The 114388-nt window shown below is 58.6% G+C and carries 109 protein-coding genes (2 of these 109 only partly in view); 68 read left to right on the top strand and 41 right to left on the bottom strand.

Annotation, left to right across the window (positions count from 1 at the left end; genetic code table 11):
- Positions 1-491 carry the 5' portion of a TRZ/ATZ family hydrolase gene (locus GXB78_RS10530; RefSeq protein ID WP_329515340.1) on the bottom strand. It extends 844 nt beyond the left edge of the window, so the window shows 491 of its 1335 coding nt (coding positions 1-491); it begins with the start codon at positions 489-491; the stop codon falls past the left edge of the window.
- A 108-nt stretch (positions 492-599) separates the two neighbouring features.
- Between GXB78_RS10530 and mtnA the strand changes: the two genes are divergently transcribed.
- The 17 genes from mtnA (at position 600) to GXB78_RS10445 (ending at position 20232) form a co-directional block, all read left to right on the top strand.
- Positions 600-1676 (top strand): S-methyl-5-thioribose-1-phosphate isomerase, encoded by a 1077-nt coding sequence (gene mtnA / locus GXB78_RS10525; RefSeq protein ID WP_329515339.1) that lies wholly within the window; start codon positions 600-602, stop codon positions 1674-1676.
- 423 nt (positions 1677-2099) lie between these two features.
- Positions 2100-4754 (top strand): DNA gyrase subunit A, encoded by a 2655-nt coding sequence (gene gyrA, locus GXB78_RS10520; protein ID WP_329515338.1) that lies wholly within the window; start codon positions 2100-2102, stop codon positions 4752-4754.
- Positions 4755-4984: 230 nt separating this feature from the next.
- Positions 4985-6070 (top strand): 3-phosphoserine/phosphohydroxythreonine transaminase, encoded by a 1086-nt coding sequence (gene serC / locus GXB78_RS10515; RefSeq protein ID WP_329515337.1) that lies wholly within the window; start codon positions 4985-4987, stop codon positions 6068-6070.
- On the top strand, positions 6070-7164 hold the full coding sequence (gene pheA, locus GXB78_RS10510) for a prephenate dehydratase (protein ID WP_016770924.1): 1095 nt from the start codon (positions 6070-6072) through the stop codon (positions 7162-7164). The genes serC and pheA overlap by 1 nt, the downstream gene beginning before the upstream one ends.
- 13 nt (positions 7165-7177) lie before the next feature.
- On the top strand, positions 7178-8290 hold the full coding sequence (gene hisC / locus GXB78_RS10505) for a histidinol-phosphate transaminase (RefSeq protein WP_329515336.1): 1113 nt from the start codon (positions 7178-7180) through the stop codon (positions 8288-8290).
- 28 nt (positions 8291-8318) lie between these two features.
- Positions 8319-10526 carry a bifunctional prephenate dehydrogenase/3-phosphoshikimate 1-carboxyvinyltransferase gene (locus tag GXB78_RS10500; RefSeq protein ID WP_329515496.1) on the top strand — a complete coding sequence of 736 codons (2208 nt, stop codon included), beginning with the start codon at positions 8319-8321 and terminating at the stop codon, positions 10524-10526.
- Positions 10523-11212: a (d)CMP kinase gene (gene cmk / locus GXB78_RS10495; RefSeq protein ID WP_024013869.1), complete on the top strand. Its 690-nt coding sequence runs from the start codon at positions 10523-10525 to the stop codon at positions 11210-11212. Before GXB78_RS10500 ends, cmk begins: the two co-directional genes overlap by 4 nt.
- A gap of 119 nt (positions 11213-11331) precedes the next feature.
- Positions 11332-13017: a 30S ribosomal protein S1 gene (gene rpsA, locus GXB78_RS10490; RefSeq protein WP_016770920.1), complete on the top strand. Its 1686-nt coding sequence runs from the start codon at positions 11332-11334 to the stop codon at positions 13015-13017.
- Between the two features lie 192 nt (positions 13018-13209).
- A complete protein-coding gene (locus GXB78_RS10485; protein ID WP_253504200.1) occupies positions 13210-13488 on the top strand; it encodes a hypothetical protein in 279 nt (92 codons plus the stop codon).
- A gap of 153 nt (positions 13489-13641) precedes the next feature.
- Positions 13642-13938 (top strand): integration host factor subunit beta, encoded by a 297-nt coding sequence (gene ihfB, locus GXB78_RS10480; RefSeq protein WP_007950920.1) that lies wholly within the window; start codon positions 13642-13644, stop codon positions 13936-13938.
- A gap of 30 nt (positions 13939-13968) precedes the next feature.
- Positions 13969-14208, top strand: coding sequence for a LapA family protein (locus GXB78_RS10475; RefSeq protein ID WP_076563762.1), 240 nt, complete (start codon positions 13969-13971; stop codon positions 14206-14208).
- 223 nt (positions 14209-14431) lie between these two features.
- A complete protein-coding gene (gene rfbB / locus GXB78_RS10470) occupies positions 14432-15508 on the top strand; it encodes a dTDP-glucose 4,6-dehydratase (protein ID WP_329515335.1) in 1077 nt (358 codons plus the stop codon).
- A complete protein-coding gene (rfbD, locus tag GXB78_RS10465) occupies positions 15505-16398 on the top strand; it encodes a dTDP-4-dehydrorhamnose reductase (RefSeq protein ID WP_329515334.1) in 894 nt (297 codons plus the stop codon). Before rfbB ends, rfbD begins: the two co-directional genes overlap by 4 nt.
- Positions 16395-17285 (top strand): glucose-1-phosphate thymidylyltransferase RfbA, encoded by an 891-nt coding sequence (gene rfbA / locus GXB78_RS10460; protein ID WP_329515333.1) that lies wholly within the window; start codon positions 16395-16397, stop codon positions 17283-17285. Before rfbD ends, rfbA begins: the two co-directional genes overlap by 4 nt.
- Positions 17286-17342: 57 nt before the next feature.
- Positions 17343-18266 carry a glycosyltransferase gene (locus GXB78_RS10455; RefSeq protein ID WP_329515332.1) on the top strand — a complete coding sequence of 308 codons (924 nt, stop codon included), beginning with the start codon at positions 17343-17345 and terminating at the stop codon, positions 18264-18266.
- On the top strand, positions 18263-19225 hold the full coding sequence (locus GXB78_RS10450) for a UDP-glucose 4-epimerase family protein (RefSeq protein ID WP_329515331.1): 963 nt from the start codon (positions 18263-18265) through the stop codon (positions 19223-19225). Before GXB78_RS10455 ends, GXB78_RS10450 begins: the two co-directional genes overlap by 4 nt.
- On the top strand, positions 19222-20232 hold the full coding sequence (locus GXB78_RS10445; protein WP_329515495.1) for an MraY family glycosyltransferase: 1011 nt from the start codon (positions 19222-19224) through the stop codon (positions 20230-20232). The genes GXB78_RS10450 and GXB78_RS10445 overlap by 4 nt, the downstream gene beginning before the upstream one ends.
- A gap of 67 nt (positions 20233-20299) precedes the next feature.
- Here GXB78_RS10445 and GXB78_RS10440 read toward each other — a convergent pair whose 3' ends face one another.
- On the bottom strand, positions 20300-21319 hold the full coding sequence (locus tag GXB78_RS10440) for a glycosyltransferase family 2 protein (RefSeq protein WP_329515330.1): 1020 nt from the start codon (positions 21317-21319) through the stop codon (positions 20300-20302).
- A 263-nt stretch (positions 21320-21582) separates the two neighbouring features.
- On the opposite strand from GXB78_RS10440, the gene GXB78_RS10435 reads away from it, so the two are divergent.
- The 8 genes from GXB78_RS10435 to GXB78_RS10400 all read left to right on the top strand — a co-directional run bounded on the left by GXB78_RS10435 (position 21583) and on the right by GXB78_RS10400 (position 33257).
- On the top strand, positions 21583-23577 hold the full coding sequence (locus GXB78_RS10435) for a polysaccharide biosynthesis protein (protein WP_329515329.1): 1995 nt from the start codon (positions 21583-21585) through the stop codon (positions 23575-23577).
- Positions 23578-23780: 203 nt separating this feature from the next.
- Positions 23781-24863 (top strand): DegT/DnrJ/EryC1/StrS family aminotransferase, encoded by a 1083-nt coding sequence (locus tag GXB78_RS10430; protein WP_329515328.1) that lies wholly within the window; start codon positions 23781-23783, stop codon positions 24861-24863.
- Between the two features lie 162 nt (positions 24864-25025).
- Positions 25026-25979 carry a glycosyltransferase family 2 protein gene (locus GXB78_RS10425; RefSeq protein WP_329515327.1) on the top strand — a complete coding sequence of 318 codons (954 nt, stop codon included), beginning with the start codon at positions 25026-25028 and terminating at the stop codon, positions 25977-25979.
- Complete coding sequence (locus tag GXB78_RS10420; RefSeq protein WP_329515326.1) at positions 25979-27061, top strand: glycosyltransferase; 1083 nt, start codon at positions 25979-25981, stop codon at positions 27059-27061. The genes GXB78_RS10425 and GXB78_RS10420 overlap by 1 nt, the downstream gene beginning before the upstream one ends.
- 509 nt (positions 27062-27570) lie before the next feature.
- On the top strand, positions 27571-28371 hold the full coding sequence (locus GXB78_RS10415) for an ABC transporter permease (protein WP_329515325.1): 801 nt from the start codon (positions 27571-27573) through the stop codon (positions 28369-28371).
- Between the two features lie 12 nt (positions 28372-28383).
- Positions 28384-29127, top strand: coding sequence for an ABC transporter ATP-binding protein (locus GXB78_RS10410; RefSeq protein ID WP_329515324.1), 744 nt, complete (start codon positions 28384-28386; stop codon positions 29125-29127).
- A 195-nt stretch (positions 29128-29322) separates the two neighbouring features.
- Positions 29323-31128, top strand: coding sequence for a glycosyltransferase family 4 protein (locus tag GXB78_RS10405; RefSeq protein ID WP_329515323.1), 1806 nt, complete (start codon positions 29323-29325; stop codon positions 31126-31128).
- 11 nt (positions 31129-31139) lie between these two features.
- Positions 31140-33257, top strand: a complete 2118-nt coding sequence (locus tag GXB78_RS10400) for a glycosyltransferase family 61 protein (RefSeq protein ID WP_329515322.1) — start codon at positions 31140-31142, stop codon at positions 33255-33257.
- 122 nt (positions 33258-33379) lie between these two features.
- Here GXB78_RS10400 and GXB78_RS10395 read toward each other — a convergent pair whose 3' ends face one another.
- On the bottom strand, positions 33380-33949 hold the full coding sequence (locus tag GXB78_RS10395) for an acyltransferase (protein ID WP_329515321.1): 570 nt from the start codon (positions 33947-33949) through the stop codon (positions 33380-33382).
- Positions 33950-34190: 241 nt separating this feature from the next.
- Here GXB78_RS10395 and GXB78_RS10390 point away from each other — a divergent pair, with 241 nt between their 5' ends.
- The gene (locus tag GXB78_RS10390; RefSeq protein WP_329515320.1) at positions 34191-34526 is read left to right on the top strand and encodes a ComEA family DNA-binding protein; all 336 of its coding nucleotides are present in this window, start codon (positions 34191-34193) and stop codon (positions 34524-34526) included.
- Positions 34527-34731: 205 nt separating this feature from the next.
- Positions 34732-36006 (top strand): beta-ketoacyl-ACP synthase II, encoded by a 1275-nt coding sequence (fabF, locus tag GXB78_RS10385; protein WP_329515319.1) that lies wholly within the window; start codon positions 34732-34734, stop codon positions 36004-36006.
- Here fabF and GXB78_RS10380 read toward each other — a convergent pair.
- The 3 genes from GXB78_RS10380 to eat all read right to left on the bottom strand — a co-directional run bounded on the left by GXB78_RS10380 (position 36003) and on the right by eat (position 38450).
- Positions 36003-36560: a TetR/AcrR family transcriptional regulator gene (locus tag GXB78_RS10380; protein WP_329515318.1), complete on the bottom strand. Its 558-nt coding sequence runs from the start codon at positions 36558-36560 to the stop codon at positions 36003-36005. The genes fabF and GXB78_RS10380 overlap by 4 nt on opposite strands.
- Positions 36561-36697: 137 nt before the next feature.
- A complete protein-coding gene (locus tag GXB78_RS10375) occupies positions 36698-36865 on the bottom strand; it encodes a DUF2897 family protein (RefSeq protein ID WP_016770901.1) in 168 nt (55 codons plus the stop codon).
- 220 nt (positions 36866-37085) lie between these two features.
- Positions 37086-38450 carry an ethanolamine permease gene (gene eat, locus GXB78_RS10370; RefSeq protein ID WP_016770900.1) on the bottom strand — a complete coding sequence of 455 codons (1365 nt, stop codon included), beginning with the start codon at positions 38448-38450 and terminating at the stop codon, positions 37086-37088.
- A gap of 399 nt (positions 38451-38849) precedes the next feature.
- Between eat and kdpF the strand changes: the two genes are divergently transcribed.
- The 6 genes from kdpF (at position 38850) to GXB78_RS10340 (ending at position 47094) form a co-directional block, all read left to right on the top strand.
- A complete protein-coding gene (gene kdpF / locus GXB78_RS10365; protein ID WP_007899818.1) occupies positions 38850-38939 on the top strand; it encodes a K(+)-transporting ATPase subunit F in 90 nt (29 codons plus the stop codon).
- Positions 38940-38947: 8 nt separating this feature from the next.
- Complete coding sequence (kdpA, locus tag GXB78_RS10360; protein WP_329515317.1) at positions 38948-40642, top strand: potassium-transporting ATPase subunit KdpA; 1695 nt, start codon at positions 38948-38950, stop codon at positions 40640-40642.
- A 10-nt stretch (positions 40643-40652) separates the two neighbouring features.
- Positions 40653-42710: a potassium-transporting ATPase subunit KdpB gene (kdpB, locus tag GXB78_RS10355; protein WP_329515316.1), complete on the top strand. Its 2058-nt coding sequence runs from the start codon at positions 40653-40655 to the stop codon at positions 42708-42710.
- 310 nt (positions 42711-43020) lie between these two features.
- Positions 43021-43566, top strand: coding sequence for a potassium-transporting ATPase subunit KdpC (gene kdpC / locus GXB78_RS10350; protein ID WP_329515315.1), 546 nt, complete (start codon positions 43021-43023; stop codon positions 43564-43566).
- 132 nt (positions 43567-43698) lie between these two features.
- A complete protein-coding gene (locus GXB78_RS10345) occupies positions 43699-46350 on the top strand; it encodes a sensor histidine kinase KdpD (protein ID WP_329515314.1) in 2652 nt (883 codons plus the stop codon).
- Between the two features lie 48 nt (positions 46351-46398).
- Positions 46399-47094, top strand: coding sequence for a response regulator (locus GXB78_RS10340; protein WP_329515313.1), 696 nt, complete (start codon positions 46399-46401; stop codon positions 47092-47094).
- A 109-nt stretch (positions 47095-47203) separates the two neighbouring features.
- Here GXB78_RS10340 and GXB78_RS10335 read toward each other — a convergent pair whose 3' ends face one another.
- Positions 47204-48241 (bottom strand): patatin-like phospholipase family protein, encoded by a 1038-nt coding sequence (locus tag GXB78_RS10335; protein ID WP_329515312.1) that lies wholly within the window; start codon positions 48239-48241, stop codon positions 47204-47206.
- Between the two features lie 214 nt (positions 48242-48455).
- Between GXB78_RS10335 and GXB78_RS10330 the strand changes: the two genes are divergently transcribed.
- From GXB78_RS10330 to GXB78_RS10320, 3 genes are all read left to right on the top strand, one after another.
- Positions 48456-48734 carry a lipoprotein gene (locus GXB78_RS10330; protein WP_042607906.1) on the top strand — a complete coding sequence of 93 codons (279 nt, stop codon included), beginning with the start codon at positions 48456-48458 and terminating at the stop codon, positions 48732-48734.
- Positions 48735-48838: 104 nt separating this feature from the next.
- Entirely contained in the window at positions 48839-49597 is a 759-nt protein-coding gene (locus GXB78_RS10325) for a CHAD domain-containing protein (protein ID WP_329515311.1), read from the top strand.
- Between the two features lie 244 nt (positions 49598-49841).
- Positions 49842-50636 carry an acyl-CoA thioesterase gene (locus GXB78_RS10320; protein WP_329515310.1) on the top strand — a complete coding sequence of 265 codons (795 nt, stop codon included), beginning with the start codon at positions 49842-49844 and terminating at the stop codon, positions 50634-50636.
- Position 50637: 1 nt separating this feature from the next.
- Here the strand turns inward: GXB78_RS10320 and GXB78_RS10315 are convergent, their stop codons facing one another.
- The 3 genes from GXB78_RS10315 to GXB78_RS10305 all read right to left on the bottom strand — a co-directional run bounded on the left by GXB78_RS10315 (position 50638) and on the right by GXB78_RS10305 (position 53707).
- Complete coding sequence (locus GXB78_RS10315; protein ID WP_329515309.1) at positions 50638-51003, bottom strand: DUF962 domain-containing protein; 366 nt, start codon at positions 51001-51003, stop codon at positions 50638-50640.
- Positions 51004-51206: 203 nt separating this feature from the next.
- Entirely contained in the window at positions 51207-52688 is a 1482-nt protein-coding gene (locus tag GXB78_RS10310; protein ID WP_329515308.1) for a methyl-accepting chemotaxis protein, read from the bottom strand.
- Positions 52689-52891: 203 nt separating this feature from the next.
- On the bottom strand, positions 52892-53707 hold the full coding sequence (locus GXB78_RS10305; protein ID WP_329515307.1) for a TatD family hydrolase: 816 nt from the start codon (positions 53705-53707) through the stop codon (positions 52892-52894).
- A gap of 236 nt (positions 53708-53943) precedes the next feature.
- Between GXB78_RS10305 and GXB78_RS10300 the strand changes: the two genes are divergently transcribed.
- From GXB78_RS10300 to GXB78_RS10290, 3 genes are all read left to right on the top strand, one after another.
- The gene (locus GXB78_RS10300) at positions 53944-55365 is read left to right on the top strand and encodes an MltF family protein (protein ID WP_329515306.1); all 1422 of its coding nucleotides are present in this window, start codon (positions 53944-53946) and stop codon (positions 55363-55365) included.
- Between the two features lie 113 nt (positions 55366-55478).
- Entirely contained in the window at positions 55479-55913 is a 435-nt protein-coding gene (locus tag GXB78_RS10295) for a DoxX family protein (RefSeq protein WP_016770887.1), read from the top strand.
- 248 nt (positions 55914-56161) lie between these two features.
- Positions 56162-56470 (top strand): class I SAM-dependent methyltransferase, encoded by a 309-nt coding sequence (locus GXB78_RS10290; RefSeq protein WP_329515305.1) that lies wholly within the window; start codon positions 56162-56164, stop codon positions 56468-56470.
- Between the two features lie 6 nt (positions 56471-56476).
- Here the strand turns inward: GXB78_RS10290 and greB are convergent, their stop codons facing one another.
- From greB to GXB78_RS10275, 3 genes are read right to left on the bottom strand one after another with little or no spacing between them, the layout of a single operon-like run.
- A complete protein-coding gene (gene greB, locus GXB78_RS10285; RefSeq protein WP_329515304.1) occupies positions 56477-56974 on the bottom strand; it encodes a transcription elongation factor GreB in 498 nt (165 codons plus the stop codon).
- Positions 56975-57008: 34 nt separating this feature from the next.
- A complete protein-coding gene (locus tag GXB78_RS10280; RefSeq protein ID WP_329515303.1) occupies positions 57009-59513 on the bottom strand; it encodes an ABC transporter permease in 2505 nt (834 codons plus the stop codon).
- A complete protein-coding gene (locus GXB78_RS10275; RefSeq protein ID WP_016770883.1) occupies positions 59513-60196 on the bottom strand; it encodes an ABC transporter ATP-binding protein in 684 nt (227 codons plus the stop codon). Before GXB78_RS10275 ends, GXB78_RS10280 begins: the two co-directional genes overlap by 1 nt.
- A 10-nt stretch (positions 60197-60206) precedes the next feature.
- Here GXB78_RS10275 and GXB78_RS10270 point away from each other — a divergent pair, with 10 nt between their 5' ends.
- The 3 genes from GXB78_RS10270 (at position 60207) to GXB78_RS10260 (ending at position 62346) form a co-directional block, all read left to right on the top strand.
- The gene (locus GXB78_RS10270; RefSeq protein ID WP_042607895.1) at positions 60207-60812 is read left to right on the top strand and encodes an arylesterase; all 606 of its coding nucleotides are present in this window, start codon (positions 60207-60209) and stop codon (positions 60810-60812) included.
- Positions 60813-60869: 57 nt separating this feature from the next.
- Positions 60870-61163, top strand: a complete 294-nt coding sequence (locus tag GXB78_RS10265; protein ID WP_003226812.1) for a hypothetical protein — start codon at positions 60870-60872, stop codon at positions 61161-61163.
- A 211-nt stretch (positions 61164-61374) separates the two neighbouring features.
- Positions 61375-62346, top strand: coding sequence for a L,D-transpeptidase family protein (locus GXB78_RS10260; protein WP_024013783.1), 972 nt, complete (start codon positions 61375-61377; stop codon positions 62344-62346).
- A 126-nt stretch (positions 62347-62472) separates the two neighbouring features.
- Here the strand turns inward: GXB78_RS10260 and oprI are convergent, their stop codons facing one another.
- On the bottom strand, positions 62473-62724 hold the full coding sequence (gene oprI, locus GXB78_RS10255) for an outer membrane lipoprotei OprI (RefSeq protein WP_003183784.1): 252 nt from the start codon (positions 62722-62724) through the stop codon (positions 62473-62475).
- 639 nt (positions 62725-63363) lie between these two features.
- Here oprI and GXB78_RS10250 point away from each other — a divergent pair.
- Positions 63364-63645: a GNAT family N-acetyltransferase gene (locus tag GXB78_RS10250; RefSeq protein ID WP_016770879.1), complete on the top strand. Its 282-nt coding sequence runs from the start codon at positions 63364-63366 to the stop codon at positions 63643-63645.
- Between the two features lie 60 nt (positions 63646-63705).
- Here the strand turns inward: GXB78_RS10250 and GXB78_RS10245 are convergent, their stop codons facing one another.
- Entirely contained in the window at positions 63706-64782 is a 1077-nt protein-coding gene (locus GXB78_RS10245; RefSeq protein ID WP_329515302.1) for a 3-deoxy-7-phosphoheptulonate synthase, read from the bottom strand.
- 129 nt (positions 64783-64911) lie between these two features.
- On the bottom strand, positions 64912-65355 hold the full coding sequence (locus GXB78_RS10240) for a PilZ domain-containing protein (protein ID WP_041478403.1): 444 nt from the start codon (positions 65353-65355) through the stop codon (positions 64912-64914).
- Here GXB78_RS10240 and GXB78_RS10235 point away from each other — a divergent pair.
- From GXB78_RS10235 to cysB, 5 genes are all read left to right on the top strand, one after another.
- Positions 65354-65740, top strand: coding sequence for a thioredoxin family protein (locus tag GXB78_RS10235; protein ID WP_329515301.1), 387 nt, complete (start codon positions 65354-65356; stop codon positions 65738-65740). The two genes, GXB78_RS10240 and GXB78_RS10235, sit on opposite strands and share 2 nt — an antisense overlap.
- Positions 65737-66693: a putative 2-dehydropantoate 2-reductase gene (locus GXB78_RS10230; protein WP_329515300.1), complete on the top strand. Its 957-nt coding sequence runs from the start codon at positions 65737-65739 to the stop codon at positions 66691-66693. The genes GXB78_RS10235 and GXB78_RS10230 overlap by 4 nt, the downstream gene beginning before the upstream one ends.
- Before the next feature lie 21 nt (positions 66694-66714).
- The gene (locus tag GXB78_RS10225) at positions 66715-67620 is read left to right on the top strand and encodes a 5'-nucleotidase (RefSeq protein ID WP_024013777.1); all 906 of its coding nucleotides are present in this window, start codon (positions 66715-66717) and stop codon (positions 67618-67620) included.
- A 98-nt stretch (positions 67621-67718) separates the two neighbouring features.
- On the top strand, positions 67719-68222 hold the full coding sequence (locus GXB78_RS10220; RefSeq protein WP_039759918.1) for a universal stress protein: 504 nt from the start codon (positions 67719-67721) through the stop codon (positions 68220-68222).
- A gap of 112 nt (positions 68223-68334) precedes the next feature.
- On the top strand, positions 68335-69309 hold the full coding sequence (gene cysB / locus GXB78_RS10215; protein WP_016770873.1) for an HTH-type transcriptional regulator CysB: 975 nt from the start codon (positions 68335-68337) through the stop codon (positions 69307-69309).
- Positions 69310-69318: 9 nt separating this feature from the next.
- Here the strand turns inward: cysB and GXB78_RS10210 are convergent, their stop codons facing one another.
- Positions 69319-69801 (bottom strand): GreA/GreB family elongation factor, encoded by a 483-nt coding sequence (locus GXB78_RS10210; protein WP_329515298.1) that lies wholly within the window; start codon positions 69799-69801, stop codon positions 69319-69321.
- A gap of 2 nt (positions 69802-69803) precedes the next feature.
- The gene (locus GXB78_RS10205; RefSeq protein ID WP_329515297.1) at positions 69804-70217 is read right to left on the bottom strand and encodes a hypothetical protein; all 414 of its coding nucleotides are present in this window, start codon (positions 70215-70217) and stop codon (positions 69804-69806) included.
- A 125-nt stretch (positions 70218-70342) separates the two neighbouring features.
- Between GXB78_RS10205 and earP the strand changes: the two genes are divergently transcribed.
- Together earP and GXB78_RS10195 are read left to right on the top strand one after the other, a co-directional pair.
- Positions 70343-71485, top strand: a complete 1143-nt coding sequence (gene earP, locus GXB78_RS10200) for an elongation factor P maturation arginine rhamnosyltransferase EarP (protein WP_329515296.1) — start codon at positions 70343-70345, stop codon at positions 71483-71485.
- Positions 71486-71533: 48 nt separating this feature from the next.
- Entirely contained in the window at positions 71534-72103 is a 570-nt protein-coding gene (locus GXB78_RS10195) for an elongation factor P (RefSeq protein WP_003226785.1), read from the top strand.
- A gap of 169 nt (positions 72104-72272) precedes the next feature.
- On the opposite strand, the gene GXB78_RS10190 is transcribed toward GXB78_RS10195, so the two are convergent.
- The 4 genes from GXB78_RS10190 to GXB78_RS10175 all read right to left on the bottom strand — a co-directional run bounded on the left by GXB78_RS10190 (position 72273) and on the right by GXB78_RS10175 (position 75564).
- Positions 72273-73283 carry an alpha/beta hydrolase gene (locus tag GXB78_RS10190; RefSeq protein WP_329515295.1) on the bottom strand — a complete coding sequence of 337 codons (1011 nt, stop codon included), beginning with the start codon at positions 73281-73283 and terminating at the stop codon, positions 72273-72275.
- 37 nt (positions 73284-73320) lie between these two features.
- Positions 73321-73740 (bottom strand): organic hydroperoxide resistance protein, encoded by a 420-nt coding sequence (locus GXB78_RS10185; protein ID WP_007940002.1) that lies wholly within the window; start codon positions 73738-73740, stop codon positions 73321-73323.
- Between the two features lie 329 nt (positions 73741-74069).
- Complete coding sequence (locus GXB78_RS10180; protein ID WP_329515294.1) at positions 74070-74525, bottom strand: MarR family winged helix-turn-helix transcriptional regulator; 456 nt, start codon at positions 74523-74525, stop codon at positions 74070-74072.
- Between the two features lie 82 nt (positions 74526-74607).
- Positions 74608-75564 carry a LysR family transcriptional regulator gene (locus tag GXB78_RS10175; protein WP_329515293.1) on the bottom strand — a complete coding sequence of 319 codons (957 nt, stop codon included), beginning with the start codon at positions 75562-75564 and terminating at the stop codon, positions 74608-74610.
- Positions 75565-75676: 112 nt separating this feature from the next.
- On the opposite strand from GXB78_RS10175, the gene GXB78_RS10170 reads away from it, so the two are divergent.
- Complete coding sequence (locus GXB78_RS10170; RefSeq protein WP_408005122.1) at positions 75677-76423, top strand: sulfite exporter TauE/SafE family protein; 747 nt, start codon at positions 75677-75679, stop codon at positions 76421-76423.
- Here GXB78_RS10170 and GXB78_RS10165 read toward each other — a convergent pair.
- A complete protein-coding gene (locus GXB78_RS10165) occupies positions 76413-77267 on the bottom strand; it encodes a LysR substrate-binding domain-containing protein (protein ID WP_172667885.1) in 855 nt (284 codons plus the stop codon). The genes GXB78_RS10170 and GXB78_RS10165 overlap by 11 nt on opposite strands.
- A 97-nt stretch (positions 77268-77364) precedes the next feature.
- Between GXB78_RS10165 and GXB78_RS10160 the strand changes: the two genes are divergently transcribed.
- Together GXB78_RS10160 and GXB78_RS10155 are read left to right on the top strand one after the other, a co-directional pair.
- Entirely contained in the window at positions 77365-77586 is a 222-nt protein-coding gene (locus tag GXB78_RS10160) for a DUF1127 domain-containing protein (RefSeq protein WP_329515291.1), read from the top strand.
- 64 nt (positions 77587-77650) lie between these two features.
- The gene (locus GXB78_RS10155; protein WP_329515290.1) at positions 77651-78877 is read left to right on the top strand and encodes a winged helix-turn-helix domain-containing protein; all 1227 of its coding nucleotides are present in this window, start codon (positions 77651-77653) and stop codon (positions 78875-78877) included.
- A 90-nt stretch (positions 78878-78967) separates the two neighbouring features.
- Here the strand turns inward: GXB78_RS10155 and GXB78_RS10150 are convergent, their stop codons facing one another.
- On the bottom strand, positions 78968-80314 hold the full coding sequence (locus tag GXB78_RS10150; RefSeq protein WP_329515494.1) for a class II 3-deoxy-7-phosphoheptulonate synthase: 1347 nt from the start codon (positions 80312-80314) through the stop codon (positions 78968-78970).
- Positions 80315-80465: 151 nt separating this feature from the next.
- Here GXB78_RS10150 and GXB78_RS10145 point away from each other — a divergent pair, with 151 nt between their 5' ends.
- Positions 80466-81221, top strand: coding sequence for a spermidine synthase (locus GXB78_RS10145; RefSeq protein WP_253504050.1), 756 nt, complete (start codon positions 80466-80468; stop codon positions 81219-81221).
- Positions 81222-81329: 108 nt separating this feature from the next.
- On the opposite strand, the gene GXB78_RS10140 is transcribed toward GXB78_RS10145, so the two are convergent.
- Positions 81330-82121 carry a crotonase/enoyl-CoA hydratase family protein gene (locus GXB78_RS10140; RefSeq protein ID WP_329515289.1) on the bottom strand — a complete coding sequence of 264 codons (792 nt, stop codon included), beginning with the start codon at positions 82119-82121 and terminating at the stop codon, positions 81330-81332.
- A gap of 418 nt (positions 82122-82539) precedes the next feature.
- Here GXB78_RS10140 and GXB78_RS10135 point away from each other — a divergent pair, with 418 nt between their 5' ends.
- Positions 82540-84213 (top strand): DEAD/DEAH box helicase, encoded by a 1674-nt coding sequence (locus GXB78_RS10135; RefSeq protein WP_253504044.1) that lies wholly within the window; start codon positions 82540-82542, stop codon positions 84211-84213.
- Between the two features lie 105 nt (positions 84214-84318).
- On the opposite strand, the gene GXB78_RS10130 is transcribed toward GXB78_RS10135, so the two are convergent.
- Positions 84319-85086, bottom strand: a complete 768-nt coding sequence (locus GXB78_RS10130; protein ID WP_329515288.1) for a DODA-type extradiol aromatic ring-opening family dioxygenase — start codon at positions 85084-85086, stop codon at positions 84319-84321.
- Positions 85087-85189: 103 nt separating this feature from the next.
- Here GXB78_RS10130 and GXB78_RS10125 point away from each other — a divergent pair, with 103 nt between their 5' ends.
- Positions 85190-85846 (top strand): thiopurine S-methyltransferase, encoded by a 657-nt coding sequence (locus GXB78_RS10125; RefSeq protein WP_329515287.1) that lies wholly within the window; start codon positions 85190-85192, stop codon positions 85844-85846.
- 172 nt (positions 85847-86018) lie between these two features.
- Here GXB78_RS10125 and htpX read toward each other — a convergent pair whose 3' ends face one another.
- Both htpX and GXB78_RS10115 read right to left on the bottom strand, forming a co-directional pair.
- Entirely contained in the window at positions 86019-86906 is an 888-nt protein-coding gene (htpX, locus tag GXB78_RS10120) for a protease HtpX (protein WP_007908619.1), read from the bottom strand.
- Positions 86907-87209: 303 nt separating this feature from the next.
- Positions 87210-88421: a pyridoxal phosphate-dependent aminotransferase gene (locus GXB78_RS10115; RefSeq protein WP_329515286.1), complete on the bottom strand. Its 1212-nt coding sequence runs from the start codon at positions 88419-88421 to the stop codon at positions 87210-87212.
- Positions 88422-88645: 224 nt separating this feature from the next.
- Here GXB78_RS10115 and msrB point away from each other — a divergent pair, with 224 nt between their 5' ends.
- The 3 genes from msrB (at position 88646) to GXB78_RS10100 (ending at position 90086) form a co-directional block, all read left to right on the top strand.
- Positions 88646-89041, top strand: coding sequence for a peptide-methionine (R)-S-oxide reductase MsrB (gene msrB / locus GXB78_RS10110; RefSeq protein WP_329515285.1), 396 nt, complete (start codon positions 88646-88648; stop codon positions 89039-89041).
- Between the two features lie 104 nt (positions 89042-89145).
- Entirely contained in the window at positions 89146-89631 is a 486-nt protein-coding gene (locus tag GXB78_RS10105; RefSeq protein ID WP_016770854.1) for a glutathione peroxidase, read from the top strand.
- On the top strand, positions 89628-90086 hold the full coding sequence (locus GXB78_RS10100) for a MarR family winged helix-turn-helix transcriptional regulator (protein WP_329515284.1): 459 nt from the start codon (positions 89628-89630) through the stop codon (positions 90084-90086). Before GXB78_RS10105 ends, GXB78_RS10100 begins: the two co-directional genes overlap by 4 nt.
- Here GXB78_RS10100 and GXB78_RS10095 read toward each other — a convergent pair.
- Positions 90070-92391 (bottom strand): hybrid sensor histidine kinase/response regulator, encoded by a 2322-nt coding sequence (locus GXB78_RS10095; protein WP_329515283.1) that lies wholly within the window; start codon positions 92389-92391, stop codon positions 90070-90072. The two genes, GXB78_RS10100 and GXB78_RS10095, sit on opposite strands and share 17 nt — an antisense overlap.
- Before the next feature lie 165 nt (positions 92392-92556).
- On the opposite strand from GXB78_RS10095, the gene GXB78_RS10090 reads away from it, so the two are divergent.
- Complete coding sequence (locus GXB78_RS10090; RefSeq protein WP_329515282.1) at positions 92557-93447, top strand: ATP-binding protein; 891 nt, start codon at positions 92557-92559, stop codon at positions 93445-93447.
- Positions 93444-93926 (top strand): GAF domain-containing protein, encoded by a 483-nt coding sequence (locus tag GXB78_RS10085; protein WP_329515281.1) that lies wholly within the window; start codon positions 93444-93446, stop codon positions 93924-93926. The genes GXB78_RS10090 and GXB78_RS10085 overlap by 4 nt, the downstream gene beginning before the upstream one ends.
- Here the strand turns inward: GXB78_RS10085 and GXB78_RS10080 are convergent, their stop codons facing one another.
- From GXB78_RS10080 to GXB78_RS10045, 8 genes are all read right to left on the bottom strand, one after another.
- On the bottom strand, positions 93927-96872 hold the full coding sequence (locus GXB78_RS10080; protein WP_329515280.1) for an HD domain-containing phosphohydrolase: 2946 nt from the start codon (positions 96870-96872) through the stop codon (positions 93927-93929).
- 48 nt (positions 96873-96920) lie between these two features.
- Positions 96921-100565: a transporter substrate-binding domain-containing protein gene (locus GXB78_RS10075; protein ID WP_329515279.1), complete on the bottom strand. Its 3645-nt coding sequence runs from the start codon at positions 100563-100565 to the stop codon at positions 96921-96923.
- A gap of 8 nt (positions 100566-100573) precedes the next feature.
- The gene (locus GXB78_RS10070; protein WP_329515278.1) at positions 100574-101200 is read right to left on the bottom strand and encodes a response regulator transcription factor; all 627 of its coding nucleotides are present in this window, start codon (positions 101198-101200) and stop codon (positions 100574-100576) included.
- 386 nt (positions 101201-101586) lie between these two features.
- Entirely contained in the window at positions 101587-102915 is a 1329-nt protein-coding gene (locus tag GXB78_RS10065) for a deoxyguanosinetriphosphate triphosphohydrolase (RefSeq protein ID WP_150742504.1), read from the bottom strand.
- Between the two features lie 69 nt (positions 102916-102984).
- Complete coding sequence (locus GXB78_RS10060) at positions 102985-104148, bottom strand: EAL domain-containing protein (protein WP_329515277.1); 1164 nt, start codon at positions 104146-104148, stop codon at positions 102985-102987.
- Between the two features lie 120 nt (positions 104149-104268).
- Positions 104269-104607 (bottom strand): hypothetical protein, encoded by a 339-nt coding sequence (locus tag GXB78_RS10055; protein ID WP_041478436.1) that lies wholly within the window; start codon positions 104605-104607, stop codon positions 104269-104271.
- Positions 104604-104990 carry a phage holin family protein gene (locus tag GXB78_RS10050; RefSeq protein ID WP_008079909.1) on the bottom strand — a complete coding sequence of 129 codons (387 nt, stop codon included), beginning with the start codon at positions 104988-104990 and terminating at the stop codon, positions 104604-104606. The genes GXB78_RS10055 and GXB78_RS10050 overlap by 4 nt, the downstream gene beginning before the upstream one ends.
- Positions 104991-104992: 2 nt before the next feature.
- On the bottom strand, positions 104993-105307 hold the full coding sequence (locus tag GXB78_RS10045; protein ID WP_016770842.1) for a DUF883 family protein: 315 nt from the start codon (positions 105305-105307) through the stop codon (positions 104993-104995).
- Between the two features lie 302 nt (positions 105308-105609).
- Between GXB78_RS10045 and GXB78_RS10040 the strand changes: the two genes are divergently transcribed.
- A complete protein-coding gene (locus tag GXB78_RS10040) occupies positions 105610-106818 on the top strand; it encodes an ammonium transporter (protein WP_329515276.1) in 1209 nt (402 codons plus the stop codon).
- Here the strand turns inward: GXB78_RS10040 and GXB78_RS10035 are convergent.
- A complete protein-coding gene (locus GXB78_RS10035; RefSeq protein ID WP_329515275.1) occupies positions 106815-108527 on the bottom strand; it encodes a cation:proton antiporter in 1713 nt (570 codons plus the stop codon). The genes GXB78_RS10040 and GXB78_RS10035 overlap by 4 nt on opposite strands.
- 198 nt (positions 108528-108725) lie before the next feature.
- Here GXB78_RS10035 and GXB78_RS10030 point away from each other — a divergent pair, with 198 nt between their 5' ends.
- The 3 genes from GXB78_RS10030 (at position 108726) to GXB78_RS10020 (ending at position 110355) form a co-directional block, all read left to right on the top strand.
- The gene (locus GXB78_RS10030; protein ID WP_329515274.1) at positions 108726-108962 is read left to right on the top strand and encodes a glutaredoxin family protein; all 237 of its coding nucleotides are present in this window, start codon (positions 108726-108728) and stop codon (positions 108960-108962) included.
- A gap of 114 nt (positions 108963-109076) precedes the next feature.
- Positions 109077-109394: a transcriptional regulator gene (locus GXB78_RS10025; RefSeq protein WP_329515273.1), complete on the top strand. Its 318-nt coding sequence runs from the start codon at positions 109077-109079 to the stop codon at positions 109392-109394.
- Positions 109395-109464: 70 nt separating this feature from the next.
- Positions 109465-110355, top strand: coding sequence for a pseudouridine synthase (locus tag GXB78_RS10020; protein WP_329515272.1), 891 nt, complete (start codon positions 109465-109467; stop codon positions 110353-110355).
- Between the two features lie 82 nt (positions 110356-110437).
- Here the strand turns inward: GXB78_RS10020 and GXB78_RS10015 are convergent, their stop codons facing one another.
- Together GXB78_RS10015 and mobA are read right to left on the bottom strand one after the other, a co-directional pair.
- Positions 110438-110659, bottom strand: coding sequence for a YgdI/YgdR family lipoprotein (locus tag GXB78_RS10015; RefSeq protein WP_016770600.1), 222 nt, complete (start codon positions 110657-110659; stop codon positions 110438-110440).
- A 78-nt stretch (positions 110660-110737) separates the two neighbouring features.
- Positions 110738-111340 (bottom strand): molybdenum cofactor guanylyltransferase MobA, encoded by a 603-nt coding sequence (mobA, locus tag GXB78_RS10010; RefSeq protein WP_329515271.1) that lies wholly within the window; start codon positions 111338-111340, stop codon positions 110738-110740.
- Positions 111341-111421: 81 nt separating this feature from the next.
- Here mobA and moaB point away from each other — a divergent pair, with 81 nt between their 5' ends.
- Entirely contained in the window at positions 111422-111961 is a 540-nt protein-coding gene (gene moaB, locus GXB78_RS10005; RefSeq protein WP_016770598.1) for a molybdenum cofactor biosynthesis protein B, read from the top strand.
- Positions 111945-113171, top strand: coding sequence for a molybdopterin molybdotransferase MoeA (locus tag GXB78_RS10000; protein ID WP_329515270.1), 1227 nt, complete (start codon positions 111945-111947; stop codon positions 113169-113171). Before moaB ends, GXB78_RS10000 begins: the two co-directional genes overlap by 17 nt.
- A 59-nt stretch (positions 113172-113230) precedes the next feature.
- On the opposite strand, the gene GXB78_RS09995 is transcribed toward GXB78_RS10000, so the two are convergent.
- Positions 113231-113539, bottom strand: a complete 309-nt coding sequence (locus GXB78_RS09995; RefSeq protein ID WP_329515269.1) for a hypothetical protein — start codon at positions 113537-113539, stop codon at positions 113231-113233.
- A gap of 314 nt (positions 113540-113853) precedes the next feature.
- Between GXB78_RS09995 and yegS the strand changes: the two genes are divergently transcribed.
- On the top strand, positions 113854-114388 hold the 5' portion of the coding sequence (gene yegS / locus GXB78_RS09990; protein WP_329515268.1) for a lipid kinase YegS. 383 nt of this gene lie beyond the right edge of the window; only the first 535 of its 918 coding nucleotides appear in the window; its start codon is at positions 113854-113856; its stop codon lies off the right edge, out of view.

Below are 114388 nucleotides of genomic sequence, written 5' to 3'. Positions count from 1 at the left end.
GCGCCTGGGATCGGGAAATCGAGGATCGGGATCGCGATCTGCGCGCGGATGCCGCTGTTGTGCACGCGCTCGCTGGCGACTTTCGGGAAGAAATACATGTCCGAGAAACAAGTGATGCCGCCCTTGATCTGCTCGGCGATGGCCAGATCGGTGCCATCGCGGACGAAATCTTCATCGACCCATTTGCCTTCGGCCGGCCAGATGTGGTTTTCCAGCCAGGTCATCAGCGGCAGATCGTCGGCGAGGCCACGGAACAGCGTCATCGCCGCGTGGCCGTGGGCGTTGATCAGGCCTGGGGCAAGCAACACGTCCGGCAGTTCACGGATTTCCGTGGCGTTACACTTCAACGCTTCGGCGCGCGGGCCGATAAACACGATGCAACCGTCACGGATGCCCAGGCCGTGCTCCTTGAGCACCACGCCTGCAGGTTCGACGGGGACCAGCCAGGTCGGCAGCAATAACAGGTCGAGCGCAATGGCAGGTTTCGGCATCGAGGGTCGGTTCCAGTGCTTTTGTAAAGGATGGCGAAGTATACCCGAGCGTCTTCGCGGGGGGATCGCTATAATCGGCGGCTTTTGTTCATGAGTGCGGGGTGTGGGATGCGCGATCGACTGTTGGCTGCGGAGAAAGTGAAGGCCATCGATTGGCGTGATGGCGCGCTGCACCTGCTGGATCAGCGTATTTTGCCGTTCGAGGAAACCTGGATCGCTTACACGAGCGCCGCCGGCGTGGCCGAGGCGATTCGCTCGATGGTCGTGCGTGGCGCACCGGCCATCGGCATCAGCGCTGCCTATGGCATCGTCCTCGCGGCGCGGGCGCGGATTGCCGAGGGTGGCGACTGGTACGCGGCTTTGGAAGAGGATTTTGCCCTGCTGGCCGATTCGCGTCCGACCGCCGTCAATCTGTTCTGGGCGCTGGGCCGCATGCACGATCGCCTGGATCGTCTGAAAAGCAACGCCGATCCGCTGGCGGCGCTGGAAGTCGAAGCTATCGCCATTCACGAAAGCGATCGCGAGGCCAACCTGACCATGGCGCAGCTTGGTGTCGATCTGATTCGCAAGCATCAGGGCAACGCTCAGGCGATTCTCACCCACTGCAACACTGGCGCACTGGCCACCGGCGGTTTCGGCACTGCGCTGGGAGTGATCCGCGCTGCTTATATAGAAGGCATGGTCGAGCGCGTCTACGCCGACGAAACCCGGCCGTGGCTGCAGGGCTCGCGACTGACCGCGTGGGAGTTGGCCAACGAAGGCATCCCGGTGACCCTGAACGCCGACTCCGCCGCCGCGCACATCATGAAAACCAAAGGCGTGACCTGGGTGATCGTCGGTGCTGACCGCATCACCGCCAATGGCGACGTGGCGAACAAGATCGGCACCTATCAACTGGCAGTCAACGCCATGCACCACGGCGTGCGTTTCATGGTGGTGGCGCCGAGTTCGACCATCGACATGAATCTGGCCAGCGGCGATGACATCCCGATCGAAGAGCGTGATGGCGCCGAGCTGCTGGAAGTTGGCGGCAAACGCGTCGGTGCCGATGTTGAGGCGTTCAATCCGGTGTTTGATGTCACCCCAGCGGATCTGATCGACGCGATCGTCACCGAGAAAGGCATCGTCGAACGCCCGGACACCGCGAAAATGGCCCAGCTGATGTGCCGCAAGCGCCTGCATTGACAGGCTTTGGTCTTGCGGCGAGCCCTTCGCGAGCAGGCTCGCTCCCACAGGTTTTGTGATCGCCACAGACCCGTGTGGGAGCGAGCCTGCTCGCGAAGAGGTCGGTAATGTCAATAAACATCGCTTATTCCGCCCCCGATTTCACATTCAACAAAGCTCTGAGCCTCTCTCGTCCCCCTCAAGCCTGTCATCAGTCAACTAACTATGCTCCATGCGCATCTGGGGGATAGGTGCGTGGCGGCCTTTGTGATAACATCCGGCGTTTTCCGAGGCGGCTCCACGGAGCTGTCTTTACTGCGCAAATCCGCGATCCAATGTTGATTTGTCGTAAGTCGGCGCATGGCACTCGGCCGGCCCCGACGAGCTTCGTTGCTCCCACCTGGATGCGGCGAAGTTTCACCAGAAAAAGGAATCAGGCTTCTCATGGGCGAACTGGCCAAAGAAATCCTCCCGGTCAATATCGAAGACGAGCTGAAACAGTCCTACCTCGACTACGCAATGAGCGTGATCGTCGGCCGTGCACTGCCGGATGCGCGCGATGGCCTCAAGCCCGTGCACCGTCGCGTACTGTTCGCGATGAGCGAGCTGGGCAACGACTACAACAAGCCGTACAAGAAATCTGCCCGTGTCGTCGGCGACGTGATCGGTAAGTATCACCCGCACGGCGACACTGCCGTGTACGACACCATCGTTCGTATGGCCCAGCCTTTCTCCCTGCGCTACCTGCTGGTCGACGGCCAGGGCAACTTCGGTTCGGTCGACGGCGACAACGCCGCGGCCATGCGATACACCGAAGTGCGCATGACCAAGCTGGCGCACGAGCTGCTGGCTGACCTGCACAAGGAAACCGTGGACTGGGTGCCGAACTACGACGGTACCGAACTGATCCCGGCGGTCATGCCGACCCGCGTACCGAACCTGCTGGTCAACGGTTCCAGCGGTATCGCCGTGGGCATGGCGACCAACATTCCGCCGCACAACCTCGGTGAAGTCATCGACGGTTGCCTGGCCCTCATCGACAATCCCGAGCTGACCGTCGATGAGCTGATGCAATACATCCCCGGTCCGGACTTCCCGACTGCCGCGATCATCAACGGTCGCGCCGGCATCATCGAAGCCTACCGCACCGGTCGCGGGCGCATTTACATGCGCGCCCGCTCGATCATCGAAGACATCGACAAGGTCGGTGGCCGTCAGCAGATCGTCATCACCGAACTGCCTTACCAGCTGAACAAGGCGCGTCTGATCGAGAAGATCGCCGAGCTGGTCAAGGAGAAGAAACTCGAAGGCATCACCGAGCTGCGCGACGAGTCCGACAAGGACGGTATGCGCGTCGTGATCGAGCTGCGTCGCGGCGAAGTGCCTGAGGTGATCCTCAACAATCTCTACGCCCAGACCCAGCTGCAATCGGTGTTCGGTATCAACATCGTCGCGCTGATCGACGGCCGCCCGCGCATCCTCAACCTCAAGGATCTGCTGGAAGCCTTCGTCCGTCACCGTCGCGAAGTGGTTACCCGCCGTACCGTGTTCGAACTGCGCAAGGCGCGCGAGCGTGGGCACATTCTCGAAGGCCAGGCCGTTGCCCTGTCGAACATCGACCCGGTAATCGCCCTGATCAAGGCTTCGCCAACTCCATCGGAAGCCAAGGAAGCGCTGATCAGCACGCCTTGGGAATCCTCGGCAGTGGTGGCGATGGTTGAACGCGCCGGTGCCGATTCATGCCGTCCGGAAAACCTCGATCCGCAATACGGCCTGCGCGAAGGCAAGTACTTCCTCTCGCCAGAACAGGCCCAAGCCATTCTGGAACTGCGTCTGCACCGCCTGACCGGTCTGGAGCATGAGAAGCTGCTGGCCGAGTACCAAGAGATCCTCAACCAGATCGGCGAGCTGATCCGCATCCTCAACAGCGCCGTGCGCCTGATGGAAGTGATCCGCGAAGAGCTGGAAGTGATCCGCGCCGAATACGGCGACGTGCGCCGCACCGAAATTCTCGATGCCCGTCTCGACCTGACCCTGGGCGACATGATCCCGGAAGAAGAGCGTGTCGTGACCATCTCCCACGGTGGCTACGCCAAGACCCAGCCGCTGGCTGCGTACCAGGCTCAGCGTCGTGGCGGCAAAGGCAAATCGGCTACCGGCGTCAAGGACGAGGACTACATCGCTCACCTGCTGGTCGCCAACAGCCACACCACGCTGCTGCTGTTCTCCAGCAAGGGCAAGGTGTACTGGCTCAAGACCTACGAAATTCCGGAAGCATCGCGCGCGGCCCGTGGTCGTCCGCTGGTCAACCTGCTGCCGCTGGATGATGGTGAGTACATCACCACCATGCTGCCGGTCGAGGAATACACCGAAGGCCACTACATCTTCATGGCCACCGCCAACGGCACCGTGAAGAAGACCCCGCTCGAATCCTTCAGCCGTCAGCGCAGCGTCGGTCTGATCGCGCTGGAGCTGGACGAAGGCGACGTGCTGATCTCTGCGGCCATCACCGATGGCGAGCGCGAAGTGATGCTGTTCTCCGACGGCGGCAAGGTCACCCGCTTCAAGGAGTCCGACGTACGCGCCATGGGTCGTACCGCTCGCGGCGTGCGCGGCATGCGTCTGCCGGAAGGGCAGAAGCTGATTTCCATGCTGATCCCGGAAGAAGGCAGCCAGATCCTCACCGCTTCGGCGCGTGGTTATGGCAAGCGCACCGCGATCACCGAGTTCCCCGAGTACAAGCGTGGCGGTCAGGGCGTGATCGCCATGGTCAGCAACGAGCGCAACGGCCGTCTGGTCGGCGCGGTGCAGGTGCTCGACGGTGAAGAAATCATGCTGATCTCCGATCAGGGCACCCTGGTGCGTACCCGTGTCGACGAAGTGTCGAGCCTGGGCCGTAACACTCAGGGCGTGACGCTGATCAAGCTGGCCAAGGATGAAACCCTGGTCGGCCTGGAGCGGGTTCAGGAGCCTTCGGAAATCGAAGGTGAAGAGCTCGAAGGTGAAGAGGGCGAGGAAATCCCGGGCGGCGTCGGTATCGACGAAGCGGGTGAAGACCAGCAACTCGACGCCGCAGCTGACGAAGAACCGCAGGAATAAGCGGACAAACGAGGGGGCGGATGAGAATTCGCCCCCTTGTTATTTGTCCGGTATGAATTTTCGACATCATGGAGCCCCCTGTGGGAGCGAGCCTGCTCGCGAAAGCAGGCGCTGCGGTACCTCTGAAGCACCGCGGTGATGCATTCGCGAGCAGGCTCGCTCCCACAGGGCCATGTTGATCGGTAGTGTGATTTATTGCGTGATACCACCAAATCAGAGCGAGATTGGATGTGAGCAAGCGAGCCTATAACTTCTGCGCCGGTCCGGCGGCGCTGCCTGAAGCTGTCCTGCAGCGCGCCCAGGGTGAACTCCTTGATTGGCACGGCAAGGGTCTGTCAGTCATGGAAATGAGCCATCGCAGCGATGAGTTCGTGTCCATTGCCACCCAGGCCGAGCAGGATCTGCGTGACCTGCTGAATATCCCGTCGAACTACAAAGTGCTGTTCCTGCAAGGCGGCGCCAGCCAGCAGTTTGCACAGATCCCGCTGAACCTGCTGCCCGAAGGCGGCTCGGCCGACTACATCGACACCGGTATCTGGTCGCAGAAAGCCATCGAAGAAGCCTCGCGTTACGGTCACGTCAACGTTGCCGCCACCGCCAAGCCTTACGACTATTTCGCCATTCCCGGCCAGAACGAGTGGAACCTGTCGAAAGACGCCGCGTACGTTCACTACGCGCCGAACGAAACCATCGGCGGTCTGGAATTCCAGTGGATCCCGCAAACCGGTGACGTGCCGCTGGTCGCTGACATGTCTTCAGACATCCTCTCGCGCCCGGTCGACATCTCGCGCTTCGGCATGATCTACGCCGGCGCGCAGAAGAACATCGGCCCGAGCGGCATCCTCGTCAACATCATCCGCGAAGACCTGCTCGGCAAGGCCCGCTCGCTGTGCCCGACCATGCTCGACTACAAGGTCGCGGCCGATAACGGCTCGATGTACAACACCCCACCGACCTTGGCCTGGTACCTGTCCGGCCTGGTGTTCCAGTGGCTGAAAGAGCAGGGCGGCGTCGAAGCGATCGCCAAACTCAACGACGTCAAGCAGCGCACCCTGTACGACTTCATCGACGCCAGCGGCCTCTACAGCAACCCGATCAACAAATCGGATCGCTCGTGGATGAACGTGCCGTTCCGTCTGGCTGATGATCGTCTGGACAAGCCGTTCCTCGCCGGCGCCGACGAACGCGGCCTGCTCAACCTCAAGGGCCACCGCTCGGTGGGCGGCATGCGCGCCTCCATCTACAACGCCGTCGACATCACTGCGGTCAACGCGCTGGTGGCGTACATGGCGGAATTCGAGAAGGAACACGGCTGATGTCCGAGCAAGAACTCAAGGCACTGCGCGTTCGCATTGACGCTCTGGACACCAAGGTCCTCGAGCTGATCAGTGAGCGTGCGCGTTGCGCCCAGGAAGTCGCCCGCGTGAAGATGGCCTCGCTGGCCGAAGGCGAAGTGCCGGTGTTCTATCGTCCCGAGCGCGAAGCTCAGGTGCTCAAGCGCGTGATGGAGCGCAATCAGGGGCCGCTGGGCAACGAAGAGATGGCGCGGCTGTTCCGCGAAATCATGTCCTCGTGCCTGGCGCTGGAGCAGCCACTGAAAGTGGCCTACCTCGGCCCTGAAGGCACCTTCACCCAAGCGGCAGCGATGAAGCATTTCGGTCACGCGGTGATCAGCAAGCCTATGGCGGCAATCGACGAAGTGTTCCGTGAAGTCGCCGCCGGTGCGGTGAATTTCGGCGTGGTGCCGGTGGAAAACTCCACCGAAGGCGCGGTCAACCACACGCTGGACAGCTTCCTCGAGCACGACATGGTGATCTGTGGCGAAGTCGAGCTGCGCATCCACCATCATCTGCTGGTCGGCGAGAACACCAAGACCGACAGCATCAGCCGCATCTATTCCCACGCGCAGTCGCTGGCCCAGTGCCGCAAGTGGCTGGACGCGCATTACCCGAATGTCGAGCGCGTCGCGGTGTCGAGCAACGCCGAAGCGGCCAAACGCGTCAAGGGCGAATGGAATTCGGCGGCGATCGCCGGCGATATGGCGGCGGGCCTGTACGGCCTGACGCGTCTGGCCGAGAAGATCGAAGATCGCCCGGACAACTCGACGCGCTTCCTGATGATCGGTAACCAGGAAGTGCCGCCGACCGGCGACGACAAGACCTCGATCATTGTGTCGATGAGCAACAAGCCCGGCGCGCTGCATGAGCTGCTGGTGCCGTTCCATGACAATGGCATCGACCTGACCCGCATCGAAACCCGTCCGTCGCGCAGCGGCAAATGGACCTACGTGTTCTTCATCGACTTCGTCGGCCACCACCGTGATCCGTTGATCAAAGGTGTGCTGGAAAAGATCAGTCAGGAAGCAGTAGCACTCAAAGTGCTGGGTTCCTACCCGAAAGCAGTTCTCTAAGGGGCGGTAGCAAATGAGTGGCAACTTCCTCGCTCTGGCACAGCCGGGCGTGCAACAACTTTCGCCGTACGTTCCGGGCAAGCCTGTGGACGAACTGGCGCGCGAGCTGGATCTGGATCCGGCAAAAATCGTCAAACTGGCGAGCAACGAGAATCCGCTGGGCGCCAGCCCTAAGGCATTGGCGGCGATTCGCGAAGAGCTGGCCGAGCTGACCCGTTACCCGGACGGCAATGGTTTCGCCCTGAAATCGCTGCTGGCCGAGCAGTGCCGCGTCGAGCTGAATCAGGTCACGCTGGGTAATGGCTCAAACGACATTCTTGAGCTGGTTGCGCGTGCCTATCTGGCGCCAGGCCTGAATGCGGTGTTCAGCGAGCACGCTTTCGCCGTATATCCGATTGCGACCCAAGCTGTCGGTGCGCAAGCCAAAGTCGTTCCAGCCAAAGACTGGGGGCATGACCTTCCGGCGATGCTTGCGGCCATTGATGCCAACACCCGCGTAGTGTTTATCGCCAACCCGAACAACCCGACCGGCACCTGGTTCGGCGCAGAAGCGCTGGACGAATTCCTGCAAGACGTTCCCGAGCATGTGCTGGTGGTGCTCGACGAGGCGTACATCGAATACGCCGAAGGCAGCGACTTGCCGGACGGCCTCGACTTCCTCGCGGCGTACCCGAACCTGCTGGTGTCGCGCACCTTCTCCAAGGCCTATGGCCTGGCCGCGCTGCGTGTCGGTTACGGCTTGTCGACGCCTGTGGTCGCCGATGTGCTGAACCGCGTTCGTCAGCCGTTCAACGTCAACAGCCTCGCCCTCGCCGCAGCTTGCGCGGCGTTGAAGGACGAGGAATATCTGGCGCAAAGCCGTCAGCTCAACGAATCCGGCATGCAGCAGTTGCAGGCGGGTTTCCGCGAGCTGGGGCTGGGCTGGATCGAGTCCAAAGGCAACTTCATCTGCGTCGATCTCGGCCAAGAGGCCGCTCCGGTGTTTCAGGGCTTGCTGCGCGAGGGCGTGATCGTGCGTCCGGTGGCCAATTACGGCATGCCGAACCACCTGCGCGTGACCATCGGTCTGCCAGCGGAAAACAGCCGCTTCCTCGAGGCGCTGCGCAAGGTTCTGGCTCGTGGTTGATGTCACTGCGCTGCAACCTGCTGCACCTATGATCGGTCGCCTTGTGGTGGTCGGTCTGGGGTTGATCGGTGGTTCGTTCGCCAAGGGCTTGCGTGAAAGCGGCCTGTGCCGTGAAGTGGTCGGCGTCGATCTGGACCCGCAATCGCGCAAGCTCGCGGTCGAATTGGGTGTGGTTGATCGCTGCGAAGAAGACCTGGCGGCAGCTTGCGTCGGCGCTGATGTGATTCAGCTGGCGGTGCCGATTCTGGCGATGGAAAAACTGCTCGCGCGTCTGGCTGTTATGGACTTGGGTGCGGCGATCCTCACGGATGTCGGCAGTGCCAAAGGCAACGTGGTGCGCGCCGCGACTGAGGCGTTCGGCGGCATGCCGGCGCGCTTTGTGCCGGGGCACCCGATCGCCGGTTCCGAGCAGAGCGGGGTAGAGGCCTCGAATGCCGAGCTGTTCCGCCGGCACAAGGTGATCCTGACGCCGCTTGAGCAAACCGATCCTGCCGCCTTGGCAGTGGTTGACCGGCTCTGGCGCGAACTGGGCGCCGATGTCGAGCACATGCAGGTCGAGCGTCACGACGAAGTGCTTGCCGCGACCAGTCATCTGCCGCACCTGCTGGCCTTCGGTCTGGTCGATTCGTTGGCCAAGCGCAATGAAAATCTGGAGATCTTCCGTTACGCTGCCGGTGGTTTTCGCGATTTCACAAGAATCGCCGGAAGCGACCCGGTGATGTGGCACGACATCTTCCTCGCCAACCGCGAGGCTGTCCTGCGCACACTCGATACATTTCGCAGCGCCCTCGACGCCTTGCGCGACGCGGTCGATGCAGGGGATGGGCACCAATTGTTGGGCGTTTTCACGCGCGCCCGGGTTGCCCGCGAGCATTTCAGTAAAATCCTGGCCCGCAGGGCCTATGTGGACGCTATGAATTCCAACGATCTGATCTTCCTGGCTCAACCTGGTGGCCGCCTGTCCGGTCGGATTCGCGTACCGGGTGACAAATCGATTTCCCACCGTTCGATCATGCTCGGCTCGCTGGCCGAAGGCGTCACCGAAGTCGAAGGCTTCCTCGAGGGCGAAGACGCCCTGGCGACCTTGCAGGCGTTTCGCGACATGGGTGTGGTCATCGAAGGCCCGCACCACGGCCGCGTGACCATTCACGGTGTTGGCCTGCACGGCCTGAAACCTGCGCCGGGCCCGATCTACCTGGGCAACTCCGGCACGTCGATGCGTCTGCTCTCCGGACTGCTGGCGGCGCAGAACTTCGACAGTGTTTTGACGGGTGATGCTTCGCTTTCGAAGCGCCCGATGAACCGCGTGGCCAATCCGCTGCGGGAAATGGGCGCCGTGATCGAAACCGCCGCTGAAGGTCGTCCGCCGATGACCATTCGCGGTGGCCACAAGCTCAAAGGCCTGACCTACACCATGCCGATGGCCAGCGCTCAGGTGAAATCCTGCCTGCTGCTTGCCGGTCTCTACGCCGAAGGCAAGACCACCGTCACCGAACCTGCGCCGACCCGTGACCACACCGAGCGCATGCTGCGTGGCTTCGGCTATCCGGTCAGCGTCGACGGCGCCACGGCTTCGGTCGAATCTGGCGGCAAGCTCACCGCGACTCACATCGAAGTACCGGGCGACATCTCGTCGTCGGCGTTCTTCCTGGTCGCGGCCTCGATTGCTGAGGGTTCTGAGTTGGTGCTCGAGCACGTCGGCATCAACCCGACCCGTACTGGCGTAATCGATATCCTGCGTCTGATGGGCGCCGATATCACCTTGGAGAACCAGCGTGAAGTCGGTGGCGAGCCAGTGGCTGACTTGCGCGTTCGGGCAGCTAAACTCAAAGGTATCGAGATTCCGCAAGCGCTGGTGCCGCTGGCCATCGACGAATTCCCGGTACTGTTCGTCGCTGCTGCGTGTGCCGAAGGGCGTACCGTGCTGACCGGCGCCGAAGAGCTGCGGGTCAAGGAATCCGACCGGATTCAGGTCATGGCGGATGGTTTGCTGGCGCTGGGCGTCAAGTGCGAACCGACCCCGGACGGCATCATCATCGACGGCGGCCAGATCGGCGGCGGTGAAGTGCATGGTCACGGCGACCACCGTATCGCCATGGCTTTCAGCGTCGCTTCGTTGCGCGCTACCGCACCGATCCGCATCCATGATTGCGCCAACGTCGCGACCTCGTTCCCCAACTTCCTCGCGCTGTGCGGGCAAGTCGGCATTCGTGTGGCACAAGAGGCTCAGTCGTGAAAAACATTGCACCGGTCATCACCATCGATGGGCCAAGCGGCTCCGGCAAAGGCACGGTCGCCGGGATTCTGGCCAAGCGTCTGGGCTGGAACCTGCTGGATTCCGGTGCGCTTTATCGATTGCTCGCGTTTGCTGCGCACAACCATGGCGTCGACCTGACCAATGAAGAACTGCTGAAGACATTGGCCGCTCATCTGGATGTGCAGTTCATTGCCGCGACCGAAGGTCAGCTGCAGCGGATCATTCTGGAAGGCGACGAAGTCAGCGATGTCATCCGCACCGAAAGCGTCGGCTCCGGCGCTTCGCAAGTGGCTGCACTGCCCGCCGTGCGCGAGGCGCTGCTGCAGCGTCAGCGCGCATTCCAGGAAGCACCGGGCCTGGTGGCCGACGGCCGCGACATGGGCACGGTGGTTTTTCCGGACGCGCCGCTGAAGATTTTCCTCACCGCCAGCGCCGAGGAACGGGCGCGCCGCCGATATTTGCAGTTGAAGGGCAAAGTCGAGGGTGTTAGTCTGTCGAGTCTGCTAGATGAGATCCGTGCACGCGATGAGCGTGACACCCAGCGCGCAGTAGCCCCGCTCAAGCCGGCGGCCGACGCGATTCAGCTGGATTCCACGGAGCTTTCCATCGATCAGGTGCTTGAACGCATCATGAGCGAGATCGCCATTCGCGATATCGCCGGGTGACCAAGAGGGTCGCAGGGGACCAGTCATAGTCCTGCGGTGCCTCTTTTAAATGAAACTAACCCACACCGTCTGGGGTGTGGAGATGGGCGTTTACTTCGCCCTCATCTACAGGAATTAAAATGAGCGAAAGCTTTGCGGAACTCTTTGAAGAAAGCCTGAAAACCCTGAACCTTCAGGCAGGCTCCATCATCACCGGTGTTATCGTTGATATCGATTACCAGGCTCGCTGGGTAACCGTTCACGCTGGTCTGAAGTCTGAAGCACTCATCCCGCTTGAGCAGTTCTACAACGATGCTGGCGAACTGAACATCAACGTTGGTGATGAAGTTCACGTTGCTCTGGATTCGGTTGAAGACGGCTTTGGCGAAACCAAGCTGTCCCGTGAAAAAGCCAAGCGCGCTGAATGCTGGATCGTTCTGGAAGCAGCCTTCGCAGCCGAGGAAGTGGTCAAGGGCGTTATCAACGGTAAGGTTAAAGGCGGCTTCACTGTCGACGTTAACGGCATCCGTGCGTTCCTGCCAGGTTCCCTGGTTGACGTCCGTCCAGTGCGCGACACCACGCACCTGGAAGGCAAAGAGCTGGAATTCAAGGTCATCAAGCTGGACCAGAAGCGCAACAACGTTGTCGTTTCCCGTCGCAGCGTCCTCGAAGCCGAGAACTCCGCCGAGCGTGAAGCTCTGCTGGAATCCCTGCAGGAAGGCCAGCAAGTCAAAGGTATCGTCAAAAACCTCACCGATTACGGCGCATTCGTCGATCTGGGTGGCGTGGACGGTCTGCTGCACATCACCGACATGGCCTGGAAGCGCATCAAGCATCCTTCCGAGATCGTCAACGTTGGTGACGAAATCGACGTCAAGGTTCTGAAATACGATCGCGAACGCAACCGTGTTTCCCTGGGCCTGAAGCAACTGGGCGAAGATCCATGGGTTGCTATCAAAGCCCGTTACCCAGAAGGCACTCGCGTTACCGCTCGTGTAACCAACCTGACCGACTACGGCTGCTTCGCTGAGCTGGAAGAAGGCGTTGAAGGTCTGGTACACGTTTCGGAAATGGACTGGACCAACAAGAACATCCACCCTTCGAAAGTCGTACAAGTCGGCGACGAAGTGGAAGTCATGGTTCTGGACATCGACGAAGAGCGTCGTCGTATCTCCCTGGGCATCAAGCAGTGCAAGTCGAACCCATGGGAAGACTTCTCTGGCCAGTTCAACAAGGGCGACAAGATCTCCGGCACCATCAAGTCGATCACCGATTTCGGTATCTTCATTGGTCTGGACGGCGGCATCGACGGTCTGGTTCACCTGTCCGACATCTCCTGGAACGAAGTGGGCGAAGAAGCCGTACGTCGTTTCAAGAAGGGCGACGAGCTGGACACCGTCATCCTGTCGGTTGACCCAGAGCGCGAGCGCATCTCCCTGGGCATCAAGCAACTGGAAAGCGATCCGTTCTCCGAGTACGTCTCGGTTAACGACAAGGGCGCTATCGTGACCGGTACCGTGAAAGAAGTTGACGCCAAAGGCGCCATCATCGTTCTGGCCGACGACATCGAAGCTACCCTGAAAGCCTCCGAAATCAGCCGTGACCGCGTTGAAGACGCGCGCAACGTTCTGAAAGAAGGTCAGGAAGTTGAAGCCAAGATCATCAGCGTTGACCGCAAGAGCCGCGTAATCCAGCTCTCGATCAAGTCGAAAGACGACGCTGAAGAGAAAGAAGCTATCCAGAGCCTGAAAGCAGCTCCGGAAGGCGAAGCAGCTGACACCACTATGGCGGCACTGCTGCGTCAAGCAATGGCCAAACAGAACTAAGTTCTGCTTGATCATGAAAAAGGGCGACTTCGGTCGCCCTTTTTTGTGTCTGCGATTTAGTCTTTGTACGTCCGTGCATGAAACCAATGCCGACACCTGTAGGTCTGTTTCTTTAATCGGATCAATCGCCTATTCGCGACTAAGCTTGGTCTTGAGCATTAGTCGTCAGGCTTGCCTGGCATAAGGAAGTGGATGAACAAGTTACTTGTTGTTGCAATGGTTTTGGCCCTGGCAGGGTGCACCACCAGTGCGAAAACCCATGCGGTCCGCGGCGTCAGTGGTATCGAGGTTGACTGCTCCGGTCTGGGCTCTAGTTGGGAAAAGTGCCAGAAGCGTGCAGCGAAGGAGTGCAAAGGCAAGGGCTACAAGGTCATCACCCGTTCTGATGATGCCAAAGATGAAGACGAATACCCGTTCGGCTTCAATCCCGCAGGCTTCGTAACCCGGACCATGCTGGTGATGTGTCGTTAGGTGAGCAGCGATCCGACTCGCCAAGGGGATGCCCTGAAAATGGGCGTTTTGACGCCGGGGAAGATATGTCAATCCCTGGGCTGTTCAAATTCTTCCGGGCATGCTAAAACCTTTCAAGCGCTGATCTAGCTGCTTGAAAAAGAAGGGAAAAATATGACGAAGTCGGAGTTGATCGAACGAATTGTCACCCATCAAGGGCTACTCTCATCCAAGGATGTGGAGCTGGCCATCAAGACCATGCTTGAACAAATGTCTCAGTGCCTCGCCACCGGTGATCGTATCGAGATCCGTGGATTTGGCAGCTTCTCCCTGCACTACCGCGCACCGCGCGTCGGCCGCAATCCAAAGACCGGCCAGTCGGTAAGTCTGGACGGTAAATTCGTTCCGCATTTCAAACCGGGCAAGGAATTGCGTGATCGCGTTAACGAGGAAGAGGAGGAGGGCGCTTGATCTTCGCTATTCAAATTCGAGGGCGCGTGAATGCGTAATCTGAAACGCATACTGCTTGGCGTTTTTCTTCTGCTAATGGTTCTGGTTGTTCTGGCGTTTGTACTGGAAAACCAGCAATCGGTTTCGCTTTTGTTTCTGGGCTTTTCCGGCCCGCAGTTGCCAGTGTCGGTTGTTGCAGTGTTGGCGTTGCTGATCGGTATGTTGATCGGTCCAATTTTGGGTTGGTTTCTGGGACGCTCGTCCAGAGCTGCACGCAAGCGACTGGTCTGAAAGCGACAGGCGCACGGCATCTGTCGAAATTGCGCCTCAGCCTGTCTTTATCCATTAGTAAAAGCATCATTAAGCTGTAAAATGCGTCCCTTGTTCGATCGTGCCTTAATGCACGTCGATTCAGACTGACTCTGACGGATGCCAACTGATAGTGGCTTCTGCATTCATGGATTAGACCGCGCTCGCTGGCAGCGCTGTCCGCAGCTCAAGGGTATCGTTTCGCGTGAAAATTCTAGTTACCGGCGGCGCCGGCTTCATTGGCTCGGCAGTCATCCGTCACATCATCTCCAACACTTCAGATGCAGTCGTTAACGTCGACAAGCTGACCTACGCCGGCAATCTGGAGTCCCTGGCAGAAGTCAGCCAGAATTCGCGTTACGCCTTCGAACGTGTCGATATCTGCGATCGTGACCAGATCGACCGTGTCCTGCGTGAACACCAACCTGATGCAATCATGCACCTGGCCGCAGAATCCCACGTCGACCGCTCGATCTCCGGCCCGTCTGAGTTTATCCAGACCAACATCATCGGTACCTACACGCTGCTCGAAGCGGCGCGTCATTACTGGGCTGCTCTGGACGACACCCGCAAAGCCAACTTCCGCTTCCACCACATTTCGACCGACGAAGTTTACGGAGACCTCGAAGGTCCGGAAGACCTCTTCACCGAAACCACCCCGTATCAGCCAAGCTCGCCGTACTCGGCCAGTAAAGCCAGCTCCGACCACCTGGTTCGTGCCTGGGCCCGCACTTACGGCCTGCCGACACTGGTCACCAACTGCTCGAACAATTACGGCCCATGCCACTTCCCTGAGAAGCTGATCCCGCTGATCATTCTCAACGCACTGGAAGGCAAGCCGCTGCCGGTGTATGGCAAAGGTAATCAGGTTCGTGATTGGTTGTACGTCGAGGATCACGCGCGCGCACTGTACAAAGTCGTCACTGAAGGCGTCATCGGCGAGACTTACAACATCGGTGGTCATAACGAAAAACAAAATATCGAAGTGGTGCATACCCTGTGTGCGTTGCTCGATGAGTTGCGTCCTGACTCGGCCCATCGTCCGCATGCCAGCCTTATCACTTATGTTCAGGATCGTCCTGGTCATGACGTGCGTTATGCGATCGATGCGAGCAAGATTCAGCGTGAGCTGGGTTGGACCCCCGAGGAAACCTTCGATTCAGGCATCCGTAAGACCGTCGAGTGGTATCTGAATAATACTGAGTGGGTAGATCACGTGAAGAGCGGCAGCTACCAGCAGTGGATTGATCAGAACTATGCGGATCGCTCGAACAAGGCATGAGAATTCTTTTGTTGGGTAAGAATGGTCAAGTGGGATGGGAGCTGCAACGCTCTCTGGCTCCGCTTGGCGAGTTGATTGCTCTGGACCGTATAGCGCGTGATGGGTTGTGTGGAGACCTGTCGGATCCGGACGCCTTGCGCACAACAGTCCGGCAAATCAATCCCGATGTCATTGTTAATTCGGCTGCATATACCGCCGTTGACAAGGCTGAATCCGAGGCCGATCTAGCCTTGCTTGTGAACGGCCAAGCGGTCCAGGTCTTGGCTGAAGAAGCCGCCATGTCTAGTGCCTGGCTGATTCATTATTCGACCGACTACGTATTCAGTGGTACGGGTTCCTCGCCATGGCTGGAAACGGATTCGGTCGGGCCGCTGAACAAGTACGGCAAAAGTAAGCTGGCAGGCGAGCAAGCGATCATTGCCTCGGGCTGCAAGCATCTGATCTTTCGCACGAGTTGGGTCTATGGATCTCGGGGCAATAACTTTGCGAAGACGATGATCCGTCTGGCCAAAGACCGGGATACGCTCAATGTTGTCTCGGATCAGATCGGCGCTCCCACAGGGGCCGATCTGATAGCCGATGTCACTGCTTTGGCCATTCGCCAGGTGCCGCGGCAGCCCGAGCTTTCTGGCGTTTATCATTTGGCAGCCAGCGGTGAAGTGTCCTGGCACGAGTATGCCTCGCACGTCATTGCTTTCGCTTTGGCCAACGGTGAGCAGCTCGCAGTAACAGCCGTTAACCCAATTGAGACGATCGCTTACCCCACACCGGCGCAACGGCCATTGAACTCGCGTTTGAATACGCAGAAGTTGCGTGACAAATTTTCTCTACACTTGCCGGATTGGCAAAGTGGCGTAAACCGAATGCTTAGGGAAGTTCTGAATAAATGACCACGACAAATCGTAAAGGCATCATCCTCGCTGGTGGCTCGGGCACTCGATTGCATCCGCTGACTCTTGGTGTATCCAAGCAGATGCTGCCGATCTACGACAAGCCGATGATCTTCTATCCATTGTCAGTACTGATGCTGGCAGGTATGCGCGAGATTCTGATTATCTCGACACCGGAAGATTTGCCTTGTTTCCGCAAACTGCTGGGTGATGGCAGCGTTTACGGGATCAAGCTCACCTATGCTGAGCAGCCTAGTCCAGACGGCCTTGCGCAGGCATTCATCATTGGTGAAGAATTCATCGGTAATGATCCTTGCTGCCTGATTCTCGGCGACAATATTTTCTATGGTCAGCACTTCTCGGATAACTTGCGCTCTGCCAGCTCTCAGCAGAAAGGGGCCACCGTATTCGGCTATCACGTCTCAGATCCGGAGCGTTTTGGTGTTGTCGAGTTCGACAATACCGGTCGGGCGTTAAGTATTGAAGAGAAACCGCTAAAACCAAAGTCCAACTATGCAGTAACCGGGCTGTATTTCTACGATAACGACGTGGTCGAGATAGCCAAAAGTATCAAACCTTCCGATCGTGGCGAACTTGAAATCACCGATGTAAACCGTGCATACCTGGAGCGTAAGACACTCAACGTCGAAATGCTCGGGCGTGGTTTCGCCTGGCTAGATACTGGAACGCATGATTCTCTACTGGAAGCCAGCCATTTTGTGCACACCATTGAGCAACGCCAAGGCCTGAAAGTAGCTTGTCTTGAAGAGATTGCCTTTCACAACGAATGGATTACCGCTGAGCGGTTGGGCGCTCAAGCTGATGCACTAAAGAAGACTGGCTATGGCCAATACCTGCAGAAGCTACTGGACTCACCATCTCGCTGATTCGAGCGCTAAGTCTTTTCGAGTCGAAGCATTTTAACCGGTGCAAGCAGGAATGGCATGCCAGTAAAACATCCGAAGGTCGCGGTTTTGCTGGCTGCCTACAACGGCATGCAGTGGATTGAGGAGCAATTGGCTTCGATCCACTGCCAATCTGCGGTAGATGTCAGTATCCATATCAGTATCGACACCTCCGACGATGGCACCCAAGCATGGTGCGAGTCATTCGCCGCCTTGCACTCAAATGTAAATGTGTTACCGGCGATTGGGCGGTTCGGTGGTGCTTCCCGTAATTTTTTTCGTTTGATGCGCGACGTGAACATTGAAGCGTACGACTTCGTCGCATTTGCTGACCAAGATGATGTGTGGCATTCGGATAAACTTAAGAGAGCAACCGAAATGCTTCGCGGACAAGCTGTTGATGCCTATTCTAGTAATGTGACGGCTTTCTGGCCGAACGGGCGAACCCTGCTACTTGATAAAGCACAACCTCAAGTTGAGTGGGACTATTTGTTCGAGGCGGCGGGGCCGGGCTGTACCTATGTCTTTAGCCAGCAGTTGGCTAGCGTGTTAAAAGCATCAATCGTTGAAAATTGGCGGGCAATCCAGGGTGTGAGTCTGCATGATTGGTATTGTTACGCCTTTTCGCGAAGTCACGGCTACAACTGGCTGATCGATCCTCGTCCTTCAATGCAATACCGGCAACATGAACGAAATCAGGTGGGGGCGAATACTGGCATTAACCCGTTAATTGCTCGTTACAAGACCATCCATGATGGCTGGTGGTTCTCTCAAGTCAAGCTGATAGCGCGCCTAGTGGGGGCGACAGAGACGCCATTCGTCAGTAGCTGGTTTAAGTTGGGTAGAAAAGAGTTGCTTGCTTTGTCTTTGAGCGCCCACAGATGTCGGCGGAGGCTTCGTGACAAGATACTTTTCTTTTTTGTATGTTTGGCAACTGCAGTTATTGGAAGTAAAGCCAAATGAGCGTTTCCCGAGTAATGGTCACAGGGGTGAGCGGTTTTGTCGGCGAAGCTGTTGTTTACAGACTGCTCCTTGATCGGCGGCACACTCCGGTAGCAGCTTCGCGTGGTAGAACGCGACTGGATGGCCTCTGTCATGTTGTGCCTTTCGAGTTGGGGGGCGCAGTCACAATGCCTTCAATGAGTGGCGTGGAAGTGTTGGTGCACGCAGCCGCTCGTGTTCATGTCATGAATGACCAGGCAGTTGATGTGCTTGCCGAGTTTCGACGCATTAACGTCGACGGTACCGTCAGCCTTGCGCGATGTGCTGCCGCCGCTGGAGTAAAGCGCTTCATTTTTATCAGCTCGATTAAAGTCAATGGAGAGTCAACCGAACCGGGAAAGCCGTTTCATGCTGATTTAAAGCCGCAGCCGATGGACCCTTACGGTATCTCGAAGATGGAAGCGGAGCTGGCGTTACGGAACGTTGCAAAAGAGACCGGGATTGAAGTGGTGATCATCCGCCCTCCGTTGGTGTATGGTCCGGGCGTGAAGGCGAACTTCCTTAATATGATGCGTTGGCTGGACAGGGGGATCGTGCTGCCCTTTGGCGCGATTAATAATCGGCGGAGTCTGGTGGCAATCGGTAACCTTGTTGACCTACTGGTAACTTGTATTGACCATCCTGCGGCGCCAGGGCATACGTTTCTGGTCAGCGATGACTCGGATATGTCTACCACTCAGTTGCTCGACAACATGGCAAGTGCACTTGGCAAAAAAGCGCGTCTTTTGCCGTTGCCAGTGTGGCTGCTTAATACTGTGGCGTCGAGTTTTGGAAAGCGAAGTGTTGCCCAGCGGCTGTGTTCGTCCCTGCAAGTAGATATCAGCAAAACCAGACAGGTGCTCGGCTGGGCTCCGCCTGTCTCCGTCGTGAAGGCGCTGCGCCAAACTGCATGTTATTACCGGGACTTAAAAAACAAATGATTGTCTGGTGGCTATTAGGGATGGTTTTTGCGGTTTCCTGTGGGTTGACCTTGGTGCTTCGTCGTTATGCATTGGCCAAAAGCCTCGTGGATATTCCTAATCAGCGAAGTTCTCATACTGTTCCTACTCCGAGGGGAGGAGGGGTGGCAATTGTTGCGGCTTTTTCCCTAGCGCTGCCTTTTGTGGGATGGATGGAGTGCGTGGAAGGAACTTCGTTATTAGGCGTGCTGGGTGGCGGTATTATAGTCGCGATCATTGGCTTTGCGGATGATCATGGGCATATCGACGCCAAGTGGCGGCTTCTTGGGCACTTTATAGCCGCCGCTTGGACGTTGTATTGGCTCAATGGACTAGCACCGATACAGTTATTTGGTGAAATGATTGATCTTTCGATGATAGGAAGCGTGTTGGCCGCTTTCTTTCTGGTATGGATGCTCAATCTCTATAATTTTATGGATGGCATCGATGGTTTGGCGAGTGCGGAGGCCATTAGTGCGTGTCTGGGGATGTGTTTGGTTTACTGGTGGTTCGGTACCACAAATCTGATTTGGGGGCCGCTGACCCTGATCGGGGCCGTCGCAGGGTTCTTTTGCTGGAATTTTCCTCCTGCACGCATTTTTATGGGAGATGCAGGCAGTGGATTCTTGGGATTTATTTTGGGCGCACTAGCGTTAGAGTCCGCCTGGGTTCGGCCGGAGCTCTTATGGTGCTGGATAATACTTCTAGGTGTTTTCATTGTTGATGCGACGTTGACTCTGTTGAGGAGATTGTTCCGCGGAGAAAAGGTCTATCAGGCGCATAGAAGTCATGCCTATCAACATGCATCGCGGCGATACCAGAGTCATCTGGCGGTCACATCGATTGTAGTGTTGATCAACTTGCTCTGGTTGTTGCCAATTGCATTAATGGTGGGGGCTGGTTGGTTGGGAGGTGGACTGGGTTGTCTGATAGCCTTTTTTCCGTTGGCCGTGCTGGCGTGCAAATTCAAGGCGGGAGTGGCAAGCTGACCCGTCGTTTTGCGAACATGCTCCGAAGAATCTGTCTGATTGGTATTTTACCTTGCTGCGGATAGCTCTATATTTTATTGAGTATCGCGGCGGCAATCAGGCTGATGTTGCCTTTGATTGTTTGCCGATAAACTCCGCTTTTCAGCATAAGGCGAAGTCTAGATAGCAGGCCGCTTTTGCGCGCCGCTTCAAATCGTTCAAGGGTCTGTCTATTGTTTTCTGTGAGCTCCATTCTGACGGAGTCCAAGACAATCAGGTTCTGAGTACTCCACTCGCTGAAGCGTCCGGTAAGCATTTTTGAGATGCGAATGACCTTATTCTTCAAGGTCGCGTTCGCTCCAATGAGGTTGGCCTCGTGCTGTCGATAAAGGAGTGTAGGGATTTGATCAAAGACTACGCCGCCGCCACACCCTGTAACCAACTGATAGACGAGCCAATCATGTGCTACGACCGGAGCATCGTCGGCAACTCGGCACATTAAGTCTCGAGTTGCATTGTTAATCAGCATAGTGTTGGCGCCGGCTAGACTTTGAACCAGCGAGTTTTCAAAGCAGGGTCGCATTTTGAAGGATGGAGAAAACCCCATTAGTGCAAGATCGGAATTGACCAGCCTTGTTCTTGAGCAGTAAAGGTGAGGCTTGTTCAGTGGAGTCCGAGGAATTTTAGCGATACTTCGACTGAGCTTGTCATCAAGCCAGACGTCGTCTTGATCGCTAAATGCGAAGTAGTCAGCGGTAATTTCTCGATTTTTAATCAGTGACAGAAAGTTTTTTGCAAAGCCTTGCCGGGGGCCATGCGATATTACAAGTTTTCCCTCGCCCAGTTCACTCTTGTACTCCTCGAGAATCTCCAGTGTGGAGTCGGTAGAGCCGTCATCCGACACATGGATTGACCAGTTTCTATGAGTTTGGGTAACGAAGGAATCCAGTTGCTCTCTAAGAAAGCGCTCACCATTGTAAGTACAAAGAAGTATTGCTACTTTCTTGCTGCCTAATGGCTGTTCAGGTTCTGAAGAATGGGTGGAATCCCAGTCGAAGCCGTCTTCTGTGTGCTCTGCCATGATAGAAATCTCTTGCGTCTCGGTCATGTAGCGCATGGCTCCATCAGGAAAAGGCGCGTACGTTTGCGGGTAACTTTTGTAAGCAAGTTACAGTATTAACTATGGGTGTGTTCTAGGGGAGTTTAACAGCATCGGCGGCCTAGTGGCGAGCGGCACAGCAGGGGGAGGAGCGGCGTCTCTTTCGTTTGATGAGGGTTCCATTCCGTTCAGCGGTCGTAATTCACGGGAGAAAAGGGATACAATGCGGTGGTTAACAGGTTCAGGGACCAGAGCGGTGATCGAGCGAATCGATGGATAAATTACGTTCATTTCTGCTGGGGTTGCCACGCAGGCAGAAGCGCCTGCTACAGGTAACGAGCGACGTTGTGCTCGTTTGGCTGGCACTCTGGTTGGCGTTCATCGTCCGCTTGGGCATTGATGACATGTACAATCCGATCAGGGTGCATACATGGCTGTTCATAAGTGCACCAGTTGTCGCGATCCCGCTCTTCATACGTATCGGAATGTATCGTGCGGTGATGCGCTATTTCGGCAATGATGCGCTGATCGCGATTGTCAAGGCTGTAAGCCTGTCGTCATTGATACTGGCGGTCGTCGTCTACTGGTACAGCAACCACTCGAGTGTGGTGCCCCGCTCCATCATTTTCAATTACTGGTGGTTAAGCCTTGTTATTATTGGCGGATTGCGTCTTTGCATGCGCCAGTATTTTATGGGCGATTGGTTTTCGGCTGCCCAGCATGTGCCCTTCACAAATCGCGATGACGGTTTGATTAGGGTTGCAGTCTATGGCGCGGGAGTGGCGGGTAATCAACTGGTTGCTGCTTTGCGCATGGGGCGGGTAATGCGGCCGGTCGCTTTTATTGATGATGATACCAGTATTGCAGACAGGTCTATTTCCGGGCTTCAGGTTTATAAGCCAAAGCATATACAACAAATGATTGATGTGACGGGAGCTCAGGAGATTCTCTTGGCTCTTCCTTCGTCGACGCGGGCGCGTCGTCGTGAAATTCTGAACTTTCTCGAAGGTTTTCCACTGCATATCCGAAGTGTGCCCAATTTCACCGACCTGGCCAGTGGTCGAGTGAAAGTCGATGATATTCAAGAAGTGGACATAGCGGATCTCCTGGGTCGGGATTCAGTGCCCGCGCGAGCAGATTTGCTGGCACATTGTATAAAAGGCAAGGTTGTAATGGTGACGGGTGCCGGTGGCTCGATCGGTGCAGAGCTTTGTCGACAGATTTTTCTATTAGGGCCCACTGCGCTGTTGTTGTTCGATCACAGTGAATTCAACCTTTACAATATCTTAACTGAGCTTGAAGGCCGAAAAGACCGCGAGTCCATCTCGATACGTTTGCTTCCGATTCTCGGCTCTATTCGTCATCCGCATAAACTTCAGGATGTGATGAAAACTTGGAAAGTTGATACCGTTTATCACGCTGCGGCTTATAAACATGTACCAATGGTGGAACATAACATCGCCGAAGGCGTTCTCAATAACGTCATTGGAACCTTGAACACTGCACAGGCCGCATTGCAAACCGGGGTGTCGAATTTTGTCCTCATTTCTACCGACAAAGCAGTTCGCCCTACTAACATTATGGGGAGCACAAAGCGGCTGGCCGAGTTGATACTGCAAGCATTGAGTCGGGAGGCGGCGCCGGTATTGTTTGGAGACAAAGCCAATATCTCACGAGTGAACAAAACCCGCTTCACGATGGTGCGTTTTGGCAATGTACTTGGCTCGTCTGGCTCTGTGATTCCGCTTTTTCATAGCCAAATCAAATCAGGCGGTCCTTTGACGGTCACGCATCCAAAAATCACACGGTATTTCATGACTATTCCCGAGGCAGCCCAATTGGTGATCCAGGCCGGATCGCTGGGGCAGGGGGGGGATGTTTTCGTACTCGATATGGGCGAGCCGGTAAAGATTGTCGAGCTTGCGGAGAAAATGATCCACCTCTCGGGATTGAGCGTTCGTTCGGACAAAAATCCTAAGGGTGATATAGCTATCGAGTTCACCGGTCTGCGTCCGGGCGAAAAGCTCTATGAGGAGTTATTGATAGGCGACAATGTTTCAGCTACACCTCATCCCATGATTATGCGTGCGGATGAAGATCATGTGGCGTGGGACATAATGAAAACTCGATTGGGTGAATTACTGGCCGCGGTTGAGGCGGACGACTATTCACGTGTTCGTCAACTCCTCCGGGAAACGGTTAGCGGGTACTCGCCTGACGGTGAGATTGTTGACTGGATTTACCAGCAACGCAGTCTTGATCCCTGAGGGCCTTCCACCTTGCCCTGCAGGGCCACCGGTATGCTTGGGGGGGATTTTACGGTATCCTCGGCCGGCATTTGGGGGCCCTGTTTGCCTCGGCGTTGCCAAGGCTCAAGCCAGTTCGTTCGAGAGATACTCAGCTATTCGTAGCATTGAAATGCAATCATTTTTAACAGACCTAAGTAGTCGTTTTGCTCGTCGGGGCGTTTATGAATATTACAGTTACGAAGCCGTTTGTCCCTCCTCTTGGTGAGTTTCAGACTTATCTTCAAGGGGTTTGGGAGCGTGAATGGTTTACCAACAATGGGCCGTTGGTAAACGAGCTTGAATTAAAACTCAAGGAAAAGCTTGAAGTTGATCATTTGCTGTTTCTCAGCAATGGTACTATCGCGCTTCAAATTGCAATTCGCGCGCTCGATTTGCAAGGTGAAATTATTACCACACCTTTCAGTTATGTTGCTACCACTTCCAGTATTGTTTGGGAGCGTTGTGATCCTGTTATGGTTGATATTTGCCCGGATACTTTAAATATTGATCCGGCTAAAATCGAGCAAGCGATCACGTCGCGAACTTCTGCTATCTTGGCAACGCATGTATTCGGAAACCCATGTGATGTTGAAGCGATTGAGAAAATTGCACATAAGCACCAGTTGCGCGTTATTTATGATGCCGCTCACGCGTTTGGTACTCAATATAAAAAGCGCTCGCTGCTGGCTTATGGTGATGTCGCGACCTGTAGTTTTCACGCGACTAAACTTTTTCATACGATTGAAGGCGGGGCTGTAACCACGTCCAATCCGGATATCCTGAAAAATATGGCAATGATGCGGAATTTTGGCCATTCCTCGCTTACCGAGTTCGGCGGCGTGGGCGTGAATGGCAAAAACTCCGAGGTGCACGCCGCCATGGGTTTGACGAATCTCAAATATGTCGAAGAGATTCTGCAGGTGCGCAAAGAGCTGTGTGAGCATTACAAGTCTGGCCTTACTGAACTTCCAATCCGGTTTCAGAAAATCGCTGAAGACACTGATTACAACAACTCATATTTCCCCGTGATATTCGAGAGTGAGAATACGCTTCTGCATGTTATGGCAGAGCTGAATTTGAATAATGTCTACCCAAGACGTTATTTCTATCCTTCATTGTCAGAGCTGCCGTATGTAAATGATCAGCGGTCTCCGATCTCTGAGGATATTTCTCGTCGAATTATTTGTCTGCCTCTATACCACACGCTGTCGCGAGAAGAGATAGACATGATTTGTCGTATTATCAAGAGATCTATCAGGTATTAAAATTGGGCAAGGTAAAGCGAGAGAGATAGTGGGTTGTCATTGATACGTCTACCGTCTCTCTTGAATCAGAGTTTGCTGTCATACATTTAGGGGGCCTTGCTCTCCTCCTGTGTAAGAACGGATTCAGTCATGTTATGGGTTTAAGTAGGGAAGTGATGCGACATGTCGGAAAAAACGCCCAATATATCAGTTCTCTTGGTTACGTTTAACCATCAAAAGCATATTCGGCAGGCTTTGGATGCCCTAATCGGACAGCGTTTTGATGGCACAATTGAGTTGGTCATTGCTGATGACAAATCAACTGATGATACGCTCACTATAATCAGAGAGTACGAAGGGAGGGACGCCCGCTTTGCTTTCAAATATCTTGATTACAGTGAAAACCTGGGAATAACCAAAAACTACAAACGTGGTTTTGCTGCATGTACTGCAGAATACGTGGCGGTCTTGGAGGGGGATGACTACTGGACCAGCCCTCTAAAACTGCAGCGTCAGGCGGAATTCTTGAGAGATCACTGGGAGTCTGATCTTTGCTCTGTCAATTATTTTGTTTATATTGAGGACAGTGCTCAGCTAAGTGCGCGTGTAGTCGCGTCCCAAGGCTACAGATTGATCAGCGCTCGCGAGTTAATAGCTGATAATATCGTCGGAAATTTTTCAACCTGTATGTATCGACGAAGTGCATTATCCCGTGTACCCGAAAAATTATTTGATATTAAGTCTTATGACTGGATCACCAACATCGTGATCGCGAAGAGCACCCTTATAGGTTTCCTTGAAGAACCAATGTCGGTGTACCGTCTACATGGCGGAGGAGTTTGGACGCAAACCCCCCATATTGAAAAGTTGAAAGCGCAGCTCGATATATTGCCTGCTTACGATGAGTTAACCGAATTTGTTTTTCATGAGGACTTCGAGAAATTGGGAACTCATCTACGACATTTAATCAAGGTTTCGCAGATTGGTCATGCTACTGAGGCCGTGAGCCAACCTGTTTTGCGAGCAGTTCCTGCCTTTGTTCGATATACGCCTCCGATCATTTTGATGATGTTGAAATTGATAGTTCCAGTGGCAGTCAAGGGTTTGCTTTCACGAGTTTTGAGTCGGAGCCGATAATGATAAAACCTACCGTTTCTGTAGTAATGGCTACCTACAATCATGCTGGCTTTGTTGCCGAGACGATAAAAAGTGTACTTGCCCAGACTGGTGTCGATTTCGAGTTTTTGATTGGCGATGATGGTTCGTCTGATTCAACTAGAGATGTGGTTGCGAAATTCCACGATGATAGAATCACTTTTTTTCCATCAGAAGTTAACAAGGGTGCCTGTGTTGTCACCAATGATTTGATTTCCAAGGCCTCTGGTGAGTTTGTCGCATTAATCAACTCAGATGACTATTGGATTGGCCAGGATAAGCTTTCATTCCAAGTACAATTTATGCGGGAAAATCCGGAGATTGGTGCCTGCTTTGGCAAAGCAAAATTTGTCGACAAGGAAGGTAAAGATATTGATAAGAACACGATTCCTTGGGGAGGAGTTTTTGATCAGCCAAACCGTAGTCAAGGAGCTTGGCTTCGTCATTTTTTCGATTTAGGCAACTGCATTTGCCACCCCACGATGCTTATCAGGCGTTCGTGTTTTGAACGGTTGGGGATGTACAATAATCGGCTTCGCCAGCTCCCTGACATGGATATGTGGATACGTTTGGTAAAAAATTACCCTATCCATATTTTTGATAAAAAGCTCATTTGCTTTCGAGTGATGCCTGGTGAAAACGCGAGTAGCCAAACCGTCTCGAATTCGATCAGAACAATAAATGAGCATTATCTGCTTGCGGAAAATTTCTTTGCTGATGTTACTTCTAAGCAGCTTCAGGATGGCTTTTCAGATGTGCTGAGGAATAAAGATATACCGTCTGATATACATCTTGATATTGAGAAGGCTCTGTTGTTGATGAACTACAATCAATGGTTGGGCAAGCCCTATCAAATGATCGGGATGTTGAAGCTGAACGAACTTCTTAATAGTCCCCAGCACTCCAAAGTCATGACGGAACAATATGCTTTGGATGATAGATGGTTTCAAAAAGAGTTAGGTGAAATCGACGTTCTGCGACCAAAGGTAGTAGCGGTAATAAGTCAACAAAAATCTCGCGCTCTACGTGTTCTGCAACGCGTATTTGCTCGACTCGGTAGGTAGTATTTTCCGCAATATCGCAGAATGTTACCCCAGTACCCAATGCGGAGAAAAGGTATTTGAAAAAATAGGGTTTTCAATCGCCAGGATGTAAAAAAGTAAAACAAATCAATATGTAGCTTCCATTATAAACCGGTTTTTTCTAGTTTAGTGCGGTTGGTGTGTTTATATAGCCATTCGCGAAGGTCCTTACATATGTTTCTATCATTTTTGGATTCGTGAATGGAAGTTGAAAATGAAGCCGGAGAGTCCTGCTACCTCATGTGGGACGATCATTCATTTCAAATTCTAACAAAAATGGTGACGAAGCCTTGCTCGCTCGTTTAAAATATGATGCGCCTAGGTTATAAGCTGATTTGTTTCTCGAAATTCGGCGTGACAAATTTGGTGGAAGATTTTACAGCGAGACGCTTTAGATCGGCGATGAATGATTAGAGACATTATTTGATATAAGTGACGAGGAGAGGCGCGCTTCTCCTTCGTCGAAGTTTCAACTGGATATGGCTTGAATAATGACTAATAGTTTAATAAGTAACGCTTTGATTGATATCGCTTCTGCAACAAAGCGTTTTCAACTTGTCGGTATGCTTGGGTGGCAAGATGTTAGGCAGAGATACCGCCGCTCTTCATTGGGGGCATTCTGGCTGACTGTTAGTATGGCAGTGATGATTGCTTCCATCGGCTTGGTGTTTGGGCAAATTTTTAATACACCCATGCAGGAATATTTGCCCTTTTTGGCGATTGGTATCGTGCTATGGGGATTCATGTCCTCTATCGTCTCGGAAGGGTGCGTTGCATTTACTTCTGCAGAGGCAATTATTAAGCAGCTTAATATTCCAATGTTTGTGCATGTGCTGCGTTGTTTTTGGAGAAATACAATTGTGTTGGCACATAACATCGTAATTGTGCCTATTGTGTTTCTTATAGTTGGTAAATCGTTGACATTGTCAATGCTGCTGGTAGTGCCAGGTTTCCTGCTGTTGGCCATTAATATGCTATGGATATCTTTGGTGCTAGGGGTTTTGAGCACCCGGTTTCGCGATATCACTCAAATAATTGTCAACGCAACTCAGGTGATATTTTATCTGACCCCTATCATGTGGGCGCCGTCACTTCTTCCCGCACGGCATGCCGCGTATCTACTAAGTTTTAATCCGGTTTATCATTTGTTAGAGATTACGCGCGGGCCGCTTCTCGGCAATGTTCCTTCGTCGCAAAGTTGGATTTTTGCTGCTGTAATGGCAGTCATTGGGTGGACGGTTGCTGTTATGGTTTTTAATCGCTATATGCGCCGCATTCCTTATTGGCTCTAACGGATATCTATCATGGCTTCTATTGATTTTACGAATGTTACGGCCGAGTTCCCTATTTATAACGCCAATGGCCGCTCGCTGAAAAAACGCCTTATACAGGTCGCAACGGGTGGTACTCTATCCGCTGATGACAGAGGGCACGTGGTGGTCCGTGCTCTTGAGGGCCTTTCTTTCTCTTTGAAAGATGGTGACAGAGTGGGCATATTGGGCCACAACGGCGCCGGCAAGAGTACATTGCTTCGGTTACTTTCCGGTGTATTTTCCCCTACCTCAGGGATTGCGGAAATTCACGGTGAAGTTGGATCCCTGATCGACATTTCATTAGGTATCGATCACGAAGCCACCGGTAGAGAAAATATTTACTATCGGGCTGCGTTGTTAGGGATAAGTAAGTCAGAAATTGAAAAACGTTTTGAAGAGATTGTGGAGTTTTCAGAACTGGGCGATTTCATCGATATGCCGACCCGCACCTATTCTTCAGGTATGCACCTGAGATTGGCGTTTTCTGTTTCGACGATTATTTCACCAGAAATACTCTTGATGGATGAATGGCTTGCGGTTGGAGATGAAAATTTTAAGCATAAAGCGCAAGAGCGAATGACCGATATACTTAACTCAACCAAGATTCTTGTTGTAGCTACCCATTCGCGCGAGCTGGTTTTAAATACGTGTAATCGTGCCATTTGGTTAGAGCACGGAAAAATCCGTATGGACGGAGATTCTGAGTCGGTCTCTGCGGCATATTTTGGTTTCTAGCTGATCAAAGAACGCTGCCTCGATAATGTAAATCGATCCAGTTATATGGGGCGCTGCTATGCAACTATACAAAGTGCGTTTATGCAGGGTAGTGAATACCCGTAGGTGACTATAGTGGGAAACTTGAAAAAGTACTTGAGTGAGGTAATCGGTCATTTTCTGATACGTAATAAAGACGTTCGGAATGAGTCAAATGTGGAAAAAGTAGAAGCTCCCTTGTTGACTCCTTTTCAAATGGCTTGTATCGAACTTTTTGATAAAGAATACTATCTTTCAAGTTACCCGGATATTGGATTAGCAGGCGTCGATCCGCTGCAACATTTCATTGATACTGGCTATTACGAAGGTAGGATGCCGCTGTCTATTACCAGTGATGGCGCCGTACGGAAAATTGACAAAGCTCTGTCGCTGGATCCAGAACACAAAAGTGCAATTGGGTTGAAGCTCACACTTGATTTCTACAATACAAATGTAGATCTAATAATATCAACTCTGAATTGGTTTTTGTCTAAAGAGTCAAGCCAAGAATTGACCGAGATATATTCCGATCTCTTGGAAATGACAGCGCTGAAAGTTTTTCTAAGTCTCTATCAGGATGCTGAAAAAGATAACTCACTATCTGCTCAGTTGTTATGCGAAAAACTATCTCATATCCTTCCACTATCCGGACTTATAAAGCTCCTGTTGGCGTTGCTAGCCTTCCGGGCGGATAAAATAGCTCTAGCTGATAGATACCTATCTTTACCTGGGATATTGGATTCAGTCCCGCCAGAGTTGAGTAATCTTCTTAATGAAGCATCCTCAGCGTTGAAGGAGGCCAAACTCGTTAACGGTTCGGTTTGCCTGCACAGCGACCTGCTGTTACTAGACACTTCCTTCCCTTCCAAGATTTCTTCATTTCGTTATGGAGAGTTTCTTAGCTATTTGGGAGAAATTCAAGGATGTAGTATACACGTCAAGCCGGAGAACTTGACTCGATATGGTGAAAATCTCAAATTTCATCAGCAGGTGGAAAATCTGATGACGGAAACCAAAATATCCAGTGACCGCCTGAGATATTTTGATGTAGATGCTATCGGTAGTCCCAAAGTAGCCTATTGTGTCTTTTTAAATCTGGCTGATTACTTTTACTCAAAGGTCGGTATACCGTCGGCCCAGCATTTATTGTTCACCCTTTATCCAGGAGGGGGCTTTAATCTGAATGACGAAGACTCCAACTCGAAACTAAGACGTCTTTGCGGTAATCCAAAGCTCACAAAAATTATTACAACTCAAGTAGCAACTTACCGCTATTTGATTGAAGGCGAATTTTGTACTGCTGATCGAATTCAACACATATATGGCGGCATTATTCCAGAAGTGTTCAAGATGGATCCTGGGACTATTATTCCTAGGGATTTGGAAAAACCTTTGGATGTTTGCTTTGTAGCGCAGCGGTATTCTGCTACGGGAGCCGAAAAGGGCTACGATGTATTTGTAGAAGTCGTCAAAAGGTTTTCGAATAATCCGAATATTCGATTTCACGTAGTGGGCGGGTTTGACGCCTCTATTTTAGATATAGGTGACGCTCAGAATATTACCTACTACGGTGCGCGTCCGGCTGATTTTTTTGATCAGTTTTATAAGCGGATGGATCTGATCTTGTCGCCAAATATACAAGCGTCCGCACTAGATCCAACCCAACCGGAATCGTTCGACGGGTTTCCCACTACTGCTGTAGTCGAGGCAGGCCTGAGGGGCGTAGCGGTGTTTCTGACAGACTTTAAAGGTTTTAATCAGCATCTTGATGGAAGCCCAATATTTAGAAGTGACGAAATGGTAGTTATTAATCGAGATGTCGATATGATTTGTTCTCTCATTAATAAATATCTGAATGATCGCACGGGGCTATTTGAATTGGGAGTTGCTGGCAGAAAGTCTATATTGAGAGAGTTTAGTTATGAGGTTCAAATGCGTCCTAGAATTGAGCTCATCAATAGATGTCTTGCCGACTCGTACTGAGACCTAATATCTTGAAAAATATCAAAGGACACTGGCTGCGTTTCTTTCGCTTTTTCTCGAAGCAGCGTGAAAAAGTCAGTTTGATTGTCAATGATGATTTGCTACAGGCAGAGTTGAATAATAGGGTTTCGCGAGTGCAGCCCTATTTCGATGTGGGTTATTGGCAGCGTCAAAGCCTAGTTACCGACGCGGGCTTAGAACCGATCAAAGATTATCTTCAAAGTACGCAGGGGGATATAAATCCTCACCCCTTGTTCGATGAAAAGTACTACCAAGATCAGATTGCTGGTTTGCCGAAGCCACGATCGTCGCTCTTGGAGCATTATTTGCTTGAAGGTGTAGCACTTGGGTTTGATCCATCACCATTTTTTAGTACGTCCTTTTATCTGGATTCGTATCCTGATATCAAGGCAGCGGGAGTGAATCCTTTACTTCATTATATTCAAGCTGGTATCTATGAGGGGCGTGATTCTGCGCCTATCGCCAAGATTATTTCGAATAATTTTAGCTTCCTGTCACAGGGAGCTGAGGACTCGAATGGCTTTGAAATAGCATATCGCTCCGTATTTCTAGCTTCTAGAAACGAGATCAGAAGATCACTGCAGCTACTTCGTTTGGTTAGGCTTCGGATGCCTTTTGTGTTTTTCTTGAAAAGCCTTGGTCTTTGTGCCTGCTTGGCTGGTCGATTGTCATTTGCAAGAAAAGTATTTTCGCGGCTTTCCGATATTCCAGGAGTTCTGGACGGGGAAAAATATTTCCTACATGCGTTGACCCAAGCAGGCGCTATTGCGGAAAGCTTTGGGGATGTTGATGCTGCTTACAAAAACTACTTGCTCGCCGCGGAGTTCGGTTACGATGCCGCTAATGATTCTGTCTTCCGTTTGGGTCTGACTTGCTTCAGCAATGGACGGACTGAGCAGGGTATTGCATTGGTAAAGAGAAGCGGTGTGATAACTGATGATTTTGAAGTTTTCAATATGCCGATCAAGCCTATAGTGTCTTGCTGCGAGCAAAAAAAATGGGACTATGTTGAGTTGTTTCCTCACCGTACCATTCAAGAAGCTTCCTTAAGATTCCTGAATAGGGCACCAGTGCTTACTTCTCAAGCCGGAGGGCTCGAAGCGCCGGCTTTTTATTTTGCCCTTTTGCAGAACTGCGTGGCATTTTCTAAGGCGAATATTATCGCAAATCAAGGGCAGTTGCTGTTTGATGGGGTTGTTCATAGTGAATTCTCTCGTTCAGTCGTAGGCGATTCGCATGATGGGTTGAAACTTGTGCTTACGACAGCTGGTTCGAATGCTTTGGTGCAACTACCAAAAGCGCAGCCTACTGTTGCTGAAAGTGGCTTGATGATGTTCGGAGTGCAAAGCAATAATTATGGTCACTGGTTTCTAGAGTACCTCCCTAGGATGCTGGCCTATGACAGTGAGGCATGCCCCGAACAGTTACCGATTTATGTGAACGCCAACATGCCGAAATCGCATCTGGAGTCGCTTAATCTGCTTAACTCCAAAAGGCGTCCGGTCATCACATTGCAATCAAATGAGGTAGTAGAGTTCGCATATTTAGGTATAGCCCCTGTGCCAGCATACTTTCCACTTGATGTGCAAGAAGGTGATGCCTATGACACGGTTTGGCCAAAGGATATTTATTCGTCTCTCAGGGGGCGTATTCTACGAGCGCTGGGAATTGAGGGGGTAGACGGAGCTGCAGTACCGAAGCGTATATTTCTTTCTCGGCGAGGATTCAGTAGCCGCCAACTTGTTAACGAGAGCGAAGTAGAGTCTTACCTGCGGGAACAAGGGTTCACGACGGTATATCCAGAGACGATGAGCTTTTCTGAACAGGTGAGAGTTTTCAGCTCCGCGTCCATAGTGCTCGGTTCAAGCAGTTCAGCCTTAACTAACGCAATATTTTGTAATTCTAATTCCAAAGTTATTGCATTGATAAATGACTGCGCTGATTTTAACTTCAGAGGTTATTCTAGTTTCATTGAGTCTAGCGGTGCTAAGATAATATTTGTACAAGGAGAGGCGGAAGGCGATCAATGGGGTGTTCACCGATATCATAGAAACTACACTGTTTGCTTAGAAGATATACAGCGAGCGATAGATTGGGCTTTGGAATAGAATAAACTCGCTATTGATAGTCAGATTACTAATATGTTTCAGTACCTACTTGAGTATCCAGCAGGCACTGAACCTTTCTTCGGTGGTGTGTCTGATTTCCTCAGCACCGAACTTTGGTCTGACTAAAGATGCACTCCTTTCAGAAGTTTTTCCTCAAGCTCCAACAAGTCTCTTTTACGTTCGGAGATACGTTTCGCTGGAGTACCTGAATATATTCCGAATGCATGACAGTTTTTGGTGATCATGCTGAGGGCGCCTACGGCAACGCCTTCTTCCAGAGTGACACCTGGGAGGACGATACTGCCGCAGCCAATGATTACGTGGCGACCAATGTTTATTTCTTTGGTTTTAACATTGGTGAAAGCTTCGGGTACGGTAGGGTTGGTCATACTTGCGCCGCTGTAGTCATCGCTACTGCTATAGACGGACACCCGTGATGACAGGCCACTGTAATCTTCTAAAGTGATTCTTGCTGCTCCCTGAAGCAAGCTGTAAACAGCAATGTGAATGTAGTTACCAATTCTTATTCCTCCTTCTCCCGCTGAGATCACGGAGAAGTCATCAATGCGTACGTTGTCGCCGATGGAAATGTTTCCGCAGTTGTAATAGGAGGCTTTATCAGAAAGTCGCGGATTTTCACCTACATGCAAAAAACCCATCTTTTCAATTTCTTCTCGAGTAAGCATTCCCATACAAATATCCTTGAGCGGTGAACGAAAAAATATAGTAGCGAATTATACCTCCGTGCTGTTCGGCTGCGGTAGCGCGTACGGCCGCGATTGTATGCTCTGGACAGGGGGCCGCCAATGTTCTTGACTTTAGACTATTACATATTCAGTAAAGAATCGTATTTTGACAGTCTCGCGTTGTCGTCTAGTTTTGAGGTGCAGCTTGGGAAAAGCTGCTTTCTAAAACGATGATGGAGCGTCACTTATGCGTACCGGTTATTTCTACTCGCTGATCTTTGCTTTCCTCACCAGCGCCTCGATCGCTGCGATTGCTGCCCCTGTAGCGACCACCGAGACAACAAAAGCGCCTTTGCTGCTGGATGCGGCTGCGCCCTCGGCAAGCGCCAAGGTCGATCTCAACGGCGCGAATGCGGCGACGTTGCAGAAGGAGTTGGCGGGCGTGGGGGAGGCGAAGGCGCAGGCGATTGTTGCGTATCGGGATACAAACGGGCCGTTTGCGTCGGTTGATGAGTTGCTGGAAGTGAAGGGGATTGGCAAGGCGATTCTGGATCGCAACCGTGACAAGCTGGAAGTGAACTAAGCTGACAGTTCTACGCCGAGAGGCCGGTCATTGACCGGCCTTTTTATTGGGTTCCGATCTGGTGGATGCCTGAACGCTGAAAATTACGGGTATCATATTGTGCGTTGATTATGCCTATAATAATTTTGTTCGGGACTGATTCAGCAGCCGAATCGCAGCACACCGTTACACATCGAATTTTGAATTGATAAGGGGTAACCACGATATGAACCAACGTCGAGTCGTCGTCACGGGCATGGGCCTGGTTTCACCCTTGGGCAGTGATGTCGAAATTGTCTGGCAACGTTTGCTCGCTGGACGTTCCGGGTTGCGTAATCTGCCTGACGCTGTGGTGGCTGATCTGCCGACCCGGGTCGGCGGGAGTGTGCCTACGGTGGAGGAGGATGCCGAGGCCGGGTTTGATCCGGATCGCGCCACGCCGCCCAAGGAACAGAAGAAGATGGATCGCTTCATCATGTTCGCCATGGAAGCGGCGCGGCAGGCGCTGGAGCAGGCCGGTTGGCATCCAGCGGACGCTGAAAGCCAGGAGCGCACTGCGACGATCATCGGCTCGGGAGTCGGGGGTTTCGGTGCGATTGCCGATGCGGTGCGTACCACCGACAGCCGTGGCCCGCGGCGCTTGTCGCCGTTCACCATCCCATCGTTTCTGGTCAATCTCGCGGCAGGTCATGTGTCGATCCAGCATGGCCTGAAAGGTCCGTTAGGTGCCCCGGTTACCGCATGTGCCGCCGGGGTTCAGGCGATCGGTGATGCGGCGCGTTTGATTCGCGCAGGTGAAGCGGATATCGCAGTGTGTGGCGGGGCGGAGGCGTCTATCGATCGCGTCAGTCTCGCCGGTTTCGCCGCCGCGCGGGCGTTGTCCAGCGGTTACAACGACACCCCTGAGAAAGCATCACGTCCCTTCGATATCGGGCGCGATGGTTTTGTGATGGGCGAAGGCGCTGGTCTGTTGGTCATCGAATCGCTGGAACATGCCTTGGCGCGTGGGGCGAAACCGTTGGCCGAACTGGTCGGTTACGGCACCACGGCCGACGCCTATCACCTGACCGCCGGGCCGGAAGACGGCAGCGGCGCGCGGCGGGCGATGCAATTGGCACTGGCTCAGGGCGGTGTAACGCCGGAGCAGGTGCAACATCTCAACGCACATGCAACGTCGACGCCGGTCGGCGACCTCGGCGAGTTGGCGGCGATCAAGGCGCTGTTTGGCACGCAGAACAAAATCGCCGTAACGTCGACAAAATCCGCCACCGGTCATTTGCTCGGCGCGGCCGGCGGGCTGGAAGCGATTTTCACGCTGTTGGCGATTCGTGATCAGGTAGTTCCGCCCACGCTCAATTTCGAGAACCCGGATCCGGCGAGCGAAGGGGTGGACATCGTTAATGGCGAGGCACGGTCGATGGCGATTGAATATGCCTTGTCCAACGGCTTCGGTTTTGGCGGTGTCAATGCGAGCGTGCTGTTCAGACGCTGGGAAGGTTAATTGCTCGATTGCTTGAGATGCTCGCGGGTGACGTCGAGGATACGCTGAGCGAAGTCGGCATCCGCGACGCTACGTGACAGCAGCAGCGCACCGGCCAGAGTGGCCATGATGACAATGCTGCGATCGGCGCTGTTCTCGCCTTCGAGCGTGCCCTGGATTTGCTCGAGGCGAGCATTGAGGACTTCGTCACTAGTGGGGCTTGGCTGGCCGCGCAGGCCCAGTTCCGAGGAAATCGTCAGCAGCGGGCAGCCTTCGTGGGGCGAGGTCTGATGCCACTCTGACAGGTAGGTGTCGATAAAGGCTTGCAGAGGGTTTTCCTGCGCGAAGATTTCTTCGCACAGGCCCGCGACTTGCTCGCCGGCCTCTTGCAGGGCTTTTTCGACCAGTTCTTCCTTGGATCTGAAGTGCGAGTAGAAGCCGCCATGGGTCAAGCCCAGGGCTTTCATCAAAGGCTGCAGGCCGGTGGCGCCGATACCGTCCTTGCGAAATCGCGCCGAAGCTTCCTTGATGATGCGTTGGTGGGTCTGGGCTTTGTGATCTGGCGAGTAACGCATGTGGAGCTCTCCGCGACGATGCTGCCATCTTAACCACGGAAGATTGAATGGTGACTGTACTTCTAAAATCTAATAAGCCTGCGGGTAAGTCCGATTGCGCTGGAAAAACAAACCCCGCCATTGCGGCGGGGTTGGTGTCAGCGGTCCTGTGCGTCCTTGGCGTCCGCTTCGGCATTGCGCTGTGCGACGCGCTTGCGTTCTTCATCGGTCAGTTCGACCTTGTTGGCGGTGTCGCGCAACATCATCAATCCGCCAACAATCGAGCCGATCGCAACGACCAGAATCAACCAGGCATACCAGGGCATAACGGCTCTCCTTAATGGCAGTTCGACGGACGAGGATTTCGCCGTGCGATGCTGCATACCACTTTTGAGCGAAACGACTTCGCAGTGGTTCCATTCTAGGCCGCTTGGACCCGGTGCATCCGAAATTCCTGTCGGAGCTGCCGAAGGCTGCGATCTCTTGATCTTGAAAAGCAAAGATCGCAGCCTCGTTTCACTCGTCAGCTCCTACAGGGACGGGTCGTTAAAGGCCTGTGAGCATCGCATCCGCCGGCGCATCGGCGCGCAGTTGCCCGGTCAGCATGAAATAGCAGAACCCGACCGCCATGAAGCCGAGGAAGATCAAGCCGATCAACGTGTTGAACCACGCCATCGCCACCAGGCAAACCACCGCCAGCACTAGCGCGATCAGCGGCACCAGCGGATAGCACGGCGCGCGGAAGGTGCGCTCCAGGTTTGGCTCGGATTTTCGCAGTTTGAACAGGCTGAGCATGCTCATGATGTACATCACGATCGCGCCGAACACGGCCATGGTGATCATCGCTGCGGTGAGTGTCATGCCGCCGAGGTTGATCAGGCCGTCGCTGTAGATCGCCGCGATGCCGATGAGGCCTCCAGCGATGATTGCGCGGTGCGGGGTCTGGAAACGCGAGAGTTTTGCCAGCGAGGCCGGCAGATAACCGGCGCGGGCGAGGGCGAAGAATTGTCGTGAGTAGCCAAGGATGATGCCGTGGAAACTGGCGACCAGGCCGAACAGGCCGATCCACACCAGCATGTGCAGCCAGCCGGAGTTGTCACCGACCACGGTTTTCATCGCTTGCGGTAGCGGGTCGTTGATGTTGGATAAGGTGCGCCAGTCGCCGACGCCGCCCGCGAAGAACATCACACCCATGGCCAACAGCACCAGGGTCAGGATGCCGCTGATGTAGGCTTTCGGGATCGTGCGTTTCGGGTCCTTGGCTTCTTCGGCGGCCATGGCGGCGCCTTCGATGGCGAGGAAGAACCAGATCGCAAACGGAATTGCCGCAAACATCCCCGCTATCGCCGGCGCGCCGAAGACGTCGGAACCGGCCCAGCCATTCAGGGCAAAGTTGCTGAAGCTGAACGCCGGCGCGACTACGCCCATGAATACCAGCAATTCGGCCACCGCCAACACGCAGACGATCAACTCAAAGGTCGCGGCCAGCTTCACCCCGAGAATATTCAGGCCCATGAACACGATGTACGCGCCGACCGCTGCGTGTTTCGGATCGAGGGCCGGAAATTGCACATTTAGATAAGCACCGATCGCCAAGGCAATCGCCGGCGGGGCGAAGACGAATTCGATCAGCGTGGCGAGTCCGGCGATCAATCCGCCTTTTTCGCCGAACGCACGGCGGCTGTAGGCAAACGGCCCGCCGGCGTGGGGAATCGCGGTGGTCAGTTCGGTGAAGCTGAAGATGAAGCAGGTGTACATGGTCGCGACCATGAATGAGGTCACCAGAAAACCCAGCGTGCCGGCCACACCCCAGCCGTAACTCCAGCCGAAATATTCCCCGGAAATCACCAGTCCCACGGCAATGCCCCACAGGTGCAACGTGCCCAGCGTGGGTTTGAGTTGTGTGTTCATGCGCTTGCTCCCGCAATGGTTGGAAAGCTCAGGGGAGGGCGTGTGCAGTGGGCGTGCCATCACCGTGAAACAAGTCGTAATGAGTTCAAGGCTGTCGCAGGGGGGATGGTTGGCGCTGGATGTGTGGAATTTGTGCGCCAGTTGGGTGCGATGTTGTCTGCGCCGCCGCCTTCGCGAGCAGGCTCGCTCCCACATTTTGAAATGCGTTCCCCCTGTGGGAGCGGGCCTGCTCGCGAAGAGGCCAGCCCAAACACCGCATAAATCCCCCGTAAAGCCCGCATAAACCCACTCTTTACGCTTTCTTTATGCCCCACGCCGCGCCTCGCTCTCGTTCCTTTACAGCCTCCTTCCCGACAATCAGCGCACACACGGCAATACGCCGTTACACGGAGATCTTCCATGAGCGTTCTGGACGGGGTGTCACTGCTGTTGGCAGTGGGGCTGTTCATTTATCTGTTGGTTGCGCTGTTGCGCGCGGACCGGAACTAGGAGCGGCTATGCACAGTTATGACTATTGGCTGATCCTCGGGTTTTTTGTGCTGGTCCTGCTGCCGGCGCCGTTCCTTGGGCGCTTCTATTACAAGGTGATGGAGGGCCAGCGCACCTGGCTGACGCCGATTCTCGGCCCGGTCGAGCGCGGTTGCTATCGTCTCGCCGGGGTCGATGCGCAGGCGGAGCAGAGCTGGCAGAAGTACACGCTGGCGCTGTTGGCGTTCAATCTCGCCGGTTTCCTGCTGCTGTTCGCCATCCTGTTGTTCCAGGATCACCTGCCGTTGAACCCGCAAAATCTGCCGGGCCAGGAATGGACGCAGGCGTTCAACACCGCGGTCAGTTTCATGACCAATACCAACTGGCAGTCCTACAGCGGCGAAGCGACCCTCAGCTACCTGAGCCAGATGGTCGGTCTCACCGTGCAGAACTTCGTCAGCGCCGCCACCGGCCTCGCCGTACTGGTCGCGCTGTGCCGTGGCATCGGCCGCAAGTCGACAAAAACCCTAGGCAATTTCTGGGTCGACATGACTCGCGCCACCCTCTATGGCCTGCTGCCGCTGTGCCTGCTGCTGGCGCTGTATCTGGTCTGGCAGGGCGTGCCGCAAACCTTCGCCCAGTATGTGAATGCCGTGACCCTGCAAGGCGTCGATCAGGTGATCCCGCTCGGCCCGGCCGCCAGCCAGATTGCGATCAAGCAACTGGGCACCAACGGTGGCGGTTTCTTCGGCGTCAACTCGGCGCATCCGTTCGAGAACCCGACCGCGTGGAGCAACCTGTTCGAAGTCGCTTCGATCATTCTGATTCCGGTGGCGCTGGTGTTCACCTTTGGCCATTACGTCAAGGATCTGCGCCAGAGTCGCGCGATCATCGCCTGCATGCTGGCGTTGTTCCTGATTGGCGGCGCTACGTCGCTGTGGGCCGAGTATCAGCCGAATCCGAACCTGAACAACGCCGCCGTCGAGCAGACCGCGCCGCTGGAAGGCAAGGAAGCGCGCTTCGGCACCACCGCTACGGTGCTGTGGTCGGTCACCACAACGGCGGCTTCGAACGGTTCGGTCAACGCCATGCACGACAGCCTCAACCCACTGAGCGGCATGGTTGCGCTGGTCAACATGATGGTCGGCGAAGTGATCTTCGGCGGCGTCGGTGCCGGGCTCTACGGCATGTTGCTCAACGTGCTGATCGCGGTGTTCCTCGCCGGTCTGATGATCGGTCGCACGCCGGAATACCTCGGCAAGAAACTTCAGGCCCGCGAAGTGCAATTGCTGGTGGTGACGCTGCTGGTGATGCCGGTCGGCGTGCTGGTGCTCGGTGCGATTGCCGCCACGGTTCCCAGCGCTGCGGCGACCATCAGCAACCCTGGCCCGCACGGGTTCAGTCAGTTGCTCTACGCCTACACCTCGGCGAGCGCCAACAACGGCTCGGCATTCGGTGGCCTGAGCGCGAACACGCCGTTCCACAACCTGATGCTCGGCCTGGGCATGTTGATCGGCCGCTTCGGCTACATCCTGCCGGTGCTGGCATTGGCCGGCAGCCTGGCGATGAAGAAAAGCGCACCGGTCGGCCAGAACAGCTTCCCGACGCACGGCCCGCTGTTCGTGACGCTGTTGACGGTGACTATTTTGCTGGTGGGTGGCCTGACCTTTCTGCCAACCCTGGCGCTGGGCCCGATTGCTGAACATCTGAGCTTAGGCTTCTAAGGAGTCCATGATGAATATGCCCGCTATCAAACCGGCTGCCATCAAGGCGCCGGAGTCAGCCAAAACCGCGATCTCGGCCCTGTGGCGCCCGGCGCTGGTGCAAGCCTTCGTCAAGCTCGACCCACGGCAACTGGCGCGTTCGCCAGTGATGCTGGTGGTCGAACTGACGGCAATTTTCACCACCGTGCTGTGCTTCATCCCGGATGCCGATGTGCCGACCTTCGTCGCCGCACAAATCGCCCTTTGGCTGTGGTTCACCGTGCTGTTCGCCAACTTCGCCGAGGCCTTGGCCGAAGGACGCGGCAAGGCCCGCGCCGACAGCCTCAAGGCCGGCAGCGAAGGCCTCAGCGCGCGCTGCCGCCAAGCCGATGGCAGTTTCAAGATTGTGCCAGCTGCCAATCTGCGCAAGGGCGACGTGGTGCGAGTCGAAGCCGGGGAGATGATTCCCGGTGACGGCGAAGTCATCGAAGGCATCGCCGCGGTCAACGAAGCGGCGATTACTGGCGAGTCGGCGCCGGTGATCCGCGAGTCCGGCGGCGACCGTTCCGCCGTCACCGGCAACACGCGGCTGGTCTCCGACTGGCTGCTGGTGAAGATCACCGCCAACCCCGGTGAATCGACCCTCGACCGCATGATCGCGCTGGTCGAGGGCGCCAAACGCCAGAAGACCCCGAACGAAGTCGCGCTGGACATCCTGCTGATCGGCCTGACCCTGATCTTTCTGCTGGTGGTCGTCACCCTGCAACCGTTCGCGCACTTTGCCAATGGCAGCCTGCCGCTGGTGTTCCTCGTGGCGTTATTGGTCACGCTGATTCCGACCACCATCGGCGGTCTGCTGTCGGCCATCGGTATCGCCGGGATGGATCGGCTGGTGCGCCTGAATGTGATCGCCAAGTCCGGCCGCGCAGTGGAGGCGGCGGGTGACGTGCACGTGTTGTTGCTCGACAAGACCGGCACTATCACGTTCGGCAACCGTCGCTGCAGTGCCGTATACGCGGCGCCGGGTGTGACCGGCCGTGAGCTGGCCGAAGGCGCGTTGTTTGCGTCATTGGCGGACGAAACCGCTGAAGGCAAGTCGATCGTAGAGTTCCTCCGTGGTTTGCATCCACAACCGGAGCCGGCCCAGGAAACCCTGAGCGCCGTGCCGTTCAGCGCGGAAACCCGCTTGTCCGGCGTCGATTATCAGGGCCGCGTGTATCGCAAAGGCGCGGTGGATTCGCTGCTGGCGTTTCTCGGTCAACAGCGTTCAGATCTGGCCCCGGCGCTGGCGCGGGAAATCGACAAGATTGCCCAGAGCGGCGGCACGCCGTTGCTGGTCTGCGCTGACGGCAAGCTGCTCGGCGCGATCCATCTGAAGGACGTGGTCAAGCCAGGCATCCGCGAGCGTTTTGCCGAGTTGCGCAAACTGGGAATTCGCACGGTGATGGTCACCGGCGACAACCCGCTGACCGCCGCTGCGATCGCCGCTGAAGCCGGCGTCGATGATGTGCTCGCCGAAGCCACGCCGGAGAAAAAACTCGCGCGCATTCGTCACGAGCAGAACGACGGTCGCCTGGTCGCCATGTGCGGCGACGGCGCCAACGACGCCCCGGCGCTGGCCCAGGCAGACGTCGGCATGGCGATGAACGATGGCACGCAGGCGGCGCGCGAAGCGGCGAACATGGTCGACCTCGACAGCGACCCGACCAAGCTGCTCGACGTGGTGCAGATCGGCAAGGAATTGCTGGTGACTCGCGGCGCGCTGACGACTTTTTCCATCGCCAACGACATCGCCAAATACTTCGCGATTCTGCCGGCGCTGTTTGCTTCGATCTACCCGCAGCTGGGCGTGCTGAACATCATGCACCTGAGCAGTCCGCAGAGCGCGATTCTCTCGGCGATCGTGTTCAACGCGCTGATCATCGTAGTGCTGATTCCACTGGCATTGCGCGGCGTGCGTGTGCAGGCGGCGAGTGCGGCGGCGTTGTTGCGGCGCAATCTGCTGATCTATGGCGTGGGCGGGATTGTCGTGCCGTTCGTGGGGATCAAGGCGATCGATATGCTGCTTACGGCGTTGCATCTGGTGTGAGGCTGAAAAAAGCCCCTCACCCTAGCCCTCTCCCAGAGGGAGAGGGGACTGACCGAGGTGTTTGTGCGAGGTACGCCGACTTGAGATACCGAGGTGAATGCGCGATTGGAAAGCCAATCACCGTAGCGGACTGACCGAGGTGTTTGCGGGAGGTACGCCGGATGAAGTCCCGAGCCGAACTCAGGTTTTGAACAGCACAAAAATCGGCTCCCTTTCCCCCTCGCCCCCTTGGGGGAGAGGGCTGGGGTGAGGGGGAAAAGATCTCCCTGACACCCCGCAAAATTTGTCCAACGAATTCGAGGATCTTGAAATGTCCACAATGATACGCCCGGCCCTGACCCTGTTGGCGCTGATGACCCTGATCACCGGCGTCGCCTATCCACTCGCGGTCACCGGCATCGCCCAAGTCGCCTTCCCGGCACAGGCCAACGGCAGCCTGATCCATGACGCCGACGGCAAAGTCCGTGGCTCGTCGCTGATCGCCCAGGATTTCAGCGGTGACAACTGGTTTCACCCACGCCCGTCCGCTGGGGCTTTTGCCACGGTCGCGAGTAGCGCCAGCAATCTCGCGCCGAGCAATCCGGCCCTGGCTACTCGCGTAATCGAAGACGCGCAAAAACAACAAGTCCCCGGCCAGGGCCCGGTGCCACTGGCACTGCTGACCACCTCCGCCAGCGGCCTCGATCCGCACTTGCCACCGGCAGCGATTGCCTATCAACTGGCGCGTGTCGCGGCGGCGCGCAATCTGCCGGTGTCGACCTTGCAGCAATTGCTCGATGCGCACATCGAACAGCCGCTGGTGGGGCCGCCGGTGGTCAATGTGCTGGAGCTGAACCTGGCACTGCAAAACCTGTAATCGGCGGCGCGGCCATTCGCGAGCAGGCTCGCTCCCACCTTTGGAATGCATATCCATGTGGGAGCGAGCCTGCTCGCGAAGGCGCCCTGACAATCACCGCATTAACATCAGAAGAAAGAGAGCATCCCCAGCATGAGCGACTCCGGCCGCGCCGACGCACTGTTAGCAGACCTGCCCCGCGATGGCCGTGGCCGGCTCAAGGTTTTTCTCGGCGCGGCGCCCGGGGTCGGCAAGACCTACGCCATGCTTCAGGCCGCGCATACGCAACTGCGCCAGGGCGTGAAAGTCCTCGCCGGCGTGGTCGAAACCCATGGCCGCGCCGAAACCGAAGCCTTGCTCGGTGGCCTGCCGCAGCAACCGCTGGTGCGCAGCGAATACCGTGGCGTGCTGCTTGAGGAAATGGACCTCGACGGCATTCTCGCCGCCAGACCCAAGCTGGTATTGGTCGATGAACTGGCCCACAGCAACGCCCCCGGCAGTCGCCACGCCAAGCGCTGGCAAGACATTCAGGAACTGCTCGCCGCCGGCATTGACGTGTTCACCACGGTCAACGTCCAGCATCTGGAAAGCCTCAACGACCAAGTGCGCGGCATCACCGGCGTGCAGGTGCGGGAAACCCTGCCGGACTGGGTGTTGCAGGAAGCGTTCGAGCTGCTGCTGATCGATCTGCCGCCACGTGAATTGCTCGAGCGTCTGCGCGAAGGCAAGGTCTACGTGCCGGAGCAGGCCCGCGCCGCTATCGATGCATTTTTCACCCAGACCAACCTCACCGCGCTGCGTGAACTGGCGATGCAGACCGCCGCCGCGCAGGTCGATAACGATCTCGCCCAAGGCTATCGCCAGCTCGGGCAGGCGGCGCCGGCGGTGCGCGGGCGTTTGCTGGTTGGTGTCGATGGCGATGCGCAGGCTGAACGTCTGGTGCGTCACGCCAGCCGCGTCGCCCAGCGCCGGCATCTGCCGTGGAGTCTGGTGCATGTCGACAACGGCAGCGCCCGCGACGAGCAATCGCGGTTGCGTCTGCAAAGCGCCCAGCAACTGGCCGAACGCCTCGGTGGCGAAGTGGTGCTGTTGCGCGCCGGTGAAGTGGCGAAGACCCTGATTCAACACGCCGCCGAACGCCGCGCCAGTCTGTTGCTGGTCGGCCAGTCGCGGCCACGCTTGCGCCGTCGATTGTTCGGCGGTGGCCTGGCGGCGCGCCTGCTGCGTCAGGCTCACGGTCTGGAAATCAACGTCCTCGACAGTGACCACGAACAGCACCAACCGCGCCCGCGCAATCCGGTCACGCTGGTGTGGTTCGACTACGCGCTGGCGCTGGTCGCGACATTGTTGGCCAGCGCTTTGGCCTGGGCGGTGTCGAGCGTGTTGCCGCTGCCGAACATCTCGCTGGTGTTTCTCGCGGCAGTGTTGCTGGTGGCGGTGCGCAGCAGCCTCGGCCCGGCGCTGGCCTGTGCAGCGCTGTCGTTTCTGACCTACGATTTTCTGTTCATCCCGCCGAACTTCTCGTTCAGCATCCAGCGCGAAGAAGACGTGCTGACGCTGCTGTTTTTCCTGCTGATGGCGGCGCTCACCGGCAACCTCGCGGCGCGGCAGCGGCGGCAATTGCAGGCCTTGCGCGATACCCAGGAAGAGACCAGCGAATTGCTCGACCTGTCGCGCAAACTCACCGCCGCGACCGATCGCCAGGCCGTGGTCAGCGCCGCCGCGCAGCATCTCGAAGGCTGGAGCGACCTGCAGTTGTGCTTGCTCAACCGCGACGGGCAGGGCGGCTGGAAAGTCGAAACCGGCGGGCCGCTGCAATTCACCGAGGCCGAACGCGCCGCCGCCGATTGGGCCTGGCAACACGATCAACCGGCGGGCAAGGGCACCGGCACGTTGCCGCTGGGGCGTTGGTGGTGGTGGCCGTTGTCGGTCGAGGACGGGCCGCTGGCGCTGCTCGGCGTTTGCGCCAAGGAAGGTCAGACCTTGAGCGGTCAGCGCCGACGCTTGCTCACCGCGTTGAGCCAGCCGCTGGCGCAGGCTCTGGCCCGCGCGCAGTTGGCTGATGACCTCGAAGCGGCGCGCCTGCATGGCGAAACCGAGCAATTGCGCAGCGCCTTGCTGGCCTCGGTGTCGCATGATTTGCGCACGCCGCTGACCGCTATGCGTGGCAGCATCGACAGCCTGTTGGCCTTGGGCGAAGCGATCCCGCTGGAGGATCGCCGCGAGCTGCTTGAAGGCACCCGCGATGAGGCCGAACGCCTCGACCGCTACATCCAGAACCTGCTCGACATGACCCGCCTCGGCCACGGCGCCTTGAAACTGGCGCGGGACTGGGTGTCACCGGCCGATATCGTCGGCAGTTCGCTCAATCGCCTGCGCGCGGTGCTGGCGCCGTTGCAGGTCAGCACCGAGGTGCCGGCCGAGTTGCCGCTGCTCTATGTGCACGCGGCGCTGATCGAGCAGGCGCTGGTCAACGTGCTGGAAAACGCCGCGCGCTTTTCCCCCAGCCACGGTCGTCTGCAACTGCGTGCCGGCGCCGATGAGCAGGAGATTTTCTTTTCGGTCAGCGATGAAGGCCCGGGGATTCCAGAAGAGGAGCGGGCGAAGATTTTCGACATGTTCTACACCGCCGCGCGCGGGGATCGCGGCGGCCAGGGCACGGGGTTGGGCCTGGCGATTTGTCAGGGCATGGTCGGCGCCCACGGTGGGCGCATTTCCGTGGCTGACGGCATCGACGGGCGGGGCACCTGCATCACCTTGCACCTGCCGTTGCAGACGCAGCCGGGGATGGACGGTGAAGCTTGAAGTCGACTGCGCTACTCTCTTGCCACTCTTTTGTGTTGATGTGAATTCATGAGCCAGACCGCGACCATTTTGGTCATCGATGACGAACCGCAGATCCGCAAATTCCTGCGCATCAGCCTCGCTTCACAGGGCTATAAAGTGCTCGAGGCCGGCACCGGTGCCGAAGGCCTGGCGCAGGCCGCGCTGAGCAAACCGGACCTCGTGGTGCTCGACCTCGGCCTGCCGGACATGGACGGTCAGCAAGTGCTGCGCGAGTTGCGCGAGTGGGCGAGCACGCCGGTGCTGGTGCTGTCGGTGCGCGCCAGTGAAGGGCAGAAGGTCGAAGCGCTGGATGGCGGCGCGAATGACTACGTGACCAAACCGTTCGGCATTCAGGAATTTCTCGCCCGGGTTCGCGCGCTGTTGCGTCAGGCCCCGGCGGGCGAGGCGCAGCCGGCGGCGCTGAGCGTCGGCCCGTTGACCGTGGATCTGGCCTATCGGCGGGTGCTGCTCGACGGCGCCGAAGTCGCCCTGACCCGCAAGGAATACGCAGTGCTGGCGCAACTGGCGCGACATCCGGGGCGGGTCATCACCCAGCAGCAATTGCTCAAGGATATCTGGGGGCCGACGCACACCGAGGACAGTCATTACCTGCGAATCGTGGTCGGGCATCTGCGCCAGAAACTGGCGGATGACCCGACCCGACCGCGGTTTATCGTGACGGAGGCTGGGGTTGGGTATCGGTTGTTGAGTGAAGTTGGCTGATCTGACGCCTTCGCGAGCAGGCTCGCTCCCACATTTAGAATGCATTCCCCTGTGGGAGCGAGCCTGCTCGCGAAGAGGCCTTCAATTACTCTGAAAAATCCGGATCAGTTCAACCCTGCTCCTGCTCATACCGATCCAGCGTATCGCTGGCAATCTGTCTGCCCAGCGCGATGAGTTCCGGCGCTTTGTAGAACTCGAAAAACCGGCACACCCGCTTTGGCACGTTGATCAGGATATCCGGCGGATATCCGGCGATCTTGTACTGCGCCAGCGAGGTCTGCATCACCTCGAAACTCTGGTTGATCAGATCCAGTAGCGACGCTGGCCCGACGTTATCGATGATGAACGAACCGGTGGCGGATTTCGGTGCGCCTTCGCGTTCAGGGGCGGCGGCCGGTTGCTGGCTTTCCGGTTCGACGCCTTCGAGCCACGGATTGATCTCTGCCGCTTCGGCGCGCAGGGCTTCCTGTTCCAGCTTCAACAATTGCTCGGCCTGTTTACGCCGGAACGGCAACTTCGAACCCATGGATTTGATCAGACTGTCGAAGCGCGAACGGAACGCCGCCGGCCGCTCGATCACCGGCAATTTGTACTGACGCTGATTGGTCGCGTTGAGGTTGACCGCAATGATCAGATCGCAGTGGCTCGACACCACCGGAACGATCGGCAGCGGATTGAGAATGCCGCCGTCGACGAGCATGCGGTTGCCCTGCATCACCGGGGTAAACAGGCTGGGAATCGCCGCCGAGGCGCGCATGGCCTGATGCAGGCAGCCTTCCTGAAACCAGATTTCCTGCTGATTGGTCAGGTCGGCGGCGACGGCGGTGTAGGGGATGCGCAGGTCCTCGATATTGATCTCGCCGACGATCTTGCGGATCTGCCCAAAGACCTTTTCACCGCGAATCGCGCCGAGGCGGAAACTCACATCGACCAGACGCAGCACATCGAGGTAATCGAGGCTTTCGATCCAGCGCCGATAGTCGTCCAGTTTGCCGGCGGCATAGATCCCGCCGACCACCGCGCCCATCGAACAACCGGCAATGCAGGCGATGTCGTAGCCGCGTCTTTCAATTTCTTCGATAACGCCGATATGGGCATAGCCCCGGGCACCACCGGAGCCCAGCACCAGTGCGACACGCTTTTTCATCAAACTTCCTCCGGACAAGCCTGCACAATGCACGCATCGGCGAAGCGGCTCAATCGCCAAGGTCGTTGCGCGCGGCAGTGACGTCGTTTTTCGCTCGCGAATGACACTTCAGCGCTATGCTCTGCGCCACGTGGTTTCAGCGCCCGGCGAGGCACTTTTTCGCCGCTTGACCGTCTTATCTGCACGACTGTTGACCTACCTTGAGGTGTGATTGATGAAAGCCTGGATCTGTGTACCGTTGATGGCCTTGGTTTTGGCCGGTTGCGCCGGCAAAACCGCGTACCGCGACAGCTGCGGCAGCCAACTCGATACGGCCTGGCACGAACTGGACCTGGCCAAGGCTGAAGGCTTCGCCGGCACCGTCAGCTATTCCAAAGCGCTGTCGCTGCTGACCGCCGCCAAGACCCAGCAACAATTCGAAGGCTTCGAAGGCTGCAGCAAGAAAGCCGAGAAAGCCCGCTTCTACATTCGCGAATCCCGCGCAGGAAGATAAACAGCAGCTGCAAGTTTCTAGCTGCAAGCTGCAAGCTTTGAAGCAAACGCATTCAGCTTGAAGCTTGTAGCTTGCAACTTGAAGCTGTCCACGGAGTAGACCCCATGATCGATCGTTTGGTGGCTCATGTGTTGAGTCTGGATGTGCGGCTGCTGGCGTGTCAGGCGCGGTTGACTGCGCGTACCGACCCGGAGGCGTTGCATGATTTGCGCACCACGGTGCGACGCTTGCGCAGTCTGTTGCGGCCGTTGCGCGGCTTGCCGGGAGTCGAGCAACTGGAGGCGGCGGCTTCGGCAGTGGGTGATCTGACCACGCCGTGGCGTGATCGCGAAGTGTTGGCGGCGTATCTGCTCGAGCATGATCAGCCCGAGGCTGCGCAGCGGCGCCTGGCGCAAATGGCCGAAGCCTATCCGGCGCTGGCGGCGAGTGCGGAATTGGCTTCGTTGCTGATGATTCTTGACGCCTTTCCACGATTTTTGCGCGCATCCGAGCGCCAAGGGTTGCTCAAGGATCTGGATAAGCGCATTGAAAAACGTCTGGGCAAACAATGGCAGAAACTCGACGCGGCGCTGCACGATCCCGCCCATGACCGTCATCGCCTGCGCCTGCTGATCAAACGCGTGCGTTATGGCATCGAAGCTTATCCGCAACTGGATCGTCTGCCGAAACCGGCTTACAAACACCTGAAATCCGCGCAAGGCGCATTGGGCGACTGGCACGATTGCTGGCAATGGCTGGCGCGCGCAGAGCAAGAGGCCGATCTGCAACCGTGCGTGGAAACGTGGCAGGCGGGGTTGATCAAGGCAGAGCTGAAGGCCGATCAAGTGCTGGAAAAGCTCAGCGCCACTTGTTTCAAATCCTGATATCGCCACGTCCTCCTGTAGGAGCTGTCGAGTGAAACGAGGCTGCGATCTTTTGATCCTGTTTTTTTAGATCAAGATCAAGAGATCGCAGCCTCGTTTCACTCGACAGCTCCTACAAGGGTTTGCGGCGAAATTGAAACGCGCCAAGGCCTATCTGTCAGCCCATTTGACCGGAATAGACGCTGCGCCGCCGCCCTTGGCTGGTTAAGATCCGCGCATTCCTTTTTCGCTTTCCGAGGTTGTCATGCGCTTTTGCGATCTGCTCGATGCTGTCCGCCAACAACCTGAAGTGATCATCCCCGCCGAATGGGGGCAGGGCCGCGCCAGTTTTGGCGGGCTGGTGGCGGCGCTGCAATTTGAAGCCATGCGCGCCAGGGTGCCGACGGAGCGCCCGGTGCGTTCGCTGGCGATCACCTTTGTCGGCCCGGTCGAGCCGGAGGTGCCGGTGAGTTTCGAAGTCGATGTGCTGCGTGAAGGCAAAGCGGTCAGCCAGGTGTTGGGCCGCGCCATGCAGAATGGTCAGGTGGTGACGATCATTCAGGGCAGCTTCGGTGCCTCGCGGCCGTCGGAAGTCGCCGTCGAAGCCTATCCAGCGCCGACGATGAAACACTGGGACGAATGCCAGGAGCTGCCGTATATCAAAGGCGTGACCCCGGAATTCATGCGCCATCTGGCGATGCGCTGGAGCGTCGGTGGCATTCCGTTCTCCGGCACGCCATCGCGGTTGATGGGTGGTTGGGTGCGCTTGCGTGGGGATGTCAAAGAGGAGCCGGTCAACGAGGCGCATCTGTTGGCGCTGGTTGATGCCTGGCCACCGGCGCTGTTGCCGTATCTGAAGAAACCGGCACCGGGCAGCACGCTGACCTGGACCATCGAATTCGTGCAGCCGTTACACGACTTCAGTACGCTGGACTGGTGCCAATACCTGGCCGATATCGAATACGCTGCCGACGGTTACGGCCATGTCGCCGCCAAGCTGTGGAGCGCGAAGGGAGAGTTGATTGCCATGAGCCGACAAACCGTGACGATCTTCGCCTGACTCAATGCCGGCGATGGCGCTCACGCCAGGCGCGCCACCAGCCACCGCTGAGAAAGAACCGCGGGAAGGTCAGAAACTGCTCGACGAGTAGACGTGTGACGGCATCTTTGCGATCACTGAACGGCTCGGAGGCTTGCGCCTCCAGGCTGTGGCCGTGGCGCTGCAGACCCAGCGCCGCGACAATCCCGATCACGCCGATGGCGACGCTGGCCAGACTCAGGCTGAACACCCCCGACACGATCAGCAGAAACGCGACGATGAACAGCGGCACGGCAATCAGGTGCAGGACCAGATTGGCCGGATGCTGATGATTGCCCGGGTAAGCGCGCCATTGCCACGCGGGAAGGTTGGGGTGACGTTTGCCCATGTTTGCTAATCCTCGATCCATGTTTAACTTCATGGTTGAAGAATAGGCCCGGGCGCGGAGGGCGGCGAATCAAGGTTGGCTATTGAAGTGATAGCCGTCATCGCAGGATTCGATGTAGATGCCTCTGACGCTTTCGCGAGCAGGCTCGCTCCCACATGCACCATTGAATCAATGTGGGAGCGAGCCTGCTCGCGAAGGTGGACTCACAATTTCAACTGACCTATCGCCCTGTTCAACTCCCCAGCCAACGTCGCCAACTCACTGCTCGTCGTCGCCGAATCCACCGTCTGCTGCACGGTGTTCTCGGTCACATCACGAATACTCACCACCGCGCGGTTCATCTCTTCGGCAACCTGACTCTGTTGCTCCGCCGCCACGGCAATCTGCGTGTTGCTTTCGCGCATCTGCGCCACCGCGCCGGTGATCTCTGCCAGCGCCGCGCCGGCCTCCTGCGCCTGCTGCACGCAGTCGTCGGCCTTGTACGAGCTCTCCTGCATGAAATCCACCGCATCGCGGGTGCCGGCCTGCAACGCCGCGATCATGCCGGTGATCTCGTCGGTGGACGCCTGCACGCGCTTGGCAAGATTGCGTACTTCATCGGCGACCACGGCAAAGCCGCGCCCCATTTCTCCGGCGCGGGCGGCTTCGATCGCCGCGTTGAGCGCGAGCAGATTGGTCTGTTCAGCAATGCTGTGAATCACGCTGACCACACCGTTGATCTTCTGACTGTCTTCGGCCAGGCGTTGAATCATTTCCGCCGTCTGCTGCACGCCGCTGGACAGCCCGGCAATCGACTGCTGCACCCGCGCCACCACTTGCTGGCCGCTGCCAGCGAGGCCGTCGGCGGTTTTCGACAGATCGCGAGTAGCGCCGGCGTGTTGAGCGATGTGATAAACGGTGGCGGTCATTTCGTTGATCGCGGTGGCGGCCTGATCGGTTTCACTCTGCTGGCCGAGCATGCCGTGACGCACATCGTTCATGCTCGACGCCAGCCGCGCGGCACCGTGATCCAGTTGTCGCGCAGTGCTGGCAACTGTCGTCACGACGCGTTGATAACCGGCCTGCATAGCGTTGAAGGCATTGGCCATCTGCCCGACTTCGTCCCTGCCCACCAGCGGCACCCGAGCGGAGAGATCGCCGGTTTTTTCAACGTGCAGCATCACGTCTTTCAACGTGTTGAGCTGGCTGAGCAGAAAGCGGATCAACAGTTGCGAGGCGCCGAGCATTGCCAGCATCAGGATGAAGACCGCCAGCGCATAGTGGGCGAAGCGTTCGCTGAACACTTGGCTCAGGCTCGGCGCATAGGCAATGACCGCCACTTGTTCGCCGTCGGCACGGCTGAATACCTCGGCGCCGATCAACGGATTCTCGCCAAACAGTGGCAGTTGATTGATGGCGTTCCAGCCGACGCTGCCGCTGATTTCCAGCAACGGTTGATCGTTGAGACGCGGCGCTTCACCGCGCTTGAAGGTCAGCACCTGAGCGGATTTGGGCAACGGTTGCCCGGGCGCCCAGGCCTTGAGCAATTGCGCCTGCGCCTGAGCGGCTGCCTGCGCGGCGTGGCTGCGAGCCTGTTGTTCGAGGTGTACGGCGTACAGCACCAACAACAGGGTGGTGACGAAGGCGACCGCGTTGACCGCCCAGAATTTGTATTTCAGCGAGATGTTGCTAAGCCAGGCACCCATGGAGGTCTTCTCTGATAGCGGAAACAGTTTTGGCAAGGTGCCATTATTGTGCCGCTATGCAGGTCTGCGGATCTTGATATGAATCAACAGGGCGCATTGTTCCCCCTAGTGGGAGCGAGCCTGCTCGCGAAGAGGGCGTGTCAGTCAACATCATTGCCATCTGAACCACTGCGTTCGCGAGCAGGCTCGCTCCCACAAGAGAATTATGGTGTGTCAGGAAGGGCGGGGAGGTTGTAGAACGCCCGGGCACACGCGGTGCTATGCGCGGCAAGTTGTTCTTCGGTTTCGCCGCGATGCAGCGCCACCTCGCGCAGCACTTCGGTCAGATACGCCGGCTCGTTGCGGCCGTTTTTCGGTTTCGGTCGCAGCGTGCGTGGCAGCAGATATGGCGCGTCGCTTTCCAGCATCAGCCGTCCCGGTTTGATCTCTTTCACCAGCGGATGCAGATGCGTGCCCCGGCGCTCGTCGCAGATCCACCCGGTAATGCCGATGTGCAGATCCAGATCGAGGTAGCTGAACAGGGCTTTCTGTTCGCCGGTGAAGCAGTGCACCACCGCCGCCGGCAGTTGATCGCGGAAGTCCTTGAGGATTTCCAGCAGGCGCTGGCTGGCCTCACGCTCATGCAGGAACACCGGCAATTGCAGTTCGGCGGCCAGTGCCAGATGTTCTTCGAGAACCTTTTCCTGCTGCGCGCGCGGGGAGAAATCGCGGTTGAAATCCAGCCCGCATTCACCCACCGCGACGACGTTGGATTCGTTCAACAAACTGCGCAGGCGACGAGCACTGTCAGCGTTCCAGTCGCTGGCAGAATGCGGATGAATACCGGCGGTGGCGAACAGCCGTTGGCCGCTTTCGTCCAGTTGCTGGCACAGCTCCAGCGCCTGCTCGCTACCCTCGACGCTGGTGCCGGTGAGGACCAGTTGGCAGACGCCGGCGGCGTAGGCGCGGTCGAGCACGGCCTGGTGTTTGTCGGCGAAACTGGGGTTGGTCAGGTTGACGCCGATATCGATGAGTTGCATGGTGCTACCTCGGGCCGAAGGCCGGAAAGCATATCAGAGCTGTAGATTTATAAGAAAAGCCAAGAACTACAACGACTTATGGCTGTCTGTTGAGGCCGCGAAGGACTCCGGGGTGGCGACAATGCCATCACTGTGCCAGTCTCTCGCACTTTACCAGCGCACAAAGCGCTCTGTTTTCGTCGGTGATGTCGCCCTTTTTTATGGTGAAATCGCCCCGTATTCTTTTCGGAGAGTGGATGCATCGTCCCTCGGTTCTGCTGCTGTTGTGTGCTGCGTTGCTGCTGCCGCTGACGGCGGTCGCGCGCCTGCCCGGGCCGCTGCAAGCCGTGCCGGCGACCAAGGTTCGCGACCTCTCGGACATTCGCAGCAGCCGCGTGCTGCGGGTGCTGGTCAATCAGAGCCGCAACAGCTCCGGCGAAGTCCAGGGCCAGGCCATTGGTGTCGAATACCACCGACTGCGCGCCTTCGAGCAATACCTCAATGGCCATGCCCGCGATGGCCAGGACGTTACCCTCAAAATCATTCCCAAAGCCAAGGATCAATTGCTCGGCGCCTTGCAGCGCGGCGAAGGCGATCTGGTCGCGCCCGGCGAGCTGCTCGATCTGCCCTCGGGCTATGCGGTCGCCAGCAGTGAGCCGATCGCCAGCAACGTGCCGCTGGTGCTGGTCGGCATCAAGGGCCAGCGCCGCTATACCAAGGTCGAGCAACTGTCCGGCAAAACCCTGGCCCTGCCCACTGGCAGTGCGGCGGGGGAGGTGGTCAGCCAGCTCAACCAGAAACTGGCGCTGCACAAACTGGCGCCGATCAATATCGAATGGGTTGATCCGACGCTGGCCGTGGAGGACGTGCTGGAAATGGTCCAGGGCGGGATTTTCCACCTGACCATCGTCGAGCAACCGATTGCCGAGCGCTGGGGCAAGATCCTGCCGAAGCTGCGCCTCGATCGGCAACTGAGCCTCGGCGAGCCGGGCGAAGAGCACTGGTTCGTGCGCCGCGATGCGTCGATGTTGCGCGCGAGCATCGACCGCTTTCTCACCGGCTATAAGAAACCGTCAGACGAAGACGCCGCGTTCCTGCGTATCTATCGACGCCTGTATCAGGTGCACAATCCGCTGGCCAAGGCGGATCGCCAGCGTCTGGAAAAACTCCGTCCGACGCTGCAGAAGCACGCCGAAGCGCAGAACATGGACTGGCTCAACCTCGCGGCGCTGGCGTTCAAGGAATCGCGTCTGCAGCCCAACGCCCGCAGCGGCAGCGGCCCGACCGGGCTGATGCAGATCACCCCGTCCGCCGCGCAACGGGTCGGCGTGAGCAATATCCACAATCTCGATGCAAATGTGCAGGCCGGCGCCAAGTACCTGGCGATGATCCGCCGCAAGTTCTTCAGCAGCCCGAAACTCAACGAGCGTGAGCGCATGGCTTTCACCCTCGCCGCGTACAACATCGGCCCCGAGCGCGTGCAGGGAATGCGCGCCGAAGCGCGCCGCCGTGGCCTGAATCCCAATCAATGGTTTTTCCAGGTCGAGCGCATCGCCATGGAGCAGGTGGGAATGGGCGCCGTCAGCTATGTTAATAGCGTGAACAAGTACTACCTGGCATTCGACCGGGAGCGCGAATCGCTTGAGCCCCGGCAGCAGAAAGTGGTCACACGGAAATAATCAAATAATCCGATTGTTATGGCGAAATTTTTGCGCTTTAAGCATGAAATAAACTGATTAATATAGCGACCAACCCAAACACATAAACACTTCTGCACAACAAGGAATGCACCATGAGCTCTCTGATCAACAAGGTTCTGTTCACCCGCGCCGGTTACGGCCTGACTGTCCTGCGCATTGCTGTCGGCGTGATCTTCGCCGCCCACGGTTCGCAGAAACTCTTTGGTCTGTTCGGTGGTTACGGCCTGGCCGGCACCGCACAATGGATGGAAAGCATCGGCTTGACCCCGGGGTACCTGATGGCCTCGCTGGCCGGTGGTACCGAGTTCTTCGCCGGTCTGGCCCTGATCATCGGCCTGCTGGCACGCCCGGCGGCACTGGGTCTGGCGTTCCTCTCGCTGGTGGCAATCTTCTCGGTGCATATCGGCAACGGTCTGTTCATGGCCAACAACGGTTATGAGTTCGCCCTGGCTCTGCTGGCCGGTAGCATTGCGGTACTGATCGAAGGCGCCGGCAAGCTCTCGGCGGATCGCGCCATCGCCGGTTGAAGGCTCTGGCTCAAGGCAAAGGCCCGCATTGCGCGGGCCTTTTTTTGTTGCGGGCGATTCTTGACACTGGTCGGTCACGTTCTCTAGGATGTTGCTCATGCGCCGATTTAAACAGCTACTTGCGGGGCGCCAGGTGACTTCTACAGTTACCGTCAGAAGCCGGAACAGGGCTTCGAAATACCGCTAAAGCGCTGGTTCGGTGTTGCCTCTCACCTGCCATGCAGACTTTTGAGGCAGAGACACGACAGATGAACGCACTAAGCCCTCCAGCACGTCCCGCGCCGATCACGGCACATGTCACCCAGCGCAACCCGAAAATCCTGCTTGGCGGCAAACACCAGCCGACGCTGTTGCGTTATCTCGATGGCTGGCCACGTCGCAGCGGCGGTCCTGCCGCGTTCCTGATCCAGTTTGTCGATGACGGCGAGTCGCTGGCGCGTTTCGCCACTGACAGTTTTGATCTGGCGGTGATTCAGGCGCCGAGCGCAGAAGATGCGCCGGAGATGATCAAGCAGCTGACCCGCGTTGCGCGGCAGGGTTTGATCACTCGGCGCTGATTGGCCTTACAGATATTCAATCGCAACGATATAAACGAATTGCTCGCCGGTCGGCGTCTGCACCCGAACTTCTGCGTCGAGTGCCTTGCCGATCAGCGCGCGGGCCAGCGGCGAGTCGATGCTGATCAAGCCCTGTTTGAGGTCCAGTTCATCGGGGCCGACGATGCGGTAGCGCGATTGCTTGCCGTCTTCGTCTTCGATAGTCACCCAGGCGCCGAAGTAGACCTTGTTCGGATCGCTGGGTTTTTCGCTGACTACTTTGAGCGCTTCCAGGCGTTTGGTGAGAAAACGCACGCGGCTGTCGATTTCGCGCAGCATCTTTTTGCCGTAGGTGTACTCGGCGTTTTCCGAACGATCGCCCTGCGCCGCCGCTTCGCTCACAGCCTGAGTGACCTGCGGGCGTCGCACATGCCACAACTCATGGAATTCGGCGCGCATCCGCGCTTCACCCTCGGGGGTGATCAGCGCGGTGCCTGCGGTGCGGGGAGGGCGATAACGGCTCATGGCGACTTCTTGTGATTAAGACGGCTTGAGTCTATCAACCCTCGCGCAACACTGTCAGCGGGCTCGCATTCAGTGCGCGACGGGTGCCGAACACGCCGGCGCCACCAATCAGTGCTGCGCCAATCAGCGGCAATACCAACAGCCACGGATGCGGATGCCATGGCAGGTCGAAGGCGAAGCGGTACAGCACCAGACTGACCACCTCCGAACCGATCGCCGCGAGCAAGCCGCTGACCGCCCCCAACAAACCGAACTCGATACGCCGCGCCTTGATCAGCAATTGCCGCTCGGCACCCAGCGCACGCAACAGCGCACCCTGGCGAATGCGTTCATCCAGCGTCGCCTGCAAGCCGGAGAACAGCACCGCCATCCCCGCAGCCAGAACGAACAACAACACGTATTCCACCGCCAGGGTGACCTGGGCGAGGATGCTGCGCAGCTGTTCGAGCAAGGCTTCGACCTGCAGGATGGTCACCGCCGGGAAGGTCCGCGACAGCTCGACGATCTGCTGATCATGCCCCGGCGCCAGATAGAAACTGGTCAGGTACGTTGCCGGCAAATCCTTCAAGGTGCCGGGCTGGAAGATCATGAAGAAGTTCGGCTGGAAATTATCCCAGTTGATCTCACGCAAGCTGGTGACCTTCGCTTCCCGATTGACCCCGCCAACACTGAACACCATGTGATCGCCGAGTTTCAGTTTCAGGCTTTCGGCCACCTTGCCTTCCACGGAGACGCCCGGCACATCGCCGGACGGCTGGCCGCTCCACCAGGAGCCGGCGGTGAGCTTGTTGCCGGCCGGCAGATCCGCCGCCCAGGTCAGGCTCAGATCGCGTTGAATGGCGCGGTCACCCGCCGAGTCCTTGCTGACGATTTGCTGTACCGGCTCGCCATTGATGCTGATCAGTCGACCCGGCACCACCGGATACAGCGGCGCGGCTTGCGCTGAGACCTTGATCAGGTGATCGGCGAAGGCCTGTTTGTCCGCCGGCAGGATGTTCAGCGCGAAGTAGTTCGGCGCATTTTTCGGCAACTGGTTCTGCCAGGTATCGAGCAGTTCCCCGCGCAGCAGCGCGATCAGCGCCATTGACAGCAGGATCAGACCGAACGCCAGCGATTGCCCCGCCGCCGCCAACGGATGCCGCAGCAACTGCCCAAGGCCCAGGCGCCATGGCAACGATGCGCGGGCGAGCAGGCGACGCAGGCTTTGCAGCAGCAACAGCAGCAGGCCGCCGAGGACCAGCGCAGCGACCACCCCACCGCCGAGCAGGGCGAAGGTCAGCAAAAGGTCGAGGCTCAGACGCCACATGATCAGGCCCAGCGCCCCCAGCGCTGCGCCGTAGACCATCCATGTGCTTGAGGGGATCGGCAGCATGTCGCGGCGCAATACCCGCAGTGGCGGCACGCGACCCAGTGCCGCGAGTGGTGGCAAGGCGAAACCGGCCAATGCCACCAGCCCTGTGCCAATTCCGGCAATCGCCGGAAACAGGCCACCCGGCGGCACATCGCTCGGCAGTAAATCATGCAACAGTGCGAACAGACCCAGTTGCGCCAGCCAGCCGAGCAGGGCGCCACTGATGGCGGCAATCAGGCCGAGCACGGTCAGTTGCAGACTGAACAGGACCATGGTTTCGCGGCGCGACAAGCCGAGGCAGCGCAGCAAGGCACTGGCATCGAAACGCCGGCTGGCGAAACGGTTGGCTGACAACGCCACTGCTACGCCAGCCAACAAAACCGCAACCAGACTGGCCATGTTCAGATAGCGCTCAGCCTTGCCCAACGCACCGCCAATCTGCCGGTTACCGTCACGGGCGTCCTGGATTCGCTGGTTCGCAGCGAGGCCCGGTTTGATCAGCTCGCGATAGGTTTCCAGCGCCTGCGGTTCGCCACGCCACAGTTCGCGGTAACTCACCCGGCTGCCCGGTTGCACCACGCCGGTGGCAGCGAGGTCTTCAAGATTGATCAGTACCCGTGGCGTCAGGCTGTAGAAATTGCCGGCGCGATCCGGTTCATAGGTCAGCACCCGAGTCAGCTGCAAAGTCTTCATGCCGACGTCGATGCTGTCGCCGATCTTCAGATCCAGCGCGGTCAACAGGCGCGCCTCGACCCAGGCTTCACCGGGTTGCGGTTCGCCGCCGACTTCTTCATTGGCAAATGGCGCGGGCGCGCTTTTCAGCTCGCCGCGCAATGGATAGGCGCGGTCGACGGCTTTGATGCTCGAAAGCTGAATGCCGTTGTCGGTGGCGATGACGCTGGAGAACTCCACCACTTGCGCATGATTCAGGCGCAGTTCGGTGCCGCTGCGGATTTGCTCCTCGCGGGCCGGCGAGCTGCCTTCCAGCACCAGATCGGCGCCGAGAAACTCAGTAGCGCGCAGCATCATCGCGCCGTTGAGGCGGGCGCCGAAATAGCCAATCGCGGTGCTCGCCGCGACGGCCACCACCAGCGCAAAGAACAGCACGCGCAACTCCCCGGCGCGGGCATCGCGCATGAGCTGGCGCAGGGCGAGACTGAACAGACGCAACAGCGGCAGACGTGCCATCAAGGCTCCAGAGGGGCGACCAGCAGCCCGGCTTCAAGACGGATCAGGCGCCGGCAGCGATGGGCCAGGCGTTCGTCGTGGGTCACCAGCACCAGGGTGGTGCCGCGTTCCTTGTTCAATTCGAACAGCAAGTCGCTGATGCGCTCGCCAGTGTGGCTGTCGAGATTACCGGTCGGCTCGTCAGCGAACAGCACGTCCGGTTCGGCGGCGAAGGCGCGGGCGATGGCTACACGTTGCTGTTCGCCGCCGGAGAGCTGGCGCGGCGAGTGGGTCAGGCGCTGGCCGAGGCCGACGCGCTGGAGCAGTTGTGTGGCGCGCTCGCGGGCATCTTTGCGGCCGTCGAGTTCGAGCGGCAGCATGACGTTTTCCAGCGCATTGAGGCTGTCGAGCAGTTGAAAGGATTGAAAGACAAAGCCGACGTGCTCGGCGCGGATTCGTGCGCGCTGGTCTTCGTCGAGATTGCTCAGGCCCTGGCCGGCGAGAGTGACTTCGCCGCTGCTCGGCAGGTCGAGGCCGGCGAGCAGGCCGAGGAGGGTGGATTTGCCGGAACCGGACGCGCCGACGATGGCCAGGCTGTCGCCCTTGTTCAGTTCCAGGCTGAGTTCGTGCAGGATAGTCAGTTCACCTTCCGCGCTAGGGACCACTTTGCTGAGGTTCTTCGCGGTGAGAATGCTTGCGCCCATGGAGAATCCGATGCGTGTATGGTTTTTGAGTGCTGGCCTGGCCTTGATGTGCATGGCCCAGAACGCAGCGGCGGGTACTGTCCTGATCGTTGGCGATAGTATCAGCGCCGGTTTCGGCCTGGATACCCGTCTGGGGTGGGTGTCGCTGCTCGAGCAACGGCTCGAACAGGAGGGTTTCGACGATAAAGTGGTCAATGCCTCGATCAGTGGCGACACCAGTGCCGGAGGCCAGGCGCGGCTGCCGGCGCTGCTTGCAGAGCATAAGCCTGAGCTGGTAATCCTCGAGCTGGGTGGCAACGACGGCCTGCGCGGGATGCCGCCAACGCAATTGCAACAAAATCTTGCCTCGATGATCGACAGCTCACGCCAGAGCGGCGCCAAAGTGCTGTTGCTCGGCATGCAGCTGCCGCCCAATTATGGCAAGCGCTACACCGATTCGTTCGCCGAGGTTTACGGCAAGCTCGCAGATGAGAAAAAGGTCCCGTTGGTGCCGTTTTTTCTGGAAGGCGTAGGCGGTCATCCGGACTTGATGCAGGCCGACGGTCTGCACCCGGCCGCCGGGGCTCAGGGCAAGTTGCTGGAAAATGTCTGGCCGACGCTAAAACCGCTGTTATGAGGCTTTTCTAGTGGCAGGCTTTCGGCTAATGTGGCGCCCCCGAATTTGGAGCCCCCGATGCCGCGTCCTGCCTGGTCCCTGTTTGCCTACCAACTGATCGAGCCTGACGAGCAGCTGGACCTGTTCGCCTGCCAGGAAGTGCGGGTGCATCTGGTGACGCGTCAGCTGGAACTCGGTGGCTCGGCCGATCGCACCCTGTGCGGTAGCCTGTTGCCGGCGCAACCGCGCTGGTCGAGCGTGGATCGCCGGGTGTTTCAGGACCAGCGCCTGTGCTCGCTGTGCCGGGCGATTCTCGAATCGCAGAAGCGCGGCACCTCGCCGATCTGGCCTGAGCTGCGTTTCGAGCTCTGAGCGCTCAAGATCAAAGTGTGGGAGCGAGCCTGCTCGCGAAGGGGGTTTATCAATCGACATTTATGGTCGCTGACACACTGCTTTCGCGAGCAGGCTCGCTCCCACCTTGGAAGCACTCTGTCGCCTGTAATTGCGTGACCTCCCGAATCCCCGGGCCGCGGTGTACAATCGCGCCCTTATACCCTTGATGATCATGCGAAGGATTTTCCGGATGTTGCCGCGCTTTCCTGCCGTCACCCGCTGCCTGTCACTTGCCGCCCTGTGTGTGGCCGGTCCCGTTGCTGCATTGGAGCTTCCCCTGCCACCACCCGGCGAGGACATCGTCGGCCAGGTGCAGGTGATCAAAGCCAAGTACGAAGACACCTTCGCTGACTTGGGCACCACCTACGATCTGGGCTATTCGGAAATGGTCGCGGCCAACCCGGGCATCGATGCCTGGCTGCCGGGCGCCGGTACCGAGATCGTTCTGCCGACGCGTTTCATCCTGCCGCCGGGCCCGCGTGAAGGCATCGTCATCAACCTCGCCGAATACCGCCTCTATTACTACCCGAAAGGCCGCGACGTGGTGTACACCTTCCCGCTGGGCATCGGCCGTGAAGGCTGGGGCTCGCCGATCGCGCACACCTCGATCATCGCCAAGACGCCGAACCCGACGTGGACGCCTCCGGCCTCGATCAAGGCCGAGCACGCCGCTGACGGTGATCCGCTGCCGAATGTGGTGCCGGCCGGCCCTGACAACCCGCTGGGCCCGTTCAAGTTCACCCTCGGTACGCCGGGTTACCTGATCCACGGTTCGAACAAGAAGTTCGGCATCGGCATGCGCACCAGCCACGGTTGCTTCCGCATGTTCAACAACAATGTGCTGGAAATGGCCGGCATGGTCCCGGTCGGCACCTCGGTGCGCATCATCAACGACCCGTACAAGTTCGGTCGCAGTGGCGGCAAGGTCTATCTGGAAGCGCACACGCCGCTCGACGACAAGGGCAACCCGTCGGTGGTCGACAAGCACACAGCGGTGATCAACGCGATGCTCAAGCGTGAAGACATTACCAGCAACCTGCGCATGAACTGGGATGTGGTGCGTGATGTAGTCGCGGCCGAAGACGGCCTGCCGGTAGAGATCGCCGTGCCGAATACTTCGGCGCCGATGGTCAGCAGTGCACCGATCGATCTGCAGCAATAAGCATTGATCGAAAACCCGCCGAGGCGTGCAGCGTCGGCGGGTTTTTTATCGTCCGGAGAAAAGCGCCGGGCACAAAAAAGCCGACCCGGAAAACCGGATCGGCTCGATAACAATCCCGAGGGATTATTACTTGCGGCTAGCTTTTTCCAGCATGCGCAGAGCACGCTCGTTAGCTTCGTCAGCAGTCTGTTGTGCTTTTTGAGCAGCAGCCAGAGCTTCATCAGCTTTACGGTAAGCTTCGTCTGCACGAGCCTGGGAGCGAGCAGCTGCGTCTTCAGTAGCGGTCAGACGTGCTTCGGTTTCTTTCGATGCGCTGCTGCAACCGGTAGCCAGAACTGCGGCCAGAGCCAGAGCAGAGAATTTCAGAACGTTGTTCATCGTGTTCCCCTTCAAGGACTTTCAAATTAAGTGGCTGTCTCCTCACGATTGAGGAAATAGCCGGCGTACATACTACCCATTACTTGTAGTAAGTAAACTGACGTAGCGCAAGAAGCAAAAAAAATTGTAGGCGTTGATTCTTTTTCGAGCAACTTTTAACTGCGCTGTATAAAAAATATCCAGCTGCAAGCCCCGGCGTGAGCGACTCAAACCGAAAAAGTTCCCAGCGTTGCATGCTGTTTTTGCGACTTCGGCTAAAGTCCTTCTAAATGAATTCGTCCACACTTTTGTTCAGGTTCTGCGAAGCGCTTCGCGTATCTTTGTTGATGTTCAGGTGACTTTAAAAAAGGTTCCACGTCTTAAGTCTCAACATTCCGGCAATGTTCAGGCAAGCGGCACGCGAAGATCGTCTTGCGGCCCCACTTGCGAGCATCGAAGCCTTTGCCCCCGGACCCTCCGATGACGAGCGTACCTTGAGCATTTTTGCCAATGGTGCCTACTATTCAGCAGGTGTCAGGTTGCGCGAGATCGGTGTGGCTCTTCTCGGTGTCCATCAGGCACGGGGTGGCGTAGATGTTCCTTCGCCGGGAAAACATCGGTAAGGTAGGGGTCACAATCCAAGACCCGCGAGGAGTAGTGATGAGCGAGGCGTTGTCCATCCACCATGACCAGGCTGGTCATCAATTCGAGACCACTGTGGACGGTCATCGTGCTTACCTGACCTACATGGATCTGGGCAAGCAGACCCTGGATATCTATCGCACCTTCGTGCCCAATGCCCTGCGCGGCCGTGGCATTGCCGCAGCGCTGACCGAACGCGCGCTGCAATACGCCGAAGAAATGGGCTACACGGTGATTCCGTCATGCTCCTACGTCGAGCGCTACATGGAACGCCATCAGCGCCGCGCCGCGAAGATCTGAACCGCACACACAAAAACGCCGGACAATGTCCGGCGTTTTTTTATACCCGTAAAACCGTGCTTACGTGCGCTGACGCTTCGGCAATACGTCCTTGAGCTTGGCGTGCATGCTGCGCAAGGTGTTTTCGGTAGCGGACCAATCGATGCAGGCATCGGTGATCGACACGCCGTATTGCAGGTCGGCGAGGTCTTTCGGAATCGCCTGGCAGCCCCAGTTCAGGTGGCTTTCAACCATCAGGCCGATGATCGACTGGTTGCCTTCGAGGATCTGGTTGGCGACGTTCTCCATTACCAGCGGTTGCAGGGCCGGGTCCTTGTTGGAGTTGGCGTGGCTGCAATCGACCATGATGTTCGGCTTGATCTTCGCCTTGTGCAGCGCCTGCTCGCAGAGGGCCACGCTGACCGAATCATAGTTCGGCTTGCCATTACCGCCACGCAGCACCACGTGACCGTAGGCGTTGCCTTTGGTGGTGACGATCGACACGCCACCTTCCTGGTTGATGCCGAGGAAACGGTGCGGGCTGGACACCGACTGCAAGGCGTTGATCGCCACGGTCAGGCCGCCGTCGGTGCCGTTCTTGAAGCCGACCGCCGAGGACAGGCCGGAAGCCATTTCGCGGTGAGTCTGCGATTCGGTGGTACGCGCGCCGATGGCCGACCAGCTGATCAGATCCTGCAGATACTGCGGGGAGATCGGGTCGAGGGCTTCGGTGGCGGTCGGCAGGCCTTTTTCGGCCAGGTCGAGCAACAGCTGGCGACCGATGTGCAGACCGTCCTGGATCTTGAACGAGTCATCGAGGTACGGATCGTTGATCAGACCTTTCCAGCCAACCGTTGTGCGCGGCTTCTCGAAATACACGCGCATGACCAGATACAGAGTGTCGGAGACTTCCTCGGCGAGCACTTTGAGGCGGTCGGCATATTCGTGGGCAGCCTTGATGTCGTGGATCGAGCACGGGCCGATCACGACGAACAGACGGTGGTCGGTGCCATCGAGAATGTTGCGAATGACTTCGCGGCCCTTGGTGACGGTGCGCAGGGCGGCGTCGCTCAGGGGGATATCACGCTTGAGCTGATCGGGAGTGATCAGGGTCTCGTTAGAGGCGACGTTTAGGTCGTTGATCGGTAAATCAGCCATCGTTTACTCGTCAGGTCACGGGTGCCGGCCGCCAGCGATCCCCGCGCGGCGGAGCACAGCAGATTTAGCGCGTCGGGGGAGCCGAACCTTAGCGCGTCAGACGCGGCTCGACAATGGGCAAACCGTGCTTTAGTCCAGCGCTGGCTGCGCAAAAGCCTTGCGGAGGTTGTCGTGGGAGAACTCTTCGGCATGCTCCTCGACCCATTGCAGAGCCAGCGCCTGGATATCCTGCAGGTCATCGTGGCTGTCCTGCATGCGCGAATAGCGTTCGATCTGACACACCTGCTCACCCATTCGCGCGCTGAACAGGGTCTGTTCGTCAGTGAAGGCGATGCCCACCAGATAGCCTTTTTTACGGCGCAGACACCAGGCCACGTAGCCCGGACAGCAGAAGTCGGCATTCAGCGTCGGCATGCGTACTTGCAGCGCAGTGCCGTGGCGCCAGGCGCGGTGGTAATTGCAAGCGATGCCGCCGAGGCTGATAGTGTGCAGCTGTTGTCTGGAAATGCATTCAGGCTTGAGTAACGTCAATTCAACCGGCACTTCGTCCGGATGAGGAATGAAACGTCCCATGAGCACAGACTCCCTGTGTCGGCCATCTGACATTGTTTCACCCAGTATAGTGGTCGAATCCGAGCTGACCGACTTCGACGCCGACCAGCGGCTGCTGGCGATGAAAGGGGTTTGCCTGGTGATTTTCACCAGCGTCGGCTGCGCCAGTTGTCGCTATGCCCGCGAGGTGGTGCCGGGTATGCCGCTGGCGATCAATCGGCTGTGCTGGATCGACGCCGGCAACAACGGCGGGCTGGTCGAGCGTTATCAGGTGTTTCATTTGCCGGCGCTGTTTGTGGTGCGCGACGGCGAGTTCTTTGGCGCCGTGCACAGCCGCCTGACGGTTGATGGGCTCAACCAGGCAGTGGCACAGGCGCTGGGTCGAATTGCAGAGGAGTTGCCATGAGCGAGACAGTCAGCAAACCGGTGGTGGGGATTATCGGCACCGGTGCAATCGGTGGGTTTTACGGGGTGATGCTGGCGCGTGCCGGTTTCGACGTGCACTTCTTGTTGCGCAGCGAATTTTCCGCCGTGGCTGAGCACGGTTTGCAGATCAACAGTGCGGTGCATGGCCCGATGACGCTGCATCCGGCCAATGCCTACTGCGCCGCCGCAGATATGCCGCCCTGCGACTGGCTGCTGGTTGGCACCAAGACCACCAGCAATGCCGGTCTCGCGCCGGCGATCATTCACGCGGCCAAACCTGACGCCAGAGTACTGTTGCTGCAAAACGGTCTGGATGTCGAAGACAGCCTGCGTCCGCTGCTGCCGGATTCGCTGCATCTGCTCGGCGGCCTGTGCCTGATCTGCGTGAATCGCGAAGGCCCGGGGCAGATTACCCATCAGGCCCTTGGCGCGGTGAACGTCGGTTACCACAGCGGCTCGGCCATTGATGAAGTAGCGCGCATGGCGATCGTCGAGGAGGGCGCCGGACTGTTTCGCGCGGCCGGCATTGAGTCGCAGGCGATGGCCAATCTGCATCAGGCGCGCTGGCAGAAACTGGTGTGGAATATTCCCTATAACGGCCTTTCGGTGTTGCTCGGCGCGGGCACTGAAGCGCTGATGCGCGACGCCGACAGCCGCACGTCGATTCAGGCGTTGATGGCCGAAGTGGTGCAGGGCGCCCGGGCCTGTGGATACGAGATCCCGCCCGGCTATGCCGAGTACCTGTTCACCATGACGGAAAAAATGCCCGATTACTGGCCGAGCATGTACCACGACTTTGCACACAAGCGTCCGCTGGAACTGGAGGCGATCTACGCCCGGCCACTGGCGGCGGCGAAAGCGGCTGGCTATGAATTGCCGCGCATCGAGGCGTTGTATCGCCATTTGGGTTTTATCGACCGACGCAATATTTGAGTCGGAGGCTTGGGGGGCAGCATGGCCAATAACATCGATGACAAACTGGTGCTGGCGATTTCCTCGCGCGCCTTGTTCGACCTGAGCGAAAGCCACAAGGTCTACCTGTCGAGCGGCGTCGAAGCCTATCGGCAATATCAGATCGAGCACGAAGACGAAATCCTTGCGCCGGGCGATGCGTTCCCGCTGGTGGAAAAACTCCTGAGCCTGAACAGCCGTCTCGGCCGCGCGCGGGTCGAGGTGATTCTGGTTTCCCGTAACAGCGCCGATACCGGGCTGCGCGTGTTCAATTCGATTCACCATTATGGGCTGGCGATTTCCCGCGCGGCGTTCGTTGGTGGGCGCAGCCCTTATCCGTATCTGAAAGCGTTTGGCTGTGATCTGTTTCTCTCGACCCACGCCGAAGACGTGCGTGCGGCGTTGGATGCCGGGTTCGCAGCGGCAACCATTCTGTCCGGTGGCGCCAGCCGTGCGGCCAGCGATGAATTGCGCATTGCCTTCGACGGTGATGCGGTGATTTTTTCCGACGAGTCCGAGCGCGTCTATCAGTCCGGTGGCCTCGAGGCGTTTCAGGCCAAGGAACGCGAATCGGCGCGCGAGCCATTGCGCGGCGGGCCGTTCAAGGGGTTTCTGGCAGCGCTGAATCTCTTGCAGCGCGAGTTTCCCGATGACGATTGCCCGATCCGCACGGCGCTGGTGACCGCGCGGTCGGCACCGGCCCACGAGCGGGTGATTCGCACACTGCGCGAATGGGATATCCGTCTCGACGAATCGCTGTTTCTCGGGGGGCTGACCAAATCGGCGTTCCTCGAAGCCTTCGCTGCCGACGTGTTCTTCGATGACCAGACCGGCCATTGCGAGCTGGCCCGGGAAGTGGTCGCCACCGGCCACGTGCCCCATGGCATCAGCAACGAACCGCCGATCTAGAGCCTTTTCATTCAGGACGTTGCGTCGCACGTCGCACTCGCCAAGGCACTGCTAAGCTGAATCAATCTCCGCCATCGTTGGCTCGCGAGGAGGTCCCGATGATTCGCTCAATGCTGTATGCCACCGACCTCGGTCTTTATGCACCGTTCGTGATGCAGCATGCCCTGGCGTTGGCGCGCACCTTCAATGCCGATCTGTATGTAGTGCACGCGGTGGAACCCATGGGCCTGTTTGCCGAGTCGGTGCTGCAGAGCTATCTCGACGAACAGGCATTGAACGAATTCCATAGTCAGGGTCTGAAAACAGTCATCGCCAATATCGAACAACGGGTGCTCGACAGCTTTCGTGAAGAACTGGGGGACGACGGCGAACAGGATCTGCAGCGCATTCGCGCCGTGCGCGTGCTGCAGGGCGACCCGTCGCAGGTGATTCTCGAACAGGTGCACAAGCTCTCGGTCGATCTGCTGATCGTCGGCAGTCACAGCCATGGCGTCGGTGCAGAAACGCCGTTGGGGCGCACGGCGGCGCGGGTTCTGCAACTGGCCAAGGTGCCGGTGTATCTGGTGCCACTGATGGAGCGCCGCCGGCGCGAAGATCGTTGAAGCAGGAATAATGGCGTTTTGATAAAAAGTTCTAGATTTATTCTTCAAACCATTAATATAGTTATATACCGTCGCTGATGCCCGTGGCGTCTACCTGCTTTGAGGGATTGATATGAAGCTTCAACAACTGCGCTACATCTGGGAAGTGGCGCACCACGACCTCAACGTTTCCGCTACCGCCCAAAGCCTGTACACCTCGCAGCCGGGCATCAGTAAGCAGATCCGCCTGCTGGAAGACGAACTGGGTGTCGAAGTCTTTGCCCGCAGTGGCAAGCACCTGACCCGCGTCACCCCGGCCGGCGAGCGCATCATCACCACCGCCGGCGAGATTCTGCGCAAAGTCGAAAGCATCAAGCAGATTGCCCAGGAATTCTCCAACGAGAAAAAAGGCACCCTGTCGATCGCCACTACCCACACCCAGGCGCGTTATGCGCTGCCGCCGGTGATCAGCAATTTCATCAAGCAATACCCGGACGTGGCCCTGCACATGCATCAGGGCTCGCCGATGCAGATCGCCGAAATGGCCGCTGACGGCACCGTCGATTTCGCCATTGCCACCGAGGCACTGGAGCTGTTCGGCGATCTGGTGATGATGCCTTGCTACCGCTGGAACCGTTGCGTGGTCGTGCCTCATGGGCACCCGCTGACCAAGCTGCCGAAGCTGACCCTCGAAGCCCTGGCCGAATACCCGATCGTCACTTATGTGTTCGGTTTCACCGGCCGCTCCAAGCTCGACGAAGCCTTCAGCCATCGTGGCCTGACGCCGAAAGTGGTGTTCACCGCCGCTGACGCCGACGTGATCAAAACCTACGTGCGCCTGGGTCTGGGCGTGGGCATCGTGGCTAAAATGGCCGTCGATACCAAACTCGACAACGACCTGGTGGTGCTGGACGCCAGCGAGCTGTTCGAGTCGAGCATCACCAAGATCGGTTTCCGTCGCGGCACGTTCCTGCGTGGCTTCATGTGCGACTTCATCGAGAAGTTCGCCCCGCACCTGACCCGCGAAGTCATGGCCAAGGCCATTCAGTGCCACAACAAGCAAGAGCTGGAAGAGCTGTTCGACGGCGTCGAACTGCCAGTGCACTAAGCACCCGCTTCAGAGCACCTCGGTGACAGCGAACTGTTGCCGGGTGCCCGCCACCAGAATCTCCACCTCATCACCCTCGAACTTGCCCAGCAGGCTTTTGCCCAGTGGCGAGCGCGGGGTGATGACGGTTATCGGTTGACCCACCACGTCGACTTTCAGCCCCGCCGCATCCGGGGCGAGAAACAGCCATTGCTCGCGACCCTTTTCGTCTTCCAGACCGAGCAGGGCGCCGACTTCGATACCGCGGTTTGCATCGTAGGCACGCAACGTCAGGTTCTGGCACAGCGCCAGTGACTGACGGATTTCCTCGACCCGTTTCGCCTGACCGGCGGCCAGATACGACGCCTCCAGCCCCAGCGTGTCGTATTTGTTTTCGGCGATGTTTTCTTCGTGGGTCGCGGTTTCGTAAGCGGTTTGCGCGGCGCGCTCGGCAATGTCGAGGTCGATGCGCAGCTTGTCGATAATCAATTGGTGGACACTGTGTTTGTTCATGATCAATCGCAGAATTGCAAAACGTTGGCGCGGCTCTTTTCGGTCGGCGCGGTCTGGTCCTGCTGCAGCCAGAACTGGCATTTCGGGTTGGATGCATTGCGCGAATTGGCGCGCGCCTGATCCAGCCGGGCCTGCTGTTCATTCTTGCGCAGGTTTTCTTCGTACTGCTGGAACATCGGCGTTGGCGGCGGCCCAACGTCCGGCTGTGGCTCGACGGCTGCTGGTGGATTGACGCGCTGCTGCACCGCTTGCGCGACCGGGGCCCATTGCTCGGCAAAAAACAGACGCGATAGCAGCCAGCAAGTCAGCGCAATCGCGAGGAACCCCAGCCACAGGCCCAGCGCAATACTGCCGGTCAGCTGTAGCGCGCTAAGCTGAACGGGCAAGGGACGACGCGGATTGGGACGGTAGGGCATGGCGGCCTCCTGGCGGATGGTTGCGGGCAAGTGGCGATTGTCGCACGAAGATTAATCGCCGTCGGCTCTTCTGCGCGAGGGCATTTATGCGGACAATCGAGGTTTTTTGCCAACGGGAGAAAGGCATGCCTGAAGTGAAACCCCGCTGGGACATTTTCTGCACCGTGGTCGATAACTATGGCGACATCGGCGTGACCTGGCGCCTGGCCCGGCAAGTGGTGGCCGAACATGCCTTGCCGGTGCGCCTGTGGGTGGATGATCTGCGCGCCTTCGAGCGTATCTGCCCAGAGATCGATATCGATCTTGCGCAGCAGTGGCAGCAGGGTGTCGAGGTGCATCAGTGGCCGAAGCAATGGCTGCACGCCGACTCAGCCGACGTAGTCATCGCAGCCTTCGCCTGTCAGTTGCCCACTGATTACATGGACAGCATGGCCGCCCGGGCTACGCCGCCGCTGTGGCTCAACCTCGATTATCTCAGCGCCGAAGACTGGGTCAGCGGCTGCCACGGCTTGCCGTCGGTGAAATACAAAACGGTGCAGAAGTTCTTTTTCTTTCCGGGCTTCAAACCGGGCACCGGCGGCCTGCTGCGTGAACGCAGGTTGCTAGAACAGCGTCGGCAGTTTCAGCAGGATCGATCGGCCCAGCGACATTTCCTGCAAGGCCTGGGCATCGATCCTGTACCCGGCGCACAGTTGATCTCGTTGTTTGCTTACGAGAATGCCGGGTTGGCCAGTTGGCTGGATGTGCTGGCCGCCGATGCACAGCCGACTCACCTGCTGGTGCCGGAAGGGCGGATTCTCGGCGATGTGGCGTGCTGGCTGGACGTGGAAACCTTGATGGTCGGCGCGATTCACCAGCGTCAGTCACTCACCGTGCAAGTGCTGCCGTTCGTCCGTCAGGACCAATACGATCATTTGCTCTGGTGCTGCGATTTCAACGCGGTGCGCGGTGAAGACTCGTTCGTGCGCGCGCAATGGGCGGGGCGACCGATGCTCTGGCACATCTATCAGCAGGACGACGACATCCATCTGGACAAGCTCGATGCTTTTCTCGCGCTCTACACCAAAGACCTTTCGCCTGCTGCTGCGCAGGCGATGAACGGTCTGTGGCGCGCCTGGAGCGCTGGCCAACCGATCGGCGAGCACTGGCTGGCGGCGCGAAATCATTGGCCGGAACTCGAGGAAAATGCTGAGGCATGGTGTCTGGAACGAGCCTTGCAGGCGGATCTTGCCACGGCGCTGGTGCAGTTTTACCTAAATTGGATATGATACGCGGCCTAGATTTTTGTAAATCCCATCCAAATTCGGATATCCGCAATGAAAACTGGTAAAGAACTCAAACCCGGTACCGTGATCCGTATCGACAACGATCCTTGGCTGGTTCAGAAAGCTGAATTCACCAAGTCGGGCCGTAACAGCGCGATCATGAAGACCAAGCTGAAGAACCTGCTGACCGGTTACAAGACCGAAACCGTTTACGGTGCGGACGACAAACTGGACGACGTGATCCTGGATCGTAAAGAAGCCACCCTGTCGTTCATCAGCGGTGACACCTACACGTTCATGGACACCACTGACTACACCATGTACGAGCTGAACGCCGAAGACATCGAAAGCGTTCTGCCTTTCGTTGAAGAAGGCATGACCGACGTTTGCGAAGCCGTGTTCTTCGAAGAGCGTCTGGTTTCCGTAGAGCTGCCGACCACCATCGTGCGTCAGGTTGACTACACCGAAGGCTCCGCTCGCGGTGACACTTCCGGCAAGGTGATGAAGCCTGCCAAACTGAAGAACGGTACCGAACTGTCGGTTGCCGACTTCATCGAAATCGGCGACATGATCGAGATCGATACCCGCGAAGGCGGTTCCTACAAAGGTCGTGCGAAATAAGCACTGCTTTTTGCGGAAAGAAAAAACCCGACCATCGAGTCGGGTTTTTTTGTGCCTGTTCGCAATCCTGTGGGAGCGAGCCTGCTCGCGAATGCGGTATGTCATTCAATGAAGCGCTGTCTGACGGGACGCTTTCGCGAGCAGGCTCGCTCCCACAATGGGACTGTGTTTATTTCAAGTGTTGCTTCAGTTCTTCAGAAGCCTGCAACATCGCCGAACGCACCGCCGGCACCTGGCTGACCACGTTGAGCAAACCGTAATCGTGGATCATGCCGTTGTAACGCACCGACGTTACCGGCACTCCGGCCTCGTCGAGTTTGCGTGCGTAGGCTTCGCCTTCATCACGCAACACGTCGGCACTGGCGGTCTGCACCAGGGCAGGCGGCAGGCCTTTGAGTTGCGCGGTGGTGGCGCGCAGCGGTGAGGCGTAGATCTCGTTGCGCTGTGTGGCGTCGGTGGTGTAGTTGTCCCAGAACCACTTCATCATGTTGCGGGTGAGGAAGTGCCCTTCGGCGTACTGGTTATACGAACCGGTGTCGAAGTTGGCGTCGGTCACCGGCCACAGCAGCACCTGGAATTTGATCGCCGGGGTGCCCTTGTCCTTGGCCATCAGTGCAACCACTGCGGCCATGTTGCCGCCGACGCTGTTGCCGGCCACGGCCAGGCGCTTGCCGTCGACGTTGATCTCCTTGCCGTGTTCCGCCACCCACTTGGTCGCAGCGTAGGCCTGGTTGATCGCCACCGGGTAATGCGCTTCCGGCGAAGGTGTGTAGTTGACGAACACCGCCGCCGCCCCCGAACCGACCACGAGATCGCGCACCAGACGTTCGTGAGTCGGGAAGTCCCCCAGCACCCAGCCGCCGCCGTGGAAGAACATGAACACCGGCAGCTCACCGTTGACCCCGGCCGGCCGGACGATGGTCAGGCTCAACGGTTGGCCATCGACCTGCACGGTCTTCTCGCTGACATCGGCTTTGGGCAACGTCAACTTGACCCCGGACTGCGCGCCGACCAGCACGGCGCGGGCATCCTTGGGCGACAGCTGCTCGATCGGCTTGCCGCTGCCGGCATTCAGCGCATCGAGAAACGCCTGGGTGTTGTGTTCGACATCACCGGCGAAAGCGCTGTGCACCGACAGGGCGAGAAGAGTACCGGTCAAGACTTTGCTGAAAGTGTTCATGTTCAATTTTCCTTGTTCGGGCCGGGGGCTTCAGTACTTACACGGTGACGTGCAGACGGACATCGACGTTGCCACGGGTGGCGTTGGAGTACGGGCAGACCTGGTGAGCAGCGTCGACCAGCGACTGCGCGTCGGCTTGTTCCAGACCCGGCAGGCTGATGTGCAAATCGATGTCCAGACCGAAACCGCCAGGGATCTGGCCGATGCCGACGTGGGCGGTGATCGACGCGTCGTCAGGAATCTTGCGCTTGGTCTGGCTGGCAACGAATTTCAGTGCGCCGATGAAGCAGGCCGAGTAGCCGGCAGCGAACAGTTGCTCAGGGTTGGTCGCCGCGCCGCCAGCACCGCCGAGTTCTTTCGGCGTGGCCAGTTTGACGTCGAGGACGTTGTCGCTGGAGATCGCACGACCGTCACGGCCGCCAGTGGAAGTTGCGATTGCGGTGTAGAGAGTTTGCATGATGTGAGCCTCATTGGTTGTGGTTTTGTGCGCTAATTGTTTGCGCGCTAAGTAGGTGTGAAGAGAATGTATAGCGCTAATGTTTAGCGCGCAAGATAAATTTTCGGAAAATGGTGCGCTTTGCTCAAGGGCAAAGCGTGCCAGGGGAGCGTAAGGCTTGATCTAGAGCACTTGACGAGGAAATTCAGGCGGGAAAAATATTTTTGTAGGCGCTGAAATCAATGTGGGAGCGAGCCTGCTCGCGAACGCGTCCTGTCAGGCGACACCCGCTTCGTCTGATGCACCGCTTTCGCGAGCAGGCGCGCTCCCACAGGGGAATGGGGTGGGGCTTAATTCAGGCTGTCTTGCAGGTGTCCGCGCAGCGCTTGCAACTCGGCCTGCAACTTCTGCAGGCGTTCAAGGGTGAAGCCGCTGGCGCCGAGAATGCACTGCGGCACGGTCTGCGCCTTGTCGCGCAATGCCCGGCCTGCTGCGGTCAGTTCGACAATCACCACACGTTCATCTTCACGGCTGCGGGTGCGGCTGAGCAGGCCCTCGGCTTCCAGGCGTTTGAGCAATGGCGTCAGCGAACCCGGATCGGTCAGCAGGCGCGCGCTGATTTCTCCGACGGTCAAAGCATCCTTCTCCCACAGCACCATCATCGCCAGATACTGCGGATAGGTCAGGCCCAGCGCCTGCAACAGCGGCTTGTAGACCTTGGTCATCATCAGCGAAGTTGAGTGAAGGGCGAAGCACGCCTGATTGTCGAGCAGCAGGTCGTCGCAGTTGTCGCGTTCGGAAGTCATGTCAAAGCCTTGATCGTTGATCGTTGATCGTTTTTTAATCTAGCGCTCGAATCTTTAAGGCGCCAGATAAATATGCCCGGCGTCAGTGCCGGGCGAATTGCCGTTGCAGCGCCAGATCCCACGGCGGCACCGGGCTGAAGCGGGTTTTCAGATATTCCAGCAACAAACGACTGCGCGAATGAATCTGCTGTTCCATGCGTAGCGCATAAATGCCGGTGGACTCCGGCGGCGGCAAGCCGTTTTCGCAGAACAGCGGCACCAGCTCGCCGCGCAGCAGGTATTCACCGGCCAGCCAGGTCGGCAGGTGTGCGACGCCCAGACCCGCCGCCGCGCCACACGCCAAGGCTTCGGCGTTGTTGGCGCTCAGGCGCACCCGCGATGGCCGGTGCAATTGCATTTGCCCGTCCACTTCGAATTTCCACGCGAAGGGCGGGGCGAGGCCTTCCCAGTCGAGGCCATCGTGTTCGCTCAATTGCGCCGGGTGCTCGGGCACGCCACGTTGCTTGAGATAGTCAGGGCTGGCGCAGGCCACGCGGACCATGCTCGCCAGTGGAGTAGCGACCAGGCGCGAGTCAGCCAACTGCCCGGTACGCAGCACCAGATCGACCTTGCCCAGACTGGTGCCGGCCATGTCGCTGAAGCTGTCGATCAGATGCATCTGCACATCGAGTCCCGGGTACAGCAGGAGAAAGTCGGCCATCACCGGCGCCAGATGCCGCCGTCCGAACGCTGCTGGTGCATCGATGCGGATCAGCCCTTCCGGCGCGCTGCTCAACGAAACGGCCTCGGCGCGGGCCAGCTGCAACTCGGCGATGATCCGTCGCGCCCGCTCGGCAAAGGCCAGGCCGGCCGCAGTCGGCAATACCGCATGGGTACTGCGCACGAACAGCTGGCTGCCGACAGCACTTTCCAGGCTGTCGATGCGCCGCGCCACGGCGGAAGGTGTCAGCGGATGACGGCGCGACGCGGCTGAAAAGCTGCCACTTTCCAGCACATCGAGAAACAGACCGAGCTGATCGGTCAACTGGTTGGGATTCATGGCAAACCACGCTTGTGCAAAATCGGCACAGCCATTGTGCGTTGCTGTGCGTTTCCCCGCTAGGCGCGAGTGCGTAGCATTGGCCGCCTGTCGTTAGAGGATTACGCTTGTGATGGATTTTCTGTTGTACCTGCTGTTCGGCGCTGCCCTTGGCACATTGGGCGGGATCTTTGGCATTGGCGGCGGCTTGATCGCGATTCCGTTGCTCGGCGTGTGGTTCGGCCTCGATCAGCAGATCGCCCAAGGCACGGCGCTGGTGATGGTGGTGCCAAATGTGATGTTGGCGCTGTGGCGTTATCACCAGCGCAACCGCATCGAATTGCGCCATGCGCTGCCGTTGGCGGTGATGGGATTCAGCTTCGCCTGGCTCGGCTCGATCTGGGCGGTGGGGATCGATGCGCAAACCATGCGCATCGGCTTTGTCGCGTTTCTGGTGGCGCTGTCGGCCTATAACCTGTTGAAGATGTTCGGTCCGCGCCCCGCGCCGACTGCCGAGATGCGCTATTCGTGGCCGTGGCTGGGCGTGCTCGGCGCCGCGTCGGGAACCATGGGCGGGTTGTTCGGCGTGGGCGGTGCGGTGGTGGCCACGCCAGTGCTGACCAGCCTGTTCGGCACCACGCAAGTGGTCGCTCAGGGCTTGTCTCTGGCATTGGCTTTGCCGAGCACCGGCGTGACGCTGGTGACCTACGCCGTGCACCACGAAGTCGACTGGATGATCGGCCTGCCTCTGGCTGTCGGTGGTCTGCTCAGCATCAGCTGGGGCGTGAAAGTTGCCCACGCCATGCCGGAAAAGCTGCTGCGCGGACTGTTTTGCGGCTTCCTCGTGCTGTGTGCGGTGATGCTCGCGTTTAAAGTTTGAAGCCTTCGACGATGTGCTCGGCCAGGCACTCGGTGATTGGTGACGGGTTGTTCAGATTGCGGATCAGCATGATGCTTGCCTCGGGCAACAGCGGCAGGTCTTCGGCGGCGCCGAGGATGCGCATGTCCGGGGTAATCAGGCTCTCCAGTTGCGCGGTGATCGCCAGCCCCGCGCTGACCACGGCCATCAGCGCCGACAGGCTGCTGCTGTTGTAGGCGATGCGGTAATCGCGGCCCATGGCGTCCAGCGCATTGCACGCCCACAAGCGGCAGAAACAGTCACTGTTGAACATCGCCAGGGGCAGCGGCGTCTGTTCGTGGGCGCTGAAATTCTGCGCCTCGGCCCAGACAAAGCGCTCCTTGCGCAACAACTGGCCAATCTCGTTGCCCGGCTCACGGGTGACGATCGACAAGTCCAGATCGGTGCGTTGCAGCAACTGCTTGCTCGATTCGCAATGCACTTCGATCTGGATCAGCGGATAGAACTGCGCGAACCGCGAGAGGATGCCCGGCAGAAAGCGCATCACATAATCATCCGGCGTGCCGATGCGCACGGTGCCGACCATGTGCGGCTCGCGCAGGGTGTTGAACACCTCACTGTGCAGTTTGAGGATGCGCCGCGCGTAACCGAGCAGCACCTGGCCTTCAGCGGTCAGGCGCACCTGGCGCCCATCGCGTTCGAACAACTGGCGCTGCAACACGTCTTCTTCCAGGCGTTTCATCTGCATGCTCACCGCCGACTGAGTGCGATTGACCATCTCGCCAGCACGGGTGAAACCGCCCTGATCGGCAATCGCGACGAAGGTGCGCAGGACATCGGTATCGATACTGGGGTAAGCGGACAATTGATGAATCTCCGTGATGCATGCCATCAGAAACATTCGTTGGATTGATCTTAGCGCCAGCGCGAGACTTGAGCCATCCACAAAAGGAGGCAAGACGATGAAAGGTCAAAGAGAGTTTGCAAGCGAAGAACAGCTTTCCGGTCATGGCCATATCGTGTCCGATCTGCTGCACAAGTTCAGTCGTTGGTATGAGCTGCATCGTGAACGGGAAATGCTCGCCGGCCTCAGCGACGAAGCGTTGAAGGACATCGGCATCAGCCGCGCTGATGTCGAGCATGAAACCGTGCGGCCGTTCTGGGACGACCCGATGCATAAATGATGAGGCTATCGCTACACAAACCCCTTTCAGGTGAGGTAGGTTGCGAGCAGACATGGAGGAATAAATGCCCGCGACAGTGTCCTTTTCCCTCAAACAGGCGCGACGTCTGGCGCTGACTGCCCAAGGGTTCAACGGGCGCCAGCCGCCGACTGTCACCGCCAGCCATCTCAACCGGCTGATCGAACGGCTGGGCCTGCTGCAAATCGATTCCGTCAATGCCGTGGTGCGCTCGCACTACCTGCCGCTGTTTTCTCGCCTTGGTTCCTATTCCTCTGACTTGCTCGACCAGGCTGCCTGGAGTTCCGGGCGTCGGCGCACGCTGTTCGAATATTGGGGCCACGAAGCGTCGCTGCTGCCGCTGGCGATGTATCCGTTGCTGGGCTGGCGCATGCAGCGGGCCAGGCGTGGCGAGGACATCTATCAGCACTTGGCGAAGTTTGGTCGCGAACAACAGGACACCATTCGCCGCGTGCTGGCCACGGTTGAAGAGCGGGGCGCACTGGGCGCCGGCAGTCTGTCGACCCGCGAAGACAAGGCCGGGCCATGGTGGGACTGGAGTGCCGAGAAACACGCGCTGGAATGGCTGTTCGCCGCAGGCGAGGTGACGGTGGCGGGGCGACGCGGGTTTGAGCGTTTGTACGATTTACCCGAGCGGGTGATTCCGGCAGCGATCCTGCAGCAGCCGCTGCCGGATGAGGCCGAAGCACAACGCGGTTTGCTGTTGCACGCAGCGCAAGCGCTGGGCGTCGGTACGGAGAAAGATTTGCGTGATTATTTCCGGCTGAATCCTGCGGATGCGCGGCCGCGTCTGGCTGAGCTGCTTGAGGCGGGACAGTTGCAGATGTGCGAAGTCGGCGATTGGCGGCAGATCGCCTATTGCCTGCCGGAGCCCAAAGTGCCGCGCAAGGTCATCGCCAGTGCGCTGCTGTCGCCGTTCGACTCGCTGATCTGGGAGCGCAGCCGCACCGAGCGCTTGTTCGATTTTCGCTATCGCCTGGAGATTTACACGCCGCAGCCCAAGCGTGTGTATGGCTATTACGTGCTGCCGTTTTTGCACAATGAGCGGATCGCCGCGCGGGTTGATCTACGCGCCGAGCGGGCGGCGGGGCAGTTGGCGGTGCATGCGGTTCACGAGGAGGAGTCGGGGATGGATGAGGAAGGGATGCTGGCGCTGGCAGTGAATTTGCGGCGGCTGGCGAATTGGTTGGGGTTGGCGCGGGTGCAGTTGAATTGTCAGCGTGAGAGTGCGGCTCGGCTCAGGCTGGCATTGGCGCAGATTGAGGGTGCCTGAGCCGGCCCTTTCGCGAGCAGGCTCGCTCCCACACGGAAAGCGCATTCCAAATGTGGGAGCGAGCTTGCTCGCGAACGGGGGCGACGCGGTCTAGCGCCGGACCTGCTTCAACGTCTCGGCAATCAAAAACGCCAGTTCCAGCGACTGATCGGCATTCATCCGTGGATCACAGTGGGTGTGATAACGGTCGGACAAGCCATCCTCGGTAATCGGCCGTGCGCCGCCGATGCATTCGGTGACGTTCTGTCCGGTCATCTCGATGTGGATGCCGCCGGCATAACTGCCTTCCGCTTCGTGCACCTGGAAGAACTGCTTCACTTCGCCAAGAATCTGCGCGAAGTCACGGGTCTTGTAGCCGCTGCTGGCCTTGATGGTGTTGCCGTGCATCGGGTCGGAGCTCCACAGCACTTGCTTGCCTTCGCGATGCACCGCGCGGATCAGTGCCGGCAGATGATCGCCGACCTTGTTCGCACCCATCCGCGCAATCAGGTTCAAGCGGCCCGGATCGTTGTCCGGGTTGAGCACGTCGATCAGGCGGATCAGGTCATCGGGGTTCATGCTCGGGCCGACCTTGACCCCGATCGGGTTGTTCACCCCGCGCAGGAATTCGACATGCGCGCCGTCGAGCTGGCGGGTGCGGTCGCCGATCCACAGCATGTGCGCCGAGCAATCGTAGTAATCGTTGGTCAGGCTGTCGCGGCGCACGAAGGCTTCTTCGTAGTTCAGCAGCAGCGCTTCGTGGGCGGTGAAGAAACTGGTTTCGCGCAGTTGCGGCGAGCTGTCCATGCCACAGGCGCGCATGAACGCGAGGGTTTCATCGATGCGGTCGGCCAGGTGGCTGTACTTCTCGGCCAGCGCCGAGTTGGCGATGAAATCCAGATTCCACTTGTGCACTTGGTGCAGGTCGGCAAAACCGCCCTGAGCGAAAGCGCGCAACAGGTTCAGGGTCGCCGTGGACTGATGGTAGGACTGCAGCAAACGCTCCGGATCCGGCACGCGGCTCTTTTCGTCGAAGCCGATGCCATTGACGATGTCGCCGCGATAGGCCGGAAGGGTGACCCCGGCGATGGTTTCGTCGTTGGCCGAACGCGGCTTGGCGAACTGACCGGCCATGCGTCCGACCTTGACCACCGGGCAACCGGCAGCGAAGGTCATGACGATCGCCATCTGCAGCAACACTTTGAAGGTGTCGCGAATCTTCGCGGCGGAGAATTCGGCGAAGCTTTCCGCGCAATCGCCGCCCTGCAACAGAAACGCGCGGCCCTGGGTGACTTCGGCGAACTGCCGGCGCAGCTCGCGCGCTTCGCCGGCAAACACCAGCGGCGGATAACTGGCCAGTGTCTGCTCGACCTGGCGCAGGTGCGCGGCGTCGGGGTATTGCGGTTGTTGCTGGATCGGCAGGGCGCGCCAGCTGTCAGGGCTCCACGGTTGGCTCATCACGGTCTCGAAGTTCATACGCAGGGGAGCGCCATGTTAGCAGCAATTAGTGCGTGACCTGTTCCCGCCCCATCGCCGACAATCGCCGCTTTGCCACGGCGCCACAGCGGTGCCATCGCGTCACCGCGCCCGGTGACCATCAGGAGACGAAATGACTGAGGAGCGCGTCGAGCATCTGCTCGCCGAAGTACAGGATGAGTTCGGCGTGATTCGCGTGCTGGAAGTGGCCGATTACCGCTTTCTCGAATTCGGCGATGCGATCGAGCAGAGTTGCGTGTTCACCGCCGACCCGAGCTGGCTGGAGTATGACTACACCCGCGCGATGTTGATTGGCGCGCTGTGCCACGAGCAACCGGAGAGCGCGCTGTTTCTCGGCCTCGGCGCGGGCACGCTGACCCAGGCTTGCCTGAAATTCCTGCCGCTGGAAGACGTCGAAGCCATCGAGCTGCGCCCGGACGTCCCGCGCCTGGCCATCGAATACCTGGGCCTGGATGACGATCCGCGGTTGTACATCCGCGTCGGCGATGCGCTTGAATTGCTGCCGACTGCCGAGCCGGCGGACCTGATTTTCGTCGACCTGTATACCGACGTCGGCCCGGGTGTCGGGCATCTGGCGTGGAGTTTTCTCGGCGATTGTCAGAAGCGCCTGAATCCGGGCGGCTGGCTGGTGATCAACCAGTGGGCCACCGACGACGGCAAACCGCTGGGCGCGGCGTTGTTGCGCGGGCTCTATCACCGGCATTACTGGGAATTGCCGGTGAAGGAGGGCAATGTGATTCTGATTGTCCCGGCGGATCTCGATCAGGCGCTGGACATGCAGGCGCTGACTCAGCGGGCCGAAGCGCTGGCGCCGCAGTTGGGGTATTCGTTGCAGTCGTTGATCAAGGCGATTCGCCCGGCGACCTGAGTCGGCAGTGCCGGCCTCTTCGCGAGCAGGCTCGCTCCCACATTTGGAATGCATTTTCCCTGTGGGAGCGAGCCTGCTCGCGAAGGCGACCTCAAGTCCGCGTCAGATCTAAACGCCTTTGAAAACGCCGGGGCGCCGCTCCACCAGCGACCGCACCCCCTCCCGGGCGTCTTCAGTAGCAAGCAATTTCTTCACCAGCGCCGGTAACGCCTGCGCTGCTGCTGTCTCCCCCTCATAACGCGCCTGCCGCGCTGACATCAAGGTCGCCTGCACGCCCAGCGGCGCCTGGCGGGCAATCCGTTCGGCGAGCTCGACCGCACGCGGCATAAGGTCTTCACTGGCCATCACTTCCTGCACCAGTCCCAGATGCAACGCCTCGTGGGCATCAAACTCATCGCCAGTGAGCAGCCAGCGCATCGCATTGCCCCAGCCGGCGATCTGCTGAAAACGCAAAGTCGCGCCGCCAAACGGAAAGATCCCACGCTGCACTTCCATCTGCGCGAAGCGAGTGTTGCTCGCGCACAGGTTGATGTCTGCCGCCAGCATCAGCTCGATGCCGATGGTCAGGCAGTAACCCTGCGCGGCGACGATTACCGGTTTGCTCACCCGGGGTCCGACGAAAACACCCCAGGGATCACAACCGCCGGTCGGAACCTGCCAACCTTCGGCCAGGGCCGCGCTGGCATTGACCAGATCGAGCCCGGCGGTGAAATGCTCGCCGTGGCCGAACACCACGGCCACCCGAGCTTCGCGGTCGGCTTCGAACTCGCCGTAGGCCAGGCTCAGGTCGTTGAGCAGATCGATATCGAAAGCGTTGCGCTTGGCTGCCCGGTCGAGGCCGATCAGGTGCACGTGACCACGACGTTCCCGGCTGACGCGGCCGGCGCAGGGCTGATTCATGGCGAAATCCTCGGACGGGAAGGGCGGGGCGCGGCGCTTTGCCGCAGGCCGGTTAATCGTTTTAGCCGCATCGCCCGCAGGGCCGGGCCTTTGCAAAATAGACCGTTGCACGATTATCCGCAAAAGCCCATTACACGGCGGTGACACACGGATTGTGGCGTTAAAAAAAGCTCCCTTTTCGGGCAAATTCCGGTATAGTGCGCGCCGGCCTTTAACCGGGCCGCGTTTAGGTAGCGCATTTCCCGAAGTCAGCTTCGGCTGCACGTCCGCATTGCGGGCTCTTCCTTGACGATTCATCTTCATTCATTCGTTTTCGCAAATCCCCGCCGACAAAGCTGCCAGGGCGACTCTTGAGTCTCAACACGGCATGCGCAGCTTTGGAGCATGGGTCTTTGCGGATGCACTTAGAGGCAGACCCATGACCCAGGAAACCGGCGGATTCGCCGCTTTTAATCTCAACCCGAATATTCTTGCAGCCGTCGCAGCGACTGGCTACGAAGAGCCTTCGGCGATTCAGCAGCAATCGATCCCGATCATCATGGCCGGCCAGGACATGATTGGCCAGGCGCAAACCGGTACCGGTAAAACCGCCGCGTTCGCACTGCCTATTCTGCACCGCATCGATCCTGCCAAGCGCGAACCGCAAGCCCTGATCCTGGCGCCAACCCGAGAGTTGGCGCTGCAAGTAGCAACCGCTTTTGAAACCTACGCCAAGCAAATGCCAGGCGTTACCGTCGTGGCCGTTTACGGCGGCGCGCCGATGGGCCCGCAGCTCAAGGCAATCCGTAATGGCGCACAGATCGTTGTCGCTACTCCGGGTCGTCTGTGCGACCACCTGCGTCGCGACGAGAAAGTCCTGTCGACCGTGAACCATCTGGTTCTCGACGAAGCTGACGAAATGTTGAAATTGGGCTTCATGGATGACCTGGAAGTCATCTTCAAGGCTCTGCCGGCCACCCGCCAGACCGTGTTGTTCTCGGCGACCCTGCCGCAGTCGATCCGTGCCATTGCCGAACGCCACCTGCGCGATCCGCAACACGTCAAGATCCAGACCAAGACCCAGACCGTTACCGCGATCGAACAGGCTCACCTGTTGGTTCACGCTGACCAGAAAACCTCGGCCGTGCTCAGCCTGCTGGAAGTCGAAGACTTCGACGCCCTGATCATGTTCGTGCGCACCAAGCAGGCCACTCTGGACCTGGCCAGCGCCCTCGACGCCAAAGGCTACAAAGCCGCCGCGTTGAACGGTGACATCGCCCAGAACCAGCGTGAGCGTGTTATCGACTCGCTGAAAGATGGCCGTCTGGACATCGTTGTCGCGACCGACGTTGCTGCCCGTGGTCTGGACGTTCCGCGCATCACTCACGTGTTCAACGTTGACATGCCGTACGACCCGGAGTCCTACGTGCACCGTATCGGCCGTACCGGCCGTGCCGGTCGCGAAGGTCGTGCGCTGCTGCTGGTGACTCCACGCGAGCGCCGCATGCTGCAAGTGATCGAGCGCGTTACCGGTCAGAAAGTTGCCGAAGTACGCCTGCCGGACGCTCAAGCCGTTCTCGATGCGCGCATCAAGAAACTGACCAACAGCCTGTCGCCGCTGGTCGCTGATGCCGAATCGACTCACGGTGAACTGCTTGATCGCCTGACCGCCGACATCGGTTGCACCCCGCGTGCACTGGCCGCTGCGCTGCTGCGCAAGGCTACCAACGGTCAAGCGCTGAACCTGGCGGCGATCGAGAAGGAACGTCCACTGGTGCCGAACAACGCACCGCGTGGCGACCGTCCTGAGCGCACTGGTGATCGTCCTGATCGTGGTGACCGCGAGCGTCGCGCGCCAATGCCTTTGGGCGAAGGCCGTGCTCGCTGCCGTACCGCGCTGGGCGCGCGTGACGGTATCGCTGCGAAAAACCTGCTGGGCGCCATCCTCAACGAAGGCGGTCTGGCCCGTGAAGCGATCGGTCGCATCCAGGTGCGTGACAGCTTCAGCCTCGTCGAGCTGCCGGAAGAAGGTCTGGAAAAGCTCCTGACCAAACTGAAGGACACTCGCGTGGCCGGTAAGCAGCTCAAGCTGCGTCGCTACCGCGAAGATTGATCCGCCTTTGGGCTGATTGATCGCAAATAAAAAATCCCCGACTGGTTCGGGGATTTTTTTTGCCTGCTCATCGGCTACTGTGGAGCGAGCCTGCTCGCGAAGGCCTCAACCGAAGCGATAGATATCCATGCCCAGCGCCCCCATCGTGAAGCCCTGGTGCGCCACGCTGAAATCCCCGCCGGCACCGCGCGCAAAGTACAACGGCAACAAATGCTCATCACTCGGATGGCTGCGCACGGCATTCGGTGCCTGCTGGCGATAGTCATGCAGCGCCGCCTCATCATTGGCCGCCAGCCTGGCGATTATCCAGTCACGGAAATCCCGCGCCCACGGCTCGATGCTCTCCGGCCCGGCATGCCAGTCCAGCTCGCGCAGGTTGTGGGTGATGCTGCCGGAGCCGATCAACAGTACCCCTTGCTCGCGCAGGCTCGCCAGCGCACGGCCAATCCGCGTCTGCAACGCCGGCCCGCCGCGACTCGGCAACGAGACTTGCACCACCGGAATGTCGGCCTGCGGATACATCAATGACAGCGGCACCCACACCCCATGGTCGAACGGTCGCTGCGGATCAAGTCGGGCTGGCAGGTCATTGTCATTGAGCAAATGAGCCACCTCGGCAGCCAACTGCGGATTGCCCGGCGCGGGATACCGCACTTCGAACAGTGCGCGGGGAAAGCCGCCGAAGTCGTGCCATGTCTCCGGGTGCGGATGGCTGCTGACCAGCAGTTCGTGGCTTTCCCAGTGTGCCGAGACGATGACGATGGCTTTGGGACGCGGCAGTTCGGCGGCCAGTCGCGCCAGGGCCGGACCGCTGGCACCGGGTTCCAGCGCCAGCATCGGTGAACCGTGGGAGATAAACAGGCTGGGCAACATGGGCGGGCTCCTGAGCGTTAAGATGAGCCATCTTCAGTCAGGTCATCGATCTGAATCCAATATAAGTTTCTGCGGTTTTTCATCGGTTTTCCGGGAGTGATCCATGCAGCCTGAGTTTTGGTACAAGAAATGGGATTCGAACCAGATCGGCTTTCACCAGCCCGAGGCCAATCCGTATTTGCAGCGCTACTGGGCGGATCTGGCGATTGCACCGGCGGCGCGTGTGCTGGTGCCGCTTTGCGGGAAGAGTCTGGATCTGCTCTGGCTTGCCGGGCAGGGGCATCAGGTGCTTGGGGTGGAGCTATCGGAAAAGGCTGTCGAGGAGTTTTTCAGCGAACATCAGTTGCAGCCGCAAATCAGCGAGCAGGGCGCATTCAAGGTGTATCGCAGTGATGCGTATGAATTGTGGTGTGGTGATTTCTTTGCGCTGACGGCGCAGGATGTTGCCGGTTGCACGGCGGTGTACGACCGCGCCGCGCTGATTGCCTTGCCGGACGCGATGCGCCAGCGTTACGCGGCGCATCTGCAGCAGTTGCTGGCGCCGGAGATGAAAGGGTTGGTGATTACCCTGGATTACGACCAGACGCAGATCCCGGGACCGCCGTTTGCGGTGAGCGATGGTGAAGTGCAGCGGTTGCTGGGCCAAGGTTGGCAGGTGGAGAGGCTGGAAGAGCGGGATATTCTGGCTGAGAGCCCCAAGTTTCTGCAGGGCGGGGTTGAGTGGTTGGTGGAGCGGGTTTATCGGGTTTCTTCCAGATAGTTTTTTGTTAACAGTTCCGGCGTCTTCGCGAGCAGGCTCGCTCCCACAGGGGAATGCATTCCAAAGGTGGGAGCGAGCCTGCTCGCGAAAGGATTGGCATTGCCAGCGCATAATCGTCGGACACAAAAAAAAGGCCCGCATCACTGCGGGCCTTCATTTCAGTGCGATCAAATCAACCGCGACGACGCAGGGCGTCAATACGCTCTTCCAGCGGCGGGTGGCTCATGAACATGCGGGCGAAGCCCTGTTTGATGCCACCGTTGATGCCAAAGGCGTTCAGGGTGTCGGGCATGTGCACCGGCAGGCCCTGTTCAGCACGCAGGCGTTGCAGCGCGCCGATCATCGCGCTGGTGCCGGCCAGGCGGGCGCCGGCTTCGTCGGCACGGAATTCGCGCTTGCGCGAGAACCACATGACGATTGCGCTGGCGAGAATGCCCAGCACCAGCTCGGCGAAAATGGTCGCCACGTAGTAGGCGATGCCCTGGCCTTCTTCGTTCTTGAAGATCACCTTGTCGACGAAGTTACCGATGATCCGTGCGAAGAACATCACAAAGGTGTTCACCACGCCCTGGATCAGCGCCAGCGTGACCATGTCGCCGTTGGCGACGTGACCGATTTCGTGGGCCAGTACGGCTTTCACTTCATCGGGCGAGAAACGCTCGAGCAGACCCTGACTGACCGCGACCAGAGCGTCGTTCTTGTTCCAGCCGGTGGCGAAGGCATTCGCCTCGTAGGCCGGGAAAATCCCGACTTCAGGCATCTTGATCCCGGCTTCGCGGGACAGTTGCTCGACCGTTTGCAGCAGCCATTGCTCATGACGAGTGCGTGGCTGGCTGATGATTTGCGTACCGGTGCTCATCTTCGCCATCCACTTGGAGATGAACAGCGAGAACAGCGAGCCGGCGAAACCAAAGACCGCACAGAAAACCAGCAGCTGACTGAGGTCGAGGTCGACCCCGTTGGCCGCCATGAACCCGTTGAAGCCGAACAGGCTCAGGGTGATGCTGGCTATCAGCACGACCGCCAGGTTAGTGGCCAAAAACAGCAGGATGCGCATCATGGTTGTAGAACTCTCCTCAAGCTAAAGATGTAGCGTACTGCGGGGTATATAAGGTGCGGCACCGGGGTATTCAACCGAGTGACTATTTCAAACTGTGTCCTACAGCAGTTTCCTGAGGGAAAAGAAAATTCCCACCCTCGATTCCGATACGGCTGACACTCCCTTTCGTCCCGCCGACATTAGGTCAGACACGTCTGCACGGCTCGCATCGCAAGTGTAGAAGGGCTGCAAAGGCGCGGATCAAAGATGTGTTGCTGAATCAGACAGTGCGCAACAGCCAATCCGTCGCGCACTGCTGGCCCATTACTGGCGGTAGGACTTGAGGAAGTTGCCGATGCGGCCGATGGCCATTTCCAGATCATCGACGCGGGGCAGGGTGACCACCCGGAAGTGATCCGGCCACGGCCAGTTGAACGCCGTGCCTTGCACCACCAGCAGCTTCTCGGAAAGCAGCAGGTCGAGAACGAATTTTTCGTCGTTGTGGATCGGGCAGACCTTCGGGTCGATTTTCGGGAACGCGTACAGCGCGCCCATCGGCTTCACGCAGCTGACCCCGGGAATGTCGTTGAGCAGTTCCCAGGTGCGGTTGCGCTGTTCCAGCAGGCGACCCTGCGGCAGGACCAGATCATTGATGCTCTGATAACCGCCCAAGGCGGTCTGGATCGCGTGCTGGCTCGGCACGTTGGCGCACAGGCGCATGTTGGCCAGCATGTCGATGCCTTCGATGTAGCTCTGCGCGTTGTGTTTCGGCCCGGAGATGGCGATCCAGCCGGAGCGGAAACCGGCCACGCGGTAGGATTTCGACAGACCGTTGAAAGTCAGGCAGAGCAGATCCGGCGCCAGCGAAGCAGTGCAGATGTGCACGGCGTCGTCATAGAGAATCTTGTCGTAGATCTCGTCGGAGAAAACCACCAGGTTGTGCGTGCGGGCGATTTCCAGCATGCCCAGCAGGACTTCCTTCGAGTACACCGCACCGGTCGGGTTGTTCGGGTTGATGATCACCATGGCCTTGGTGTTCGGGGTGATTTTGGCCTTGATGTCGGCGAGGTCCGGGAACCAGTCGGCGCCTTCGTCGCAGAGGTAGTGCACAGCATTACCGCCAGCGAGGCTGACGGCAGCGGTCCACAGCGGATAGTCCGGCGCCGGCACCAGCACTTCGTCGCCGTTGTTGAGCAGCGCCTGCAGCGACATCACGATCAGCTCGGAAACGCCGTTGCCCAGGTAGATGTCTTCGATGCCGACACCTTCGACCTGCTTCTGCTGGTAGTACTGCATCACTGCCTTGCGCGCGCTGAACAGGCCTTTGGAATCGCTGTAGCCTTGCGCGGTCGGCAGGTTGCGGATCACGTCCTGAAGGATTTCGTCCGGCGCTTCGAAACCAAACGGCGCCGGGTTGCCGATGTTCAGCTTGAGGATGCGCTGGCCTTCCTCTTCCAGTCGTTTGGCGTGCTTGAGCACCGGGCCGCGAATGTCGTAGCAGACGTTGGCGAGCTTGTTCGATTTGCTGAACTGCATGGCGATGTGATCCCGAAAATGAACGATCCAGGCGGCAAGTGGACAACCGTACTGGGATTGCTGCGTCTTCGCACAGGCGGAGGTCTGGCGCTTTGGCGCTCAGAATCCGTTTGAATGCGCCCGGTCTGGCTGCCAGACTGGCGCGTGACGAGGCGCAATCATACGTGCCGCCCGATCCGTGGAAAAGGTACAGATCGGGCTTTTTCAGCCGCTGAGGTGTGATGATGGAAAAGTTGCAGAAAACCCAGGAAGAGTGGAAGGCCATGCTCGACCCCGAGCAGTACAACGTCTGCCGTCTGAGTGCCACGGAGCGCCCGTTCTCGGGCAAATACAACGACACCAAGACCGACGGTGTCTATCACTGCGTCTGCTGCAATGAGCCGCTGTTCGATTCCAAGACCAAATTCGACTCTGGCTGCGGCTGGCCGAGCTTCTATGCGCCGATTGGCGAAAGCGCGATGACCGAAATTCGTGACACCAGCCACGGCATGATCCGCACTGAAGTGAAGTGCGCGCGCTGTGATGCGCATTTGGGGCACGTGTTCCCTGATGGCCCGCCACCGACCGGACTGCGCTATTGCATCAACTCGGTGTGCCTGGATCTCAAGCCCCGCGGATAACCGCAACAGGCGACATTGCGTCGCCTTTTTATCCGGCGATTAGATTGCACACAATTCAATTGCTCGTTATGTTTGCGCTTTCCCGACCATTGCGGAGCCGACCCATGAGCGACAACCTGCTGAATATCCCCTGCACCACCATCAAAGGTGAGCAAAAGACCCTGGCCGATTTCGCCGGCAAAGCCGTGCTGGTGGTCAATACCGCGAGCAAGTGTGGCTTCACTCCGCAATACAAAGGCCTCGAAGAACTCTGGCAGACCTACAAGGACCAGGGGCTGGTGGTGCTGGGCTTTCCTTGCAACCAGTTCGGCAAGCAGGAGCCGGGCAATGAGGGCGCCATCAGCGAATTCTGCGAATTGAATTTCGGCGTCAGCTTCCCGCTGTTCAAGAAGATCGACGTCAACGGCGCCGATGCTCACCCGCTGTTCGTGCAGTTGAAGAAGCGCGCCCCGGGCCTGCTCGGCTCGCAGGGCATCAAGTGGAATTTCACCAAGTTTCTGATCGGCAAGGACGGCCAGTTGGTCAAGCGTTTCGCGCCGACGACCAAGCCGCAGGACCTGAGCGGCGAGATCGAAGCTTTGCTGAAATGAGCCAGCCGGGTGACTCGCTGGAGCTCGACAGCCAGTTGTGCTTCAAGCTGTACGCGGCCTCGCGGGCGGTGATTCGTGCCTACAAGCCGATGCTCGATCAGTTGGGCCTGACCTACCCGCAGTACCTGGCGATGCTGGTGCTGTGGGAGTGGCAGGAAGCTGCGCCGGAGCAACCGACGGTCAAGGCCTTGGGCGAACGTCTGGCGCTGGACTCGGGCACGTTGACGCCGTTGCTCAAGCGGCTGCAGCAGATCGATCTGGTGCAGCGGCGGCGCTCGGCGCGGGATGAACGCGAAGTGCATTTGAGCCTGACGCCTGCCGGGCAAGCGCTGCGTAAGCAGGTCGGGCCGTTGAAGGCGCGCCTGCTGTGCGACAGCGGCGTTGATCTCGACCGGCTCAATGATTTGCGCGCCGGCCTCGATCACTTGCTCGGGCAGATCAAAGCGCTGGCGTAGACGGCATCCACTGGTCCAGCAACGCGGCGAGTTCTTCGCGGCGAAACGGTTTGGCCAGATAGTCGCTCATGCCGGCCGCGCGGCAACGTTCGCGTTCCTCAGACATGGCATTGGCGGTCAGCGCGACAATCGGCAGATTCGGCCAGCGCCCGCTCTGGCGGATCTGTCGACTGGCTTCATAGCCATCCATCACCGGCATATTGCAGTCCATCAGCACCAGATCGAAATCGGCAAACTCCAGCTGATCCAGCGCCTCGGCGCCATGGCCCGCCACCACCACATCGCAGCCAAGCTTGCCGAGCATGCCCTTGGCGACGAGTTGATTGACCGGGTTGTCCTCGACCAGCAGCACCTTGCCCCGCCGCGCGGACGGCAAGGCGTCCGTTTGCGCTTCATTGAGAGTGGCGAGGTCCGGCTGCAGAATCCGCCGCAAATGTTGGTAGAGCGCATTGCGCGCCAGCGGCCGGGCCTGTTGTTGCAGGGGCGCGAGGGCAGCGGCTTCTTCGCTGGGGAGAAAACTGCCGTAAGCAGTCACCAGCAGGATCGGCGCGGCAATGCTCGGGCGCAGACCGAACAGACACTCAGGGCAATCAGTGATCACGAAATCGGGATTGAGGCCCAGCCGCGAGTCGTCGATGGTGCGCTGCGTGTACTCCAGACCCCACACCGGCAACAGGCTTTTCAGCAACTCCGCCAGGCCACTGCTGCCCGCCGTGATCGCCAGGACCTTGCCGCGTAATGGCAGCGGGGCCAGGGCGCGGGTGTGGCTGGGCAGTGGCAGTTCAACGCAGAACTGACTGCCGAAACCACTTTCGGAGCTGATGGTCAGACGCCCCTGCATCGCTTCGCACAGGTTGTATGTCAGCGCCAGCCCGAGCCCGGTGCCGCCATACTGGCGAGTAATGCCGGCGCCCGCCTGGGTGAACGGCTGGAAGATTTTCACCTGGGCTTCCTGGGCGATGCCAATGCCGGTGTCGCAGACTTCGATGCGCACGCCGCCCTTGTACGCCGACAGCCGCACATCGACCCGTCCGAAACGGGTGAATTTCAGCGCATTGGACAGCAGATTGCTGACAATCTGCCGCACCCGTGTCGGGTCGCCCAGCACCAGCGCCGGAAAGTGCGGATCGATCAGACAGGTCAACTCGACGCTCGGCGCGGCGTTCTGCGACAGCAGGTTGGCGGTGTCTTCGATCAGCGAACCCAAATCGAACGGGATGTTTTCCAGCTCCAGTTGCCCGGCGTCGAACTTCGACAGGTCGAGAATATCGTTGAGCAATTCCACCAGCACCTTGCCCGAGTCATGGGCAATCGACAGCTGTTGCTGTTGCTCGGCGTTGAGCGGGCCGTCCAGCGACAGCGCGATCATCCCCAGCAAGCCGTTGAGCGGCGTGCGGATTTCATGGCTCATGTTGGCCAGAAACGCCGAACGTGCTTCGGCCATGTCCAGCGCCGTGCGGCGTGCCACTTCAAGTTCTTCGTTGGATTGACTGAGGCGGGCATTGATCGCCTTGAGTTCGGCGGTGCGCGCCGAGACGATGTCTTCCAGTTGCGCGAGGTATTCGGTGAGACGGTTTTCCGCTGTGCGCCGTTGCTGGATCTCGGTGGCGATGTTCTCGAATTGCTGGTTGGCGACTTTGACCAGCACGCCGATTTCATCGTTGCCGTGACCGGCCGGGCACTCCAGCGTGGTCGGCTCGGCGCTGCGGGGGTCGCGGCCGCTGAGTTCGCGGATGACCCGCACCAGCGGTTTGGTCAGCATGACGTAGAACAGCGCCAGCAGGATCCCGGTCAGCAGCAGGCTGCGGGCGAAACCGTTGAGCAGGGTGACTTCTGCGCGGCGCAGGAAGCGACTGCCAAAGGCATAAGTGTCGACTTCCAGTTTGAGCACGCCGAGGGATTCATTGGGCAAATGGTCGAGGTACAGGCGATCTTCGAAATGACGTTTGGCGCCGAACAGGAAGTCGCTGATCAGCCGATAGTTGCTCTGCAGCTCCGGGCGTTTGACGTTGGCCAGCACGGTATCGTTGTTGTCGATCAGTTGCGCGGCGATGATCGCCGGCGAGCGCAGCAGGCCGAGGGTGAGTTCCTGCGCCAGTTCGGCGTCGATGTTGTAGGCGATGCGCGAGGCCGGATTGTGGCTGATTTCCAGCAGCGCGAGGATTTCCCGGTTGATGGAAGCGTCTTCGCTGGCATAATCGATGCCGATCTGCAGCAGACTGAGCAGGGTGCCCAGAATGAACCCGACCAGCACGGTAAGCCTGGCTTGCTTGTATGACAGCCGGTGGGTGAATTTGATATCCATGGGGTGTTGAACCACTTCCGTTTCCCTTCGCTGCTCAAGCATAGTCGATCATGTATGGATACCGAGGTTCCCGAATCGCCTTGTAACAAGGCTTGGTCGGGCAATTCTATCTGTGCAGGGTCGCTGGATCGTCATCATCACTGTGAAAGTGCCCGAGGAGAAGACGTGGATTCCCGATTGAATGCTTTTCTTGAACGCGCCGAGTCGGTTCTGGCGCGAATCGAACCACTGTTGCCAGCACCGCGCCCTGTCATTGACTGGAACACTTGCCTGGCGGCGCGCTGGCAGCGTGACGGGCGCAGCGGTTATCTGCTGCCGCTGGAAGTCAGCCTCGACATGCGTCTGTCGGACCTGATCGGCGTCGATCGTCAGTTGGAACAGCTGGGGCGCAACACCCGACAGTTTCTCGATGGCATGCCGGCCAACCACGCTTTGCTCTGGGGCTCGCGCGGCACAGGCAAGTCCTCGCTGGTACGCGCGTTGCTGGCCGAGCATGCCGGCGCGGGCCTGCGCCTGATCGAGATCGAGCGCGATCATCTGGCGGACTTGCCACGGGTAGTTGAGCAAATCGCCAAACTGCCGCAACGTTTCGTGTTGTTCTGTGATGACCTGTCGTTCGAATCCGGCGAAGGCGACTACCGCGTGCTGAAAAGCGTGCTCGACGGATCGCTCGAGCAGGCCCCCGACAACGTCTTGCTGTATGCCACTTCCAACCGCCGCCACCTGGTGCCGGAAAAGGAAAGCGACAACGAAAACTGGAAGCGCGTCGACGGCGAGCTGCACCCGAGCGAAGCGGTGGAAGACAAGATCGCCCTGTCGGACCGTTTCGGTCTGTGGCTGTCGTTCTACCCGTTTACCCAGGAACACTTCCTCAATGTCGTCGAACACTGGATCGGCCAGTTGGCCGCCAGGGCCGGCCTGAGCTGGCAGCGCGACGAAGCACTGGACATTCTCGCCGTGCGCTGGGCCACCGGCCGCGGTAATCGCAACGGACGTTGCGCGTATCAATTCGCCCGCTACTGGGTGGGACTGAAATTGCTGGAGCACAAGGCATGATTGATTTGCAACACAGCGGCCAGGGCCTCGAAGGCTACGGTATGTTGGCCGCGCAACTGGAATCGCTGCTGGCGGACGAGCGCGATTTCATCGCCAATGCCGCGCAGTTTTCCGCGTTCCTGTTCAACCAGCTCGATGATCTGAACTGGGCCGGTTTCTACCTCAATCGCAACGAAGAGCTGGTGCTTGGCCCGTTTCAGGGCCAGATCGCTTGCGTACGCATTCCATTCGGGCGCGGCGTATGTGGCGCGGCTGCTGCCAGCCTGCAGACCCAGCGCGTCGAGGATGTACACGTATTCCCAGGCCACATCGCCTGCGACAGCGCGTCCAACAGCGAACTGGTGGTGCCGTTGGTCAAGGACGGTCGGCTGATTGGCGTGCTCGACCTCGACAGCCCGAAGCTGGCGCGTTTCGGCGCCGAAGATCAGGCCGGCATCGAGCAGCTGGCGGCGATTTTCCTGCGCCTTACCGACTGCTGATTAACCGCTGAGGCCAGCCTTGTGCAACAGGCTGGCCGTGTCCACGCTGTCGATTTGCGCGGGATCGAGAAACCGCGTCGCGTACTGCATGTACACCCCCTCATTGATGAACAGGCCGAACAGCGGCGCATCGATATGCGCTTCACGGCACATGGTCGCCATGATCCCCAGCGCCTCGCTCAACGACTTGGCTTTTTTGTAAGGGCGATCGGCGGCGGTCAGCGCTTCGAAAATATCGGCAATCGCCATCATCCTCGCCGGCAGGCTCATGTCCTCGCGCTTCAAGCGTTTCGGATACCCGGTGCCGTCCATTTTTTCGTGATGGCCGCCAGCGATCTCGGCGATGCTGTCGAGATGGCCGGGGAAGGGCAGGTGGCTGAGCATCATGATCGTCTGCACCATGTGGTGATTGATGATGTAGCGCTCTTCGCGGGTCAGCGTGCCACGGGCGATCTTCAGGTTGTACAACTCGCCGCGGTTGTATTTGTATTGGGGCACATCGAGTTTGAAGCCCCAGGGATTGTCCTCGGGGATCAGTTCGTTTTTGTCGCGTTCGATCAGATGCTCGGGTTTGTCGGCCAGCAGTCGTTCGCTGACGGGCAGTCTTGGTGCAGGGGTTTTTGTCTGGCGGCGGTTTTCTTCCCATGACACACCGAGGCGGTCGTCGAGAGTGCGCAGCCAGGTGCGTTGGGCGACTTGGTCAAGGCGTTGCAGATCAGCCTCGGCCATGGCCTCGCCACCGAGATTGCAGCGGGCGACAAAGGCAAAGTCGTCGTCGAGTTTCATCAATTCACGATCACGTGCGCGGGCCAGTACGACCTCATCTGCACCGCTCGCCAGCGTCTGCCAGTAATTGATCCACACGTCACGCTTGAGCACTTCGAAGCGGGTGCGGATTTCATGGATGCGATCATTGATGGACTCGAGTTTGGTGGCTTTGTCGACCACATATTCCGGCGTCGTGACCTTGCCGCAATCGTGCAGCCACGCGGCGATGTGCAGGGCCTCCCATTCATCTTCGCTGGGCTGATAGGCGCGGAACGCTGGCGCTTGGCTGGCGGCAGCGGCCTGGGCGAGCATCAGCGTCAGTTCCGGCACCCGCTGGCAATGCCCGCCGGTGTACGGGCTCTTGGCGTCGATCGCGCTGGCGAGCAGTTGGATGAACGCGTCGAGCAGTTGTTTCTGCCGGGCTTGCAGGCGCTGACTTTCGATGCTCACCGCCGCCGCCCCGGACACCGCCTGCAAGAAGGCGATGCGGTCGGGCCGCAGCTTTTCCAGATCGCTCGGCGCGCCGCTGTCATTGACCAGCAGAATCAGCAGGCCGATGGTTTCGTCGTGCTGGTTGTGCAGCCGGATACCGATCAGGTGGATGCGTGGCGACTGCATCGCGAGGAGGATTTTCTGCAGGTCGCCGGCCTGATCGAAGCCCAGGTGGCTGACGGTATTGTTGGCGCTGGCCAGTTGTTCGAACCATCCCGGCCCGGTGTTTTCATGCAGCTCACGGCCCTGAATGTCGAACGCCTCCAGCGCCTGCGGCACGCCATCGATGATCAGCCCATAAGGCTCCATGCGCGCACCGTCGGCTTCGCGCAGATAGATCAGGCCGGCCTGCGCCTGAGCGATCTGTACGGTTTCGAACAGCACGCGTTCGAGCAGCGGGGCAAAACGCGTTTCGGCGCACAGGCTGTCGGTGATGCGGAAGAAACTTCCCAGCGTCTCTTTCATCCGCGCCATCGACAGGCTCAATTGGTCGACTTCCAGCACGGGCGAGCGGCGCGTCAGTGGAAAGTTGAAATCGAAACTGCGAATGGCATCCGCCTCCTTGACCAAGGCGTGCAGCGGTTTGACCAGAATCCGCGAAATCACCCAGCCCAATGGCAGGCACAGCAAGAGGATGGCCAGGGTGATCAGCGCGCCTTGCCAGCGCATGCGAAAAGCGTCCACCAGCAACTCGTCTTCGGGTACCAGCAGCGCCAGTTGCAGACCTTTCGGTCCGCCTTCCTCAATGCTTGTGCGCGCGACGATCCATTGACGATTGTTTACCTGTAGGCGCTTGCCGATTTTGTCGGAGGCGAGCAGCGCGTTCAGCTCAGGACTGAGATCGGCCGCTCTGGCCAGTCGCGCGGTGCGGTCATCGACGATCAGGCGATTGCTGTCGGGGTAGGCCACGGCGTTGCCGGCGGTGTCGTACAGCGCGATTTCTGTCGACGGCGTTACGCGGTGCTTGCCGAGGGCGGTCGACAACGATGCCAGGGTCAGGTCGGCGCCGATCACGGCGTTCTCGCCGCTGCGCCGGGCCAGCGTGGTGCCGACATTGCGAGTGGAGAAAAATACGTAGGGTTCGGTGGTGATCTGCCCGGCCTGTTGCTGGGCGTCGCTGAACCAGCTTCGGCTGCGCGGATCGTACAAGTCTTGGGGCTGATCTCGGCGGCTGATCGGTGTCAGCGCCTGATCAAAGAACAGTGACTGCGAGCGTACGGCGCCTTGCGGATCGTGCTCGATGCTCCAGACCTGATACACCGCCGCGTCGGGCGCCTGGAGCTGGGCCTTGAGCGCCGCATTGCGCAGTGCCCGCACCATGAAGAAGTCGCCGTTGGCATAACCCAGATACAGCGAAGCCAGCGCCGGGTTATCCACCAATGACTGGCTGAAGGGCTTGAGCAACGGCAGGCGCTGTTGAAGATCGGCAGCCTGGGCGGCCGGAGTGTCTGCCAGCAGGCTCAACAGATGGCGGATCGGCTGATAGGTCGCCTGCAGATCATCGCGCACATCCTGTTCAATGCGATCGAAGAGTTTCTCGCTGCTCGACAAAATGATCTGCGTGGTCTGGTGGTAATTGAACAGGCCCAGCACCACGCCCGTGAGCAATAACAGGAAGGTGAACATGACGCTGATGTGCACGTGCAGCGGCAACCGGCGTTGCTCGGGGCGCAGTGGGCTGGGCATTTCAGGCTCTCCGTAAGGTTTAACTCACTGCTCAGCGCCCAAGCATAGTTAAGACTCGCTCACTGTGCCTTGATCGACCAATGTCAATTGCTGCTGCAGGGCCTGTTCCAGTTCGAGCATCGCCTGGCTGGTTGCCGCCCAGCAGCGGGCAATCTGCTGCGATGCGAGCGCTTGCTGGCAAGCTTCCTCAAGGGCATCGCAACATTCGATCAACCGCGAAGCCTGCGCGATGCGCGCGGCGCCCTTGATCTTGTGCGCAACCACTGCCAGCGCTTGGCGATCGTCCTCGGGCGACAGGGTGAGCAACTCCGCGCGGTCGAGACGGCTGCTCTTGAGCAGTTCCACCAGCATGCGCCGGGTTTGCGCGGGGTTGCTGCCAGTCAGCAGACTCAGACTTTGCAGGTCGAACACCGCCGCGGGAGCTGCCGGGGTGATGCCGTCGATCCACTGGCCGAGCAGGGTCAGGCTCAACGGCTTGAACAGACAGTCGTTCATGCCGGCGAGCTTGCAGCGCTGGACTTCTTCCGGCTGGGCATTGGCGGTGAAACCCAATACGGTGCATGGCGTTCGGCGGTTTTGCAGTTCAAGCTGGCGAATGCCGCGGGTCATCTCGTAGCCGTTCATCAAGGGCATGTTGCAGTCGACGATCACCAGATCGAAATGCTCGGCCTTCCATCGTTCAAGGCCGCTGCAGCCGTCCTCGGCAATGCTGAACCGATGACCGAGAAACTCCAGCTGCTGACACATCAGCAGGCGGTTGGCGGGGTGGTCGTCGACGACCAATATCTGTAACGGCGTTGTTGCGGGCTTGATCAACGGTTCGCTTTTCGGCGGATTCGCTTTTGCCGGCAGGCTGTCGAGCGGCAGCGATATGCAGACCTGAGTGCCGATGCCGGGCTGGCTGCTCAATTGCAGTTGTCCGCCCATCATTTCGCACAGGTTGCGACTGATGACCAGCCCTAGTCCGGCACCGTTTTTTGCCTGCCGGCTGCCGTTTTCCGCTTGCGAAAAGGGCTCGAACAAGCGCTGTTGATCTTCGGCGCTGATGCCTGCGCCACTGTCCTGTACGGTCAGTTGCATCAAGGCTCGACCAGTAGCGTCTGACGAGATCAGGTCGAGGGTAATCCGCACATGCCCCTGCTCAGTGAACTTGATGGCATTGCTGACCAGATTCGACAGCACCTGCTTGAAGCGCAGCGGATCGAGGTGCACATCGACAGCCGGGTTCGGCGGGTTGAAGACGACCTGCAAGGCGAGGTTTTTCTGCCGGGCGAGGCCGTCGAAGATGCGTGCGACGGAAGTCACCGTGTCGACCAGATTGATCCATTCCGGGCACAGGCTCAGGCGCCCGGACTCGATACGCGCAATGTCGAGAATATCGCCGATCAGCCCCAACAGATCCTTGGCCGAATGGTAGGCGATGTCGATTGAGGCGCGATCGGGGTGCTGCGGCTCGATGCGGCGCAGGGTCAGTTCGAGCATGCCGATCACGGCGTTCATCGGCGTACGGATTTCGTGGCTCATGGTCGCCAGAAAGGTGCTTTTGGCGCGGTTCGCCTCGTCGGCCTGCTCCTTGGCCGCGCGCAGTTCTTCGAACAACTGACGGCGCTCACTGATGTCGACCCAGCCGCCAATGATGCCCTGGACGGCGCCGCTGGAGTCGCGATAGGGAAGAATCCAGTGGTAAATGGTCAACCGCCGGTTGCCGATGTGCAGGGGCCGGTCGAGTATCAAGGGAGTGCCTTCGGCGATGACCCTCTGGTAATCGGCCTGGAACGCCTGAGCTTCAAAGACATTGCTCAGCGTGCCCTGCATGACATCCTTGCCAAGGATGTCCTCGCGTCTGGCATTGAACGCTTCGAGATAACTGTCGTTGCAACTTTGCAGCAGGCCTTGTCGATCCCGGACGTAGATCGGGTGCGGCGTACCGTTGACCAGCGAGCGCATGAACTCCAGTTGATCGTTCAGCGCACGCTCGGCGGCCTGGCGCTGTTTGATCTGATGGCGCATGTAGGCGTTCCATGTCAGTAGCAGCAGCAGGATCAGGCCGGCGGCCGCGACCACTTGATAGAACAGCCGCTGGTAGTTTTGCCAGATGTTCTGTGATGCCGTGGAGTAACCGCGCCAGCGGCCGTTGATCACCCCGAGCTCCTCGGGAGCGACGCTCAGCAGTGCCTTGTTGATGATCGAGGCCAGCTCGGTGTTGTCACGGGCGGTCGCCAGCGAGAAGGCGGCCTGACTGGTGCCGATCGTGGTGGTGATTTGCAGTGGCCGGGCAAAGATGCGCGATGAAATGAAATAGTTGGCGATCACCAGTGAATTGACGGCCCCGTCGACATGGTTGTCGGCGAGCATCGCCACGGCGCTGAAGGTGTCGGGCGTTTCGATCAGTTCGATGCCCGGAAAATTCTCGTGCAGGTAGGCGACCAGCGGATTGCCCTGGGCGATCGCCAGGCGCTTGCCTTTGAGCTGGGCCAGGTTGGTCGGGCCGTCGGCGCTTTTGCGTGTCAGCAGCACGTAGGAGTTTTCCAGGTAGGGACGGCTGAAACTCAGGGTTTTCTCGCGTTCGGCGCTTGGCAGCAGGGCGGCAATCAGATCAGCCTTGTGGTTGTCGATCTGCCTGATCATTTCCGCATCGTTGCGACTGCGCTGGATCTCGAAACGCAGGCCGGTGCGCAAGCGGATCAGTTCAAGCAGGTCGGCGCTGATGCCGCGAAAATTTCCCCCATTGTCGAAGAACGTCAGCGGCGCGTAGGCCTCATTGACCACCACGCTGACGGTGGGATGGCGCTTGAGCCAGGCTAGTTCGCGTTGGGTCAGTTGCAGTTTTTTGTCAGTCAGCAACATGTCGCTGCCAGCGCTCCAGCGCTTGGCAATGTCGTCGCGCTGGCCGCTTGGCACCGCATTGAGCACGGCGTCGATGATGCCCAGTAGCTGCGGATTGCTGCGCCTTACGGCAAAGCTGAAGCCTTGCGCTTCCTGTTTGCCGAAATTGGCCATGCGCACATTGTTCAGATAACCCTTGTTGATCATGTAGTGGGTGGAGAGGGTGTCGCCGAGAAACACATCGGCCTGATCGAAGGCGACGGCGTTGATTGCGTTCTGATAGGAGGGGTAGCAGGTAATCAGCGCCTTTGGATACAGCGCCTTGATCTCGGGCAGCGGCAGGTAGTGATAGACCATGCTCAGGCGCAGGCCGGCGAGGCCTTCGGTCAAAGAGCGGGTTTCATCCTCGCGGGTCACCAGGACCGGTTGATCGACTGCATAGGGTCTGGACAGCGCGAGGTTGGCATTGCCTGCTTCGTAGCCGTTGGCTGTGCCCAGCAGGTCGATCTGCCCATCGGTCAGGGCGCGAATTGCAGCGTCGCGGGAGGAAAAGCGTTGCACCCTGACCGGCAAACCGCTGGCCTTGCCGATAATGCCAGCGTAGTCGGCAGTCAGTCCTTCATATTCCTTGCCACTGGCGGTCATGTCGAAGGGCGGGTAGTCAGGTGCGGAAGTGCCCAGTATCAATTCGCTGCGCGTCTGCAGCCATTGCCGTTGCGACGGTTGCAAGGTAACCGCAATGTTTTCGCTTGCCGAGCGGCTGAGCAGGGCGTAGTCCGACGGCGTGCTGGCTCCGGCATACGCATTGGCGCTCAGGCACAGGGCTGCGCTCAAGGCAATCAAGTAGTCCTTTAAACGGCTGGGCATGCGGAATCTCACACGAGTGCGTTGCGTTTGGCCATCTCGATAAGTTCTACAAGTGATCTGGCCTTGAGCTTTTGCATAAGGCGCTTTTTGTAGGTGCTTACGGTCTTGTTACTGAGAAACATGCCTTTGGCAATTTCTTTGTTGGTACGGCCCTGAGCAAATAACTGCAATACCATCAGTTCGCGATCATTGACGGATTTGAACAGTTCAAGTTCTGCGTATCGGATATCGTCATTGCGCACCGGATTGAGCGCCTGACTGGGGAAATAGTTGTAGCCGGACAATACTGCCTTGATTGCGCTGACCAGTTCGCTCAAGTCTTCCTGCTTACAGACATATCCCGATGCGCCGGACTGCATGCAGCGAATACCGAACAGCGTAGGACACTGCGCCGTAAGAATCAGAATCTTGAAATTGCAACCCATGGTGTTGAAGCGGGCCAGTACTTCGAGGCCGTCCAGCTTGGGGATGCTGATATCGAGGATGACCAGGTCGGGCATGCATTCACGGACCATCTGCATGGCATCGACACCGTTATCGGTCTCGCCGACGACCTTGTAGCCTTCATGTTCCAGGAGCATTCGCACGGCGAGGCGGATCACCGGATGATCGTCCACGATAAAAACGGAGTTCATAAATAGAGTCCCATGCAAGCATGAATAAAGCGCGCACCTTAGCTCAGATGAATGAGCACTCGCATGGACTGGTAGTGTCGCGACTACGTTATCGGATTAATCCTACGCGTAATGAGGAAAGGGACTACGTTGAAATTAGGTTCGACGTAAGGAAGCCCGAGCTTGCAATTGACCGAAGATGGAAATTATCCGAGAACCAATATTGATCTCTGATTATTTTGTTGGCGTTTAAAGTTGTGTTTAATCAGGTGCCGTTTGTTTTATCGGGTTGCATGCCTCAGCGCAGTTGAATGACCAGTTTTAAAAAGCGCTTTATAGCGTTTGTACCGAGAAAACTCATCGAGCATTCAGCCGGCCGGATCAACGGCCGGCTGAATGCGCCATGCTCAATGACTCGAACGCCCGGTCATTTCCAGTGCCATGTCACTGGCGTAACTGTCGGTCATGCCGGCGATGAAATCGATCATGCGCAAAAACGAGCTGTGCAGCGAGCCCTGTGGATCCGGCGCATTGTTGCCGAGCAGATCGAGAATCCGTCGGCTCTTGAACGACGGCGTGCGGCCGTTGTGTTGTTCCAGCGCGGCGCCGCAGAACGAATTGAGCAGAATCTCCAGCGTCGTGTAAGCGCCGATTTCATGCAGCGTCTTGCGCTTGTCCTGGAAGATCTTTTTGCGCGCGATGTCCTTGGCGTTCAACACGCAGCGCTTTGCCGGCCCATGCATGTGTTCGACCAGATCGCCGTGCAGCGTGCCGGCGAGCAGAGCATCCTGCTGTTCGACAAACGCCCGCGCCGCCGCGTTGGTCAGGTGCTCGATGGCTTTGCCGCGCAGGATCGCCAGTTTGCGCCGGCGGGAATCCTGCGGACCGAGCTGACGGTAGGTTTCCGGCAGGTCGTCACCGACCAGGCCGAGCAGCAGCGACTCGACTTCGGCGTATTCGAGCAACTCCATTTCCAGACCGTCTTCAAGATCGATCAGTGCGTAGCAGATGTCATCGGCCGCCTCCATCAGATACACCAATGGATGGCGTGCCCAGCGCTGGTCTTCAAGCTGCGGCAGGCCGAGTTTGTGGGCGATCTGTTCGAGCAACGGCAATTCGCTCTGATAGCAGCCGAACTTGTGTTTCTTGTAACCGAGGGAGTCGGCATGGCGCGCGGTCCACGGGTACTTCAGATACGTGCCCAGCGTTGCGTAGGTCAGGCGTGTGCCGCCATCGAACTGGTGATATTCCAGCTGCGTCAGCACGCGAAAGCCTTGAGCATTGCCCTCGAAATTGAGGAAATCACCACGCTCGGCGTCGCTCATGCCATCGAGCCAGCCGCGCCCGGCGGCTTGTTGAAACCAGTGGCGAATGGCGTCTTCGCCGGAATGGCCGAACGGCGGGTTGCCGATGTCATGCGCCAGGCAAGCCGATTGCACCACCATGCCGAGGTCGGCCGGGTCGCACCAGTCTGGCAGCGCGCTGCGCAAGGTTTCACCGACACGCATGCCCAGCGAACGGCCGACACAACTGACTTCCAGCGAATGGGTCAGGCGCGTGTGAATGTGATCGTTGCTGGTGACCGGGTGCACTTGGGTCTTGCGCCCGAGGCGGCGGAAGGCCCCGGAGAAAATGATGCGGTCATGGTCTTTGTGAAAAGGGCTGCGGCCGAGTTCTTGCGGGCTGTGCAGCGGCTTGCCGAGGCGTTCGCGGTTGAGCAGGGTAGGCCAATCCAAGGCTGATTCTCTCCGTCTGGTGACTGATCGCCCTAGCTTCCCGGTTCGGCCCTGTGCCTGCAAGCAGAACTACAGGCCCGCCGCATCGATATCGATCAGCAACAGCCGTTCACCGTTATCGAAGAACTGCCCGGCGGTCAGGCAATATTGGTTGCTGGTGGCATCGCGATAGGTGCTCGACAGAGTCAGGCGGCGTTCTTCCCAGCCTTCGGCGAGCAGATGGTAGAAGTACGGTCGCCACGACCAGTTGTGCCCCAGGTAGCGATCATCGGCGAACCAGCCATCGTGACGCCATTCCAGGTTGGGGGTCAGTTGCGTGCCATGGCGGTCGCACTGATAAAAGCGCAGCAGCCAGGGAAATGCCTGCAGTTGAGGCAACGCACTGAGCGGTGCGCGGGCCTGCGCCCATTGCTGCAGGATCGCCATCAGCTCGCTGAGCTGCTGGCGCATCTGCATCAAACGCCCGCGCTCGCTGAGTTTGTGCTTCACGTAGCGTTGTCGCAATTGTGCGAAATGTGCGACGAAAGCATCCGTAGCGAAGAACTCCTCCTGCGCTCGGGCGAAGAGAAATCCCTGCACGTAGCGCGAGCCGCATTCCAGGGCAAAAGTCAGCTGCGCTTCGGTTTCGACGCCTTCAGCGATGATCCAGCAGCCGGTTTTCTCGGCCATCTGCGCGAGCGCTTTGACCACATCGCTGCTCGGCCCGCCAAGGGCCGCTGCCTGGAACAGGCGCATGTCGAGCTTGAGAATGTCCGGTTGCAGGGCCAGCACCCGATCCAGCTGCGAATAGCCAGCGCCGAAATCATCGATGGCGATTCTCGCTCCAGCCTCGCGATAGCGCCCGACCACGTGGGCGAGGCGTTCGCTATTGCCACCCAACTCGGTGATTTCGAAAACGATGCGCTGCGGATCAACCTCGTGTCGTGCCAACTGCTTGAGACTGGGCAAGGCCTGATCCGCACGCAGGCGACTGATCCAGCGTGGCGACATGTTGAGGCTGAGAAACCATTCGGGCGGCGCCTCATGCAGGCGGCTCAAGGCATGATCACGGATCTGCCGGTCGAGCCGACGCAGGGCTGTGGCCGGGGTGCGCGGATCGGCGAACAACGGCCCTACCGAGATCAGCTGACCATCGCTCTGGCGCAAGCGGCCAAGGGCTTCAACGCCTGCAATGCGTCCGGTGGCGGTATCGATGAAAGGTTGAAAGCAGGCGAGCGGTTGCCCGTCGATCACGGCAAATCCTTAATCTTGTTTTTGGTCTGGCCGCGTCTACCGGATAGGCACGCGGGATTGAACCTCCCGATAAGGAGATTCATCCCGGCGCTATTGCAAGAATGTAGCCAGAGGGGCGTTTCAGCGCTTGCCCGAGCTGTGCATGACCAGTCTGATCAGCGGCCCAAGGGTCGTGCCCAGACGCAACAGTCGGGTCAGACCGCCCCCACCGCTGCGTTTCGAGCCTTTGCCCGTGAGGAAGCCCAGCAGCGTCACCGCCGCCACGCCCCACAACGGCGCATGCTTGATGCCGAACCCGTCCTGTACGTTTTGCTTCATGCCGCGCATGCGCTGCAACGGTTGCAGCACTTGCGCGGTTTCGTGGCGGATTTCCTGCCGGTGCATTTCCATGCGCAGACGGATCAGGGCCTTGCGCATTTCCCGGCGCGAGCTGTTGTGCGGAAGTTCAGGCAGGCTCATGGCAGCAGGCGCTCCCGGTCGTTGGCCAGCTCTTCAAGCGTGCCGTGGAAAGGCGAGGACTCATCGAAGATCGCCGCTTTGAGACGCAGACCGCAGAAGATCGACGCCAGCGTATAGAAAACGCACAGGCCGATGATCGCTGCGAGGCGGTAGGTGTCCCAGAAGATGATCATCACCAGCGTCGACAGACCCACCAGCAACAGCAGGGCAAACACCAGCGCCAGGCCGGCAAACAGCAGCAGGCTGACGGTGCGTGATTTCTGCTCCTGCAATTCGATGCCGAACAATTCGACATGACTGTGCAGCAGGCCCAGAACGGCTGCGCCGAGGCGACGCGTGGAGGAGGCGGTGCCCGCAGTCGGGCCGGATTCACCGATCGACATGATCAGCGCCGAGTGGCCAGCAGGCCGATCAGAAAGCCGACACCGGCAGCGATGCCCACCGACTGCCATGGGTTGGCCGACACATAGTCTTCAGTGGCGGTGACCGCCGCCTGACCGCGTTCGCGCAGCGTGTCTTCAGTCACTTTCAGGGTTTCCCGGGCGCGCAGCAGACTGTCATGAATCTGCGCGCGCAGCTCATCGGCCTGATCACCAGCCAGAGTCTTGGTGTGCTCGAGCAAGCGTTCGGTGTCGGCGACCAGAGTCTGGAAGTCGTTCATGAGGATTTCTTGAGCAGTCTTTGCCTTGATGCTGGCCATTGGTGGATCTCCGTAGGTGGCTTTGAAGCGTTCGAGTATGAGCCTTGCGCGAAGGTTCAGTGCAAATGCCTGGTACAACTTTTGCTGTGTCGTGGTGCGTCGCTCGGTTTGTGTGCGCTGTTGCCGGGCGTTCGAGCAGAAAAACTCTGATTCATTTGCTCGCGGTTCGTGATCGGACATCGACCTGTGCGCCAAATCAGTTCATCGACCCTGCGGCGGTATGACTGTCGGGTCGCAACTTGGTGCATGAAGTTCGCCCGTGAACCGCTTTGGTGCCTTTTCAGCCTCAGGTCTGCCTCTCCATGGAAAATTTGCAAAGCGCTGTGGACACGCTGGTTCACAGCTCCAACACCTTGTTCATTCTGATCGGCGCGGTGATGGTACTGGCGATGCACGCCGGTTTCGCCTTTCTGGAGGTCGGTACGGTCCGGCAGAAGAACCAGGTCAACGCGCTGTCGAAAATCCTCAGCGACTTCGCCGTCTCGACGCTGGCCTATTTCTTTATAGGCTATTGGATCTCCTATGGCGTCACCTTCATGCAACCGGCTGCGGTGCTTACGGCCGACCATGGCTATGGACTGGTGAAGTTTTTCTTCCTGCTGACGTTCGCTGCGGCGATCCCGGCGATCATTTCCGGCGGCATTGCCGAGCGTGCGCGTTTCGTCCCGCAGTTGTGTGCGACGGCGCTGATCGTGGCGTTTATCTATCCGTTTTTCGAGGGCCTGGTCTGGAACGGCAACTTCGGCTTGCAAGGCTGGCTGGCGGCGCAGTTTGGCGCCGCATTCCACGACTTCGCCGGCTCGGTGGTGGTGCATGCCATGGGTGGTTGGCTGGCATTGGCCGCAGTGTTGTTGCTCGGTCCGCGCAATGGCCGCTATCGCGATGGGCGCCTGGTCGCATTCGCGCCGTCGAGCATCCCGTTTCTGGCGTTGGGTTCGTGGATCCTGATTGTCGGCTGGTTCGGCTTCAACGTGATGAGCGCGCAGACGCTGCAAGGTGTCAGTGGCCTGGTTGCGGTGAACTCGCTGATGGCCATGGTCGGCGGCACCGTCGCGGCGTTGATCGTCGGGCGCAATGACCCGGGCTTTCTGCACAACGGCCCGTTGGCCGGTCTGGTGGCGATCTGTGCCGGATCCGACCTGATGCATCCGGTCGGCGCGCTGGTCACCGGCGCATTTGCCGGAGCCTTGTTTGTCTGGTGCTTTACTGCTGCCCAAGTCAAATGGCGCATCGATGATGTATTGGGCGTATGGCCGCTGCACGGCTTGTGTGGCGTCTGGGGCGGAATTGCCTGCGGCATCTTCGGCCAGACTGCGCTGGGTGGTCTGGGCGGCGTCAGTCTGATCAGCCAGATGATCGGCACCGCGCTCGGTGTTGCGGTGGCGCTGGTCGGCGGCTTCGTCGTCTACGGCGCGATCAAGGCTCTGCATGGGCTGCGCCTGAGTCAGGAACAAGAGTATTACGGCGCCGACCTGTCGCTGCACAAGATCGGCGCGGTGAGCCAGGATTAGATTTCCTCATCATTGGCTCCGGGGTAGAAGCCGTGCAGGAGGCGATAGCGATCGATGCGCACCTGATCGACCTTCTCCTGCACTTTATGTGCGGGCAGGCCAAGCATGATCAGCGCGTGTGAAGCGAGCATCAGGCTCGACTCCAGCAGTTCCGGCACCACCTCGGTGGCGCCGGCGGCTCTCAGCTCGGCCGACTGGCTGTCGTCACGAGTGCGCACCAGAATCGGTACCTGTTGGTTGAGCCGACGGGCTTCGCGGAGTATGCGCAAGGCCACATCGCTTTGATCCACGGCAATCACCAATAATCTGGCGCGCAACAGGCCTACCGCAACAAGCAGATCGCCACGCGCGCAGTCGCCGTAATGTACGTCGCTTTCCGCGGACGCGGCTTCCTGTACGCGCACCGGGTCGTTGTCCAGCGCGACATAGGCTTGGCCGGCGTTGCCCATGAAACGGCCGATGGACTGGCCGACGCGGCCGTAGCCGCAGATCACTACGTGCTGGTCGAGGTCGGCGTTGAGCGCGCTGATCTGTTCGATCTGCGCTTCCTGATTGGGCTTGTGATGCAGCGCGGCGGCAATGCGCGGCGCCATGCGCAGAAGCAGTGGCGTGAGCAGCATCGAACAGAACGTCGCCGCGAGCAGCAGGGCACCTGGTTCGGCCGGCAGCAGGCTGTTCTGCTGCATCTGCGCCATCAAGGCAAAACAGAATTCGCCGCCCTGGGCCAGCGCCAGACCGCTGCGCCACGCGGTTTCGCTGTCGCTGCCGCGCCACTTCACCAGCAGCGCCACCACGATGCCCTTGATCAGCATCAGGCCCAGCGTCAGGCCGATGATCAACAGGCTGTGGCTGACGAACAGTTGCAGGTCGATCAGCATGCCGATGCTGACGAAGAACACTCCAAGCAGAATGTCGCGGAACGGCCGGATGTCGGCTTCGATCTGGTGCCGGTAGTGGCTTTCACCAAGCAACATGCCGGCGAGGAAAGCGCCGAGTGCAGGCGACAGCCCCAACAAATGCGTGAGCCAGGCAGTGAGCAGCACGATCACCAGTGCCAGCAGGACGAACAGCTCCGCCGAGCGCGAGGCCGCCACTTCATGAAACAGCCGTGGCAGCAACCAGCGACTGGCCAGCAACAAGCCGAAAAACAGCACCACGGTTTTGCCCAGGGTCAACGGCAAGGCCCAGTACCAGGCCTGCTCGCTGGTGCCGGCGAACACTGGCACCAGCGTCAGCAGCAACACCGCGACGACGTCCTGAAACAGCAGCACGCCGACCGCGTTCTGACCGTGGCTGCTGAATACTTCACCGAGACTGCCCAGCTCCTTGGTCACAATCGCCGTGGATGACAGCGATAACCCGGCACCGAGCAACAGCGCCGGCATCAGCGGCATGCCCAGCAACATCAACAGTGTGCCGAGCAACGCGGTGCTGATCAGCACTTGCTGACTGCCGAGGCGAAACACCACCTGACGCAGCGCAATCATCTTCGACAGGGAAAACTCCAGGCCCAGCGAGAACAGCAGAAACACCACGCCCAGTTCGGCGACATCCGGCAGATGTTCGCTTTCGTTGACCCAGTCGAACGCGTTCGGCCCGACCAGCAATCCCACGCACAGGTAACCCAGCACCGGTGGCAGTCGCAGGCGCCGGAACAGGGCAATCACCACCAGGGACGAGGCGAGAATGATCAACAGATTTGCAAACACGGGACACTCCGCTGTCAGGGCGTTGGCCTCTGAAGCGTAGAGGCAAAAAGTCCGCGAGGATGACGCAATTGCATTTTGCGCCGAATGATTTGCGTCAGGATTTTGCGCCGGCAGCGCTGCATCCTTTGGGCGGCGGCGGGTCGACGAGGGTTCGGCAGCGTCCTAGAATGGGCTCACTTGTTTTCCGGTAACGCCGCCATGCCTCCTGAATGTCAGCTGTTCGGCACCCTCGGGTGTCACCTGTGTGAAGTCGCCGAAGCCGAGCTGATGCCCTTGGTCGAGCATGGCCTGCTGGTGGAACTGGTGGACATCGCCGAAGATGAATCGTGGTTCGAAAAGTACAATTTGCGCATTCCGGTACTGCGACGGGTCGACAATGGCGCGGAGCTGGATTGGCCGTTCAGTGCAGACGAGATCGTGGCGTTTTTACGCTGACGCAGATTTGTCTTGGTCATTCCGCTGGTCGCAGCACCCCATCCTTGCGTTGGCACTCGCTGGCTTCTTCGGTTACTGTATGCCCATACAGCAATCGAGTCAGAGGGATGAACCGTGGTCAATGTCGAACAGTTGAAGAGCAGCGTTAACCGGATGTCGGTCGACGTGGTGCGCGAGGCCGTCCTCGAATTGCGCCTGGACGGGCTGGTCACGGAAGGCAAGACGCCGTTCAACAAGCTGCATTTCAATACCTGCTTTGCCGAAATCGAAGCCTTGTTCCAGCGCGCCGGTTATCACAAGCAGCTGGATGTGGTCGGTTATCAGGGCCTGTTGTACGCCTTGTACGATCCGGGACGCTGGGAAGCGGTCGATGTGTTGCGCTGGCTGAAGGAATTCACCGACGCGGCGGCGCTCAAATCCGTGCCGGCGTGAAGAAACTGCGCTAGGTGGCTTTGCCTCGGTGTTGGATAATGCGGGCCTGCATTGAGGATTCCTGTTTCGTATGTCCACTTCCGTTTTTTCCGCTGCACACAATCAGGCCAGCACGTTGTACTTGCCGCCCGGTCCCTGGCTGACGGTACTCGATTGCCTGTGCGAGCACTTCAGTGCCATCGGCCGTGAACAGTGGCTCGACCGGATTGCTCGGGGCCGGGTGCTGGATGCTCAGGGCCAGCCGATTGCGCTGGACCTGCCGTACAAGGAAGGTTTGCGCATTCATTACTTTCGCGAAGTGCCGGACGAGAAACCGATCCCGGTGCTCGAGTCGATTCTGTACGCCGATGAGCATCTGGTGGTGGCCGACAAACCGCACTTTCTGCCGGTAACCCCGGCAGGGGAATATGTTGAACAGACTCTGCTGCGGCGGTTGATCCGTCGGCTGGACAATCCGCATCTGGTGCCGCTGCACCGCATCGATCGGCACACCGCAGGCCTGGTGATTTTCTCGGCCAATCCGCAAACCCGCTCGGCCTATCAATTGTTATTTCCGACCCGGCAGATCGACAAGCGCTACGAAGCGATTGCCCCGGCACTGCCGGAGCTGAGTTTCCCGTTGGTGCACAAGAGCCGCTTGGTCGATGGCGAGCCGTTTTTCCGTATGCAGGAAGGGCCGGGTACCAGCAATACCGAAACGGCAGTCGAGGTCCGTGAGAAAAATGGCGATCTGTGGCGCTACGGCCTGTTTCCAGTGACCGGCAAGAAGCATCAGTTGCGTGTGCACATGACGGCGTTGGGCGCGAGTATCTGCAACGATCCGTTTTATCCGACGGTGTTGAAAGATGTTGAGGACGACTACGCCAATCCGTTGAAGTTGCTTGCGCAAGGCCTGCGCTTCATTGACCCGGTGACGGGTGAGTTACGCGAGTTCGAAAGCCGGATCACCTTGCAGTGGTGATGCTGAAGACACTCCCCAAACGCCCATAAAAAAGCCCGCATGAGAATGCGGGCTTTTCTGTATCCGGTAACGGTCCGGAGCCTTACAGCTCTTTAACGGTACGCACCTGATCCTTGTTGATGCGGGTCTCTTTGCCGTCCAGCTGCTGGAATTCGTAGAAGCCCGAATCATCATCGTATTTCGGGGTGTCGACGGCCTGGATTTCGCGACCGTCATTCAAGGTGATCACTGTCGGCGAGGAGCAACCGGCGAGGGTTGCCAGGCCCAGTGCGAGCATGAAAGTGGCGAGGGTCCGTTGAGTCATGAGTGTGTCTCCGAATGGGAAATCTTCTGGTTACTGAGCTTGAGACGTAAACAAGGCGTGAGAGTTCCTTGGATGGTGTCAGTCTGACACAGTGTTGTGCAGATGTAACAATTCGGGGGTGTTGAGGTTGGCCAGTCGCGGGTCGTTGTCGGGGCACTGCAAAGCGACGGCGCCGAGACTGCGCATCACCCGGCCGGGGCTGCGTTCACCGCTTTGCCACGCCGCTTCGAATGCCGGCAACAGCGTCACAGGAATCACGCACAGCAGCGGTTCCCAATGTTCGCCGTGGCGCAGCATTAAAGGTTTTTCACGTTGCTGATCGGCAATGAAGAGCATGTCTTCCAGCAAGGCCTTGTCGATTCGTGGCACATCACACGGCAACACCAGCAGATGCGCATGGCGCGCCGCTTTCAGCCCTGCACGAATACCGGCCAGAGGGCCCGGAAAATCGCCTTCATCATCCATGACCAGTTGATCGGCAAACGCGGCGTAACGCTCGCGATTGCGGTTGCACGAGATGATCAGGTCGTCGGTCAACGGCCGCACCTTGCGCTGCAAATGCGCGATCAAAGGCTCGCCCAGCCACTCGATGAGCCCCTTGTCCTGACCGCCCATGCGTTGACCGCGTCCACCGGCCAGAAGCAGGACGGAGCAGGGCGGCAAGTGGCTGTTCAGGGGCATGACGACTCTCCAGAGGGGCGGCAGAAAAATGAGCCGCTGTGATATAACACCGGGCTGTTTCCCCTACAACTGGAAGAGCCTATGAAAGCCAAGGCTGATGTACCTTTTGTGCCGCTCAATATTGCGGTGCTGACAGTCAGTGACACCCGGACCCTGGAAACCGATACCTCCGGCCAGGTCTTCGTTGATCGCTTGATCGCGGCTGGTCATGCGCTGGCCGAGCGGGTTTTGCTTAAAGATGATCTGTATAAAATTCGCGCGCAAGTCGCCAACTGGATTGCCGACGATGTGGTTCAGGTCGTGCTGATCACTGGCGGCACCGGCTTCACCGGGCGTGACAGCACACCCGAAGCGGTGGCTTGCCTGCTGGACAAGCAGGTCGATGGATTCGGCGAACTGTTCCGCCAGATCTCCGTGGCCGATATCGGTACTTCGACCGTGCAGTCCCGTGCTCTCGCAGGTCTGGCCAACGGCACACTGGTCTGCTGCCTGCCGGGTTCGACCAATGCAGTGCGCACCGGCTGGGATGGCATCCTCGCCGAGCAACTGGACGCTCGTCATCGTCCATGCAATTTCGTCACCCATCTGAAGCAGGCGGCGCCTTGTGAATCCCGTGGGTAAGCCGGGCAAGACCGGCAGTCTGCTGCCCGTCGAAACGGCGCTCGAGCGTTTGCTGGACATGGCCGATGCGTCACGCATTGTCGAGTGCGAGCACCTGCCGCTGGCTCAAGTCGAAGGTCGGGTGCTGGCTGAAGATCTGATCTCGACACTGGATCTGCCGCCGTGGCCGAACAGCGCCATGGACGGCTACGCCTTGAACCTGGCGGATTGGCAGGGCGAGCCGCTGCCCGTCAGTCAAAAAGTTTTTGCCGGGCAATCCCCGCAACCGTTGGAACCAGGCACTTGCGCACGCATCTTCACAGGGGCACCGCTGCCGGCGGGCGCCAATTGTGTCGAGATGCAGGAAAACGCTGAAGTTCAGGCCGACGGTCGAGTGCGTTTCCTCGAAACGCTGAAACCGGACCAGAACATCCGTCCGCAGGGCCAGGAAACCACGGTTGGCGAATTGGTGCTGCAAGCCGGAACCCGGTTGGGACCCATTGAGCAGGGGCTGGCTGCTTCGCTTGGCTGCGCCGCTCTCAATGTCGTGCGCAAACCGCGCGTGGCGGTTTTGTCCACCGGAGACGAGCTGGTGGAACCCGGTCAGGCATTGGGGCCGGGCCAGATCTATAACAGCAATCGCGTGCTTCTGTGCAGTTGGCTACAGCGCCTGGGTTGTGAAGTCATCAATGGCGGTATTCTCCCGGACGATCTGCCCACCACCCGGGCGCGGCTCGGCGAGCTGCACGATGCCGATCTGATTCTGTCTACCGGCGGTGTCTCGGTCGGTGAAGCGGATTTCCTCGGCATTGCCCTGCGTGAAGAAGGCGAGCTGGCGCTGTGGAAGCTGGCCATAAAGCCTGGAAAGCCGTTGACCTTCGGCCATTTTCGCAACGTGCCGGTGATTGGCTTGCCCGGCAATCCCGCCTCGACGCTGGTGACGTTCGCCTTGCTGACGCGGCCTTATCTGTTGCGACGCCTGGGTGTGCAGGACGTCGAACCGCTGAAGTTTGCAGTGCCCGCGGGCTTTGTCTGGCCGGTGGCCGGAAATCGTCGCGAATATTTGCGCGGGCGTCTGGAACATGGGCGGGCAATCATTTATCGCAACCAGAGCTCGGGTGTGCTGCGCAGCGCGGCGTGGGCCGACGGATTGGTGGAAGTCCGGGAAGGCCGCACGTTGAGCGAAGGTGATGAAGTGAGCTTCATTCCGCTCAGTGACCTTCTCGGCTGACCGGTCTTGCCCATGCACGCGTCGGCTGTTACGCACGGCGCGTGCAACGATTGATTCGGTCAGTTGCTGATCAGTGTCACCAACTGGTCGAATCGGCTGTTGGCCACCCATCCCAGCAGTCCCAGGATGACAGCGGTGGCACCCGCCGAATACGCCAGACGATGTTTTATCGTGCGCACGTCGTTGAGCACTTCGTCCATGTCGCGGCGCATGTATTTGAAGTGGGTTTCCAGCTCGCTGACACGGGGTTCCATATCAAACTCTCCAGTGGTCTTGGCGCTGTTACAGAAGTCTGGTTTTTTACTCGCACGGCTTTCGGCGAGCGCGGCGACCGGGCTCACCGGTGCCTTGGTTTCATGGTTGTGCATGGAAGTACTCGCTGATCGTATCAACTGTACGCTTGCTGGTTTTTCCATTGCGCGATTCATGAGAATAAATCGGGGGGTATCCGTTCATTACCGGCACATCCTTGTGTTATTGGGTTGAAGGTTGATGCTGCCGGCACACGGTGACCCATGGGGCGGGCGCGGTCAATTAAGCCGATTCCTCTTGTTTCGTAAGAAAAAATACCGCTGTGTAGGACGCCAGCTGTTGGAAGAGGAATTAATTGCCATTCCAGTGGCTTTTTCGAGGCGCGCAGTGGTCAAGATGTTTCAACCGATTCAATTCTTGGAGTGACGTTATGAGTGAACGCCGGGCACTGCTGATCCTGCATGGCAAACAGGCACTCAACGAGGATGTCCGCGCTGCCGTCGAAGCCAGGCGCGAGCAAGGCTGGGAGCTTGCGGTGCGAGTGACCTGGGAAGCCGGCGACGCCCAGCGTCTGGTGGAAGAAGCGCTGGCAGCGGGTTACACGAAAATCATCGCTGGCGGTGGCGATGGCACCTTGCGTGATATCGCCGAAGCGCTGGCTCAACACTCGAAGAAAGCCAGCCTCGTCTTGCTCCCGCTGGGGACCGCCAACGATTTTTCCCGTGCCGCCGGTATTTCCCTGGAGCCTGCCGAAGCTCTTGAGCTACTGGATGTTCAGCCCTCGGATATCGATCTGGGCGAAGTAGGCGGGCAGATTTTCCTGAACATGGCGACCGGCGGATTCGGCAGTCAGGTCACCGCCAACACTTCAGAAGACCTGAAAAAGGTCCTGGGCGGTGCCGCTTATCTGTTTACCGGCCTGACCCGGTTCAGCGAGCTGCATGCCGCTTATGGCGAATTGCAGG

It is taken from the genome of Pseudomonas moraviensis subsp. stanleyae (assembly GCF_036283065.1).
Taxonomy (GTDB): Bacteria; Pseudomonadota; Gammaproteobacteria; order Pseudomonadales; family Pseudomonadaceae; genus Aquipseudomonas; species Aquipseudomonas stanleyae.
The sequence above is the reverse complement of the archived record's forward strand: the minus strand, read 5'-3'. Positions and strand labels throughout refer to the sequence as shown.

Bases quoted from the DNA above. Each gene is read 5' to 3' on its own strand.
- mtnA (WP_329515339.1), top strand. From the start codon at position 600: ATGCGCGATCGACTGTTGGCTGCGGAGAAAGTGAAGGCCATCGATTGG.
- gyrA (WP_329515338.1), top strand. From the start codon at position 2,100: ATGGGCGAACTGGCCAAAGAAATCCTCCCGGTCAATATCGAAGACGAG.
- pheA (WP_016770924.1), top strand. From the start codon at position 6,070: ATGTCCGAGCAAGAACTCAAGGCACTGCGCGTTCGCATTGACGCTCTG.
- hisC (WP_329515336.1), top strand. From the start codon at position 7,178: ATGAGTGGCAACTTCCTCGCTCTGGCACAGCCGGGCGTGCAACAACTT.
- GXB78_RS10500 (WP_329515496.1), top strand. From the start codon at position 8,319: ATGATCGGTCGCCTTGTGGTGGTCGGTCTGGGGTTGATCGGTGGTTCG.
- rpsA (WP_016770920.1), top strand. From the start codon at position 11,332: ATGAGCGAAAGCTTTGCGGAACTCTTTGAAGAAAGCCTGAAAACCCTG.
- GXB78_RS10485 (WP_253504200.1), top strand. From the start codon at position 13,210: ATGAACAAGTTACTTGTTGTTGCAATGGTTTTGGCCCTGGCAGGGTGC.
- ihfB (WP_007950920.1), top strand. From the start codon at position 13,642: ATGACGAAGTCGGAGTTGATCGAACGAATTGTCACCCATCAAGGGCTA.
- GXB78_RS10475 (WP_076563762.1), top strand. From the start codon at position 13,969: ATGCGTAATCTGAAACGCATACTGCTTGGCGTTTTTCTTCTGCTAATG.
- rfbD (WP_329515334.1), top strand. From the start codon at position 15,505: ATGAGAATTCTTTTGTTGGGTAAGAATGGTCAAGTGGGATGGGAGCTG.
- rfbA (WP_329515333.1), top strand. From the start codon at position 16,395: ATGACCACGACAAATCGTAAAGGCATCATCCTCGCTGGTGGCTCGGGC.
- GXB78_RS10455 (WP_329515332.1), top strand. From the start codon at position 17,343: ATGCCAGTAAAACATCCGAAGGTCGCGGTTTTGCTGGCTGCCTACAAC.
- GXB78_RS10450 (WP_329515331.1), top strand. From the start codon at position 18,263: ATGAGCGTTTCCCGAGTAATGGTCACAGGGGTGAGCGGTTTTGTCGGC.
- GXB78_RS10445 (WP_329515495.1), top strand. From the start codon at position 19,222: ATGATTGTCTGGTGGCTATTAGGGATGGTTTTTGCGGTTTCCTGTGGG.
- GXB78_RS10440 (WP_329515330.1), bottom strand. From the start codon at position 21,319: ATGACCGAGACGCAAGAGATTTCTATCATGGCAGAGCACACAGAAGAC.
- GXB78_RS10435 (WP_329515329.1), top strand. From the start codon at position 21,583: ATGGATAAATTACGTTCATTTCTGCTGGGGTTGCCACGCAGGCAGAAG.
- GXB78_RS10430 (WP_329515328.1), top strand. From the start codon at position 23,781: ATGAATATTACAGTTACGAAGCCGTTTGTCCCTCCTCTTGGTGAGTTT.
- GXB78_RS10425 (WP_329515327.1), top strand. From the start codon at position 25,026: ATGTCGGAAAAAACGCCCAATATATCAGTTCTCTTGGTTACGTTTAAC.
- GXB78_RS10420 (WP_329515326.1), top strand. From the start codon at position 25,979: ATGATAAAACCTACCGTTTCTGTAGTAATGGCTACCTACAATCATGCT.
- GXB78_RS10415 (WP_329515325.1), top strand. From the start codon at position 27,571: ATGACTAATAGTTTAATAAGTAACGCTTTGATTGATATCGCTTCTGCA.
- GXB78_RS10410 (WP_329515324.1), top strand. From the start codon at position 28,384: ATGGCTTCTATTGATTTTACGAATGTTACGGCCGAGTTCCCTATTTAT.
- GXB78_RS10395 (WP_329515321.1), bottom strand. From the start codon at position 33,949: ATGGGAATGCTTACTCGAGAAGAAATTGAAAAGATGGGTTTTTTGCAT.
- GXB78_RS10390 (WP_329515320.1), top strand. From the start codon at position 34,191: ATGCGTACCGGTTATTTCTACTCGCTGATCTTTGCTTTCCTCACCAGC.
- fabF (WP_329515319.1), top strand. From the start codon at position 34,732: ATGAACCAACGTCGAGTCGTCGTCACGGGCATGGGCCTGGTTTCACCC.
- GXB78_RS10380 (WP_329515318.1), bottom strand. From the start codon at position 36,560: ATGCGTTACTCGCCAGATCACAAAGCCCAGACCCACCAACGCATCATC.
- GXB78_RS10375 (WP_016770901.1), bottom strand. From the start codon at position 36,865: ATGCCCTGGTATGCCTGGTTGATTCTGGTCGTTGCGATCGGCTCGATT.
- eat (WP_016770900.1), bottom strand. From the start codon at position 38,450: ATGAACACACAACTCAAACCCACGCTGGGCACGTTGCACCTGTGGGGC.
- kdpF (WP_007899818.1), top strand. From the start codon at position 38,850: ATGAGCGTTCTGGACGGGGTGTCACTGCTGTTGGCAGTGGGGCTGTTC.
- kdpA (WP_329515317.1), top strand. From the start codon at position 38,948: ATGCACAGTTATGACTATTGGCTGATCCTCGGGTTTTTTGTGCTGGTC.
- kdpB (WP_329515316.1), top strand. From the start codon at position 40,653: ATGAATATGCCCGCTATCAAACCGGCTGCCATCAAGGCGCCGGAGTCA.
- kdpC (WP_329515315.1), top strand. From the start codon at position 43,021: ATGTCCACAATGATACGCCCGGCCCTGACCCTGTTGGCGCTGATGACC.
- GXB78_RS10345 (WP_329515314.1), top strand. From the start codon at position 43,699: ATGAGCGACTCCGGCCGCGCCGACGCACTGTTAGCAGACCTGCCCCGC.
- GXB78_RS10340 (WP_329515313.1), top strand. From the start codon at position 46,399: ATGAGCCAGACCGCGACCATTTTGGTCATCGATGACGAACCGCAGATC.
- GXB78_RS10335 (WP_329515312.1), bottom strand. From the start codon at position 48,241: ATGAAAAAGCGTGTCGCACTGGTGCTGGGCTCCGGTGGTGCCCGGGGC.
- GXB78_RS10330 (WP_042607906.1), top strand. From the start codon at position 48,456: ATGAAAGCCTGGATCTGTGTACCGTTGATGGCCTTGGTTTTGGCCGGT.
- GXB78_RS10325 (WP_329515311.1), top strand. From the start codon at position 48,839: ATGATCGATCGTTTGGTGGCTCATGTGTTGAGTCTGGATGTGCGGCTG.
- GXB78_RS10320 (WP_329515310.1), top strand. From the start codon at position 49,842: ATGCGCTTTTGCGATCTGCTCGATGCTGTCCGCCAACAACCTGAAGTG.
- GXB78_RS10315 (WP_329515309.1), bottom strand. From the start codon at position 51,003: ATGGGCAAACGTCACCCCAACCTTCCCGCGTGGCAATGGCGCGCTTAC.
- GXB78_RS10310 (WP_329515308.1), bottom strand. From the start codon at position 52,688: ATGGGTGCCTGGCTTAGCAACATCTCGCTGAAATACAAATTCTGGGCG.
- GXB78_RS10305 (WP_329515307.1), bottom strand. From the start codon at position 53,707: ATGCAACTCATCGATATCGGCGTCAACCTGACCAACCCCAGTTTCGCC.
- GXB78_RS10300 (WP_329515306.1), top strand. From the start codon at position 53,944: ATGCATCGTCCCTCGGTTCTGCTGCTGTTGTGTGCTGCGTTGCTGCTG.
- GXB78_RS10295 (WP_016770887.1), top strand. From the start codon at position 55,479: ATGAGCTCTCTGATCAACAAGGTTCTGTTCACCCGCGCCGGTTACGGC.
- GXB78_RS10290 (WP_329515305.1), top strand. From the start codon at position 56,162: ATGAACGCACTAAGCCCTCCAGCACGTCCCGCGCCGATCACGGCACAT.
- greB (WP_329515304.1), bottom strand. From the start codon at position 56,974: ATGAGCCGTTATCGCCCTCCCCGCACCGCAGGCACCGCGCTGATCACC.
- GXB78_RS10280 (WP_329515303.1), bottom strand. From the start codon at position 59,513: ATGGCACGTCTGCCGCTGTTGCGTCTGTTCAGTCTCGCCCTGCGCCAG.
- GXB78_RS10275 (WP_016770883.1), bottom strand. From the start codon at position 60,196: ATGGGCGCAAGCATTCTCACCGCGAAGAACCTCAGCAAAGTGGTCCCT.
- GXB78_RS10270 (WP_042607895.1), top strand. From the start codon at position 60,207: ATGCGTGTATGGTTTTTGAGTGCTGGCCTGGCCTTGATGTGCATGGCC.
- GXB78_RS10265 (WP_003226812.1), top strand. From the start codon at position 60,870: ATGCCGCGTCCTGCCTGGTCCCTGTTTGCCTACCAACTGATCGAGCCT.
- GXB78_RS10260 (WP_024013783.1), top strand. From the start codon at position 61,375: ATGTTGCCGCGCTTTCCTGCCGTCACCCGCTGCCTGTCACTTGCCGCC.
- oprI (WP_003183784.1), bottom strand. From the start codon at position 62,724: ATGAACAACGTTCTGAAATTCTCTGCTCTGGCTCTGGCCGCAGTTCTG.
- GXB78_RS10250 (WP_016770879.1), top strand. From the start codon at position 63,364: ATGAGCGAGGCGTTGTCCATCCACCATGACCAGGCTGGTCATCAATTC.
- GXB78_RS10245 (WP_329515302.1), bottom strand. From the start codon at position 64,782: ATGGCTGATTTACCGATCAACGACCTAAACGTCGCCTCTAACGAGACC.
- GXB78_RS10235 (WP_329515301.1), top strand. From the start codon at position 65,354: ATGAGCACAGACTCCCTGTGTCGGCCATCTGACATTGTTTCACCCAGT.
- GXB78_RS10240 (WP_041478403.1), bottom strand. From the start codon at position 65,355: ATGGGACGTTTCATTCCTCATCCGGACGAAGTGCCGGTTGAATTGACG.
- GXB78_RS10230 (WP_329515300.1), top strand. From the start codon at position 65,737: ATGAGCGAGACAGTCAGCAAACCGGTGGTGGGGATTATCGGCACCGGT.
- GXB78_RS10225 (WP_024013777.1), top strand. From the start codon at position 66,715: ATGGCCAATAACATCGATGACAAACTGGTGCTGGCGATTTCCTCGCGC.
- GXB78_RS10220 (WP_039759918.1), top strand. From the start codon at position 67,719: ATGATTCGCTCAATGCTGTATGCCACCGACCTCGGTCTTTATGCACCG.
- cysB (WP_016770873.1), top strand. From the start codon at position 68,335: ATGAAGCTTCAACAACTGCGCTACATCTGGGAAGTGGCGCACCACGAC.
- GXB78_RS10210 (WP_329515298.1), bottom strand. From the start codon at position 69,801: ATGAACAAACACAGTGTCCACCAATTGATTATCGACAAGCTGCGCATC.
- GXB78_RS10205 (WP_329515297.1), bottom strand. From the start codon at position 70,217: ATGCCCTACCGTCCCAATCCGCGTCGTCCCTTGCCCGTTCAGCTTAGC.
- earP (WP_329515296.1), top strand. From the start codon at position 70,343: ATGCCTGAAGTGAAACCCCGCTGGGACATTTTCTGCACCGTGGTCGAT.
- GXB78_RS10195 (WP_003226785.1), top strand. From the start codon at position 71,534: ATGAAAACTGGTAAAGAACTCAAACCCGGTACCGTGATCCGTATCGAC.
- GXB78_RS10190 (WP_329515295.1), bottom strand. From the start codon at position 73,283: ATGAACACTTTCAGCAAAGTCTTGACCGGTACTCTTCTCGCCCTGTCG.
- GXB78_RS10185 (WP_007940002.1), bottom strand. From the start codon at position 73,740: ATGCAAACTCTCTACACCGCAATCGCAACTTCCACTGGCGGCCGTGAC.
- GXB78_RS10180 (WP_329515294.1), bottom strand. From the start codon at position 74,525: ATGACTTCCGAACGCGACAACTGCGACGACCTGCTGCTCGACAATCAG.
- GXB78_RS10175 (WP_329515293.1), bottom strand. From the start codon at position 75,564: ATGAATCCCAACCAGTTGACCGATCAGCTCGGTCTGTTTCTCGATGTG.
- GXB78_RS10170 (WP_408005122.1), top strand. From the start codon at position 75,677: ATGGATTTTCTGTTGTACCTGCTGTTCGGCGCTGCCCTTGGCACATTG.
- GXB78_RS10160 (WP_329515291.1), top strand. From the start codon at position 77,365: ATGAAAGGTCAAAGAGAGTTTGCAAGCGAAGAACAGCTTTCCGGTCAT.
- GXB78_RS10155 (WP_329515290.1), top strand. From the start codon at position 77,651: ATGCCCGCGACAGTGTCCTTTTCCCTCAAACAGGCGCGACGTCTGGCG.
- GXB78_RS10150 (WP_329515494.1), bottom strand. From the start codon at position 80,314: ATGAGCCAACCGTGGAGCCCTGACAGCTGGCGCGCCCTGCCGATCCAG.
- GXB78_RS10145 (WP_253504050.1), top strand. From the start codon at position 80,466: ATGACTGAGGAGCGCGTCGAGCATCTGCTCGCCGAAGTACAGGATGAG.
- GXB78_RS10140 (WP_329515289.1), bottom strand. From the start codon at position 82,121: ATGAATCAGCCCTGCGCCGGCCGCGTCAGCCGGGAACGTCGTGGTCAC.
- GXB78_RS10135 (WP_253504044.1), top strand. From the start codon at position 82,540: ATGACCCAGGAAACCGGCGGATTCGCCGCTTTTAATCTCAACCCGAAT.
- GXB78_RS10130 (WP_329515288.1), bottom strand. From the start codon at position 85,086: ATGTTGCCCAGCCTGTTTATCTCCCACGGTTCACCGATGCTGGCGCTG.
- GXB78_RS10125 (WP_329515287.1), top strand. From the start codon at position 85,190: ATGCAGCCTGAGTTTTGGTACAAGAAATGGGATTCGAACCAGATCGGC.
- htpX (WP_007908619.1), bottom strand. From the start codon at position 86,906: ATGATGCGCATCCTGCTGTTTTTGGCCACTAACCTGGCGGTCGTGCTG.
- GXB78_RS10115 (WP_329515286.1), bottom strand. From the start codon at position 88,421: ATGCAGTTCAGCAAATCGAACAAGCTCGCCAACGTCTGCTACGACATT.
- msrB (WP_329515285.1), top strand. From the start codon at position 88,646: ATGGAAAAGTTGCAGAAAACCCAGGAAGAGTGGAAGGCCATGCTCGAC.
- GXB78_RS10105 (WP_016770854.1), top strand. From the start codon at position 89,146: ATGAGCGACAACCTGCTGAATATCCCCTGCACCACCATCAAAGGTGAG.
- GXB78_RS10100 (WP_329515284.1), top strand. From the start codon at position 89,628: ATGAGCCAGCCGGGTGACTCGCTGGAGCTCGACAGCCAGTTGTGCTTC.
- GXB78_RS10095 (WP_329515283.1), bottom strand. From the start codon at position 92,391: ATGGATATCAAATTCACCCACCGGCTGTCATACAAGCAAGCCAGGCTT.
- GXB78_RS10085 (WP_329515281.1), top strand. From the start codon at position 93,444: ATGATTGATTTGCAACACAGCGGCCAGGGCCTCGAAGGCTACGGTATG.
- GXB78_RS10080 (WP_329515280.1), bottom strand. From the start codon at position 96,872: ATGCCCAGCCCACTGCGCCCCGAGCAACGCCGGTTGCCGCTGCACGTG.
- GXB78_RS10075 (WP_329515279.1), bottom strand. From the start codon at position 100,565: ATGCCCAGCCGTTTAAAGGACTACTTGATTGCCTTGAGCGCAGCCCTG.
- GXB78_RS10070 (WP_329515278.1), bottom strand. From the start codon at position 101,200: ATGAACTCCGTTTTTATCGTGGACGATCATCCGGTGATCCGCCTCGCC.
- GXB78_RS10055 (WP_041478436.1), bottom strand. From the start codon at position 104,607: ATGAGCCTGCCTGAACTTCCGCACAACAGCTCGCGCCGGGAAATGCGC.
- GXB78_RS10050 (WP_008079909.1), bottom strand. From the start codon at position 104,990: ATGTCGATCGGTGAATCCGGCCCGACTGCGGGCACCGCCTCCTCCACG.
- GXB78_RS10045 (WP_016770842.1), bottom strand. From the start codon at position 105,307: ATGGCCAGCATCAAGGCAAAGACTGCTCAAGAAATCCTCATGAACGAC.
- GXB78_RS10040 (WP_329515276.1), top strand. From the start codon at position 105,610: ATGGAAAATTTGCAAAGCGCTGTGGACACGCTGGTTCACAGCTCCAAC.
- GXB78_RS10030 (WP_329515274.1), top strand. From the start codon at position 108,726: ATGCCTCCTGAATGTCAGCTGTTCGGCACCCTCGGGTGTCACCTGTGT.
- GXB78_RS10020 (WP_329515272.1), top strand. From the start codon at position 109,465: ATGTCCACTTCCGTTTTTTCCGCTGCACACAATCAGGCCAGCACGTTG.
- GXB78_RS10015 (WP_016770600.1), bottom strand. From the start codon at position 110,659: ATGACTCAACGGACCCTCGCCACTTTCATGCTCGCACTGGGCCTGGCA.
- mobA (WP_329515271.1), bottom strand. From the start codon at position 111,340: ATGCCCCTGAACAGCCACTTGCCGCCCTGCTCCGTCCTGCTTCTGGCC.
- moaB (WP_016770598.1), top strand. From the start codon at position 111,422: ATGAAAGCCAAGGCTGATGTACCTTTTGTGCCGCTCAATATTGCGGTG.
- GXB78_RS09995 (WP_329515269.1), bottom strand. From the start codon at position 113,539: ATGCACAACCATGAAACCAAGGCACCGGTGAGCCCGGTCGCCGCGCTC.